Origin of the sequence: Empedobacter sp. GD03865 (assembly GCF_029840775.1) — a bacterium.
In the GTDB taxonomy this organism is placed as follows: domain Bacteria; phylum Bacteroidota; class Bacteroidia; order Flavobacteriales; family Weeksellaceae; genus Empedobacter; species Empedobacter falsenii_B.
Genome location: NZ_JAOCDF010000010.1, coordinates 1 through 85,052 on the forward strand (window position 1 = coordinate 1; position 85,052 = coordinate 85,052).

At 32.1% G+C, this 85,052-nt stretch carries 78 protein-coding genes, 1 tRNA gene and 2 pseudogenes; 49 read left to right on the top strand and 32 right to left on the bottom strand.

The genetic code is table 11. From position 1 onward, the window contains the following. Positions 1–677: 677 nt before the first annotated feature. Positions 678–1,343 (top strand): annotated as a pseudogene (locus tag N5D46_RS05495) (NAD(P)/FAD-dependent oxidoreductase); the annotation flags it as partial. Between the two features lie 61 nt (positions 1,344–1,404). On the opposite strand, the gene N5D46_RS05500 reads toward N5D46_RS05495, so the two are convergent. Further along, the gene (locus tag N5D46_RS05500) at positions 1,405–2,022 is read right to left on the bottom strand and encodes a recombinase family protein (RefSeq protein WP_092910698.1); all 618 of its coding nucleotides are present in this window, start codon (positions 2,020–2,022) and stop codon (positions 1,405–1,407) included. A gap of 140 nt (positions 2,023–2,162) precedes the next feature. Here N5D46_RS05500 and N5D46_RS05505 point away from each other — a divergent pair, with 140 nt between their 5' ends. From N5D46_RS05505 to N5D46_RS05535, 7 genes are all read left to right on the top strand, one after another. Continuing rightward, complete coding sequence (locus N5D46_RS05505; RefSeq protein ID WP_092910703.1) at positions 2,163–5,123, top strand: Tn3 family transposase; 2,961 nt, start codon at positions 2,163–2,165, stop codon at positions 5,121–5,123. 175 nt (positions 5,124–5,298) lie between these two features. Next, the gene (locus N5D46_RS05510; protein ID WP_280049407.1) at positions 5,299–5,943 is read left to right on the top strand and encodes a hypothetical protein; all 645 of its coding nucleotides are present in this window, start codon (positions 5,299–5,301) and stop codon (positions 5,941–5,943) included. Positions 5,944–6,070: 127 nt separating this feature from the next. Continuing rightward, positions 6,071–6,679, top strand: a complete 609-nt coding sequence (locus N5D46_RS05515; protein WP_280036959.1) for a trimeric intracellular cation channel family protein — start codon at positions 6,071–6,073, stop codon at positions 6,677–6,679. Between the two features lie 38 nt (positions 6,680–6,717). Continuing rightward, on the top strand, positions 6,718–7,323 hold the full coding sequence (locus tag N5D46_RS05520) for a trimeric intracellular cation channel family protein (protein WP_038332494.1): 606 nt from the start codon (positions 6,718–6,720) through the stop codon (positions 7,321–7,323). 2 nt (positions 7,324–7,325) lie between these two features. Beyond that, entirely contained in the window at positions 7,326–8,267 is a 942-nt protein-coding gene (gene hutG / locus N5D46_RS05525) for a formimidoylglutamase (protein WP_280049409.1), read from the top strand. A gap of 124 nt (positions 8,268–8,391) precedes the next feature. After that, positions 8,392–9,258, top strand: a complete 867-nt coding sequence (locus tag N5D46_RS05530) for a sigma-70 family RNA polymerase sigma factor (RefSeq protein ID WP_019975176.1) — start codon at positions 8,392–8,394, stop codon at positions 9,256–9,258. Positions 9,259–9,313: 55 nt separating this feature from the next. Beyond that, a complete protein-coding gene (locus tag N5D46_RS05535) occupies positions 9,314–10,159 on the top strand; it encodes a lipocalin family protein (protein ID WP_219035271.1) in 846 nt (281 codons plus the stop codon). A gap of 37 nt (positions 10,160–10,196) precedes the next feature. Here N5D46_RS05535 and mgtE read toward each other — a convergent pair whose 3' ends face one another. After that, entirely contained in the window at positions 10,197–11,516 is a 1,320-nt protein-coding gene (gene mgtE / locus N5D46_RS05540; RefSeq protein ID WP_125350025.1) for a magnesium transporter, read from the bottom strand. A gap of 96 nt (positions 11,517–11,612) precedes the next feature. Here mgtE and N5D46_RS05545 point away from each other — a divergent pair, with 96 nt between their 5' ends. The 6 genes from N5D46_RS05545 to N5D46_RS05570 all read left to right on the top strand — a co-directional run bounded on the left by N5D46_RS05545 (position 11,613) and on the right by N5D46_RS05570 (position 15,395). Then, positions 11,613–12,002, top strand: coding sequence for a hypothetical protein (locus N5D46_RS05545; protein ID WP_219035270.1), 390 nt, complete (start codon positions 11,613–11,615; stop codon positions 12,000–12,002). Positions 12,003–12,062: 60 nt separating this feature from the next. After that, positions 12,063–12,650: a hypothetical protein gene (locus tag N5D46_RS05550; RefSeq protein WP_114997834.1), complete on the top strand. Its 588-nt coding sequence runs from the start codon at positions 12,063–12,065 to the stop codon at positions 12,648–12,650. An 85-nt stretch (positions 12,651–12,735) separates the two neighbouring features. Next, positions 12,736–13,383, top strand: coding sequence for a ribulose-phosphate 3-epimerase (rpe, locus tag N5D46_RS05555; protein WP_125350028.1), 648 nt, complete (start codon positions 12,736–12,738; stop codon positions 13,381–13,383). Between the two features lie 188 nt (positions 13,384–13,571). After that, positions 13,572–14,072 (top strand): regulatory protein RecX, encoded by a 501-nt coding sequence (locus N5D46_RS05560; protein ID WP_114997826.1) that lies wholly within the window; start codon positions 13,572–13,574, stop codon positions 14,070–14,072. 94 nt (positions 14,073–14,166) lie between these two features. Next, positions 14,167–14,814, top strand: a complete 648-nt coding sequence (locus N5D46_RS05565) for a hypothetical protein (protein ID WP_280049412.1) — start codon at positions 14,167–14,169, stop codon at positions 14,812–14,814. A gap of 23 nt (positions 14,815–14,837) precedes the next feature. Beyond that, positions 14,838–15,395, top strand: a complete 558-nt coding sequence (locus tag N5D46_RS05570; protein WP_280036968.1) for a hypothetical protein — start codon at positions 14,838–14,840, stop codon at positions 15,393–15,395. A 48-nt stretch (positions 15,396–15,443) separates the two neighbouring features. Here the strand turns inward: N5D46_RS05570 and N5D46_RS05575 are convergent, their stop codons facing one another. From N5D46_RS05575 to N5D46_RS05590, 4 genes are all read right to left on the bottom strand, one after another. Continuing rightward, complete coding sequence (locus N5D46_RS05575) at positions 15,444–16,076, bottom strand: CatA-like O-acetyltransferase (RefSeq protein WP_125350032.1); 633 nt, start codon at positions 16,074–16,076, stop codon at positions 15,444–15,446. A 29-nt stretch (positions 16,077–16,105) separates the two neighbouring features. After that, positions 16,106–16,405, bottom strand: a complete 300-nt coding sequence (locus N5D46_RS05580) for a DMT family transporter (RefSeq protein ID WP_260392005.1) — start codon at positions 16,403–16,405, stop codon at positions 16,106–16,108. Next, complete coding sequence (locus tag N5D46_RS05585; RefSeq protein ID WP_260392006.1) at positions 16,402–16,989, bottom strand: DMT family transporter; 588 nt, start codon at positions 16,987–16,989, stop codon at positions 16,402–16,404. The genes N5D46_RS05580 and N5D46_RS05585 overlap by 4 nt, the downstream gene beginning before the upstream one ends. 62 nt (positions 16,990–17,051) lie before the next feature. Further along, complete coding sequence (locus tag N5D46_RS05590; RefSeq protein ID WP_221856521.1) at positions 17,052–18,590, bottom strand: serine hydrolase; 1,539 nt, start codon at positions 18,588–18,590, stop codon at positions 17,052–17,054. Positions 18,591–18,763: 173 nt separating this feature from the next. Here N5D46_RS05590 and N5D46_RS05595 point away from each other — a divergent pair, with 173 nt between their 5' ends. Further along, positions 18,764–19,756, top strand: a complete 993-nt coding sequence (locus N5D46_RS05595) for a 2-hydroxyacid dehydrogenase (RefSeq protein WP_114997809.1) — start codon at positions 18,764–18,766, stop codon at positions 19,754–19,756. On the opposite strand, the gene N5D46_RS05600 is transcribed toward N5D46_RS05595, so the two are convergent. The 3 genes from N5D46_RS05600 to N5D46_RS05610 all read right to left on the bottom strand — a co-directional run bounded on the left by N5D46_RS05600 (position 19,751) and on the right by N5D46_RS05610 (position 22,982). Beyond that, positions 19,751–20,095 (bottom strand): DUF4260 domain-containing protein, encoded by a 345-nt coding sequence (locus tag N5D46_RS05600; protein ID WP_114997808.1) that lies wholly within the window; start codon positions 20,093–20,095, stop codon positions 19,751–19,753. The genes N5D46_RS05595 and N5D46_RS05600 overlap by 6 nt on opposite strands. A 673-nt stretch (positions 20,096–20,768) precedes the next feature. Then, a complete protein-coding gene (lepA, locus tag N5D46_RS05605; RefSeq protein WP_038332533.1) occupies positions 20,769–22,565 on the bottom strand; it encodes a translation elongation factor 4 in 1,797 nt (598 codons plus the stop codon). Between the two features lie 126 nt (positions 22,566–22,691). Next, the gene (locus N5D46_RS05610; protein ID WP_125350036.1) at positions 22,692–22,982 is read right to left on the bottom strand and encodes a LuxR C-terminal-related transcriptional regulator; all 291 of its coding nucleotides are present in this window, start codon (positions 22,980–22,982) and stop codon (positions 22,692–22,694) included. Positions 22,983–23,245: 263 nt separating this feature from the next. Between N5D46_RS05610 and N5D46_RS05615 the strand changes: the two genes are divergently transcribed. The 5 genes from N5D46_RS05615 to prfH all read left to right on the top strand — a co-directional run bounded on the left by N5D46_RS05615 (position 23,246) and on the right by prfH (position 28,864). Continuing rightward, entirely contained in the window at positions 23,246–23,809 is a 564-nt protein-coding gene (locus N5D46_RS05615; protein WP_280049416.1) for a hypothetical protein, read from the top strand. Further along, positions 23,803–25,725: a glycoside hydrolase family 2 protein gene (locus N5D46_RS05620; RefSeq protein ID WP_280049418.1), complete on the top strand. Its 1,923-nt coding sequence runs from the start codon at positions 23,803–23,805 to the stop codon at positions 25,723–25,725. Before N5D46_RS05615 ends, N5D46_RS05620 begins: the two co-directional genes overlap by 7 nt. Positions 25,726–26,082: 357 nt before the next feature. Continuing rightward, complete coding sequence (locus N5D46_RS05625; protein ID WP_125350038.1) at positions 26,083–26,844, top strand: hypothetical protein; 762 nt, start codon at positions 26,083–26,085, stop codon at positions 26,842–26,844. Positions 26,845–26,846: 2 nt separating this feature from the next. Beyond that, positions 26,847–28,238 (top strand): RtcB family protein, encoded by a 1,392-nt coding sequence (locus tag N5D46_RS05630; protein WP_125350039.1) that lies wholly within the window; start codon positions 26,847–26,849, stop codon positions 28,236–28,238. After that, a complete protein-coding gene (prfH, locus tag N5D46_RS05635) occupies positions 28,238–28,864 on the top strand; it encodes a peptide chain release factor H (protein ID WP_260392007.1) in 627 nt (208 codons plus the stop codon). Before N5D46_RS05630 ends, prfH begins: the two co-directional genes overlap by 1 nt. A gap of 30 nt (positions 28,865–28,894) precedes the next feature. Here prfH and N5D46_RS05640 read toward each other — a convergent pair whose 3' ends face one another. From N5D46_RS05640 to N5D46_RS05665, 6 genes are all read right to left on the bottom strand, one after another. Continuing rightward, the gene (locus tag N5D46_RS05640; protein ID WP_280049420.1) at positions 28,895–33,730 is read right to left on the bottom strand and encodes a DNA repair ATPase; all 4,836 of its coding nucleotides are present in this window, start codon (positions 33,728–33,730) and stop codon (positions 28,895–28,897) included. A gap of 85 nt (positions 33,731–33,815) precedes the next feature. Further along, positions 33,816–35,900, bottom strand: coding sequence for a flotillin family protein (locus tag N5D46_RS05645; protein WP_221856601.1), 2,085 nt, complete (start codon positions 35,898–35,900; stop codon positions 33,816–33,818). A 99-nt stretch (positions 35,901–35,999) separates the two neighbouring features. Then, positions 36,000–36,692 carry an OB-fold-containig protein gene (locus tag N5D46_RS05650; RefSeq protein ID WP_125350042.1) on the bottom strand — a complete coding sequence of 231 codons (693 nt, stop codon included), beginning with the start codon at positions 36,690–36,692 and terminating at the stop codon, positions 36,000–36,002. A 19-nt stretch (positions 36,693–36,711) separates the two neighbouring features. Further along, a complete protein-coding gene (locus tag N5D46_RS05655) occupies positions 36,712–36,909 on the bottom strand; it encodes a DUF4177 domain-containing protein (protein ID WP_125350043.1) in 198 nt (65 codons plus the stop codon). 69 nt (positions 36,910–36,978) lie between these two features. Next, on the bottom strand, positions 36,979–37,683 hold the full coding sequence (locus N5D46_RS05660) for a PspA/IM30 family protein (protein WP_280049423.1): 705 nt from the start codon (positions 37,681–37,683) through the stop codon (positions 36,979–36,981). Positions 37,684–37,695: 12 nt separating this feature from the next. Next, positions 37,696–38,088, bottom strand: a complete 393-nt coding sequence (locus N5D46_RS05665; RefSeq protein ID WP_115001905.1) for a molecular chaperone Tir — start codon at positions 38,086–38,088, stop codon at positions 37,696–37,698. A gap of 93 nt (positions 38,089–38,181) precedes the next feature. Here N5D46_RS05665 and N5D46_RS05670 point away from each other — a divergent pair, with 93 nt between their 5' ends. After that, positions 38,182–38,841 carry a helix-turn-helix transcriptional regulator gene (locus N5D46_RS05670; protein ID WP_280049425.1) on the top strand — a complete coding sequence of 220 codons (660 nt, stop codon included), beginning with the start codon at positions 38,182–38,184 and terminating at the stop codon, positions 38,839–38,841. A gap of 163 nt (positions 38,842–39,004) precedes the next feature. Here N5D46_RS05670 and N5D46_RS05675 read toward each other — a convergent pair whose 3' ends face one another. Then, positions 39,005–40,213 (bottom strand): DUF5009 domain-containing protein, encoded by a 1,209-nt coding sequence (locus N5D46_RS05675; RefSeq protein WP_280049427.1) that lies wholly within the window; start codon positions 40,211–40,213, stop codon positions 39,005–39,007. 108 nt (positions 40,214–40,321) lie between these two features. On the opposite strand from N5D46_RS05675, the gene aspA reads away from it, so the two are divergent. Continuing rightward, positions 40,322–41,719 (top strand): aspartate ammonia-lyase, encoded by a 1,398-nt coding sequence (gene aspA, locus N5D46_RS05680; protein WP_114997768.1) that lies wholly within the window; start codon positions 40,322–40,324, stop codon positions 41,717–41,719. Between the two features lie 70 nt (positions 41,720–41,789). Here aspA and N5D46_RS05685 read toward each other — a convergent pair whose 3' ends face one another. After that, positions 41,790–42,932, bottom strand: coding sequence for a DEAD/DEAH box helicase (locus N5D46_RS05685; protein WP_280049429.1), 1,143 nt, complete (start codon positions 42,930–42,932; stop codon positions 41,790–41,792). A gap of 243 nt (positions 42,933–43,175) precedes the next feature. On the opposite strand from N5D46_RS05685, the gene N5D46_RS05690 reads away from it, so the two are divergent. Beyond that, positions 43,176–44,351 carry an aminotransferase class I/II-fold pyridoxal phosphate-dependent enzyme gene (locus N5D46_RS05690; protein WP_280049430.1) on the top strand — a complete coding sequence of 392 codons (1,176 nt, stop codon included), beginning with the start codon at positions 43,176–43,178 and terminating at the stop codon, positions 44,349–44,351. A gap of 93 nt (positions 44,352–44,444) precedes the next feature. Then, positions 44,445–44,954, top strand: coding sequence for a hypothetical protein (locus N5D46_RS05695; protein WP_221854496.1), 510 nt, complete (start codon positions 44,445–44,447; stop codon positions 44,952–44,954). Between the two features lie 38 nt (positions 44,955–44,992). Here N5D46_RS05695 and N5D46_RS05700 read toward each other — a convergent pair whose 3' ends face one another. Beyond that, positions 44,993–46,009: an aminotransferase class I/II-fold pyridoxal phosphate-dependent enzyme gene (locus N5D46_RS05700; RefSeq protein ID WP_280036984.1), complete on the bottom strand. Its 1,017-nt coding sequence runs from the start codon at positions 46,007–46,009 to the stop codon at positions 44,993–44,995. Positions 46,010–46,103: 94 nt separating this feature from the next. Between N5D46_RS05700 and N5D46_RS05705 the strand changes: the two are divergent. The 3 genes and pseudogenes from N5D46_RS05705 to N5D46_RS05715 all read left to right on the top strand — a co-directional run bounded on the left by N5D46_RS05705 (position 46,104) and on the right by N5D46_RS05715 (position 48,532). Next, a pseudogene (locus N5D46_RS05705) lies at positions 46,104–46,762 on the top strand (response regulator transcription factor). Between the two features lies 1 nt (position 46,763). Then, positions 46,764–48,038 (top strand): HAMP domain-containing sensor histidine kinase, encoded by a 1,275-nt coding sequence (locus N5D46_RS05710; protein WP_219034884.1) that lies wholly within the window; start codon positions 46,764–46,766, stop codon positions 48,036–48,038. A 65-nt stretch (positions 48,039–48,103) separates the two neighbouring features. Then, positions 48,104–48,532: a PepSY-like domain-containing protein gene (locus tag N5D46_RS05715; protein WP_219034883.1), complete on the top strand. Its 429-nt coding sequence runs from the start codon at positions 48,104–48,106 to the stop codon at positions 48,530–48,532. A gap of 48 nt (positions 48,533–48,580) precedes the next feature. Here the strand turns inward: N5D46_RS05715 and N5D46_RS05720 are convergent, their stop codons facing one another. Continuing rightward, positions 48,581–49,228, bottom strand: a complete 648-nt coding sequence (locus tag N5D46_RS05720) for a protein-L-isoaspartate(D-aspartate) O-methyltransferase (protein ID WP_038332579.1) — start codon at positions 49,226–49,228, stop codon at positions 48,581–48,583. A 71-nt stretch (positions 49,229–49,299) separates the two neighbouring features. Between N5D46_RS05720 and N5D46_RS05725 the strand changes: the two genes are divergently transcribed. Both N5D46_RS05725 and N5D46_RS05730 read left to right on the top strand, forming a co-directional pair. Further along, the gene (locus N5D46_RS05725) at positions 49,300–50,304 is read left to right on the top strand and encodes a Gfo/Idh/MocA family oxidoreductase (RefSeq protein ID WP_114997742.1); all 1,005 of its coding nucleotides are present in this window, start codon (positions 49,300–49,302) and stop codon (positions 50,302–50,304) included. 198 nt (positions 50,305–50,502) lie between these two features. Next, a complete protein-coding gene (locus N5D46_RS05730) occupies positions 50,503–51,393 on the top strand; it encodes a 3-hydroxybutyryl-CoA dehydrogenase (RefSeq protein ID WP_114997739.1) in 891 nt (296 codons plus the stop codon). 67 nt (positions 51,394–51,460) lie between these two features. On the opposite strand, the gene tpx is transcribed toward N5D46_RS05730, so the two are convergent. Next, positions 51,461–51,961 (bottom strand): thiol peroxidase, encoded by a 501-nt coding sequence (tpx, locus tag N5D46_RS05735; protein ID WP_114997736.1) that lies wholly within the window; start codon positions 51,959–51,961, stop codon positions 51,461–51,463. 112 nt (positions 51,962–52,073) lie between these two features. Between tpx and N5D46_RS05740 the strand changes: the two genes are divergently transcribed. The 3 genes from N5D46_RS05740 to N5D46_RS05750 all read left to right on the top strand — a co-directional run bounded on the left by N5D46_RS05740 (position 52,074) and on the right by N5D46_RS05750 (position 54,733). Beyond that, entirely contained in the window at positions 52,074–53,255 is a 1,182-nt protein-coding gene (locus tag N5D46_RS05740) for a pyridoxal phosphate-dependent aminotransferase (RefSeq protein WP_219034881.1), read from the top strand. A gap of 203 nt (positions 53,256–53,458) precedes the next feature. Further along, positions 53,459–53,532: transfer RNA gene (locus tag N5D46_RS05745), tRNA-Met, on the top strand. Positions 53,533–53,680: 148 nt separating this feature from the next. After that, positions 53,681–54,733, top strand: a complete 1,053-nt coding sequence (locus N5D46_RS05750) for an NAD(P)/FAD-dependent oxidoreductase (protein WP_115001902.1) — start codon at positions 53,681–53,683, stop codon at positions 54,731–54,733. Positions 54,734–54,794: 61 nt separating this feature from the next. Here the strand turns inward: N5D46_RS05750 and N5D46_RS05755 are convergent, their stop codons facing one another. After that, positions 54,795–56,240: a DUF5723 family protein gene (locus N5D46_RS05755; protein ID WP_280049431.1), complete on the bottom strand. Its 1,446-nt coding sequence runs from the start codon at positions 56,238–56,240 to the stop codon at positions 54,795–54,797. Between the two features lie 59 nt (positions 56,241–56,299). On the opposite strand from N5D46_RS05755, the gene N5D46_RS05760 reads away from it, so the two are divergent. The 5 genes from N5D46_RS05760 to N5D46_RS05780 all read left to right on the top strand — a co-directional run bounded on the left by N5D46_RS05760 (position 56,300) and on the right by N5D46_RS05780 (position 62,930). Next, positions 56,300–57,214, top strand: coding sequence for an IS481 family transposase (locus N5D46_RS05760; RefSeq protein WP_280046477.1), 915 nt, complete (start codon positions 56,300–56,302; stop codon positions 57,212–57,214). 215 nt (positions 57,215–57,429) lie between these two features. Continuing rightward, positions 57,430–57,762 carry a 2Fe-2S iron-sulfur cluster-binding protein gene (locus N5D46_RS05765; protein WP_180905218.1) on the top strand — a complete coding sequence of 111 codons (333 nt, stop codon included), beginning with the start codon at positions 57,430–57,432 and terminating at the stop codon, positions 57,760–57,762. Positions 57,763–57,872: 110 nt separating this feature from the next. Then, positions 57,873–60,710 carry a DNA polymerase I gene (gene polA / locus N5D46_RS05770; protein WP_125349801.1) on the top strand — a complete coding sequence of 946 codons (2,838 nt, stop codon included), beginning with the start codon at positions 57,873–57,875 and terminating at the stop codon, positions 60,708–60,710. A 140-nt stretch (positions 60,711–60,850) separates the two neighbouring features. After that, a complete protein-coding gene (locus N5D46_RS05775; protein ID WP_115001891.1) occupies positions 60,851–61,885 on the top strand; it encodes a hypothetical protein in 1,035 nt (344 codons plus the stop codon). A gap of 7 nt (positions 61,886–61,892) precedes the next feature. Further along, positions 61,893–62,930, top strand: coding sequence for a hypothetical protein (locus tag N5D46_RS05780; protein WP_125349799.1), 1,038 nt, complete (start codon positions 61,893–61,895; stop codon positions 62,928–62,930). A gap of 37 nt (positions 62,931–62,967) precedes the next feature. Here the strand turns inward: N5D46_RS05780 and N5D46_RS05785 are convergent, their stop codons facing one another. The 5 genes from N5D46_RS05785 to recQ form a co-directional block, all read right to left on the bottom strand. Then, on the bottom strand, positions 62,968–63,720 hold the full coding sequence (locus N5D46_RS05785) for a class I SAM-dependent methyltransferase (protein WP_115001888.1): 753 nt from the start codon (positions 63,718–63,720) through the stop codon (positions 62,968–62,970). Positions 63,721–63,754: 34 nt separating this feature from the next. Beyond that, the gene (gene map / locus N5D46_RS05790; protein WP_125349798.1) at positions 63,755–64,564 is read right to left on the bottom strand and encodes a type I methionyl aminopeptidase; all 810 of its coding nucleotides are present in this window, start codon (positions 64,562–64,564) and stop codon (positions 63,755–63,757) included. Next, positions 64,561–64,983 (bottom strand): hydrolase, encoded by a 423-nt coding sequence (locus N5D46_RS05795; protein WP_115001885.1) that lies wholly within the window; start codon positions 64,981–64,983, stop codon positions 64,561–64,563. The genes map and N5D46_RS05795 overlap by 4 nt, the downstream gene beginning before the upstream one ends. 27 nt (positions 64,984–65,010) lie before the next feature. Then, positions 65,011–66,546, bottom strand: coding sequence for a 2,3-bisphosphoglycerate-independent phosphoglycerate mutase (gpmI, locus tag N5D46_RS05800; protein WP_280049432.1), 1,536 nt, complete (start codon positions 66,544–66,546; stop codon positions 65,011–65,013). Between the two features lie 66 nt (positions 66,547–66,612). Next, positions 66,613–68,814 (bottom strand): DNA helicase RecQ, encoded by a 2,202-nt coding sequence (recQ, locus tag N5D46_RS05805; protein WP_125349796.1) that lies wholly within the window; start codon positions 68,812–68,814, stop codon positions 66,613–66,615. 164 nt (positions 68,815–68,978) lie between these two features. On the opposite strand from recQ, the gene N5D46_RS05810 reads away from it, so the two are divergent. From N5D46_RS05810 to N5D46_RS05835, 6 genes are all read left to right on the top strand, one after another. After that, the gene (locus N5D46_RS05810) at positions 68,979–69,944 is read left to right on the top strand and encodes a KpsF/GutQ family sugar-phosphate isomerase (protein ID WP_221854509.1); all 966 of its coding nucleotides are present in this window, start codon (positions 68,979–68,981) and stop codon (positions 69,942–69,944) included. Positions 69,945–69,948: 4 nt separating this feature from the next. Next, positions 69,949–70,782 (top strand): twin-arginine translocase subunit TatC, encoded by an 834-nt coding sequence (tatC, locus tag N5D46_RS05815; RefSeq protein ID WP_115001876.1) that lies wholly within the window; start codon positions 69,949–69,951, stop codon positions 70,780–70,782. Between the two features lie 68 nt (positions 70,783–70,850). Continuing rightward, positions 70,851–71,597: an electron transfer flavoprotein subunit beta/FixA family protein gene (locus N5D46_RS05820; RefSeq protein ID WP_115001874.1), complete on the top strand. Its 747-nt coding sequence runs from the start codon at positions 70,851–70,853 to the stop codon at positions 71,595–71,597. A gap of 26 nt (positions 71,598–71,623) precedes the next feature. Further along, positions 71,624–72,580, top strand: a complete 957-nt coding sequence (locus N5D46_RS05825) for an electron transfer flavoprotein subunit alpha/FixB family protein (RefSeq protein WP_115001872.1) — start codon at positions 71,624–71,626, stop codon at positions 72,578–72,580. A 108-nt stretch (positions 72,581–72,688) separates the two neighbouring features. After that, positions 72,689–73,321, top strand: coding sequence for a bifunctional nuclease family protein (locus tag N5D46_RS05830; protein WP_280049433.1), 633 nt, complete (start codon positions 72,689–72,691; stop codon positions 73,319–73,321). A gap of 18 nt (positions 73,322–73,339) precedes the next feature. Then, positions 73,340–74,674 (top strand): MFS transporter, encoded by a 1,335-nt coding sequence (locus N5D46_RS05835; RefSeq protein WP_280049434.1) that lies wholly within the window; start codon positions 73,340–73,342, stop codon positions 74,672–74,674. Positions 74,675–74,734: 60 nt separating this feature from the next. On the opposite strand, the gene N5D46_RS05840 is transcribed toward N5D46_RS05835, so the two are convergent. The 3 genes from N5D46_RS05840 to N5D46_RS05850 form a co-directional block, all read right to left on the bottom strand. Beyond that, on the bottom strand, positions 74,735–75,232 hold the full coding sequence (locus tag N5D46_RS05840; protein ID WP_280049435.1) for a dihydrofolate reductase: 498 nt from the start codon (positions 75,230–75,232) through the stop codon (positions 74,735–74,737). Between the two features lie 66 nt (positions 75,233–75,298). Continuing rightward, the gene (locus N5D46_RS05845; protein WP_280049436.1) at positions 75,299–77,833 is read right to left on the bottom strand and encodes a M1 family metallopeptidase; all 2,535 of its coding nucleotides are present in this window, start codon (positions 77,831–77,833) and stop codon (positions 75,299–75,301) included. Between the two features lie 89 nt (positions 77,834–77,922). Further along, positions 77,923–78,717: a thymidylate synthase gene (locus N5D46_RS05850; RefSeq protein WP_180905207.1), complete on the bottom strand. Its 795-nt coding sequence runs from the start codon at positions 78,715–78,717 to the stop codon at positions 77,923–77,925. 43 nt (positions 78,718–78,760) lie between these two features. Between N5D46_RS05850 and N5D46_RS05855 the strand changes: the two genes are divergently transcribed. The 3 genes from N5D46_RS05855 to N5D46_RS05865 are packed head-to-tail and all read left to right on the top strand — an operon-like array spanning position 78,761 to position 80,132. Then, positions 78,761–79,024, top strand: coding sequence for a hypothetical protein (locus N5D46_RS05855; protein WP_221854513.1), 264 nt, complete (start codon positions 78,761–78,763; stop codon positions 79,022–79,024). 28 nt (positions 79,025–79,052) lie between these two features. Further along, on the top strand, positions 79,053–79,802 hold the full coding sequence (rlmB, locus tag N5D46_RS05860) for a 23S rRNA (guanosine(2251)-2'-O)-methyltransferase RlmB (protein WP_219034413.1): 750 nt from the start codon (positions 79,053–79,055) through the stop codon (positions 79,800–79,802). Positions 79,803–79,814: 12 nt separating this feature from the next. Then, the gene (locus tag N5D46_RS05865) at positions 79,815–80,132 is read left to right on the top strand and encodes a hypothetical protein (protein ID WP_125349789.1); all 318 of its coding nucleotides are present in this window, start codon (positions 79,815–79,817) and stop codon (positions 80,130–80,132) included. Positions 80,133–80,166: 34 nt separating this feature from the next. Here the strand turns inward: N5D46_RS05865 and N5D46_RS05870 are convergent, their stop codons facing one another. Then, a complete protein-coding gene (locus N5D46_RS05870) occupies positions 80,167–80,613 on the bottom strand; it encodes an exosortase F system-associated protein (protein WP_125349788.1) in 447 nt (148 codons plus the stop codon). Next, complete coding sequence (gene xrtF / locus N5D46_RS05875; RefSeq protein WP_180905205.1) at positions 80,603–81,145, bottom strand: exosortase family protein XrtF; 543 nt, start codon at positions 81,143–81,145, stop codon at positions 80,603–80,605. The genes N5D46_RS05870 and xrtF overlap by 11 nt, the downstream gene beginning before the upstream one ends. Before the next feature lie 95 nt (positions 81,146–81,240). Here xrtF and N5D46_RS05880 point away from each other — a divergent pair, with 95 nt between their 5' ends. From N5D46_RS05880 to gyrB, 3 genes are all read left to right on the top strand, one after another. After that, positions 81,241–81,687 (top strand): GAF domain-containing protein, encoded by a 447-nt coding sequence (locus N5D46_RS05880; RefSeq protein WP_038332644.1) that lies wholly within the window; start codon positions 81,241–81,243, stop codon positions 81,685–81,687. A 3-nt stretch (positions 81,688–81,690) separates the two neighbouring features. Then, the gene (rsmG, locus tag N5D46_RS05885) at positions 81,691–82,320 is read left to right on the top strand and encodes a 16S rRNA (guanine(527)-N(7))-methyltransferase RsmG (protein ID WP_181816332.1); all 630 of its coding nucleotides are present in this window, start codon (positions 81,691–81,693) and stop codon (positions 82,318–82,320) included. Positions 82,321–82,508: 188 nt separating this feature from the next. After that, positions 82,509–84,452, top strand: a complete 1,944-nt coding sequence (gene gyrB, locus N5D46_RS05890) for a DNA topoisomerase (ATP-hydrolyzing) subunit B (RefSeq protein WP_038332647.1) — start codon at positions 82,509–82,511, stop codon at positions 84,450–84,452. A 79-nt stretch (positions 84,453–84,531) separates the two neighbouring features. Here the strand turns inward: gyrB and N5D46_RS05895 are convergent. After that, positions 84,532–85,052: DUF922 domain-containing protein (locus tag N5D46_RS05895; protein ID WP_280049437.1), on the bottom strand; the 521-nt coding region annotated here is incomplete at its 5' end.

An 85,052-nucleotide genomic window follows, 5' to 3' on the forward strand; every position in this document is an offset into this window, starting at 1 on the left:
AAAAGCCTCAAGATTATTTTCTTGAGGCTTTTTTTGTGGTTATACTTTTTTGTACAAAGTATTAAGTATTAAGTAAAATGTAAGTTTTACTTCAACGCATCTCCAAACTATGTTTTATAAAACAAGAAGCTTCCTTTTTACAACTAACTCAGAACTTACTATTCATAACTCGAAGACACCCCTATAATCCCCTCAAGGGGATATTTCAACTTTTACTTCTATTCTTGTAAGCCTTAAATCTTACATCTTATAACTTATTACTCAAAACTTATAACTCAGAACTTAAAACCCGCGTTAGGGATAGTAGTGGAAATCCTTTTGGAGGAATTGGTTTTTCTGTAATCACTTCTAATCTTCTTATACAAAAGATTGCAACGGATAGCCCGACCGAAGGGAACGCCATAATAATTACGCTTATCATTATGTTTTATTAATATTTGTCCATCTGCTATAATTTTAGTACATTGAAGAATAATTTAATTTTGAATAAAATTTTATTTATTCAGCAAGAGGTTTTCTATCTCTTTATATGTTGTAATCATTAGATTACTCATTCTATTCTGTTTTACACAGTTTTTATAGAAGTTAGTTTCTATATCAGGTCGTTTCAGACATAAAAATCAATTACTATCGAGAGATAGTTGAGTAGTTCATATAAGTTTAATTAAAAACAATTCATGAGTTTAAAAGTAGGCATTATCGGGGCTGGACCAAGTAGTTTGGCAATGTTAAGAGCATTTGAGTCAGAAGAGAAAAAAGGTAACAAAATTCCAGAAATTAAATGTTTTGAGAAGCAAGACAACTGGGGAGGAATGTGGAACTACACTTGGCGTACAGGAGTAGGTAAATACGGAGAGCCATTGCATGGCAGTATGTATAAATATTTATGGTCGAATGGACCAAAAGAATGCTTAGAATTTGCAGATTATACATTTTCTGAACACTTTGGTCAAACAATATCTTCTTATCCACCTAGAGAAGTATTATTCGATTATATAGAAGGGAGAATTAAACAAAGTAATGCGCGAAAGTACATTCAGTTTAATACCGTTGCAAGGTGGGTAGATTATGTAGAGGATAAAAAACAGTTTCGCGTTGTTTTTGATGATTTAAAGAAAAATGAAACTTTCGAAGAATATTTCGATTATTTAATTGTCGGAACTGGACATTTTTCTACACCAAATATGCCTTATTTTAAAGGTATCGAGAATTATACAGGAAATGTAATGCATGCGCATGATTTTCGCGGAGCTGATCCATTTAGAGGCAAAGAAATTTTATTGATTGGTAGTAGTTATTCGGCAGAAGATATTGCGGTACAATGCTATAAAGGGGTCAGTCGACGAAACGGAGAAAATAGCACGTTAACAATTTAATCTATGATTAATATGTTTTAAATAAATATTATTTATTATTCAAGATTTTTAAAGCAACTTCTTTTGCTGATCCATCCCCATTAATATACATATACAATGTCGTCGTTGTAATTCCAAGCTTCTTTGCGACTTCTTTAGCTACTGCATTTTTATCAGACATAGCTAACATTGCCATTTTAATTGTCGTTATATCCATTTTTCTAGGTCTTCCTCCTTTTTTACCTCTTGCTCTAGCTGCTTCTAACCCCGCTTTTGTTCTTTCAATAATAAGTGATCTTTCAAATTCTGCTAAAGCTGCAAATATTCCAAAAATCAGTTTACCATTAGCTGTAGATGTATCTATTTGAGCCCCATTTCCAGCTAATACTTTTAGTCCAATATTTTGATTATTCAATTCATCTACCATATTGACTAAATGCTTTAAATCTCTTCCTAAACGATCAAGTTTCCATATTACTAAGTTATTTCCTGGTTGTAATGCTTTAAGACAATTTTCAAGTCCTGGTCTATGATCTTTTCTTCCAGAAGCTAAATCTTTATAAATTCTTTTTGAATCAACTCCTGCATTTATTAAAGCGTCTAATTGTAAATCCAAAGATTGGCTTCCATCGCTTTTTGATACTCTTATATATCCTATATCTACCATATGTACTAAAAGATTAAAACAAATATAAAGCTTTGTTTTGTTTTTCTTAATGAGTTATCTTGTATATATGTAATGGATTATTATTACTTTTAATTGAACAAGAAAAACGGTCGTTTTTCTTGTTATTATATTGTAATGAAATGCCTAGAAAAAAAATATTATCAGAATTTGATAAAAACACATTGATTCAACTTCCAGAATTAGAAGATGAATTTATTAGAATTTATAGTCTATCAGAACAAGATATTTCTATCATAGAGAGTAATTGTAGGGGTAAATCTAATAAATTAGGTTTTGCTGTTCTTTTGAGTTACATGAGGTGTCCAGGTATTATACTTCCAGTAGATGAATATCCTACAGATAAAATTATACAATTTTTAAGCTTACAACTTAATATTCCTAGTGAAGAATGGTTAAAATATGGGAAAAGAGCGCAAACTAGAAGGGAACATCTATCATTAATACAATCTATTTATGGGTATAGAATGTTTAATAATCAAGATTACAATTATTATTTTAATTACTTAATGAACATTTCTTTACAAACAGATAAAGGAATTCTAATTGTACAAGAATTTATAAAAGATATTAAGAAATATAAAATTTTACAACCATCTATTAATACAATCGAAAATTTATGTTCAGAAGCCTTAATGAATGCAGAAAAACAAATCTTTGACAAACTAACTTTTTCATTATCAATAACACAAAAAGATATCCTAGATAATCTTCTTAATTCAAAAGAAAAAAGCAATGTTAGTTATCTTAACTGGTTAAAACAATCACCAAAATCTGTTAATTCTAAAAGCCTATTGATTCATATAGAACGTTTAAAATTTATAAAAGAAATAAACCTTCATAAAGATATTGGAAAAGATATTCATCAGAATAGACTACTTAAAATTGCGAGAGAAGGTAGACAGATGACACCCCAGCATTTAAGAGATTTTGAAGAGTCTCGCAGATATGCAACATTAATAGCCGTTTTGATTGAAACCAAAGCTTCTATTATTGATGAAATTATAGAAATGAATGATAAAATAATTGGTTCTCTTTTCAAGTATGCTAAAAATACTCAATCTCAAAAAATGCAAGAATCGGGGAAATCTATGGGAAAACAGCTTGATATATTTTTAAAAATTGGTCATGCACTTCTTGATGCTAAAGAAACAGGAGAAGATCCATTTAGTGCTGTAGAATCAGTTGTTTCATGGGAAGATTTAGCTAAAAGTATATCGGATACTAAAGATTTAACGGTTAAACAGAATTTTGATTCACTTTATTTTATATCAGATAAATATTTCACGATAAAAAAGTATGGTGCCGAATTTTTGAAAGTATTAGAAATTCATTCTGCTCCTGTAGCAGAAGATATTTTAAAGACAGTAAGTATTTTGATAGATTTATATGATGGAAAACTTAAAAAACTACCCGAAAATATTCCTTCAAGTTTCATCAGAAAAAGATGGGAAGATTTAGTTTTTACTGAGAATGGAATCAATCGAAAATTTTATGAATTATGTCTATTCTCAGAACTTAAAAATCATTTACGTTCTGGAGATCTTTGGGTTAAGGGGTCTAGACAATACAAAGATTTCGAAGATTATCTTATTCCTGTAAAGAAATTTACTGAAATGAGAGATAAAAATACAGTTCCTCTTGATGTAGTGTTGAATGGAGAAGAGTTTCTTTCACAGCGAATGAGAATTCTTTCCAAGAAAATACAAACTGTTTGTAAACTTATTGAAAACAATGAACTCCCAGACTCTTCAATTATTAATGACAGAATAAAGATTAAACCTCTTGAAAATACAGTTCCTGAAGAAGCTGAAATTTTAGGAAAAAAAATATACGGGTTGCTTCCTCTTATTAAAATTACTGATCTCTTGAAAGAAGTCGATCAGTGGACAAATTTTACAGATGAGTTCATCCATTTAAAATCCGGAAATAAAGTAGAAGATAAAAACCTATTACTAACTGTCATATTATCAGATGCTATTAATCTTGGATTAAGGAAAATGTCGGAAGCTTCTCCAGGAACTTCTTACGCAAAACTTTCCTGGCTTCAGGCTTGGCATATTAGAGATGATACTTACTCTTTAGCTTTAGCTAAAATTATAAATAAACAAACTCAGCACCATTTTTCTTCTTACTGGGGAGAAGGAAAAACATCTTCTTCAGATGGTCAACGTTTTGCTACAGGTAGCTATGCGCAAAGGACAGGTACTATTAACCCTAAATATGGAAGTTCTCCAGGAGTTCAGTTTTATACACACATTTCTGATCAATATGCTCCATTTCATACTAAAGTTATTAATGTAGGTGTAAGAGACGCGACTTATGTATTAGATGGATTACTATATCATGAATCTGATCTACAGATAGAAGAACATTACACTGATACCGCTGGATTTACCGATCATGTGTTTGCCTTGATGCAGTTATTAGGATTTAAATTTGCACCAAGAATCAGAGATTTGAATGATAAGAAACTCTTCATACCTGAAGCATCTACTGAATATTCTGCTTTATCAGAACATATAGGAGGTACAATTAACAGTAAAAAAATCATTCAAAACTGGAATGAAATAGTAAGATTGGCTACTTCCATAAAAAATGGAACTGTTACCGCTTCATTGATTGTAAAGAAGATTGGAAGCTACCCAAGACAAAACGGACTGGCGGTAGCATTGCGAGAATTGGGTAAAATTGAGAGAACCTTATTTATGCTCGACTGGTATATGAGTCCAGAACTTAGGCGAAGAGTTACTGCGGGACTTAATAAAGGTGAAGCTAGAAATGCTCTAGCTAGAGCAGTATATTTTAATAGACTAGGAGAGGTACGTGAAAGAACTTTTGAAAATCAACGATATAAAGCAAGCGGTCTTAATTTGGTAACGGCTGCTATTGTTTTATGGAATACAGTTTATATTGAAAAAGTAGTAGAGTATTTGAAAGAGCAAGGAGAAGAAATTAATGAAGAATTACTTCAATATCTGTCTCCCTTAGGATGGGAACATATTCACTTAACGGGAGATTATGTGTGGAACAATCAAATAAAATTGAAGAATGGAGAATTTAGGCCACTAAGAAATTCATAAAGTATTTGTTTTACCTATTATAAATCCATTAAATTATAGATTAAATTGTTAACGTGCTATTTTTTCCGTTTCGTCGACTGACCCCTATAAACACGGAACTAAATCGGTCATAATTTCTTATCGTACAAACCCGATTGATTGTAAATGGCCCGAAGGGATAAAAGAATTGCCTTTAGTGACACATTTTGAAGATAAGAAAGCATTTTTCAAAGACGGAACATCAAAAGAGTTTGATGCAGTAATTATGTGTACAGGTTATCAACACAAATTTCCGTTTTTACCAGATAATTTGCGTTTAAAAACCAAAAATTGTTTGTATCCAGAAGGAATGTATAAAGGTGTAATATCAGATGTAAATGCTCAATTGTTATTTTTGGGAATGCAGGATCAATATTACACATTTAATATGTTTGATGCGCAAGCATGGTTTGCACGTGATTATATTTTGGGACGAATTAATTTACCTTCAAAAGAAGAAATTCAAAAAGATATTCAGAAATGGGTTGATTATGAAAAACAATCGATTTCTGCTGATGATCATGTTGATTTTCAAACTGATTATTTGAAGGATTTAATTCATTTAACTGATTATCCTATGTTCGATTTGGATAAAGTTGCTAATATGTTCAAATCTTGGTTAAAAGATAAAGAAGAAAATATTTTAACTTATCGAGATAAAACCTATACCTCAGTTATGGACGAAACGAAAGCAGAAAAACATCACACACCTTGGATGAAAGAGTTGGATGATAGTTTAGAACGCTATTTGGATGAAGATCCGATTGATGAAAAGCAATTAGAAAAAACAAATTATTATTAATATTAACAAAAAGACTAACAAATGTGTTGGTCTTTTTTTATTTTCGATTGTATATTTAAACATCGTTAAAAAAGAAAAGTGTTTATTTTTGACAGAGCACAACACAATATGATTTAATACAATAGAAATGGAGATTCAATATTTTTTCGAATTATTTGGTACACTTTTTTTTGGAATTTCGGGCGCTTTAGCAGCAGATGAAAAATCTGGTAACGATTGGTTTGGTGTAACCTTTATTGCTTTCCTAACTTCAATTGGAGGTGGTACAATTCGTGATATTTTACTTTCCGTTGAAATTATGTGGATAAAGGATGTTAATCTTATTTATGCAGTAGGGATTGGTGTTATTTTAGCGGCAATTTTCTATGAGCCTCTGTTGAAACTTCGTAAAACATTTATGCTTTTTGATACGTTAGGAATTGCTTTATTTACGATTGTTGGTTTAGAAAAAGCTCTAAATCTTGGAATTCATCCTGTAATTGCACCTGTAATGGGAATGTTTACGGCGGTTTTTGGATCCATTATTCGCGATATGATGTTGAACGAAGTTCCTATTATTTTCAAGAAAGAAATTTATGCGTTTGCATGTCTTTGTGGTGCAGTTATTTATATGATTTTATGGAAATTGGGACTTGATCGTAACATCAATTTCTTTATTTCGGGGGCTGTAATTGTCGCAATTCGTTTGACTGCAATTAAGTATAACTTATCATTACCGAAATTCAAAAGCCATTAATTTATAGATTCGTATCTTAGCGAACTAATTTTTTATAGATGGAAATTCAATACATTTTTGAATTATTTGGGACGGTTGTGTTTGCTATTTCTGGTGCTTTAGCTGGAGATGAAAGACAAAAACATGATTGGTTCGGAATTGCTTGTTTTGCTTTTATAACGGCTGTTGGTGGTGGAACTTTACGCGATCTATTTCTTAACAGTTATCCGTTAGTTTGGATAAATGATATGAATGTCATTTACGCAGTTTTTGCTGGAATTTTATTGGCAGGATTATTTTTTAAATATTTTTCACGATTAAGAGTAACATTAATGCTTTTCGATACATTGGGAATTGCGTTATTTACAATAGTAGGTTTAGAGAAAGCACATTCTTTGGGAGCAAACAATTTTATTTCTGTGATGATGGGGATGATGACCGCTGTAATGGGTGGTATGTTACGTGATGTTTTGATGAATAGAACGCCTACGGTTTTTGTGAAAGAAATTTATGCAATGGCATGTATCGCAGGAGGTGTGATGTATTTAATTTTTGATAATTTTGGATTAGATCGTAATATCAATTTCATCGTTTCGGGCGCTATTATCGCGGCGATCCGTATTGTAACTGTAAAATATAATTTGTCGTTACCTAAATTTTATTAATCATGCAAAAAACACCATTTAATCGAGAAATTTGGACAGGAAGAATTGATTCTGAAGATGGAGAATTAGGTTTAAGAATTCATCAAGTAATTTCTGACTACGATAAATTTAAATCATCATCCGTTCAACCAAAAATATTTTTAGGTTTCTGTTCAGAAGAAGGTGTTGAACGAAATAAAGGAAGAATTGGTGCTAAAAATTCGCCAGATTTGATTCGAAAAAGTTTAGCGAATTTACCTTTACATTTTTCTGAAACTGATTTTATTTTCGATGCTGGAAATATTCACTGTGATGATAAAAATTTAGAATCTGCGCGAGAAGAACAAATCAATCAAGTTAATAAAATCATTCGACAAAATCATTTTCCGATTGTAATTGGTGGTGGACATGAAACGGCTTTGGGCGATTTTTTGGCTTTAGCAAAATCATACAAAAATATTGGAATTATCAATCTTGATGCGCATTTTGATTTGAGAACGCCAAATCCACAATCAACTTCAGGAACGCCTTTTTACGAAATGGCTAAGTATTGCGAAGAAAATGAAATGAAGTTCAATTATATTCCAATCGGTATTCAAGAGTTAGGAAATACGAAAGCATTATTTCAACGAGCAGAAAATTTAGACGTTAATTTTATTTTGGCAGATGAAGTGCATTTCAATTTGAATAAAGTGTTAGACGATTTGAAAACGATTGTTCAACAATTTGATGCGCTTTATGTTTCGTTGGATATGGATGTTTTTGATGCAGCTTATGCGCCAGGTGTAAGTGCAACGACAATTAATGGTTTGGCACCTTTTCAGGTTAAATATATTTTGAAGGTTTTGATGAACTCAAACAAAGTGAAAATATTTGATTTGGTTGAATATAATTCGCTTTTTGATGTTGATAACTCCACAGCGAAACTCTCTGCACAAATGATTTACGAAGTTTTAAGACATTAATTCTGAAATATTTTACAATATTTTGTAACCTTTTTCAGTTATCTGCGTATACATATATAGTGGTGTTGATAAAATGCCAAAAGAAATTGATAATAATCATTAATAATAGGAGGGTTTTAGTTAAATGAGACAGCTTAAAATTACAAAGCAGGTAACAAATCGTGAAACTGCGTCGTTGGATAAATACTTACAAGAGATTGGTAAAGTAGATTTGATTACAGCGGAGGAGGAAGTAGAGTTAGCACAACGTATCAAAGCAGGAGATCGTGTTGCCTTAGAAAAATTAACAAAAGCAAACTTACGTTTCGTGGTATCTGTTGCGAAACAATATCAAAATCAAGGTTTAAGTTTACCAGATTTAATTAATGAAGGAAATTTAGGTTTGATTAAAGCTGCACAACGTTTTGACGAAACACGTGGTTTCAAATTTATCTCGTATGCAGTTTGGTGGATTCGTCAATCTATCTTACAAGCATTAGCAGAGCAATCTCGTATTGTACGTTTACCATTAAATAAAATTGGATCGATCAATAAAATTAATAAAGCCTATGCTTTATTAGAGCAAGAACATGAACGTGCTCCATCTGCAGAAGAAATTTCTGAAGTTTTGGATATGTCTGAAGGTGATGTAAAAGAGTCGATGAAAAACTCTGGTCGTCACGTCTCAATGGACGCACCATTAGTAGAAGGAGAAGATTCTAACTTATACGATGTATTAAACATTGGTGAATCTCCATCTCCAGATGTACAGTTGATGATTGAATCTTTACGTGTAGAGATTGAGCGTGCATTACAAACATTAACGCCTCGCGAAGCTGATTTAATTCGTTTATACTTCGGATTAAACGGTCAACATCCAATGACGTTAGAAGAAATTGGAGAAACGTTTGATTTAACAAGAGAACGTGTTCGTCAAATTAAAGAAAAAGCAATTCGTCGTTTAAAACATACTTCAAGATCTAAGATTTTGAAAACGTATATTGGACGATAGAAACATAAGAAAGCAGCTAAATAAGCTGCTTTTTTTATAAATACTAAAACACTTTATGAGAAACTTTATTTTACTATTTACTCTTATACTTTTTTCAACTTATACTTTCGGTCAAAAGAAAGTTGATCAAAATTTAGTTGGATTTTGGTCTTCTTCAATTCCTAAAACAAAAGCTGATCCTATTGATGGAAAATGGTTAATCAACCGTAAAAATGATGGAACATTTATTTTATATTTTGAGTTGTTGAGTGGTCGAGATTCTATTTATGCAAAAGAAACAGGAACTTGGTGGACAGATAATAATCAGTATTTTGAGGAAGGAAATGAATTAAACTTCAATGATATTTATTTGTATAAAATCAATGAAAATAAAATTGAGTATAGATTAGAAAAAGGAAAATTACCAAGAGGTTTTAAAACGACTAAATATTCAGAAGAAAAAAGTAATAATTTGACAGATTATTATGAAGAAAAGTATTCTGTATATAAAGCTAAAACCATGAAAAAAATCTTTGATATGGAAAGCTCTGTAGATGGGTTTGCATATGATCAGACAGATGGTGAAGCAGACGAACGTTTTGTAGGTATTTGGATAGGTTCGGAAAAAGATAATCAAGTGAAAGGATTATCTAAAGAATGGGCAATGACAAGAAATGCAGACGGAACTTTTGTTTTGGATTTTAAAACTAAAATGAAAGGAAGAAAAACAGAAAATTCTATAGAAAAAGGAAAATGGTGGGTAAAAGATAATAAGTTTTACGAATACCACGAAGATTCTGAATCAACAGATGTTTATGAGTTTCAGATTTTAAATGAAAATCAGATAAAGTTTAAAGCATTTAATATGGCTTTTGAACAAGAAAATGAAACGTACGAATTTATTGATACAAGAAAAAAATAAATGAAAAACTCCAACTAAATTTAGTTGGAGTTTTTCGTTATAATAATTTCCCGCTTAGTAAAATTGCAGCAATTGTAAAATAAATAATCAATCCTGAAACATCAACCAAGGTTGCGACGAAAGGCGAGGATGCTGTTGCGGGATCAAATCCAATTTTTCTCAAAATAAATGGAACTAAAGATCCAGAAAGTGTTCCCCATAAAACAATGACGATTAAAGATAAAGCGACTGTTAAAGCTACATATAGCCAATATTCTCCATAACTATAAATTCCAGTTTTTTGCCAAATTAAGATTCTGATAAAACCAACAAATCCTAGAATTGCACCTAAGATTAATCCCGAAGCAAATTCTTTTTTCATTACATACCACCAATCTTTTAGCTTTAATTCGCCCAAAGCCATCGCTCGAATAATCAGGGAAGCCGCTTGAGAACCAGAATTTCCACCACTCGAAATAATCAATGGAACAAATAAAGCCAACACAACTGCTTTTTCGATTTCCTGGTCATAATAACTCATTGCAGAAGCCGTAAACATTTCGCCAATAAATAAGATAACCAGCCAACCTGCGCGCTTTTTGATTAATTCCGCAATAGGTGTTTTAGTATACGAAACATCCAATTCTTCCATCCCTCCGAATTTCTGAATATCTTCTGTATCACGCATTTTCATACGATCCAAGATATCGTCAAATGTTACAATTCCGACCAAAACATCATTTTCTGTCACAATTGGCATCGCAGAACGATCGTATTTATCAAAAACTTCTAACGCATCTTCTAAAGGAGTTGTCGTCTTGATTGAAACAAAATTATGATCGATTAAATCTTCTACTTTAGTATCTTCATCAGCCAAAAGAATTTCGCCAATTTTTAAATCATCAATCAATCTATTTTTTCCATCAACAATAAAAATATACGTTAATGTTTCGGCTTTTTTTCCATACTTTTTGATGTGAGCCAAAACTTGTTTTACTGTATAATGTTCTTTTACCTGAATATAATTTGGTGTCATTAAACGTGCAATCGAATCTTCTTTGTATCCAATCAAATTTAGTGCTGTAGCGCGTTCTTCAGGATTTAAAAGATTAATGGAATGTTTGATTAATTGATCTGGGAAATTTTCAAAAAGTTCTGTTCGGTCATCAGGATCAAGATTGTTCAAAACCTCGGCTAAATCTTCGTCCGTCAAACTTTTTACAATTTCGTACTGAATATCGGGTTCAAAATAGGAGAATACTTCAACTTTATCATCATTCAAAAGCGAGTAAAAAGCGATGTTTCTTTCTTTTACGTTCAGTGCAGTTAATTGTTCGGCAATATCTGCTGGATGTTGATTAAGCATATTATTTTCCATAAATTTGTTTTTTTATCCCGAGCTGCAAATTAAGTCTTTTTGAGATGAGAAGAAGTATAGATTGGCTACTTTTAAGCTAATTTTAATATAGAAATTATGATGAATAAAACAGATCAAAAACAAATTAAAGAATTTATAAAATCTATGGATGTAGATGAACGATTTGTTGGAATTTGGTCTGGAACCGATCATGGGAAATTTTTTAAAGGTGAAACAAATAGTTGGATGGTCAATAGAAAAGTTGACGGTACAATGACAGTTAACTTTAAGACCATTCACAGTGATGATTGCGTTACATTTTCTGAAGATGAAGGCGTTTGGTGTACTATTGGTGATGAATATTATGAGTTTAGAGATTCTGATGAAATGGCAGATATTTACACTTATATTTTTATGTCAAAAGATTCGATTCATTTTATTATCAACGAAGAATTGAAAGACGAAGAACCTTATAACTTTATTGATAATAGAGTTTTCTTGGATTAAAAATAATTTTACTGAATCATTTTTTCTGTTATATTCGTATTGTATTAATTAACACTGAAAATGAAAAAACTATTATTTACTCTCTTATTATCAACTTCACTATTTGCTCAAGAAAAAGCAACAGATTTGTTTAATGCAAACGTTAGTTTTATTGGAATCGGAATTCAATATGAAAAAGCTTTATCCGAAAATTTTACGGCTGTTGGATCTTTAGATTATTTGGGAGGTTTTAAATACAGTTATAGCGATTTTTATGGGAGTGATTTTGAGTATATTTTGACAACAAATATAGCTTTAGAAGGACGTTATTATTATAATTTTGACCGAAGAATTGACAAAGGAAAAAATACCAAAAATAATTCTGGGAATTATATTGCTGTAAAAGGAACTTATACGCCAGATTGGTTAACAATTTCTAATAGTGATAATTTAGGTGTTAATCCACAAGGTTCTATTACGTTCAATTATGGATTTAAACGTTCTTTTGCTCAAAACTTTTTTTATGAGTTTTATACGGGATTAGGACTTTCTCTTTATCAAGAAACATATACAAACTATGATTTTGATAATTATACAACATCAGAAGTAAAAAGTACAAATACAGGAGTTGCTTTAGATTTAGGCTTTCGAGTTGGTTACAATTTCTAAAAAAATATAAATCGTTGAGTTTTCAACGATTTTTTTATTTCATTACCTTTGCACCACAAAATACAAACAAACAACAAATAAGATTATGCCAATAGTAGCACCATCAATTTTAGCAGCCGATTTCGGAAATTTAGCAAAAGACATCGAAATGGTTAATAATTCTCAAGCCGAATGGTTTCATTTAGATGTAATGGACGGCGTTTTTGTTCCGAATATCTCTTACGGAATGCCAATTATTGAGAAAATAAATTCGTTAACAGATAAAGTTTTGGATGTACATTTAATGATTGTTGATCCAGATCGTTACATCTCAACTTTCAAACAAGTTGGCGCAGATATTTTAACGGTACATTACGAAGCGTGTACACATTTACATCGTACAATTCAGGCTATAAAAGCAGAAGGAATGAAAGCAGGAGTGGCGCTTAATCCGCATACACCAGTATCTGTTTTAGAAGATGTGATTAACGATTTAGATTTAGTTCTAATCATGAGTGTTAATCCTGGTTTTGGAGGTCAAAAATTCATTGAAAATACTTACAACAAAGTTTCTAAATTGAAAAAAATGATTACAGAAGCAAATGCAAATGTTATCATCGAAATTGATGGAGGAGTTGGAGTACAAAATGCATCAAAATTGGTAGAAGCTGGTGCAGATGCTTTAGTTGCTGGTTCGGCAGTTTTCAATGCTGAGAATCCAACGGAATATATTGCAGAATTACAAAAAGCTTAATAAAATAGTATTGAGATGTGAGAAATTAGAATTGAGAAGTTCATATTTTTTCCTTCAACTATTTAAAATAAATAATAAAAAACTGAATCAGAAATGATTCAGTTTTTTTGTTGATTCATCTTAAACTTGTTTTGGTATCTTATAAAGTTAATCAAATAATTCTCTCATTAAAATCTTAACTTTGTTGCATGAATTTCTCTAAAGACAACCCAAAAAAGATTTATACGATTGATGAAATCAAAGATAAAATGGCAAAATATTGTCTTTATCAAGATCGTTGTCATTGGGAAGTAGAGAAAAAACTTCGTGATTTTGATTTGATTCCGGAAGCGAAAGATGAGATTATTTTTAAGCTAATTCATTACGGATTCCTGAATGAAGAACGATTTGTTCATAATTTTGTTCGAGGAAAAGTCAATCAAAAAATGTGGGGAAGAAATCGTCTTCGTCAAGAATTAAAAATGCGTCAAATTGACCAAAAATTAATCGAAAAAGCATTTAAAGAAGAAATTGATTTGGATAAATATTGGAATAATTTATTGTATTTAACGCAGAAAAAGTTCAATTTATTAGCTTCTGAGCGCGAATCTTTCAAGAAAATAAACAAAGTAAAAGCATATTTAGCGTACAAAGGCTACGAGTTTGATTTGATGAATGATGCTATAGAAACAGTGAAAACAAAAGAGTAATACAATTCATCCGTAAAATTCGACAATTCGGTTAATAATTTTTAAAATTAAAAAAGACTTCACTTAATTTTATTCCATAATAAATAAACACATTATGGAAAATTTAGTCAAAATCATTATTTACATTCACGCTTTTTTTGGAGGAATTGGTTTAGTTGCTGGTACAGCTGTTATGATTATAAAAAAAGGAAATTCGACACACAAAAAAGTGGGAAAAATATTTTCGATTGGTATGTTAGTCAGTTCTGTTCTTTCGTTAATTATTTGTGCTTTTCCAAATCACCACAATTCTTTTCTTTTAATGATTGGTATTTTCACGATTTATATGATTTTGATTGGAAATAGAATTCTAAATTATAAGCGTAAAAATTATTCTAATAATTTGGATAAAATCATTTCTGGAGCAATGTTTATCACATCTATTGTGATGATTGTTTTTGGATTACTTCCACTTTTCAAAAGCAATGCAATTGGATTATTGTATTTAATTTTTGGGTTTTTAGGAGGATTTATGTCTTATCGAGATTTTGTTTTTTACAAGAATCCAGAGAATTATAAAAAATGGACAATGAATCATGTTGGAAAAATGGTTGGCGCTTATATCGCTTCAGTAACAGCGTTTTTGGTTGCAGGTGCTGGATTTGGAAATAATATTTATTTTTGGATTGTACCTTCAATTATCGGAACGATTTATATTTTTTCTTGGTCAAAAAAACTAAATAAAAAAGTTGCAGTGAATTGATTATCTTTAATTAAAACACTTGTATGAAATATATTTATTCAGTTTTAATTCTTTTGTTTTTCTTTGGTTGTCAAACAAACAAGATTAATTCGATTCCAAAAGAAATCAAAAATAAAAATTTTTATCAAGCATTAGAACAAGCAACTATAATAGCTAAATCAAATCATCTGAATGTCGAAAATATAGGAATTATTTTTACAGAGGATAACTTGTACATTTATATTTCTGAAACAAAAGAAATTAATTTGAATAGTGATTACAAATATTTACAAACTAAAATAAATGGTATAATTTATAAATTAATAGTCAATCAAGATGATAAAATTGTTGAAGGATTTGTAGATATAAATAAAGCAATTAAAGTACCTTTTGAAGAAACTGATATTTTTGAAGATGAAATAAAAGGTTATAAAATTAGATTTCAAAGAGATTTAGAATCTAATCAATTTATTTTGCAAAGATTATCACATTATTACGAGTATGATAAAGATTTTATTTTAGAAGAAGATAAAAAATATTTTCCAAATATTAAGATAATTTTACCTGAACCAATAAATGAACCACAAACAGAATCAGAATAAACCATAAAAAAAACGAATTTCGAAACTCGAAATTCGTTTTTACTATTTCTAATATTTACCTAATTCTTTTTCAAATTCTTGCAGATAATTTGCCAAATGAAAACCATCTACAAAACCATGATTCGCCTCAACCGAAACAGGCATATACATTTTATCGTTTTGCGTATACGCTTTTCCAAAAATAATTCGCGGAATAGATTCTCCTGTTCCAAAGTTACTTGGTTGCACTAATCCCGTAAATCTCGACCATGGAAACGTAGAATGACGAACCAAGCCAATGGTAATTTCTTCATTTTTGATGTGCAAACCAACCGAATTTTCTACACTTTGTATTTGCTCTTGAAGTTGTGCGTTAAATGCATTAAAATCTTCGGTAAAATTCATCAACGCAAAACCAAAAGTTCCGTCTTTTCTACCAATTGTTGTTCCGCAATCTAAATGATCGTACACAAAAATTTCATCATCTTCGATGCGATATTTAAACTCATTAATCTTATTTTCTGCCAACATCGAGCAATGTAAATAGACTGCGAAAAAAGACAATTTATTTGCTTTGGCAAATTTGTACGCTTTAGAACATTCAACCTCCGCAACAACTCCGACATACGGATTATCCATTTTCGAGAACATATTAAAATGCTCTATACGATTCCAACCTTCAGGATTAAATTTCTGTTTCATTGATGCAAAGTTAAAAATAGGATTTACAATTACTTCAATCTTTTTTGTTGATATGCATCACCAATTACATTCAGAGTCACGCCTAGAATAATCATAAAAATTCCTAAAGCCAAACTCAACGAAAAATCTTCACCAAAGATCATAACACTTACAGCAACGGCAACCACAGGTTCTGATGCGCCAAGAATAGAAGTGGCTGTAGAACCAATGTTTTTAATTGCATAAATCAAAGCGATGCTCGAAACAACTGTCGTAACAAACGCAAATATAAAAAAGTTGAAGGTTAATTCTAATGATGGTAAAATGAAGGATTCTTTGTGAATAATCATTTTGTTGCGTAATAAATCGTTGTAAATAGAAACGAATAAAAGCTTAATGTAAAGCCTTTTATATCTCGTACTTTCGATTTGTTGACTGTCACAATATATAATCCGTAACCCAAAGCACTGATAAAAACAATTCCTAATCCGATTGGATTTAGCTCGAATTTTCCTTCTTTGAAACTTAGTAAAATTACACCAGCCAGTACAAAAACAATGGCTACAATAGTTGAAATTGTAATTCTTTCTTTGAAGAAAACAGCCATTATGATGGCAACAATCAACGGATAAACGAATAATAATGTGGAGGCAATTCCAGGAGTTAAATAATCATAACCTAAAAATAAGGCATCCGCTGAGATTCCGTACAATAATCCTAAAATGATTAAAAATGGAATCTGTTTCACATCTATTTTGAATGATTGTTTTTTGATGAATAAATATGTTCCGACAATCAATGCAGAAAAAAAGAATCGATAGAATAATGTGGTATCCATCGAAAAATTTGCTTGTTTTATAGGAAGGATAAATAATGGAATTAATCCATAAGATATGGACGATATTAGCCCATATGCGTAACCTTTGAATTTCATTTTTAATAGAAAAAACGAAGTTCGAATTTCGAACTTCGTAATTGATTAGTATTTATTAAAATTTATTTTCTCGTAAAATCTAAATCTTGGAAATCGTAACTGAAATCTGTTAACGGAGAAATGGCTCTCATTTTGAAACCTGTCATTTTTCCATCTTTCATTTCTGCATAAACAAAAGCGTCTGCATGGAAATAACGATTGTACCATTTTACTGCAAAAGTATTGTCTTTGTAAAATGACATTTCACCAGTTAATTGAGGCGAACGTTTCGATTCAAAAATGATTTTTCCTTTCTTTTCATAAATTACAACATCACCAAACCAATTGTCTTTATACGTTCCGATTACGCTTTTTGAATCAAATTTGATGGCTTTATTTTTTTGATTTGCTTCAACTGTTTTCCAAACTTCATCAGTAATAACATCGGCTTCTTCCACATTTTTCTTCATCATATCATCATACGTTTTTACCCAATCTGTAGATGGATTTTTTAAGTAAAAATCTTTGATCGTATTCGAAATTGCTCGGAAAGCTGCACCTGATTGTTGGTTAGTCAAAATCACAATTCCTAATTTTTCTTGAGGATAAAACATCGTTTGTGTTACAATTCCTTCCAATCCACCAGTATGCGAAACTTCCAATTTTCCATTCATATCCTGTAATTGCCATCCCAAACCATAGGCTTTGAATAATGAATTATAAGGTGGAGTTGTACGATTTGGTTGTAAAGTTTGTGGCGTTATCATTTCGTTCATTTGTTTTTCCGAAATAATTTGTTTTCCATTCACTTTTCCTTTATCCAAATTGAATTGCAACCATTTTGCAATATCATCAACATTCGAATAAATTCCTGCAGCTGCATCAAAAATGGTGTTCGTATAACGATCAATCACTTGCAATTTTCCGTCAATTGGAACGTGTGGATCAATTGCATTTTTCTTGTCTTTTAGCAAATGCCAATTCGCTGCAGTATTCGTCATTCCAATTGGTTCCAACAATCTTTTTGTTACAAAATCTGTCCAAGACAGCCCCGAAACTCTTTCAATCACAACTCCTGCAATAATGTATAATAAATTATCATAATCATATTTTACACGAAAATCTGAAACAGGTTTTAAATATTGAATATTAGAAATAATATCTTTTGGAGTGAAATTGTGTCCATCAGGCCAAACCATCAAATCTCCAGCACCCAAACCTAATCCACTTCGATGCGTTAATAAATCACGAATTGTAAACTCTTTGGTTACATAACCGTTGTACATCTTAAATTCTGGAATGTGCGTAATCACTTTATCATCCCACTTTATTTTTCCTTCATCAACCAAAATCGCCAAAGCAGCTGCTGTAAAAGCTTTAGAGTTAGAAGCAATTCCAAAATTTGTATTCGACTGAACTTTTTCTCCCGTTTTAAGAGATTTTACGCCATAACCTTTCGAATGTACAATTGTCCCGTCTTTGATAACCGCAATAGACATTCCAGGAACATCAAATGCTTTCATTGCATTTTCTGTGACTTTATCAATAGCTTGATTCGAAATATTTTGTCCAAAAGCTGTAAAAGAAGCTAATGTAATCGTTGATAAAAGTATATTTTTCATGTGTGAATTTGAATTTTCACGAAGTTAGATATTTTTATTCATCAGCTTATAGCTTTTAGTAAAATATCAAAAATAGAGGATCAATTAATTTTGAATGATTTAAAACTAAATTATAATCAAGTATAAAGTAATTTACAATTAATTAAAAACGTAAATTAGTTAAAAATAATTTAATGAAAATAGCTTTCTTTTCGTCTAAGCCTTATGACAAAACTTTTTTTGAGGCTGAAAATAAAAATTACGGTTTTGAACTTAATTTTTATGAAACACATTTAGGTCCACATATCGTCAACGCAATTGAAGATGAGCAAGCAGTTTGTGTGTTTGTGAATGATAAAGTGAATCGACAAGTCATTGAAATTTTAGCAAAAAAAGGCGTTAAAATTATAGCTTTGAGATGTGCTGGTTTTAACAATGTCGATTTGGAAGCTGCGAAAGAATTTGGAATTAAAGTTTGTCGCGTCCCTGCATATTCTCCTGAGGCAGTGGCAGAGCATACAATGGCGATGTTGTTAACATTGAACCGAAAAACGCATAAAGCTTATAATCGCGTTCGTGAACAAAATTTTGCATTGAACGGTTTGCTTGGTTTCAATCTTTTTCAAAAGACAATTGGAATTGTTGGAACAGGAAAAATTGGAAAGGCTTTTGTCAATATTGCGAAAGGTTTTGGTTGCAAAATAATTGCGTATGATTTGTATCCAGATCAAGAATTGATGAATAATGGCGTGGAATATGTTGAGCTGGATAAGTTGTTTAAAAGCTCAGATATTATTTCGTTGCATTGTCCGTTGACGCCAGAAAATCATTACATGATTAATCAAGAAACGATTGCGATGATGAAAGATGGCGTAACGATTATTAATACGAGTAGAGGCGGATTAATCAATACACATGAAGCGATTGAAGCTTTGAAAAATCATAAAATTGGTTATTTGGGAATTGATGTTTACGAGCAAGAAGAAAAATTATTTTTCAAAGATTTATCGGCAGAAATTATTCAAGATGATATGATTCAACGATTGATGAGTTTTCCAAATGTTTTGGTCACTGCACATCAAGCTTTTTTTACACAAGAAGCATTGGAACAAATTTCAGAAATTACGATGCGAAGTATTTCAGAGATTAAGGAGAAAGGTTCGACTGATGAGGTTGTGATGTTATAAATCTCCTAAATGAGTGGACTTGAAACCATCATATTTTTTGAGACCAAATCCTAGAAAACGATCGAACGAAATATGAGCGGAAAATATAAATCCAATCATCAAACACCATTCAATATGTAAAAAATAACCAATAAGAATCAATGAAATTGTCGTAAAATAATTATGAATAAAATTATAGGATATTGCACCAATCTTATTTCCAAAAAGATAACCTAACATAAAAATATCGGGAGCAAGAAAAAGAATTGCAAACCACATCCATGATAATTTTAGGAGACTATATAGAACGATCATAAGAATTAATAGAGCAAGTTGTTCTAATTTTAGTATGTTTTTCATGCGATTGGTATTTAATTTATTAGTACAAATATTTTACCAATTGTTACAAAAAAAAGCCACTCTATTGTGAGTGGCTATATATTATTAATAAAATAAAGCTAAAATTGTTTTTGTAATATAATATACAAATCCAGCGAAATTTTTTAGTATACTCGAAATATAATCAATATTATCTTTTTTAAAAATTTTCTTCATTGTAATGAAAAATTAAATTAAACGAATTATTATTTTGCAATTGAATTGTTTTAAATAATTTATTTAAAATAAAATTTTCATTTATCAATATTGGAATTTTGTACCAAATTAAAATTTTCGAAATTGTCTTAATTTGTAAACTTAATAAATTGTACAATTTATAAAATGTAGTGAATAAAATAAAATGAATAATTTTTAAACAATCTGAAGAAATTTCTGAATTAAATTTTTCAAATTTATATTTTAATTCTTCATTACTTATTATAAAATCATAATTAGGTAAGTTTACGAATCTTAGTAAAGAGTCTACCGAAACAGATGATTTAATATCACTAATATAGTCAATTTGAGGATACTCAAATTCTTTCCATAATAGCTTGTATACATCTTTACCGAAATTTAACTTTTCCATAATTATTCAAATATACAAAAAAGCCACTCATTTGAATGGCTTTAAATATTTTATATAAAATAAAACTTAATCGTTTAATTTTAGTACCGCTAAGAAGGCAGATTGTGGAACCTCTACACGTCCAATTTGACGCATTTTCTTCTTACCAGCTTTTTGCTTTTCTAATAATTTACGTTTACGAGAAATATCACCACCGTAACATTTTGCAGTAACGTCTTTACGCAACGCTTTAATTGTTTCACGCGCAATAATTTTTGCACCAATCGCTGCCTGAATTGGAATATCAAACTGTTGACGAGGAATTAATTCGCGTAATTTCTCACACATTTTTTTCCCAATATTGTAAGCATTATCAACGTGAATTAAGGCAGATAAAGCATCTACAACTTCACCGTTAATCATGATGTCAACTTTTACCAATTTTGAAGCTTTCATTCCAGAAGGTGCATAATCAAACGATGCATATCCTTTTGAAATAGATTTTAATCGATCATAAAAATCGAAAACAACTTCAGCCAAAGGCATATTGAAAATCATTTCTACTCTATGTTGAGTTAAATAGTTTTGAGATTGTAATTCACCACGTTTCTCAATACATAAACTCATTACAGGACCTACGAATTCAGATTTTGTAATGATTGCTGCTCGAATATATGGTTCTTCAACACGATTTAATCCTGATGGATCTGGTAATTCAGATGGATTATGAACCGGAATCATTTTTTCTGGATCTTTTTCCAAGTACGCTTCATACGAAACGTTAGGAACAGTTGTAATTACCGTCATGTTGAACTCACGTTCTAAACGCTCCTGAATAATTTCTAAGTGTAACATTCCTAAGAATCCACAACGGAAACCGAAACCTAAAGCAGCAGAAGATTCAGCTTCAAAAGTTAATGAAGCATCATTCAAACGTAACTTTTCGATAGAAGCACGCAAATCTTCGTAATCTTCTGTGTCAACCGGATAAATACCAGCGAAAACCATTGGTTTTACTTCCTCGAAACCATCAATAGCTTCGCTTGCAGGATTCTCAACTAATGTAATTGTATCTCCAACTTTTACCTCAGAAGCTTCTTTAATTCCAGAAATAATATAACCTACATCTCCAGTTTTAATGACTTTCTTCTCAACTTGATTCAGTTTTAATGTTCCAATTTCATCGGCACCATATTTTTTGTTGGTAGCCATGAATTTTACTTGATCTCCTTTTTTGATTTCTCCATTTACCACTTTGTAAAAAGCTTCAATTCCTCGGAAAGGATTATAAACAGAGTCAAAAATCAAGGCTTGTAACGGTGCATCTGGATCACCAACTGGTGCAGGAACTTTCTCGATAATTGTGTGTAACAATTCTAACACACCTTCACCTGTTTTTCCACTTACACGCAAAACATCTTCGGGATCACAACCAATCAAATCAACAATATCGTCTGTTACTTCTTCTGGATTTGCAGAAGGTAAATCGATTTTGTTCAAAACTGGAATGATTTCCAAATCATTTTCTAAAGCCAAATAAAGGTTAGAAATGGTTTGTGCTTGTATACTTTGTGCAGCATCTACAATTAACAAAGCTCCTTCACAAGCGGCAATCGAACGAGAAACCTCGTAAGAAAAATCCACGTGACCAGGAGTGTCAATTAAATTTAAAATATATTTTTCACCATCTTTTTCATATTCCATTTGGATGGCGTGCGATTTAATTGTGATTCCGCGTTCGCGTTCCAAATCCATATCGTCTAAAGTTTGATTTTGTAACTCACGATCAGAAATCGTGTTTGTTACTTGCAATAAACGATCGGCCAAGGTACTTTTACCATGGTCAATATGGGCGATAATACAGAAATTACGGATATTTTTCATATTCTATTTGTCGAATAGGCAAAAATAATCTTTTCCGTGCAGACTGCAAGTATTTTGAAAAATATTATGAATTATATTTTAATAAATTAACGAGAGTTGAAGTGTGTTTTTTACTAAAAAATAAATCTAGGCAATTATCCGATGAAAAAAAGTATATAATTCATCTTCTTTTACTAGACCAAATTTTTGTTTCAAACGATACTTTGTTATTCGTACACTTTTTGGTTCAATATTAAGAAGAGTTGCAATTTGTTTGGTGTCTAAACCAAGATAGATATACGAACAATATTTCAAATTAAGAGGTGTTAGTTTTTGCTTAGAATGCTCGTTTAGCGTTTTGAAAAAGTTTGAATGTAATTCTTGAATTCTAAATTTAGCACTTTCAAAATCATTATCCATTAAATTTTCTTCTCGCATAACTTGTTTTAAATTGATAGAAGAATCATTTCCATTTTTTTGTAGTTTCCGCTTGATCTTGATTGTACAAATCGGTTGAATAATCAGTTGCTTTTTTCTGAAATTCAAATATAGCCGAGTCAACCTAAGTTTAGCATATTCATTATTCCCATAATTAACGAAGCCTATATTATGTATTCAACAAAAGAAATTGTTTTTAATAATCTCTTTTGTGTTTATATGAATTTTAAACCTAATTTTATCCTTATGAAAATCAGCACAAAATGAGGAGATTACTATTTTTTGTTATTACTTTTTTTACATTTATTCAACTTTCTGCTCAATCGACTCGAAATTTGAATTTAGAGAATTGGACCTTTCAACAAAAAGGAGATTCAAAATGGCTGAAAGCTGAGATTCCTGGTTCTGTTCATACCGATTTGATGTTAAATAATATTATTCCAAATCCTTACAAAGACGTTAATGATGCAAAAGTGCAATGGGTAGAAAACGAAGATTGGAACTACAAAACTTCTTTTGATTTGACTGAAGCCGAACGAAAAGCGCAAAATATTCAGTTAAAATTTAATGGATTGGATACATATGCAAAAGTTTTTCTGAACGGAAAATTAATTCTGGATGCGAATAATATGTTTCGAATTTGGGAAGTTTCGGTCAAAGATTTACTGAAAGATAAAAATAATTTGCTCGAAATACAATTCAAATCGTCGCCTAATGAAGGAAAACGATTAGCAAATCTTCTTCCATATAAATACCAGAAGGTGAGCGTGTTTTTACTCGAAAAGCGCAATATCAGTATGGTTGGGATTGGGGACCAAGATTGGTAACGGTTGCGATTTATAAACCAATTGAACTTATTTCTTGGAATAATTTAAAACTGAATGACTTGTCTTATGAAATTGTCAAATTGGATAAAAATCAAGCGAAAGTAAAGTTTAAATTTATTATCCAATCGGAACAAAATACAGCTGTAGAAATTAATTTTAATCAGAAAATAATCACTCAAAAATTAACCAAAGGAATTAATCATTTTTCGATTGATGAAACGATTCACAATCCAAAATTATGGTGGCCAAATGGAATGGGCGAACAGTATTTATACGATTATCAATTCAAAATTAAACAAGGGAATGAACAGATATTTAAGTATTTAAAATTTGGTTTACGTACGATAGAATTGGTACAAGAAAAAGACGAAGTTGGCTCTAGGTTTTATTTTAAAGTGAATAGGGTTCCAACTTATATAAAAGGTGCAAATTATATTCCGCAAGATAATTTTGTTTCACGAGTTTCAAAAAATGATTATGAAAAGTTGATAAATAGTTCGGTTGAAGCCAATATGAATATGATTCGTATTTGGGGTGGTGGAATTTATGAGGACGATTATTTTTATGAATTATGCGACGAAAAAGGTTTGTTGGTTTGGCAAGATTTTATGTACGCTTGTGCTTTTTATCCTGGTGATCAAGATTTTCTTCACAATGTAAAACAAGAAACAATCGATCAAGTGAATCGACTAAAAAATCATACTTCTATCGCGCTTTGGTGTGGAAATAATGAAATTGATGAAGCGTGGAAAAATTGGGGATATCAGAAACAAATGGGCTGGTCGAAACAAGATTCGTTGAGTATTTGGAAAGATTATCAAACGACTTTTCATCATATTATTCCGAATGTTTTAGATTCGATTTTACCAAAATCAGAGAATCGCTATTGGCCGTCTTCACCTTCGATTGGTTGGGGAAGAAAAGAAAGTTTGACGCAAGGAGATTCGCATTATTGGGGCGTTTGGTGGGGAATGGAACCGTTTGAAACGTATGAAAAAAAAGTTCCACGTTTTGCTTCTGAATATGGTTTTCAAGGAATGCCAACGTTGGAAACGGTGAAATCAATGTTTTCTGAAAAAGATACATTGAGTAAAAATTCTGCAATAATTTTAGCGCATCAAAAACATCCAAAAGGTTGGGAAACAATCAACGAATATATGCAGCGAGATTATGTTGTTCCGACCGATTTTGTGCAGTACAACTACGTTTCTCAATTGTTACAAGCACGCGGAATTCAGTTGGCAATTGAAGCACATCGACGTGCAAAACCTTATAATATGGGAAGTTTGTATTGGCAATTGAATGACGTTTGGCCAGTAACTTCGTGGTCGTCTTTGGATAAATTAGGAAATTGGAAAGCGTTACATTATCAAGTGAAAAGAAGTTTCGAAAATGTGCTAATTTCAGTAGAAAAAGAAGAAAATGTGTACAAAATTTATATCGTAAATGACTTATTGAAAGATTTGAAAGGAAAAGTAAAATTTTCTGTGGTAGATTTTAATGGAAATAAACATTGGACTAATGATAAAGATGTAATTATTTTATCAAATTCTTCAACCAAGATAATGGAATTAACTGATGAAATTTTGAAAGGAACTTCTTCAACTAAAGCTTTTCTTCGAATTGAATTTGAATCAAATGGAGAAAAGTATTCGAGAAATTATTTCTTCGAAAAACCGAAAGATTTAGCTTTAACAAAATCAACAATTAAAATCAAAAAGATCAGTCATAACCAATTCGAAATTTCGACAAATGTTTTGGCAAAAGATGTTTATTTACTTGATGAAAATAATCAATTTGATGATAATTTTTTTGATTTAATTCCGAATGAATCTCGTATTATTAGTGGAAAAAACACAATTCAGAATCTAAAAATTTATTCGTTGTATGATACAATGAATGTTAAAAATCAATAATATTTTTCTCCCTATTTTTAGTGAAATTTCACAAAGGATTTGGAAATGTGAATTTTATTGACTTAAATTTGCACTGATAAAAATCATAACGTATAACAATTTAATAACGAAGAAATAAAATGTTCAAAGAAACGACATATCAGTTTTTAGCTATTGCAACAGATTTTGCAATGAGCATTCTTCGTGCTTATAAATCGTAAATAATTTACTTATTATATCAAAAGCCCGGAGGATTCTTCGGGCTTTTTCTTTTATTATTCCATTCTAGATTCAGAATAACTTCTAAAAACTTCCGAAGAAGAAATAGTTAGCGCTAATTATTTCAAAATAATTATTTGCAATTAAATAATCCATTTTATGGAAGATTCAATTTTCTTTTCTACTCAATTACGAACAAAAAGAGCGAGGAAAAGAAGTGTAAAAACAACGAAAGAAAAAAATGTAAGAGAGAAATATAAACGTCAAAAAGAAATTTTTAAAGAACAAAAAGAAATTCCGCTTGTTCTTTTAAAAGAGCCGTGTCAAAAAGGTTTTGAGCGATATTTTGTATTGAGAGAAGATATTAAAAAAGAAAATGAGATTGAGTTTTTTACTCAAATTCTAAAGAAAATAAATACTTCTCAATATGCAGAAACGCGAAAGTTTGTAAAAAAACGAAAACGAAACGGAAAGCGAATTTATGTTCAGAGAATTCAAGAGTTGAAACAATTGCAACCTTACGAATATTCAGGTCCGTATTCAATTTTGAATGATGAAGAACGTCTATATTTTGTGTGTATTCAGGTGTATGATCCCAAGACAAAACGTTTCAAAGGAATTTATGAATTTCTACAACCGTGGCGTTTTCGATTGATTATAAAACCAAATATGATTACGTATTACAAACCGCTTGATATTGATTTGAAGCGCGAAGAAGCGCAAATCGATCATTTTTTTGACAAGTATAAAAATCAAGGAATCCTTTTAAAGAAAATAGTTGGAGGAGGGTATTCGTATGAACGAAAACCAAAATTTAAAAATCCTTTTACAAAAAGGAAATTTTTTAATAATAAAAATTTAGCGATTGAAATCGCTGAAATGCTGATGGAAAAAGAACATCAGTTATCTAAAAGATATTAATCATGGGAAATAAAATCTCTGGAAAGGACTTTATAAAAATAGGCTTTCCAAAAAATAATTCGATCAATATTGCAATTGGGCAAATTCATCGATACAGAAAAAAAGAAAAGAAACAAACGATTATTAACGAAGCAAAAGAAGTTTTACTTGAGCCAGAAAAATACATCGGTCACGGAATTTGGGGAAAAGTTGCGGAAGGATTAATAAAACCAGTTGAGGTTAGATTACAAGAATTAAAAACAACGCGTTCACCTTTTTCGATTTTTGGAGAAAATGAAATTGACGAGCAAGCAAAATTTCAATTATATGATGCATTGAAATTGCCAATTTCGGTAAAAGGAGCTTTGATGCCAGATGCGCATTCGGGGTATGGATTGCCAATCGGAGGTGTCTTAGCGACGGATAATGCGGTGATTCCTTATGGAGTTGGTGTGGATATTGGTTGTAGAATGAGTCTTTCGGTTTACGATTTGCCAGCTAGTTTTTTGAAAGGAAAATCGCATAAATTGATTCAGATTTTGCAAGATCATACCAAATTCGGAATGTATGAAACGCATAAACTAAAAGCGGATCATGAAATTTTTGAACGTTCTATTTTTGATGAAATTCCAATCTTGAAAAGTTTAAAAACAAAAGCTTATCAACAATTAGGAACTTCTGGTGGAGGGAATCATTTTGTTGAATTTGGGATTGTGAAATTAGATGAGGTAAAACCTGAATGGAACTTGATTCCAGGAGAATATTTGGCTGTTTTATCGCATAGTGGTTCGCGTGGTTTGGGTGCAAATATTGCAAAACATTATACGTATTTGGCGACGAAACAATGTCCACTTCCGAAGCAAGTTCAGCATTTGGCTTGGTTAGATTTGGACACGTACGATGGCCAAGAATATTGGGCAGCGATGAATTTGGCTGGCGAATATGCCAAGGCTTGTCACGATGATATTCACCGAAGAATTGCGAAAGCTTTGGGAAAACGTATCGTTTTTAACATCGAAAATCATCACAATTTTGCGTGGAAAGAAATGGTTGAAGGAACGGAACGAATTGTTCATCGTAAAGGAGCGACGCCAGCTGGAAAAGGAATTTTAGGAATTATTCCAGGTTCGATGACCGCGAACGGTTACATTGTTGAAGGTTTGGGAAATGAATTGAGTATTAATTCGGCTTCGCATGGTGCGGGACGAAAAATGTCGCGTGCGAAATGTAAATCAACAATTACTAAAAGTTTTATGAATTCACAATTGAAAGATGCAGGAATTGAGCTGATTGGCGGAAGTGTAGATGAAGCACCTTTGGCATATAAAAACATAAAAACGGTGATGAATTTACAGACTGAATTAGTGAAAGTGTTGGGAACTTTTACACCGAAAATTGTACGAATGGATAAATAATGATGAGGAAAAAAATTATTCAACTTACATCGGGTAGAGGACCAGCGGAATGCAATTTTGTGGTGACTAATGTTTTTAAAAAGTTTTCGGAAGCGTGCACAAAATCTGAAATTAAGTTTGACATAATTGAAAGAGAAATGGATAAAGATTTTCATCAACTTTCATCTGTGATTATAGAACTTGAAGGAAATGATTTAAACACGTTTTTAAAAACTTGGCTTGGAGCAATTTTATGGATTGGTAAAAGTCCATACCGAAAATTTCATCAACGAAAAAATTGGTTTATTGGTTGTTTTGAATTAGAAATTCCGAAAGAAAATTCAATCAATCCGAATGAAATTATATACCAAACAATGCGAAGCTCTGGAAATGGTGGACAAAATGTAAACAAAGTAAATTCGGCTGTTCGTGCGATACATCAACCAAGTGGAATTTCAGTTGTTTCGATGGATTCGCGTTCACAACATCAGAACAAAAAAATTGCAACAACTCGTTTGTTATTGAAATTACAAGGATTTGAAACCAATAAATTGAAGGACTTGGTTCAAAAAAAATGGAATAATCAAACGTCTATTGCAAGAGGAAATCCTGTGAAAATATTCAGAGGAGATAAATTTAGTGAATAAAAAAAAGCCGCTCAATGAGCGGCTTTTAGTTTATTTCTTCAAAATAGCTTGGATAATTCCTTCCAAATTTTCATTGAATTCGAGCAATTGAGCAAAAACTTTATCGTCTTTATTCAAGCCACCGTGTTTGTTATTTTTTACAAAGGTTGCTTTTATCGTTTCCCAACGTTCTTTTTCTTTAGCAGTTATCAAACCTGCAATTTCTTTTAATCGCAACAAATTCGATTCTGTATCTGTTGTCAATGTTTGCGATTCACTTTCGTAATGCGCTAAAATAGTTTCGTTAATTTCTTTTTCGTTCATCATTGGAACAATTTTCGAAACCAATTTTGACATATTTCTGTACGAACCTTGCATTTTGAAAGGCGGTTCCGTTCTGTAATCATCTTGCATTGCTGCGCTCGAAATATAATTTTGATTGACTTTTACGACAATATTTCTAATCTTAATCACATGTTTTAGAACTGCAATAAAATCATCAATTTCTTGTTTCAAATAATTGCCTTCCAAATCCGGAAGTTGTTCTTGATTTTCGGTTACAAAATTTGTTAACTTGTAAAAATCTGTCAAACTTTTTGAAGCAATTTTATCCAAATAAGGATTATCTCCTGTTGCATTTTCAATCAAACTTAAATTGAACAACGTTTCCGTATCACCAATTACATCACCCAAATTATAAACATCAGCACGATTAGCCAACATATCTGGAATCTGAAATTTAGAGCCGCTTTCCGTATATGGATTTCCTGCCATTACAATGCAAAAACGTTTTCCGCGTAAATCGTAGGTTTTACTTTCTCCTTCAAAAATTCCATCAATTTTTCGCTGTCCATCGGCTAATGAAATAAATTTCTGTAAAAATTCGGCACTCAAATGCTGAATATCGTCCAAGTACAACATCACATTATCAGCCATTTCAAACGAAAGATTTATCTTTTTCAATTCCTCTCTTTCTCCAGAAGTTTTGGCTTCGATTGGATCGATTGACGTAATGTTATGTCCAATTGTTGGTCCATTTACTTTCACAAAATGCAAGCCCATCGTTTTGGCTAAATATTCCATCAAGGTTGTTTTTCCATAACCTGGCGGAGAGATTAATAACAACATTCCCATTCGAGCGGTACGTTTGTTTTCGCCTGCTGTTCCCAATTGTTTGGCTAAATTATTTCCGATTAAAGGAAAATAAACTTCGTTGATTAATTTATTTCTTACAAATGATGTCAAAACTTTTGGTTCAAATTCTGCGATTTTTAAATCCTTTTCATACGATTTAGAAATTTCTTCTTTTAGCTTTTGGAATGATTTAAAATTTGGAACATCAACAGTTGAAAAATGTTCTAATTTCGAAATGATTTCATGATAATTTTGAGTATAAATTCCGTCAACAATTACCGCATGATTTCCTTTCAAATCTTCAATTTTGATAACAGAATTTCCATCATTTATATGATATTGATCTTTCGAAAATAAAAGCATTGTCGCCGCTTCATTCACTACATTTCTGTATGACGAATAATTTTCGTTTTCATCTATAAAAGAATGAATCCAGTTTTCGATCAAGTAAAATTTTTCGGTTGAAGAAAATTGTTCATCTGAAATCAATGCATTAAAATCGTCCGAATTTTTATTTTTTTCTAAATAATTTACAAACTCTTTTTGAAATTTTTCAGCTTCTCTACTCATCGAAAAAGCATGATATTTCGTGAAAGTTGTAAATAAATAGTGAGAAACTTTTTCTGATGATGTTTGTGATTTATCCCATTCTGTTTCCCAATTTTCAAAAAGCGATTTGATTTCATTTAGAATGTTTTCAAAACGATTTGAATTCGGGAAATTTTTCAAAATTAATTGAGCCGAATTAATCATTGCATTCAACTTATCTTGCAAATTCTTTTCTAAAGAATGGCAAAAAATTTGAGCAGTTGTACGAGTTGGCGCATCAAATTGCAACACATCTAATTTCGAATTTATGTTGACCAATTCAGTAAAAATTCGAAACGCATCAAAATTGTGAACGCCTTTTATATAACCTTCCGAATAATTTTGTTCAATGATTTGATTGATAAATTTTTCAGCATCAAAATCGTTTTCATTTCTTGCTAAAAAAGCTTGATAAGCTAAATATTCAGCACGATAAACCAATTGATTTTCCGAAACAAATTCTTGGTTCCAAATATCTTGGTAACGATAAATCTCATCGTTTTTAACTTTTTGATAGAAACTTGTACCTGTTAAATGATAAAATAATTCGTTGTTACGATTCAACAAAGTCAGCGCTAATTGCTGCGTATTGACTGTAAATTTATTTTGTCCAAGCGCAATAATATTTTGTCCATCAACAAAAAGTTCAGTTTTATCACGTAAAACGCGAAGCGTATCTTCTTGCGATTTTTTCAAGAGATTTTCAAGATTTTCGGCTTTCGAAACATCTTTCAAATCCTTTAATTCTTGAATGATTTGACGCATTTTGTCAATCATTAAATCCGAAGAATAAAACGCTAAAATTTCTTCTTTCTCAGAAAAAGTTTTGGCTTTATTTTCGATATTTTTCAAGACGCGCAAGCCAATTTGTTCTAATGAATTGGTGCGTTTGTTGGTTTGTTCAACTAATTGTTCACGTTTCGAATTGAATGCCTTGATAATTTCGTCGCGCTTATCTGCAATTTTCAAGGCGAAATCATCAAAATCAGAAAATTTACTTTCTAATTCTTCAAGTTGAACAATTATTTTTGTATTGTATTCTTCCGTTTTTTCGGCAGTTGTTGATAATTCTAAAAAGTTAACCACACTTTGTTCTAACAACGTGATTTGAGCAGAAAATTCTGCAACAGCTTCTTTGCTTTTTAACGCAGAAGTTTGACGTGTTAATTGGGCACGAACTTCGTTAAGCGAAGCAAAAATAACCGAGATTTTCTCAATGATTTTTGTTGTTTGCGTGGCGTCTTCAATTTTTAAACTGTTCAGAATGTCAATCAATAACTCTAATTCGGAAGCAATTTTAAGACAAGATTCTTCGATTACTTTAGCGTCAACAACTTTCTCAATCGAAGCCACTAAATTTTTCTGTTCCGCAACTTTTTCTTCATACGGAATCAGCGCTTCATCCAATAAAAGAAACTCAATTGTTTTGGTTGATAAATTTTCGTTGACTTCTTGCAATTGATTTTCTAATTCCTGAACACGTTCTAAATTGATATAACGAATCGAACGTAAATCAATAACTTTTCCTTGAATTTTACGCGCTTCAGCCAAATGTTCAACCAATAAATCCAATTGATTATACGTTGTACTATTTACTTTGAAAACGATTTCTTCAATCGATTTTTCCGTTTTTTCTAACGTTTCTTGCGCAAATTTTTTCTGAACTTGGACTTTTGCAAATTCATCAATCGCTGTATTGGCAACCGTTTTGATTTCTAGCAAAGGAATAGCTAGCTCAAAGGTATCTTTGTCATTGATCCAAAAATAGCCATCAACAATATTATTCGCTTTTTTTACAATGTCCTCATACAAACCTTCGTACGAATCTTCTTTGTTAATTAATTGGATAACTTCTTGAGATTCAGCCATTGCTTTTACAATGTCTTTGTTTCCAATTTTGTATAATGGATGATTTGTTTTTTCTTGATTTTCCACCAAACGCTCGACATAAGGCGTTTCCCAAATCTGAACTTGATGATGTCGCGTTGCTTCTTCTTCTGTGCGGAAATAGATTAAACTTCCGTCTTTAAAAATAGTAAAACCATTGCAAACAATAGGCGTTTCGACATTTTGTTGAATGATATTGTACGATAAAAGAATGTATGTATTGGTTTCATCTTGATTGAAAATATACATAAAATCTTCTCCGTTTGGAGAATTTACACGACGGAAAAATTGAAAATTATCTAACTTATTTTCGAATATATGATAGGTTCCGTTTTGTAAATAATAGCCATTCGAAAAAATCAAACCTTGATTGTCTGGCAACAAAACTGCTGCATCCAAAAGAGCAGGAATATTGATGACTTCCTTGGTGCGAACATTGTAAATATACGCTCTGAAATCTTCTTGAAAAGGTTTGATTTTAACCGCAATCAGATTTCCTAAATCGGCGTAATAATATTCGGCATCGTCTAATTGTTGATCTAAATGCGTAACTTTTTCAGTGAAAATTCCTTTTCCTGTATCCGTATTATCCTCAATTTTGAACGTAATATCGCCACCAATCGCTTCGATAAAAATTTTATCTAAAATAGAAATGTGTGGAAATTTACCTAATCGACGATCATCAATTGACGTTTTTTGCCATTCGAAATCAAATTGATCTGCTTTTTTTACTTCGTGAATGCTGCGATCATCTTGATAAATTAATTTTCCGTCTTTGATTAACCATTTAAACGCTTTCAAATCTTGTGCGCTTTTACTGGTTTGGAAAACCATGTACAAATAATTATCTCTTCTACGAAATTTAGAAAAGATAGAATCGCGGTAATATTTATATAAATTCTGAAAATCTGTAAAGAAATTCTGATCGTTAATTAAGTCGAGAGGTTGAGGTATAAATTGATTTTCTTGAAACAGATAAATACTAAAAACATCGCTCAACTGAATGTCTGTGCGTAAACCGAAATGCACGTTGTAACCAAAAATACACAATTTATCGAACGCGATAATTCCACGTGCGACGCATGTATTTTCTGTCGTAATTCTTTGGTTTGCGCTTAATGCAAAATTGGTAGAATTGAAGACTTCTTTTCGAGCATCATTCAATTTCGTTAATCTTTCCGAAAGAAAATCTTTTTGTGTAAGAAGTCTTTTTCGGATGATTTCGTACGCGCCTGCATCAAGCGTTTCGGTAACGTTAATATTTTTTTCTTCTTGCATTAAATTAAAATCTAGAAGGTGATTAAACTGTAATTAAGAGCGATTGAAACGAATAGATTCAATCACTCTATTATTGTTTAATGGATTAACCTATTTTTTTATTTGAAACACCTAACTGATTCGCAATTCCGAAAAGAGAATTTATAAATCCTGTGTCTTCGCTGTTTCCAGAAGCAGAAGCAGCTTGCTGTAATTTAATTAATGCCGCAGTAATTGTTAAGTTTTTGATGTCGTTTGATGAAATGCCATATTTATCGGCAAGACTTCTCACTTTTCCAGCTAAATCGCTTCCGCCATCTTCGTCAATCAATGCATTTTTGATATCTGTTGCATGTTTCGAATTGTCGATTAAATGATCGAAACCTTTTGCATTCGAAACTTGTTTCACAATATTTTCGAAGAACATTGTTTCTCCACCAACAATGTCAATTTTCGCAGATTTCAATGCATTTGATAACACCTCAGCTTGGGCTCCAGCAATATCTTTTTGAATGTTGATATGAGCCAATTCGATATCTTTTTCTTTTTGTAATTGAAGTTTGAACTCTTCGTGCTCTTTTCCAACACCGTCCAGTTTCTTCATAGCTTCTGCTTTTTCTTCAATTCCTTTTGCTTCTGCTAATGCTTTTTCACGAACAACTTCTGCTTGTGCTAAGCCTTCTTTACGTAACGCTTCTGCTTTTTTCTCGATAACAGATGCTTCTACAGTTCCTTGTTTTTCTTCTGCTTCTGCTTTTGCAACCATTACTTCTGCTTCAGATAGACCAATTGCAGCTTCTTCTTTTGCTTGTGCTTCAGCAATTATTTTACGAGCTTCAGCTTCTTTTGCAGAAGCTTCTTTTTTAGCTTCCGCATCAATTAATAACTCTTGCGCTTTGCGTTCTGCAACTTGTTTTTGTGCATCTGCTTCGATAACTTGACGAGCAGCTTCTTGCTCTGCCGCAATTTTTGCCGCTTCCGCAGCTTTTACAGTTTCGATTAAACGCTCTTCCGCTTCTTGCGATGCAGCAATAATTCCGGCTTGTTTCTGACGCTCAACTTCACGGTAAACTTCAACATCTTTCACACCTTGTTGCTCTTCAATCACGCCTTTTTCTAAAAGAACGCGTTCTTTGATAACGCCTTGAATATTTTTCTTCTCAACTTCGATAGACCTTTCTTTATCAATCTGAGCTAAAGTCACAATTCGCTCACGTTCTGTTTGCTCTAATGCACGATCTTTTTCAACGCGTTCCGTTTCGATTGCATCAGTACGAACTTTATTTTTTTCTGCGATAATAATTTGACGCAATTTATTTTCTTCTTGTACCGCCAATTGCTCTTCTGTTGTAATACGAACAGATTCAGCTTTTAGACGTTCTTCTTCGCGAACTTTTGCAATTTCTGCCTCTTCGCGCGCTTTTATATTTTCGATTTCTCTGCGTTGACGCTCTTCTTTTTCGGCTAATTGTCGCTCTAATTCTAAGATTGCTTCGCGCGCTTCAACGTTTTGTTTTTTGATTACTTTTTCTTCTTCACGACGAATTAAGTTGGCGTTCATATTTTGTTGAGCCGTTAATTCCGTGATTTTTTTAATACCTTCCGAATCTAAAATATTATCAGGGCTCAAGAATTGTAATTCAGTTTGTTCTAAATAATCAATCGCACAGTCATCTAAAATATATCCATTCAAGTCTGTTCCGATGATATTTAAAATTTCATCTCTAAATTCGCGACGAGCTTCGTATAATTCGATAAAATCGAATTTTTTTCCAACTGTTTTTAAAGCTTCTGAGAATTTTGCTTCGAAAATACTTTTTAATGTTTCTGGTTCTGATGCTCGCTCTGTTCCTAAGTTTTGTGCAACATTGATTACATCATTCACCGATTTATTAACGCGAACAAAAAATGCAACTTTGATATCTGCACGAATGTTGTCTTTACAAATTAAACCATCGTGTTGTTGACGAGTAATATCAATTTTCTTAATCGAAATGTCCATAATTTCCATTTTGTGGAAAACAGGAATTACATACATTCCTTTGTTGAAAGCTACTTGCGAACCTCCAACACCAGTACGAACGATAGCTTTTCCTTGAGGAACTTTTTTATAGAAAACGCTTAAAACGACGATGAAAGCAATAAAGATGAAAACGATAACACCAACTGCTAAAAGAATAAAATTTGTCATGAGATTTTTATTATATTTTGATTGATTTAGTGAATAATTAAGATTAAAATTTCTTCGATAAGAAACGAAGTAAGTTGAAATATTAGTGTCATAATAGTGTTAAATGTTGTTTAAGGTTATGTGTTTGATGACGAAATAATAATGATTTGAAGGCGATTCGTCGGTGATAATAATGGTGTCTCCAAAATTAATTTCTTCACCATTTTGACTTTTGATGTTAAGCGTAATGATATCTTTCTCGATTTGAAATTCCGCAGAGCCTATTTTATCTCCTGTGATTTTAGATTTTGATTTTCCGACTCTTCCGATAAAATCAGTTTCTTCTTCTCCATGATAACCTAATTCTGAATACATTTTAACTAATGGTTTAGTGATCCAATGCATCATAAAATAAGCGATGATGAAAACCGGAATTAAGATTAAAACTGAATACAATCCTAATTTGCTTAATCCAAAAACAATCGAAGAAATAATGGTAATCACCCAACTGATAAATTTGAACAAAGTAATAATCACCATTAACGGAACTTTACCAACATTGATGAATTCTAAACATTTTGCCCAAAAACCTGGTTCGTGATGCACGTCTGCATCAGCATCGTGATCAGCGTCAATTTCGTGGTGGGCATCAACATCATTGATGTCTCCGATATGAAAATCAGAATCTGTTCCAAGATCAATTCCGTCACCAGCTAACAGTTGAAATACCCAATAGACAAGAGAAAATCCCATCAAAATGGTCATAATTCCGTTGGCCAATGGATTAAAAAGAAGGTCTAAAATTTCGGTCATTTAGTGTTAATTTTTAATGTTAAATAGCTCTTCTGAATGTATAATAAATAATTTTCGTTGTGCTGTTGATGGAAAGCGGAGTGGAAGTGATTAATTCCCAGCCTTCATTTCCATATTTATTTAGTAAATCATCCAAAAATGTTTTATCTATTTTGATAGAAAATAAGCCAGCGTTAGGCATTATTTCTATTGTTTTGTATTCATATTTAGATGCCATAGTTTTGATTTTTTAAAAGAGATTAATTTACTAAAAATTTTATAGAAATAATTCACTATAAAAAGTGATTTATTCTTGATTTTTCGACTGAATTTTTAGCTTCAAAGCTTCTAATTCATTTTGAATCAAATCTCCTTTTAAGGTTTCATTAATTTCATCATCTGCGGTTTTCGAATTATCCGCTAAACTTCCGTAAGCTTGCGCAAGTGCTTCGTCTTCTTCCACTTTGGCTTTCATACGTTCTAACATGCTAATTGTGCTATTCGCATCAATTTTAGCCATTTGTTTGTTCACTTGTTTTGTGGCATCAGCAACTTTTACACGCGCTTTTAATGTTGTCAATTCATTTTCCCATTTATTAATGTTGAATTTTAGAACTTCGACATTTTTATGGACTTCATTTGCAGATTTTTCATGAATAATTACTTGATTTTCTAATTCAGTAATTTCTTCTAACAATTGATTCTTTAAGCCCAAAGCTTCTTTCGCTAAACTTTCGGCTTGTTCAACTGTAATTTCACTTCGCCCAGCTTTTTCTAACAAAAGAATTGCTTTTCGTTCATAATCTGCAGCTTCTTCTTTCTTTTTGTCGACGCTATTTTGCGAACGAATTGCCATTGCTTTTACCTTTGCGTAAGCCTCTAATGATTGATTAAGATCGTCGCGCATTTCGCGAATTCCTTGTTCTGTCATTTTGATTGGGTCTTCCATTTTTTCGACAACCGAATGTATTTCCGCTTGTCCAATTCTAAAAATACGTTTGAAAATATTCATAGTGATATTGTTTTATTGTTTAGAAAATTCGATTAATTGAGCAGAATATTCGCTCATCAATAAGCTCAAAGAGTTTAACGTTGCTTCAAATTCGTTTTGATCAAGATTCGCAACTTGAAGTGTGTAACGATAAATGACTTTGTTTCCGTCTTCTGTTATTGCAAAAGCACCATGAATGATATCGCGATTTTTCATCAACAACGCTTTTAGCATTTCCAGATTATCATTTGTAATTGTAAATAAATACAACTCGAAAATGATAACAGGTGGTGCAATCCCTACAATCAGATTTTGAACACCATCCAATAAATTTTCAATCATAAAAACACCTTCTTTTTCGTCTTTGTAAGTGATGGTGTAATTGATGTTTTGAATAAAATTTTCAATCTTCGAAAAATAATTCATTTTGTTGTTATTAGTGTTTTTTGTAATTTGTTTCCATAAAATTAAACAATTTGCTAAAATAATTAGCAAATAAAAATGTTAAAATTTTAAATAATGACAAAAATTGGTGAAAATATAAAGAAATTAAGACAAGTTAAGAACTTAACTCAGCAAGCTTTTGCTGATTTATTCGATGTTAGTAGAGGGAATATTTCATCTTACGAAGAAAAACGTGCAGAGCCACGAATTGAAACGATTTCTCTAATTGCTAAATATTTTAGCATTCCAATAAGTCATTTGATCGAAAAAAACTTAACAGTTAACGAAATATTACACTTTAATAACTATTTTGAGGAAGCTGATATGTTACGAAATGTTAAAAATTTGAGCGCGATTCCTTTTTTATCACGAGAAATAATTCAGTTAAAAAAAGAATTATTTTCTAATATAGAAAACTATCCGTCGATCTATTTTCCAATCTATAATTCGCATCAATTTATTGCGTTAGAATATTCTTCGAATATCGCTTCACCTATCGATTTTACAGAAGAAGAATCATCTATTTTATTTTTTGAACATTTGGAAGTGGAAAATTTACATTTGGTAAATGATAAGTTTGGTTTGTATTTGAATGATGATGAAATTTTTGTTGGGAAGTTTACTCAACACGAAAATCAATTGATTTTGGAATTAAATCAATGGAAACAAATTATTTTTGATGTTGAAAATATTCAGCACTTTTATCAGTTTTATGCTGTTTATAAGAAGGTTTAGAAATAATTTTTATAAGTAAGATTGTTTTCTAAATATTAGATGTTTCTACATCGTTTGACTCGCTCAACATGACAAGAAAATCCAATCTAGGCTGATAATTAATGTCATGTCGAGGAATCGAGACATCTCTTCTAAAAACTTATAATATTACTACTCAAGACTTTTAAACTTTAATATAAATCTTCTTTTTATCTAATAAATAAGCTAACCACCAAAAGAAAGCTAAGAAAATTAGCGAATAAACAAATGAACCAATTTCTGGAATTCCAGGAATTTTAGCGCAAACATTTTCGTAGAACCAATCCAATGGTGAAATGAATTTGATTTCTCTTTTGTCGTTTAAACCAGCTTCAATTTTGATTAAACCTAATAATCGAGGTAATAATCCGCTCAAAACAAAGATGAACAAAGGATTTTTTCCAAAAACATCAAAGAATTTCATGAAACCATTTTTGATGCCTAAAATTTCGATGAACCAAATCATAGCGCCAATTGTCAAAATTGCTAAACCAGTTGTGTTGAAAACATAAGAGCTGCTCCAAATCTTTTTATTGTACGGGAAATCCCATTGCCAAACATAACCAATTGTCAATGCAATTGTTCCTAAAACAAATAAACCAGCTAACATTTTATATTGCGGATTGTCAGTTTTTGGTAAAGGACGATTCAACCAATTGATATTTCCTTGTTTCTGAATATAATCACCAACCAAATACCCAAATAAAACCTGTGGAATAGTAGAAATTGTACTGAAAATTCCTTCGGGATCAAACGGAACACCTTCTCCTTTGTAAATATGCGCTAAACCAAGCAATTGATTATCGATTTTAGTTCCGATGAAACCTTCTAATGAATAAGGGTCAGAAGTTCCAAGTCCGAAAGTTAAAACCCAATAAAGTAGAAGAATCGCACAACTTATCAATAAAACTTGTTTTTGTTTAAAATAAAAAGCAATCACCGAAGCGAAAAAATAAGCAATTGCAATTCGTTGTAAAACGCCCATTATTCGGATTCCGCTTTCTTCTGAATCTTTCCATGCTTTGAAAATAAGGTCATTATTATCCCACTTGAAAAATGGCCACCAATTGATGAATAATCCAATTCCGAAAATTAGAATTGTTCGTTTTATTACTTTTTGCCAGAAAATTTGTTGAGGTTGTTGTTGCAATTTTGGAATCACAAAAGCCATTGCATTTCCTACAGCAAACAAAAAGAAAGGAAAAACCAAATCTGTTGGCGTACATCCGTGCCATTCTGCATGCTCCAAAGGATCGAACATAGCCGACCAAGTTCCTGGATTATTTACCAAAATCATCAACGCAACAGTTGCGCCACGAAAAACGTCTAATGAATAATAACGAGCTGCTTTCATCTCTTTTGTGTTAATGTTTTAAAGATATAGATTTTTTGAATTTTTAGACAAAATGCTTTTCAAAAAGATACTAGATTATTCCTTACCTTTAATTGTCAATAACAAACAATAAATAAAATGAGAACGGAGTCTGATTTATTAGGAGAATTACAAATTCCTGAAACGGCTTATTATGGTGTGCAAACGCAACGTGCCATTAATAATTTCAAAATTTCCAATAACTATTTGTCACATTATCCCGAATTTGTAAAAGCGCTTGGTGTTGTGAAATTAGGTGCTGCGCAAGCCAATCATGAATTAGGAATTTTATCGAAAGAATTATTTGATGCGATTTCTTTTGCTTCGAATGAGTTAATTGCTGGTAAATATACAGAGCAATTTCCAATCGATATGATACAAGGTGGTGCGGGAACTTCTACAAATATGAATGCAAATGAAGTAATTGCAAATATTGCTTTGGAGTATTTAGGAAAACAAAAAGGAGAGTATCAATTTTGTTCGCCAAATGATCATGTAAACCTTTCGCAATCTACGAATGATGCCTATCCATCTGCTTTGAAATTAGCATTATTTAATATGAATAAACCTTTGGTTGAGGCATTAACTTCGTTGTATGAGGCACTTGATAAAAAAGGTAAACAATTTGGTAATGTTATAAAAATGGGACGTACGCAATTGCAAGATGCAGTTCCAATGACGCTTGGGCAAGAGTTTGAAGGTTTTTCGAATACATTACATAAAGAAGTTGATAATTTAAACCGAATTGCTGCCGAATTATTAGTAATTAATATGGGTGCAACTGCAATTGGAACTGGATTGAATGCTGTTCCAGGTTATGCACAATTGTGTACAACTAAAATAGCTGAAATCATGAATGAAGATGTTTCGTTGGCTGATAATTTAGTTGAAGCAACTTCGGATACAAGCTCGTTTGTGGATTATTCATCAGCTTTGAAACGTCTTTGTGTGAAGTTGTCGAAAATTTGTAATGATTTACGTTTGTTAACATCTGGTCCGAGAACAGGTTTGTTCGAGATTAATTTACCTCCAAAACAACCAGGATCTTCGATTATGCCAGGGAAAGTAAATCCAGTAATTCCAGAAGTAGTGAATCAAGTTTGTTTTAAAGTGATTGGAAATGATTTATCAATAACAATGGCTGCCGAAGCTGGTCAATTACAATTAAATGTAATGGAGCCAATAATTGGTTTTTCGATTATGGAATCGATTCAATATTTAACAAATGCGATGAATACGCTACGTGTTGAATGTGTGGATGGAATTACAGCAAACGCAGAACATTTGAAAAATGAAGTACAAAATAGTATTGGAATTGTTACAGCTTTAAATCCTTACATTGGTTACAAAGCAAGTACAAAAATTGCGAAAGAAGCTTTAGAAACAGGAGGAGGTGTATATCAATTGGTCTTAGATCACGGTTTATTGTCGAAAGAACGTTTGGACGAAATCCTTGATCCTAAAAATATGCTTGGTCCACATATCTAGAAGTAAAAAATTAGAAATACGAAGTTAGAGTTGTTGAGTTTCTAACTTCGTAATTCGAGTTTCGTATTTCTTAGAATCCGTGTAAATTCACATTATCAGTTGGAAGTAAATCAACTTTTTTACCCATTTTTTTCTGAATGATTTTGAAATGATGCAAATCTTCTTCTGTAATCAAACTAATGGCTTTTCCGTTTGCATTTGCACGACCTGTACGCCCGATTCTGTGCACATAATCTAAAGGCGAACGAGGTAATTCGTAATTAATAACAGTTGGTAAACCTTCGATATGAATTCCGCGTCCAATCAAATCTGTTGCAACCAAAACTTTAATATCACCTAGTTTAAAATCTTCCAAATTATCCATTCTAGCGCCTTGGGATTTCTTACTGTGAATCGCCATTGCAGAGATTTTATTCTTTTTTAATTTTTCTACTAAATTATCTGCAGTTCGTGTCGAAGAAACAAAAACCAAAACTTGTTCTAAGTTTTCAGATTTGATTAAATAACGTAAAAAAGGACCTTTTGTTTCGGCATCAACTTTATAAGCAACTTGTTCGATTTGTTCCAAATCAATTTCTTGTTTTTTGATTTCAACAACAATTGGATCAATACTTAATGTAGATTTTATTTCATCAATTTTATCATTCAAAGTTGCAGAAAATAGAATTGATTGTTTCTTTTTCGGAACACTTTTCAAAATTCGGTTCATCTCATCTCCAAATCCTAATTGGAACATTTTGTCTGCTTCGTCAATCACCAAATATTGCAATTGATCCAATGATAACGCATTATGATCCATTAAATCCAATAAACGACCAGGAGTTGCAATCAAAATTTCTGTTCCATACAAATTTTTCATCTGTGGATTAATCGAAGTTCCTCCATACACCGCTTGCGTTTGTACCTCACGGCGTAAAGCAGTTCGCAATCCTGCAAAAGTTTGTTCAATCTGAACTGCTAGTTCACGTGTTGGAACTAAAATTAACGCTTTTATGTTACGAGATTTTTCGTACGATTGATGTTGAATTTTTTGTAGCAAAGGCGCAACAAAACACAAGGTTTTTCCAGAACCAGTTTTTGCAATTCCCATCACATCTTTTCCTTTTAAAATAGATGGAATTGTTTCGGTCTGAATTTCAAAAGGTTTTAAAAATCCAAGTTTTGTAATTGCTTTTGATAAATATGGTGATAATCCTAAATTTTCGAATGACATAAATTGATATAAGACTGCAAAGGTAGAGATTAAATTTGAATGATATTTTAGGAATAATTACTCGTTTAATCATTTTTAATCGTGATGAAAATGAAAGTTTTAAAATCGTTTCTGAAATATTTCTAAAAATCTTTTTAGAAACAGTCAAATTATCGAAACAACGATTGAAAACAGAAATAATTTCTGTTTAAAACTTTATTAAAAGCTTTTTGCTTAATAAAACTATCGTTAACTTTGATTCTTATGAAAAAAGATCAGTCTAAGATAATTCGTGAGCAAGCGCCAAGATCTGCTACTCGCGAGCATTCGGTTCCATTATATTTAACATCAAGTTTTATTTTTGATAGCGCAGAGCAAGGACGTGCAATTTTTGCAGAAGAAGAGCAAGGTATGGTTTATTCACGTTATGCAAATCCAAATACAACAGAGTTTATTAATCGCGTTTGTGCTTTGGAAAAAGCAGATGCAGGTTTAGCTTTTGCTTCGGGAATGGCTGCTGTTTTTGCATCTTTTGCTTCGTATATAAAAAGTGGAGATCATATTGTATCGAGTCGTGCAATTTTTGGTTCTACACATCAATTAATTACGCAATTATTTCCGCGTTGGGGCGTAACTTATACATATGTAGAAACGCCAAATATCGAGGATTGGGAAAAAGCAATTCAATCAAATACAAAAATTGTTTTCTTAGAATCGCCTTCAAATCCTGGATTAGAATTATTTGATTTAGAAGCTTTGGCAAAATTGAAAGAAAAACATCCGAATGTTATTTTTGCAATTGACAATTGTTTCGCAACGCCATATTTACAACAACCTTTGCAATTTGGATTTGATTTATCTATTCATTCTGCAACAAAATATATGGACGGACAAGGTCGAGTTTTGGGTGGAGTAGTTGTAGGAAAAGAAGAATTAATCAATGAAATGATGTTTTTTATTCGTCATACAGGTCCGGCGATGTCGGCTTTTAATGCGTGGACAATTTCTAAAAGTTTAGAAACGTTGCCACTTCGTATGGATCGTCATTGCGAAAATGCGTTGGCGTTGGCAGAAGCTTTGGAAAATCATGCTGAAATTGCAGATGTGAAATATCCATTTTTACCATCGCATCCGCAATATGAGTTGGCGAAAAAACAAATGAAAGGCGGGGGTGGAATCGTAACATTTGAAGTGAAAGGAGGAAAAGAACGTGCTTTCAGATTTATTGATGCATTAGAAATGATTTTATATACGTCTAATTTAGGAGATTCGAGATCGATTGCAACGCATCCAGCAACTACAACTCACGCAAAATTATCAGATGCAGAACGTGCAGATTTGGGAATTAGGCCAGGTTCTATTCGTTTATCGGTCGGTTTGGAGGATAAAGTGGATATTATCGAAGATATTTTGCAAGCGTTAGAAAAAACTAAGGTTTAATTAATTTATTGATTAGTTGTTGGTTAAATATAAATTTTAATAATTTATTCATTTCAGTACGGACTTTGCATATTCTAAACGAAAGTTTAGAATATGAAGAAGTTTTTAATTTTTGGTTTTGCATTGTTTACAATTTCAAGTTATGCGCAAAATAGACCAAATGATGGAAATAATAGAAATGTCGATATTTTAATTGAAAGATCTGATTATTACGGAATATCATCAAGTCAAAAAAATAAAATAATTGCTTTAAAAAAACAAGCAAGTAAAGATTTCGAAAGAGTTGGAAGAGATCGTAATTTATCTGGTTACGAAAAAGGTAGAAGAAAAAGAGAGATTTCTTACAATTTACAACGTGATATTGATAAAATCTTAAATGATAATCAACGTTATAAATGGTCAAATTCTCATCGTGACGATTATTATAAAGACCGAATTGATGATCGATTAGAGCGTTTAGAAGACGAATACGAAAGAGATATCAAGCGAATAGAACGTAATTATTCTTACGATAAAAATTTGATGAAACGTAAAAAAGAAATCAGAAAAGCAGAATATAAACGCGCGAAAGAGCGTTTGAAAAATATGAAAGATTATTATTAAAATAAAAGGATCCAATAATTTATGGATCCTTTTATTTTTTATATTGATTTGATAAAATTTTCTACTTGTTCCTCTGGTGTTGTCCAAGAAGTGACTAATCTAATTGCAGAATTTTGTTCATCAATTTTTTGCCAAATATAAAACTCAAAATCTTGTTGTAGTTTTTCGATAATTGAATTTGGTAAAATAGGGAAAATTTGATTGGAAGATGGTTCTGTCAAAAAGTTGTGACCTTTTGCTGAAATAGCATTTGCTAATTTTTCTCCCATTTGATTGGCGTGTTTTCCCATCTCGAAAAATAAATCATCTCGAAACATTTCCGAAAATTGAATTCCTATCAAACGTCCTTTCGCTAACATTCCGCCTTTTTGCTTAATATGATAACGAAAATCTTCGTCCAATTTTAAATTATTTATCACAATTGCTTCACCTAAAAGTGCACCATTTTTAGTTCCACCAATGTAAAAAACATCTGCAAAATTTGCCATATCTTCTAAGTTTAAATCACATTTAGAAGAAGTTAAAGCAGAAGCTAAACGTGCGCCATCAACAAAAAGGTATAAATTATTTTCTTGGCAAAAATGATAAAGCTTTTGCAATTCCTTTTTTGAATAAACACTTCCAACTTCCGTAGAATTAGAAATATAAACCAATTTTGGCTTTACCATATGCTCGTCCGTATGTGTGGCAAGAATAATCGAAATTTGCTCAGGAGTTATTTTTCCATTATCCGTCGCAATGGTATTTATTTTATGTCCTGTTGCTTCTATCGCGCCCGTTTCGTGAACGGCAATATGCCCGCTTTCGGCTGCAACTACAGATTCGTGTGGTTTTAGAATAGAAGAAATTACAATTAAATTGGCTTGTGTTCCACCAGAAACAAAATGAATTGCTGAATCTTTTTTCAGTCTTTTTTTGATGAACTCTCTTGCTTCATTGCAAAATTCGTCTTCGCCGTAACCAATTGTTTGTTCTAAATTTGTATCGATTAATCGTTGCAAAATTGCTGGGTGAGCACCTTCGCTATAATCATTTTTAAAGCTATATTTTTTCAAAATTGAAATCTTAAATTTTGAGAATAAAAGTAGGAGTTTTCCTAATTCTTTCCTATTTTACTATCTATTTTTACCAATTATTTAAACTGAAGTTATGAAGATTTTAGTCGTAGAAGATGAAATAAAATTGCAAGAAACAATTGTTGAGTTTTTAGAAAAGGAAAAGATGATTGTCGAAACAGCAGATAATTATCAGCAAGCTTTGGATAAAATAATTTCGTTCGATTATGATTGCATTTTATTGGATATGATGTTACCAGACGGTGATGGAATGTCTTTGTTGAAGGAATTGAAGAATCTTCGGTGATTATTTTGTCGGCGAAAGATTCGGTTGATGATAAAGTAGAAGGATTATTGGTTGGCGCGGATGATTATTTAGCGAAACCATTTCATTTTGCTGAATTATTGGCTCGAATTAAAGTTGCTTTGCGCAAAAATCTACAAAAAGGAGAGGATGTTTTGAGTTATAAAAATATTCAAATTTTTCCCGAAGATCGTTTGGTAAAAGTAAATAATATCGAACTGAAATTAAACAGAAAGGAATATGATTTGCTGTATTATTTTATGTTGAGACCCGAACGTGTTTTTCAGAAAACAACTTTAGCAGAAAGTGTTTGGGGAGATCATATTGAGCTATCTGATAATTTAGATTTTATTTATTCGCAAATAAAAAATCTAAGAAAAAAAATGAAAGAAGCAAATTCTGAAGCCGATTTACAAGCGGTTTATGGGATTGGTTATAAGTTGATTTAACATGAAAATATCACTAAAAAATTATACATTTCGTTACCTCACATTTTGGTTGCTTATCGTTATTGCGATTTGGGCATTTCTTTTTCATTCCTTGATTTTGGATGAAGTTTATGACAATGTAGATGACGGATTAAAGAATCAAAAAATTGAAATTATTCGAGAAGCTTATCGCGATCCGAATTTATTAAATACAACCGAATTTGGATTAAGTCAATTCAAAATTTCCAAAGTTGATCCAAGTAAATATGATGAAAGAAATCACTTTTCGAATGAGTTGGTTTACATGGGATACGATGATGATATGGAACCTTATCGTATATTGAGAACTGGTTTTTATGACAAAGAAAATCATCCGTATTCATTAGAAATAAGAACCTCAACAGTCGAAGAAGATGAATTGATTTATGATTTATCGATTTCTTTGATTGCGTTGTATGTTTTTATTTTGATTAGTATTTTATTGATTAATCATTTTGGATTGAAAAAAGCCTTCAAACCTTTTGGGCAAATTATTTCTCAATTAAGAAAATATGAAGTAGGAAATAACGAAAAACCAAAACTTGTCGAAACGAATGTGAAAGAATTTTCTTATTTGCAAAAAGAAATTGAGCGAATGATTAATCGAAATGATGAGGTTTTTAATTCACAAAAATTGTTCATCGAAAATGCTTCCCACGAATTGCAAACACCTTTGACAATTGCGCTAAACAAACTTGATTTGCTAATAGAAAATTCAGATTTAAAAGAAAAAGAGGTGATGAGTTTGGTAGAAACCAAGCAAACACTTTGGCGAATGGTGAATCTTAATAAATCGTTGTTAATGTTATCTCGAATCGAGAATAATCAATACAAAAATAATGTTGAAGTTAATTTTACAGCTTTGACAAAAGATTTGATCGAAGATTATGAAGAAATTTTAGAAGCAGAAGAAATTAAATTAGAAACGAATTTTAAGGCAGATTTTATTCTTGATTTTAATATCGATTTAGCGCGAATTTTAATTTCAAATTTGATTCGAAATGCGATCAAACATAATAATGATGAGAAAATTATTAAGATAGAAAGTGATTCAAATCAATTTATAATTTCGAATACAGGGAAAAACGCAACATTGGATTCGAATCTTATTTTTAGTCGTTTTTATAAACAAGGGACAAGTGATGGAAATAATGGATTAGGGCTTTCGATTGTGGACACGATTATCAAAAATCAACAAAATTTGACGTTACATTACAATTATGAGTTTCCTTTTCATCAATTTATTCTGAAAAAATAAATTATTCCCAAATCTTTCCTAATTCACTTTGCAACTTTGTCTTAATAATTATAAAATCAAACAAAATGAAAAAGTTTTTAAGTGTTATCATGTTAAGTGCAACGTTGATTTCTTTTGCTCAAGATAAAGCAATAAAATATAACCAAGTTCCAAAAATGGGACAGCAATTTATCAACAAATATTTTGGTGCAAAACAAGTTGGTTCTGTGATGTTGGACGACGATTATTTTTCGAAAGAATATAAAGTGTATTTGGCAAATGGAACAAAAGTAGAATTTGATGGAGACGGAGCTTGGAAAGAAGTCGATGGAAAACGAAATGCTATTCCAACAGGATTTATTCCAGCTAAAATTTCGAATTATGTGAAAAGAAGTTTTCCGAATACTACAATAACAAAAATAGAAAGAGATCGAAAAGAAATTGAAGTGAAATTGAACAATGGACTTGAATTAAAATTTGATAAAAACGGGAATTTTAAGAAAATTGATGATTAATAAATAAAATAAAAAACTCCAACTAAACTTTAGTTGGAGTTTTTTATTCTATTTATCTCGACTTTCTAACATTGGCACAAATTTGAAATCACCAAATTCGTAATGTTCAAATTGATCTTCTGATAATCTCATAATGACAATCATTCGTTGCGATTGTTCACCAACTGGAATCACCATTATTCCTCCAATATTCAATTGTTTTTTTAATTCTTCTGGAATTTCTGGCGCACCAGCCGTTACAATAATTTTATCAAAAGGAGCAAAAGAAGGTAAACCTTTGTAACCATCTCCATACGTTTGATAACGTGGCTCGAAATTGATTTTTTTCAACATGATTTTCGAGAAATCAAACAAATCTTTTTGTCTTTCAATCGTAAAAACTTCAACACCCAAAGCAACCAAAACAGCAGTTTGATAACCAGAACCAGTTCCGATTTCTAAGACTTTTTCATTAGGCTGAATGTCTAATAATTGTGTCTGAAAAGCAACTGTAAACGGATGCGAAATCGTTTGTCCAGCAGCAATCGGAAAAGCTTCGTCGCGATATGCGAATTCCGTAAATGCGCTGTCTAAAAATAAATGTCGTGGCACTAAATTAATAGCTTCCAATACGTTTTCATCTTCAATTCCTTTCGAGCGCAACAAATCAACCAACATTTTGCGTCGTCCTCTGTGTTTAAAATCGTCTACAGACATATTCCAAAATTTTTACAAAAATGCATTAAATACAACTTATTCTCATTAATTTTAACGGCAAAATCTACCAAATGTTAAAAGTAGGAGTGATCGGTGCTGGGCACCTTGGAAAAATCCATTTAAAGTTATTAAATCAATCGGAAAGATACGAATTAATTGGCTTCTTTGATTCTTTTGAAGAAAATGGAAAAAAAGTTGAAGCTGAATTTGGGTATAAATATTTTAGTTCGATGGACGAATTGATTGATGCTGTTGATGTTGTCGATATTGTGACACCAACGTTATCACATTATGAAGTGGCATTGAAAGTGATCGAAAAAAATAAACATTTTTTCATCGAAAAACCAGTTACGCATACCTTAGAAGAGGCAGATCATTTGTTGAAATTGACAAATGAAAAAGGTTTGAAAGCGCAAGTTGGACACGTAGAGCGTTTTAATCCTGCATTTACAGCGGCTGCACCTTTTATCGAAGAACCATTGTTTATTGAAACGCATCGTTTGGCAGAATTTAATCCGCGCGGTACAGATGTTCCTGTAGTTTTAGATTTGATGATTCATGATTTAGATGTGATTTTATCGATTGTAAAATCAGAAATTAAATCAATTCATTCGTCTGGAGTTTCGGTAATTAGTGATACACCTGATATTGCAAATGCTCGAATTGAGTTTGAAAATGGTTGTGTGGTGAATGTTTCGACAAGTAGAATGTCAATGAAAAATATGCGAAAAATGCGTGTTTTTCAACGAAATGCGTATATTTCAATTGATTTCTTGACGAAAAAGACTGAAATTATTAAAATGCACAAAGCGCCAGAAAATCCAAGTGAATTTGCGATGATTTTGGAAAACGATAAAGGAGATCGTAGAGAAATTTGTTTTGAACATCCAGAAATTTTACCAAATAATGCAATTTTGGATGAATTAGAAAGCTTTGCAGATTCTATTGTGAATAATTCACCAATTAAAGTTTCGTTACAAGATGGACGAAATGCATTGAAAGTTGCATTGGAGATTATTGCTTATTTTGAAAAAGAACAGCAAGTCATCAAAAATCAAACAATCGAGAAAGAATAAATCGATGTTAGATTTTAGAAGTTCGAATTTCGCTAAACGCATGAATATGATGTGATTTTGAAACAAGTTCAGAATGACGAAAATTTGTCAAGCTGAATTCATTTCAGCTTCTCATTCTGAAAAATCAAATTTCGCAAAACTCATTTCGAACTTCGAATCTCGAAAAAAAATAAATAATAAAAACAAACATACAAAAAGATGAAAAACATTACAGTTATTGGAGCTGGAACGATGGGGAATGGAATTGCTCACGTTTTCGCACAATCAGGATTTGCAGTGAATTTGGTTGACGTTTCTCAAGATAGTTTGGAGCGTGGATTGAAAACAATCGCTGGAAATTTGGAGCGTATGATCGCCAAAGAAAAAATTACGGAAGCTGACAAAACAGCAACTTTAAATAATATTACAACATTTACAGATACTGCGGAAGCGGTAAAAAATGCGGATTTAGTTGTAGAAGCTGCAACAGAAAATTTAGATTTGAAATTGAAAATCTTCAAACAAATTGATGAAGCTGCGCCAGCAAATGCAATTTTAGCGTCTAATACTTCTTCTATTTCGATTACAAAAATTGCGTCTGTTACAAGTCGTCCAAAACAAGTGATTGGAATGCATTTCATGAATCCAGTTCCGATGATGAAATTGGTTGAAATTATTCGTGGTTACGATACAACAGACGAAGTAACGAAAGCGATTATGGAAATGTCAGAAAAATTAGGAAAAGTTCCAGTTGAAGTGAATGATTATCCAGGTTTTATCGCCAATCGTATTTTAATGCCAATGATTAACGAAGCAATTTATTCTTTATATGAAGGAGTTGCGGGCGTGAAAGAAATTGACGAAGTAATGAAATTAGGAATGGCTCATCCAATGGGACCATTACAGTTAGCTGATTTTATTGGTTTAGACGTTTGTTTATCAATCTTAGAAGTATTGTACGACGGATTCAAAAATCCTAAATATGCACCTTGTCCATTGTTAGTAAATATGGTTACTGCTGGTAAAAAAGGAGTGAAATCTGGTGAAGGTTTCTATGATTATTCAGAATCAAAAAAAGCTGAGAAATTAGCTGCTCAATTTGCGAAGTAGTTTATCTTACACAAAATAGTCAAAACAAAAAGCGTTACTTTTCGGGTAACGCTTTTTTTTATTTTGATTACTTAATTGCAGCTAAAGCATGTGTGTAATCTGGTTCTTGTCCAATTTCAGGAACTTGTTCTGCATAAGCAACTTCTCCATTTGGATTAATTACTACAACTGCGCGAGATAATAATCCATTTAATGGTCCATCAACCATTTTAACACCATAAGCATTTGCGAATTCTTCATTTTTGAAATCAGATAAAGTGACTACATTATCCAAACCTTCGGCAGCACAAAAACGAGATAAAGCGAAAGGTAAATCTTTCGAAATACATAACACAACTGTATTTGCAGCAGAAGAAACTTCTTTGTTAAAAGTTCGTACAGATTGCGCACAAACACCAGTGTCAACACTTGGAAAAATATTTAAAACAACATTTTTTCCAGCATAATCAGCCAATGTTTTGTCGCTTAAATCTCCTGCTGTTAAAGCAAAAATCGGCGCTTTTTCACCAATTATAGGTAAATCTCCGCCTGTATGAATAGGATTTCCTTTGAATGTAATTTCAGCCATAATTTTTTATTTTATTCTTAGATTTTTAATGATTAAAAGTAACAAAATTCTACGGAGAAAAAAGTATCTTCGCAATAATAAATTGTTACATTACAAATAACACACAAATATTATGCAACTTTCAAAGCGTTTACAGAATTTGAAACCATCTGCAACTATTGCAATGTCTGCGAAAGCAAGAGAATTAAAATCACAAGGAATCGATGTGATTAGTTTAAGTATTGGAGAACCAGATTTCAATACACCAGATTTTATCAAGGAGGCAGCTAAAAAAGCTATCGACGAAAATTATTCAGGATATCCTCCAATTGCAGGGTATGCAGATTTGAAGGAAACAATTTGTAAGAAGTTTAAACGTGATAACAATATTGAATATACAGCAAATCAAGTTGTTGTTTCTACTGGAGCAAAACAATCTATTTATAATGTTTTACAAGCAATTGTAGACGAAGGAACTGAAGTAATTATTCCAACACCTTATTGGGTTTCTTATTCAGATATCGTAGAATTATCAGGAGGAACGCCAGTTTTTGTGGAAGGAACTTTAGAAGCTGATTTCAAAATTACACCAGCACAGTTAGAAGCTGCAATTACAGATAAAACTCGTGCTATTATTTATTCATCTCCTTGTAATCCGTCAGGATCAGTTTACACAAGAGAAGAATTGAAAGGTTTGGCTGAGGTTTTAGCAAAATATCCAGATGTGATTATTATTTCGGACGAAATTTATGAGCACATTGTTTACGGAGAAAAAAATGTTTCGATTGCATCTTTCCCAGAAGTTTATAATCAAACAGTAACTGTAAATGGTTTAGCAAAAGCTTTCGCAATGACAGGTTGGAGAATTGGTTTCATTGGAGCGCCAGCTTGGTTAGCAAAAGCATGCGAAACGTTACAAGGACAAGTGACTTCGGGAGCAACGTCTATCGCTCAACGTGCTGCAATTACGGCTTTAGAAGCAGATCCAAGTTCTGTTCAATACATGGTTGATGCGTTTGCAGAACGTCGTGAATTGATGTTAGGTTGGGCAAGAGAAATTCCAACGTTCAAAGTAAACGAACCAAAAGGAGCTTTCTATTTATTTCCAGATGTTACGGCAACTTTCGGAAATACATACAATGGCGTTACAATTAACAATGCAGATGATTTAGCTTTATATTTATTAGAGCATGCACAAGTTGCAGTTGTTTCTGGTTCGGCTTTCGGGTCTAAAAATTGTATTCGTATCTCGTATGCGGCGTCTGTAGAAGAGTTGAAAGAAGCAATGACACGTATCAAAAATGCTTTAGCGTAAGTAGAAAAATAGATAAAATATCAAAATCCTCAAGTTTTACTTGAGGATTTTTTTGTGGATGATATTTTCTTAAAAAAAATGTGATTTTAATTTTAATGAAATTCAATTGATTAGCCTATTTAAGCGACTTTTTATTGAAAATATTTCAAAAAAGATTTGTTTTAATCGAAAATAACCTCTTATATTTGCACCACTAAAAACAAGGCGAGGTAGCTCAGATGGTTAGAGCGCAGGATTCATAACCCTGAGGTCGGCAGTTCGATTCTGCTCTTCGCTACAACTTCAAAAGACAAATTCATTATTGAATTTGTCTTTTTTATTATCAATAAATATTATTAGACTTCTGATGATAATCATCGATTAATCCTTTCAAATTCATTAAATTTGCATTCAATTTAGTAACGTTCTAAATAAAATTCAAAAAAATGATTCAAACAGATATAGTTATAATCGGAGCTGGACCAACTGGTCTTTTTGCCGTTTTCGAAGCAGGTTTATTAAAAATGAGATGTCATATTATTGATGCACTTCCTCAACCTGGAGGACAATTGACAGAATTGTATCCAAAAAAACCAATTTTTGATATTCCTGGTTATCCTTCTGTTGGTGCAGGTGAATTGATTGATAATTTGATGGAGCAAATCAAACAATTTGAGCCAGGTTTTACATTGAACGAACAAGCTGCAACAATCGATAAGCAAGAAGACGGAACTTTTATTGTAACAACTAATAAAGGAACGCAAGTGCAAGGAAAAGCAGTTGCGATTGCAGGTGGTCTTGGATCTTTTGAACCTCGTAAACCAATTATCGAAAACATCGAAGCATACGAAGAAAATGGAGTGGAGTATTTTGTAAAAAATCCTGAATTGTTCCGTGATAAAAAAATCGTAATTGCTGGTGGTGGTGATTCTGCTTTGGATTGGTCTATTTTCTTGGCTGATGTTGCTGCCGAAGTTACGTTGGTACACAGAAGAAATGAATTCCGTGGAGCCTTAGATTCTGTTGATAAAGTAATTGAATTGAAAAAAGCAGGAAAAATTAATTTGGTTACTCCAGCTGAAATTACTGGAATCAAAGGTGAAGGAAAAGTGGAAAGTTTGGTAATTGAAAAAGAAGGTGAAACTTTTGAACTTGAAACAGATTATTTTATTCCATTGTTTGGTCTTTCTCCAAAACTAGGTCCTATTGCAAATTGGGGATTGGAGATTGAGAAAAATGCAATCAAGGTAAATAATGCGTTAGATTATCAAACAAATATCGAAGGAATTTACGCGATTGGTGATGTAAATACTTATCCAGGAAAATTGAAGTTGATTTTATGTGGTTTCCATGAAGCAACGCTAATGTGTCAGTCTGTTTACAATAGAATGAATCCTGGGAAAAAATTTGTCTTGAAATACACAACAGTTTCTGGTGTTGATGGTTTCGACGGGACAAGAAAAGAAGCCGAAAAAGCGGTTGTCAAAGCTATTGACTAATTTTAACAAAATAAATAGAAATATTTTTTAAATCTTTTACGTTTTGCGTAAAAGGTTTTTTTTATTCACATTCACAAGGTTCTCTACTTCGTCTTTTGGCTTCATTGTCCCAAAAAGGATAAAATTTTAATCCAAAATAAAAGTTCGCAGAAGTTAATTTTTTCTGTTTAAAAACGATTGGAATTGCATTATCACTGCCCAAAATTAGAGGGCCAATTCTTACATACCCACCAAATGTTATATTTTCAAAATCATAGATAGAAAGGGAAGGTCCAATTCCAAATCCATTTTTTTGGATAGTATAAGAAGTTTGTAGCACATTGATACGTTTCAAACTATTTTCAAAAACTGGAATTCGTTGCATCAAATTGAAATTTAAGTAATGATTTTCAATAATTTTTTTACTCAGATTAAGATGTAAACTCGTTGGTAAACCGATCGAAAAATTATTTCCCGTTTTAGATTTTGTTTCATCACCATAAACTTCTTTGCTCAAAAGTCCTAAATATTGATCAACACTTTCAAATTCAACTCCATCTAATTTTGGATTATTACGAATTTGAACTCTTTGCGAGGGATTGTAGAAATGATGGTTATCGCCTCTGAATTTTACTAATCCAACATCTAATAAATTTGCCGAAAATTTGAAATCATATAATTCATCATTCGCTCTTCTGTTCACAAAAGAAATTCCTAAATCTATTCCAACTCCATTTCCTCTATTTCGTAAAACATATTTATCTCGATCAAAATCATAATTGGTAGAATATCCTGCTTTTATATCATAATTTGACGCATAAATATTTGCATCAGGATTGTCGATTGTACTTGTTATAGTTGGTTCAGCTTCTAATTTTATCGCGTTTTTACTTTTGATATACGCGCCATCTAAACCCAAAAGATATTTAATATTTGCCCCAATAATAACTTCAGAAGTATTAGTTGTATACAAATTTGTCGAAACATTTAAGCCTAATTCAGCCCAATTCATTGCATTTGTCTTTGTAGGTTCAAACTCATAATTTTTTGGTTCTATTTCATTCTGATTACTAAAACGAAAATAATTATCTAAATCTTTAATAGAACCTTGTGTACGAAGTCGGGTGAAAATTCCAAGACGATAAGTTTGATTATTAATTTTCTTTTTAAAAGAAACGGAAGGTCCCAGAAAATCATTTTCCAAATGATAAGAAATCGTATTTCTAGTTGCGAAATCTAAAATATTAGAATGCGTTTCTCCTCTTATTCCAGCTTTTATATTTGCTGATTTTGTTTCACCTTTTATTAAACCTAATACGTTTTGATCGGATACGTAAGCGTAATCATTTCTGAATAAAATATCCTCAGAAATAATATTAATATCCCATTTATTCGGGTTAAAATATGAAGTTGTCGGAGAAAAAACACTACCGTTAATCCCGCTATATTGATCATTACTAAAAGATAAAATATTTTGTCCAAACGTAAATCCTGAACAAAAAATAACGGTTAATAGAAGTTTTTTCAAATTGTGGGTACGTCATATCCTCGTAGACTAAATTAGTAAAAAACTAATATAGCTTTATGATGATTAAAAAGACAAAAGAAATAGCAGCTTATTTAACTTATAGTAAAAAACTACAAGTTCTAAAATATGCCAAAGAATATGGAAATAACTCTATAGCATATAAATTTTTTGGCGTGAAAAAGAGTACATTTTATAAATGGAAAAAGGCATATGATGAACATGGAGAAGAAGGTTTACTTAGAAAAAAACCAACTCCTCGTACATTTCCCAATCAAATCAAGCAAGAAATTGTAAATAAAGTATTAGAACTTCGAAAAGAACATAAATTAGGGACTTGGCGAATTAAATGGTATTTAGAACGTTATCATGATATTTTAATATCAGAATCAAGTGTTTATCGTATTCTAAAACGCAATAATGTAGGTCGATTAGACAGAAAGGCAACTAGAAGAGCTATGCATAGTATTCGATATGAAAAAGAAACACCAGGTCATCATGTACAGGTTGATGTTAAATTTCTAATTTTTCAAGATGCAAATGGCCATAAAATCAAGAGATTTCAATATACAGCAATTGATGATGCTACACGAATTAGAGCGCTTAAAATCTATGAAAAGCACAATCAATTAAGTTCAATTGATTTCATAAATTATGTTGTAGATAAATTTCCTTTCAGAATTAATACAATTCAAACAGATAACGGACATGAATTTCAATCAAAATTTCATTGGCATGTTCAAGATTTAGGAATGAGACACCGATTTATAAAAGTAGGAACGCCTCAGTTAAATGGGAAAGTTGAACGATCTCATTTAACTGATAAAAAAGAGTTCTATCAACTTTTAAGCTATACTGATGATGTTGATCTAAATCAAAAATTAGAACAATGGGAAAATTTTTATAATTTCAATAGACCACATGGATCTTTTAAAGGAAAAACTCCTTATGAAATACTAAAATTAAAACTAAAATAATTATATTTAAAGTCTACGAAGTCATGAAGTACGACAGCCATATATTTTATAATCTATTTCGTGTGAATTCATTTTTTTAATTTTACTAATTAGTCGACAAAATTCGTAATTCGTAACAGTTCTTATTTAAAATTAGTATTAAATATGAACCAATGAGGTATATTCTTTTTTTGAAAGTAAACAATCCGTATTTTTGTTTAACTTGAAAAAGTATTATGGCAGATATTAAAATTACAATTATAGATAGAGAAGGTGTTTCGCATGAAGTTGACGCGCCTACTGATATGAATATGAATATCATGGAGCTTGTGCGCGCCTACGAATTAGCACCAGAAGGAACCATTGGTATTTGTGGTGGAATGGCGATGTGTGCCTCTTGTCAATGTTATGTGTTGACTCCAGAAATTCAATTACCAGAAATGACGCCTGATGAAGATGCAATGTTAGCAGAGGCATTTAATGTGAAAGATAATTCACGTTTAGGTTGTCAGTTACATCTTTCGGATGAAATGGATGGATTGGTTGTTGAATTAGCACCAGAATATTAAATTTTAGTTTTACGTGGTACGTTATAAGTTCTACGTCACAATTTTGTTATTATCGTTTAGCGTAAAACGTTTAGCGTAAAACGTTTAGCGTAATACTTAAAACTTATTAAATGAATCAATTAGATAAAAGACTTTTTTTGTTAGATGCTTATGCCTTAATTTTTAGAGGATATTATGCATTTATCAAAAATCCACGAATCAACTCAAAAGGTTTCAATACATCGGCAATTATGGGATTTACGAATTCCTTGTTCGATGTCATTCGACGTGAACAACCAACGCATTTGGCGGTTGTTTTTGATGTTGGTCAAGCAACAGTTCGTACGGTAGATTATCCTGAATATAAAGCAAATCGTGATGAAACGCCAGAAGCCATTCGTCAAGGCGTTCCGTATATTCAAGATATTTTACGAGCGTTAAAAATTCCAGTACTTTTCGCCGAAGGTTACGAAGCAGATGATGTGATCGGAACATTAGCACAGAAAGCAGAGAAAGCTGGTTATACAACTTATATGGTGACACCCGATAAGGATTTTGCGCAATTGGTAACGGAAAAAATTAAAATGTATCGTCCTGCTGCAAATGGAAAAGGTGTTGAGATTTGGGGAATTGAAGAAGTAAAAGAAAAATTTGAAATCGACGATCCAATTCAAGTTATCGATTACCTTGGAATGATGGGTGATGCTGTGGATAATATTCCAGGTTTACCAGGTGTTGGAGCAAAAACGGCAAGTAAATATTTGAAAGAATTTGGATCATTGGAAAACCTTTTAGCGAATACAGATAAGCTGAAAGGGAAAGCTAAAGAAAAGATTGAAGAGAATAAAGAGCTTGGAATTCTTTCGAAGAAATTAGCAACGATTATTACAGATGTTCCTGTAGAATTTGATGAAGAAGATTTAACGGTTTGCCCGCCAGATATAGAAAAAGTTACTGAACTTTTCACGGAGTTAGAATTCCGTCGTATGTTAGAAACGGTTTACAGAATTTATGGTTTGGATGTTTCGGGAATTATCAAAGAAGCGCAAGAAGAAATTTCTGCGGCAAGTCAGATTTCTTCGAATCAAGTGCAAATGGCTCAACAATCATTGTTCGATTTTACGTCTGATGAAGAAATCGTTCCACAAAATTCAGCTTTTACAGATATTTCAACAACGAATCATTTATATCAATTAATCGATACGAAAAAAGGTAGAGAAATTTTATTACGAAATATTCTAAAACAAAAAGAAGTGACGTTCGATACGGAAACAACTTCTTTGGATGCTTTAGAAGCTGAATTGGTTGGAATTTCATTTTCTTGGGAAAAAGGAAAAGGTTATTATGTTCCTTTTTCAACTGATTTCGAGGAAACAAAAGCAATTATCAACGAATTTAAACCATTTTTTGAAGATGAATCAATTTCGAAAATTGGTCAAAATCTAAAATATGATATTAAAGTTTTAAACAAATATGACATTGTTGTTTTAGGTCAGAATTTTGATACGATGATTGCGCATTATTTGATTAATCCAGATATGCGTCACAATATGGATGTGTTGTCAGAAACATATTTGAGCTATCAACCAGTTTCAATCGAAAGTTTGATTGGAAAAAAAGGAAAGAATCAAAAGAATTTCCGTGATGTTCCGTTGATGGAGCAAACTGAATATGGAGTAGAAGATTCTGATATTACAAATCAATTGAAAAATCTTTTCGAACCAGAATTAATCAAAGCAAATACACACAAATTATTCACTGATCTTGAAATGCCATTGATGCAAGTTTTGGCTGATATGGAATTGGAAGGTGTTAATTTGGATGTTCCGTTCTTGAAAGAACTTTCAGTTAAACACGAAGCGAAATTAAGAGAATTGGAAGCAAAAATTCAGGAAGATGCTGGAGAAGAATTCAATCTTAACTCGCCAAAACAATTGGGAGAAATCTTATTTGATAAATTACAATTAGATCCAAAAGCGAAGAAAACCAAAACAGGTCAGTACGCAACAGGAGAAGAAATTTTATCGAAATTGAAAGATAAACATCCAATTATCAATGATATTTTAGAGTACCGTCAATTACAAAAATTAAAATCGACTTATATTGATGCGTTGCCAGAATTGGTGAATCCAAAAACTGGTCGCGTGCATACAACATACGCGCAAACGGTTGCTGCAACGGGACGTTTGTCTTCTGTAAATCCGAATTTACAAAACATTCCGATTCGTTCAGAAGAAGGTCAGCAGATTCGTAAAGCCTTTGTTGCACGAGATGAAAATCATGTGATTATTTCTGCCGATTATTCGCAAATTGAATTGCGTTTGATTGCGCAAATGTCACAAGATCCTGCAATGGTAGAGGCTTTCAAACATGGAGAAGATATTCATGCTTCTACTGCCGCAAAAGTTTTTAATGTGGCGTTGGATGAGGTGACGCGTGAACAACGTAGTCAGGCAAAAACGGTGAATTTCGGAATTATTTATGGTGTTTCGGCTTTCGGTTTGGCAGATCAAGCGAATATTTCTCGTAAAGAAGCCAAAGCATTGATTGATGCGTATTATGAAACTTACCCAACGTTGAAAGCGTATATCGAAAAACAAGTTGAGGTGGCTCGTGACCAAGGTTTTGTAGAAACGTTAATGGGACGTCGCCGTTATTTGAAAGATATCAATTCGAGAAATGCTGTCGTGCGTTCGCATGCAGAGCGAAATGCTGTAAATGCACCAATACAAGGAACTGCGGCTGATATCGTGAAAATGGCAATGATTCAAATTCAGAAAGAATTGAAGAAAAATTATAAAACCAAAATGATTTTACAAGTGCATGATGAGTTAATTTTTGATGCACCAAAAGATGAGGTAGAAAAAGTTTCTGAATTAATCAAATCGACTATGGAAGCTGCAATGCAAATGGATGTTCCGTTGATTGCAGAAGTCGGAGTAGGAGCGAATTGGTTAGAAGCTCATTAGAAAAATATTATTTACAATAATTACAAAGCGTTACTTTTTAGTAGCGTTTTTTTTTGTTAAAATATCTATAAAATATTCTGATTAACAAATTCTTAACGAGATTAAAATATATCTTTAATTCATTATTGATTTTAAATTATATGAATAAAATATTTTACTTATTTACATTGTTTACGATTTGCTTAAATGCGCAAATTGTAAATTTAAAAATATTAGATCTTTCTGATAATTTTCCATTGGACGATGCCGATGTATATTTCAAAAATTCAACAAAGAATTTTATTTCGGATATGGAAGGAAAAGCTATTGTTGATTTGAGTAATGTTTCGCAAACAGATGAATTAATCGTGTCGAAAAAAGATTACCAAGATGCAGTAATCAAAGTTTCAGATTTGAAATCAGATATGGTCGTTAAACTTGAGAAAGTATCCGAAGTTGAGTTAAAAGAAGCTTTTGTAACGAACCTGAAAACTGAAGATATTTTGAAAAAAGTTTACGATAATTATGACAAAAATTTTAAGGTTGATGAATATTATTTCTTAGTCAATTTTCAACAAAATTTATTATTTAACAATATCTATCAAGATTTTATTGATACAAATTTACAATTCAAATTCAAACGTGGTGATTTGAAAATCAAGTCGAACGGAATTGTGAATAATGAAATAAAAAGTGGTTGGCAACCAAATGCAAATATAAAATTATCAGAATATTTGAAGAGCTATTATTTGAAAGATGTTTATATTCAGTTATTTGTGAATAAACTAAATGATAAGTCTTTATTAGAAAATAATTTAACTATAACAAAATATGCTGATTCTTTTGTTTATGAAATTCACTTGAAAACGAGTTCAACTGATTATTATTTAATTATTGATAAGAAAACATTTGCAGTGATAGAATTTTCTTTAATATCTTATAATCGTGATAAAGAAGTTTCTCCCAATAATTTTTTGCGTGAAGGAAAAGTTTTTTATAAATATCGTCCTCATAAAGGGAATTGGGTTTTGAAGGAAACTTCTGCAATTTGGAATGTGACTTATGAAAAAGAAAATGAAAAAACCGATTTAGACATGAATTTTAGTATAATTGTGAATGATTATAGTTTAAAACCTTTTCCTGAATTCAACAAATCGGTGAATGAGAAAATGGACATTCGTAGAAGTTTTAAATAATCGATTTATGAAGAAGATATTTTACTTATTTACATTGTTTACGATTTGTTTAAATGCGCAAATTGTAAATCTAAAAATATTAGACCTTTCTGATAATTTACCACTTGATGATGCCGATGTATATTTCAAAAATTCAACAAAGAATTTTATTTCGGATATGGAAGGAAAAGCTATTGTTGATTTGAGTAATGTTTCGCAAACAGATGAATTAATCGTGTCGAAAAAAGATTACCAAGATGCGATCATCAACGTTTCTGATTTGAAATCTGAATTAACAATTAAACTTGAAAAAGTATCCGAAGTTGAATTAAAAGAAGCTTTTGTAACGAATTTAAAATCTGAGGATATTTTGAAAAAAGTAATTGAGAATTATGATAAAAACTTTAATACAGAACAGCATTTTTATAAAGTAAACTTTGTACTTGATGCAATAATGGATTCTGTTAATAGAGATATGATTGATGTTGATTTACAGTTCCGTTTCAAAAAAAATAATTTAAAAATACATTCAAATAATGTTGTGAATAGAAGAATTGTTGGAGAAGGAAGGCAATTAACATCATTGTATCATATGAATGAATATTTTAACCATATTTCTTTGTTGGAATTTGTCAAGAAAATGCAAGAAAGAACATCTGAAAATAAATATGACGAAAAAGTTATCATTTCTAAATATGCAGATAAGTACATGTATGAGATAGAATTGAAAAATCCAAAAGTTAATTTTGTTTGTAATTTTCTGATTGATAAAGAATCGTTTGCAATTGTAGAAAGTTTTACGAAAAGAGAAAATGAACATTCTGAGAAATTTGGATATACAATCCATAATAATGAGGTGATGTATAAATACAGACCCTATCAAAATAAATGGATTTTAAAGGAGAGTTTTAGAAATTGGAATTCAACTTTCTTGGAGAAAGATAAAAGTCAACATACAAATGACATGAAAATAAAGCTCGAAGTCAAAGATTTTAGCATACAACCATTTCCTGAATTCAACAAATCGGTGAACGAAAAAATGGATATTCGTAGAAGCTTTAAATAAAAAAAATCCAAGAAAATTATTTCTTGGATTTTATATTTTATTCAGTCTTTGGTTTGCGAACCACAGGTAAAATTTCACCTTTTTCTAAGCAATATTTTTGAACATCTTCCGACGGAATTTGTTTTGTGTAATCTACTTTTTCGACGATAAAACCTACATCTTCCAAACGTCTGTAATAATCTAAACCATAGACACGAACGTGATCGTATTGTCCAAATTTTTCTTTACGTTCTTCTTTTGTTGTAACCGTTGGATCTTCGTACGTTACATCACGTTGATACGAAATCGGAACTTGCAGAATTCCCCAACCTCCTGGTTTCATGACACGAAATAATTCGCTCATCGCTTTGTGATCGTCAGGAATATGTTCCAAAACGTGATTACAAAAAATGATATCAAATGTATCATCACCAAAAGGTAAATCGCAGATATCTGCTTTTACATCTGCCAAAGGCGATTCTATATCACTTGTGATGTATTCTAAATTCTTCATCGCACGAAAACGTTTGATAAAAGATTGCTCTGGAGCAATGTGCAAAACTTTTGCTTTTTCAGTAAAGAAAGACGTTTCATTTTTTAGGTACAACCACATCAAGCGATGTCTTTCTAATGAAAAAGTTCCGGGTGAAAGTACATTATCACGCTGTTTTTCGTAACCATAAGGCAACAAACTATAATAACCTTGTCCATCAATTGGGTCTACGAAGCGATTTCCTTTCATAAACCAAACTAAAACAGGACGAATAATATAACTACCTTGTATTAATAAAGGACGAGGTAGAATATTCATAATTTTTTTTAAAAGCTTTTTCACAAAAGTTTTCTTAAGGTTTGAATAAAAATGGTTTTTCTTCGTCAGATACGATTCCTAAAGCATCGTAAATAAACTGATAAGTTGACAATAATTTTGGTTCGCCATCTACCACACAAACATCGTGTTCGAAGTGAGCCGAATATTTATCATCGCGCGTTGTAACCGTCCAGCCATCTGGATGAAAGAAGACTTTTTCAGTTCCCATATTTACCATTGGTTCAATAGCTAACACCATTCCTTCTTCAATTTTTTTACCAGATCCACGACGTCCATAATTAGGAACTTGCGGTTCTTCGTGCATTTTACGACCTAATCCGTGTCCAACTAATTCACGAACGATTCCGTAACCTTCTTTTTCACAATATTGTTGAATTGCAAAACCGATATCACCTACGCGATTACCTTTTTTCATTTGTTCTATTCCTTTGAACATAGATTCTTTTGTAATGCGTAATAATTTTTCAGTTTCAGCATCTACTTCACCAACTGCAAATGTATAAGCGTGATCTCCGTAAAAATCATTCATATAAACACCACAATCTACCGAAACAATATCTCCTTCGTTAAGTGGTTCATCGTTTGGAATTCCATGAACAACTTGTTGATTTGGAGAAATACAAAGGTTTTTAGGGAAATCGTACATTCCTAAAAATGCGGGATACCCACCATTGTCGCGAATAAATTCGCCTCCTAATTTATCTAAATGATTGGTTGTAACACCAGGCATTACTTCTTTGGCTAACATACCCAAGGTTTTTGAAACCAATTGAGCGCTTAGGTACATTAGTTCTAATTCTTCTTTACTTTTTAAATGTATCATAATCCGAAAAATCCTCTTTTCTTTTTCTTCTCAGGAGCTTTTTGTCCGTTTGCGTGAACACTTAATTCAATCTTTTTTGTAATGATTTGATAAACGTCACTCCAACCTGGGAAACCTCCTAAATTTCTATCGTCGATAAAGATATCGGCATTTATTTTTCGACTTTGCGTATTTTTATCAAAATCCTCTCCGTCAAAACTATTGTTGATGGCATAAAACTCAATTCCATTTTTTTTACAGAATTCTACAGCCTCATCTAAGTATTTACCACTACGATAAGTCCATAAAGTAAGGCGATATCCGTCGTTTTGTAATTGTTTCAATGTTTCGAAAGCGAAGATTTTAGCTTTTCCAATTTCTGGATATTTATCATCTACCACAGTTCCATCAAAGTCAACAGCAATAATTTTATTAATCATGTTTGTAAGTATTTAAAGTTATTTAGGTTATTTTTTTTGAACAATAATGTTTCCGGTCATTTCAGTTGGAATTTCAATTCCCATCAAAGTTAAGATAGTTGGTGCAATATCTCCAAGTTTACCATGTTCAACATTCCATTCGATATTTTTCTGAGCCAAAATAAATGGAACAGGATTCGTTGTATGTTGCGTATTCGGTGATCCATCTTCGTTCATCATAAAATCTGAATTTCCGTGATCAGCCAAAATCACCACATTGTAACCATGTTCTAAAGCTGCATTTATAATTTTTTCCGCACAAGAATCTACTACTTCAGCAGCTTTTATTGCCGCAGACATAACACCTGTATGTCCAACCATATCTGTATTAGCGAAGTTAAGACAAATGAAATCCGCTGATTCTTTTTCGATTTCTGGTACAATTGCATTTGTAATATCATATGCTGCCATTTCTGGTTTCAAATCGTAAGTCGCAACATCTCTTGGCGAAGCACATAAAATACGAGATTCACCAACGAAAGGTTCTTCGCGACCACCATTGAAAAAGAAAGTTACGTGTGGATATTTTTCAGTTTCAGCAATACGAATTTGCTTACGACCAGCATTCGCAATCACTTCTCCTAATGTATTAACAATGTTTTTCTCATCAAAAATTACCGCAACTCCAGTATATGTAGCATCATATTCTGTCAATGTGATATATTTTAGATTTAATTTATGCATTCCAAATTCTGGGAAATCATGTTGTGTTAAAACTTCTGTGATTTCACGTCCACGATCAGTTCTAAAATTGAAACAAATCACAACATCATCATTCTCGATTTTAGCTTTTGGTACACCATTTTCATCCGTTACAATAATAGGTTTGATGAATTCATCTGTCACACCTTCATTATAAGATGCACGAATTACTTCTAATGGATTTGTTGTTGTTTCACCAACTGCATTTACCATTGCATCGTATGCTAATTTCACACGTTCCCAACGTTTATCACGATCCATTGCATAATAACGACCAGTAATCGAAGCGATTTCTCCTGTTGATTTTGTCATGTGGTTCATCAATTCTGTGATAAATCCTTCGCCAGATTTTGGATCGGTATCACGACCATCTGTGAAAGCATGTACAAAAACATTTTGTTGTAAACCTGATTGATTTGCTGCATCTAACAAACCTTTCAAATGATTGATATGTGAGTGTACACCACCATCAGAAACTAAACCGATGAAATGTACTTTTTTGTTATTCTCTAAAGCATATTGAAAAGCATCTTTTAAGATAGGTTCGTTTTGTAACGTTCCGTTTTCAGCCGCCATATTGATTCGAACTAAGTTTTGGAAAACTACGCGTCCAGCACCCAAGTTCATATGTCCAACTTCCGAATTACCCATTTGTCCTTCTGGTAAACCAACGGCTAAACCAAACGTATCCAACGTAGAATGTGGAAATTTCTCGAAACAGCTATCTATAAAAGGTGTATTTGCTTGCGCGATTGCAGAAACAGCAGGGTTTGGTCCAATTCCCCATCCGTCCAAAATCATTAATATTGCTTTATTGTTCATTTTTCTTGTAATAATTAAGCCCAAAGATAAGCATTCCTTGGGCTGAAAGTTTATTTTTTGTATGGTTTAATTTGCGACTTCACTGATGAATTTGATACGCATTAAACGTAATTCTTCTTCATCATAATCGTCACCAAATTCATCTAACAATGATGACATTGAGTCAGAATCTGCGTCCATCAAGAATTCATAAATTTCCTCTTGTTGATCTTCGTCCAAAACTTCGTCAATGTAATAATTGATATTTAATTTTGTTCCTTGATAAACGATACTTTCCATTTCTGAAAGCAAATCGCTCATCGTCATATTTTTTGCTTCCGCAACATCTTCAAGATTTAACTTTCTGTCTGTCGATTGAATGATATAAACTTTGTGACTCGATTTGTCAGCAACTTGTTTAATCACCATATCTTCAGGTCGAATAATGTCGTTGTCTTTAACATATTGCGCAATAAAATCTACAAATTCTTTCCCGAATTTCTGAGCTTTTCCTTCTCCAACACCAAATACATTTGTTAACTCCTTAACTGTTGTTGGATATTGCATTGTCATATCATCTAAACTCGAATCTTGGAAAACTGCAAAAGGTGGAATTTGATGTTTTTTAGAGATTTTTTTACGTAAATCTTTCAATTGTTTCAATAAAACATCATCAAAAGCAATAGGTGCAGAAGATGTTTCTTCTTTTTCAAAGCTACCTTCTGATAATAATTTTTTGAAATCAATATCTTCGGCAATTTCAAAAGAAGTTGGCTTACTAATGAAATCTTTTCCAGATTTGGTAATTTTTAAAATACCATATGATTCGATTTCTTTCTCTAATAAATTACGTACAATTAATTGGCGTAAAATAGATTTCCAATAATAATCTTCTTTTGCTTTTCCAATTCCGAAGAAATCTTCAGAGCTCAAATTATATGATTTTGTAATAGAAGTTTCTTTACCAACTATAACATTTACAACATCATTTAATTTTAATTTTTGATTTGTTTTCTGAACAACATCTAATGCAATTACTGCATCATCTTTTGCTTCAATCATTTTTTTAGGATTGCGCATATTGTCGTCCATATTTGCCCCTTCGCCGTTTTTGTCGTCGAATTCTTCTCCAAAATAATGTAACAAAAATTTACGACGCGACATCGAAGTTTCGGCATATGCTACAACCTCAGAAAGTAATTGCATTCCAACTTCGCGTTCTGCAACAGGTTTACTTGCTAAGAATTTTTCTAACTTTTCGATATCTTTATAATCATAGAAAGCAATACAAACACCTTCACCACCATCGCGACCTGCACGACCAGTTTCTTGGTAATAACTTTCTAACGATTTTGGCATATCGTAATGCATTACAAAACGTACATCTGGCTTGTCAATTCCCATTCCGAAAGCAATTGTAGCGACAACGACACTTGCATCTTCCATCAAAAACATATCTTGATGTTTGCTACGTGTTTTGGCATCTAAACCTGCGTGATAAGGAATAGCATTGATTCCGTTTACTTGTAAAAGTTGCGTAATTTCTTCAACTTTTTTACGACTCAAGCAATAAATGACACCAGATTTACCATCGTTTTGTTTGATAAATTTGATGATTTGTTTGTCTTGATCAACCTTTGGGCGGATTTCGTAAAATAAATTCGTACGATTAAAAGAATCTTTAAAAACTTTAGCGCTTTGCATTCCCAAAGTTTTCTGAATATCTTCTTGTACTTTTGGTGTTGCTGTTGCAGTTAAAGCAATAATTGGCGCATCACCAATTTTGTTGATAATCGCTTTTAGATTACGATATTCTGGTCGAAAATCGTGTCCCCATTCAGAAATACAGTGCGCTTCATCAATAGCAAAAAAAGAAATTTTTACCGATTTAAAGAAATCGATGTATTCTTCTTTTGTCAAAGATTCGGGTGCAACGTACAACATTTTAGTTACCCCATCTTTAATATCTGTCATAACTGTTTTCGTTTCTGACTTGTTTAAAGATGAGTTTAATACGTGGGCAATTCCATCATTTTCAGAAATTCCACGTATAGCGTCTACTTGATTCTTCATCAGCGCGATTAAAGGGGACACAATAATCGCGACTCCATCTGACATTAATGCCGGTAATTGATAACATAAAGACTTACCTCCTCCAGTTGGCATCAAAACAAATACATCTTCTTTATTTAGTAAGCTTGTAATGATTTCGTGCTGCTGTCCTTTAAATTGGTCGAAACCAAAATATTTTTTTAGGTAAGATGTTAAGTTTTTCGAAGTGGCTTCCATCTACACAAAAGACTAAAATTAATATTATAAATTAAATAGTTCCTATATTTGATAACTCTTAAATATACACATAAATTTTATATGATTTATATATAATTGAGTGTAAATAAAAAAGGAGAGTAAAAGTACGAAAAATTTTAAAAATAGACAATAGAAATTTTATTGTGGAAAATTCAGAATTAATACAAATAGCGCAAGGGGTATTTCGAGAAGAAATTCAAGCGCTGGAAGCAATAGCTTCTCGTATTAGCGAGTCTTTTGTTGATGCGGTAAATGCGATATATAACACGAAAGGGAAGTTGGTAGTTGTTGGAGTAGGAAAGAGTGCACATATTGCAAATAAAATTGTAGCAACCTTAAATTCTACCGGAACTCCAAGTCAATTTTTACATGCGACGGAAGCTATTCATGGCGATTTGGGTCTTGTACGACCAGAAGATGTGGTGATTTGTATTTCGAAAAGTGGAAATACGCCAGAGATTACATATTTGGCTCCGATTCTTAAACAATATGCTTCGGTTTTGATTGGATTGACATCAAATTTGAAATCAGAATTAGCAAAAAATTCAGACATTGTTTTGGATGTTAATATTGATAAAGAAGCTTGTCCCGTAAATTTGGCACCAACAACTTCTACAACGGCTCAATTGGTAATGGGTGATGCATTGGCGGTAGCTTTGATGAAATTGAGAGCGTTTACACAAAACGATTTTGCAAAATATCATCCAGGTGGAGCTTTAGGAAAACGATTATTGTGGACAGTAGAAAATATTGTTGATCCAGAAAGAAAACCTTTTGTGTATCCAGATTCTTCGATTACAGAAGTCATTAATTCATTAACATCAGGTCGTCATGGAATTACAGTTGTGATTGATAATGATAAAATTGTTGGTGTGATAACAGATGGAGATTTGCGCCGAATGTTATTAAATAATGAAACTTTTGCACATTTAACTGCGAAAGATATTGCTTCAATGAATCCGAAAACAATCAAAAAAGCTGAAAAAGCAAGAGAAGCTTTAGCGATTCTTCGTCACAACAGTATTGGACAATTGGTGGTGGTTGATGAAGAAAATCATTATTATGGAATTTTGGATATTCACTCAATTTTAAACGAAGGAATCGAATAAGCGTATGGCAGATAATACAAAATCGAGTATGTCATTTTTGGCTCATATTGGTGAGTTGAGAGGACATTTGGTTCGTTCTATTTTATCAATTGTGATTACATCTATTGCAGTCGCTATTTATTGGGACGAATTGGTGGAACATGTAATTATGGCTCCATTAAAATCAACTTTTCCAACGTTTGATATTTTTAATCAATTTGGTGAATTAACAGGTTTCGGAAAAATTTATACCGAATCATTTGATATTTCGAAAGAATTGACCAATCTTAATCCATCAGGACAGATCACTTCACAGTTTTTTGCAGTAATTGTGTGTGGTGTAATTATCGCAATTCCTTATATTATTTTTGAAATTTGGCGATTTGTAAAACCAGCATTAAAAGAAGCTGAACGAAAATATGCAGGATTTACCATTTTCGCTGTTTCGTTTTTCTTTGTAACAGGAGTCTTATTTAGTTACTATATGTTGCTACCATTGTGTACACAATTTTTATTCACTTATGATCCTTTTGGTGTAGGAAATACATGGACATTGCCAAGTTATATCGATTTATTTGTTCAATTATTATTATCGATGGGAGTTATGTTTTTGATGCCAGTTTTCGTTTACTTCTTAACGAGTATTGGAATCTTAACTCCAAAATTCTTGAAAGAATACCGTAAACACGCATTTATTGTTGTATTAGTGATTGCAGCTGCGATTACACCAAACGATGTGTACAGTATGATTTTAGTTACAATTCCTCTTTGGTTATTGTACGAACTAAGTGTATTGGTTTCAAATTCAGTTTATAAAAAACAATTGAAAGCGAAAAGTAACGACTTAGTAAAGAATTAACAATGTTATGCTTGCATAATAAAATAAATTAGTTATTTTTACATAAAAGAAAAAGTAAACACAAAATTATGAAGATATTAGTTTGTATTAGTAGTGTACCAGATACTACAGCAAAAATCAACTTCACAGCTGACGGAAAATCATTTGACAAAAATGGCGTTCAGTTCGTTATTAACCCGCACGACGAATTTAGTTTAAACAAAGCAGTAGAGTTACAAGAAAAACAAGGAGCTACTGTTACAATTTTAACTGTTGGAGATGCAACTGTAGATCCAGTTATGCGTAAAGCTTTAGCGATTGGTGCGAATGATGGAATTCGTATTGATGCTGATGCTCGCGATGATTTCTTTGTTGCTACACAAATCGCAAAAGCTGCTAAAGATGGAGGTTTCGATTTAGTATTGACAGGAAAAGAATCAATTGATTATAATGGTGGTTCTGTACCAGGATTAGTTGCTGCAATGTTAGATTATGGTTTTGTAAACGGATGTATCGGTCTTGATGTAGAAGGTTCTTCTGCAAAAGCTGTTCGCGAAATTGACGGAGGAAAAGAAACTGTAGAAGTTACTTTACCAGCTGTTATCGCAGGACAAAAAGGATTGGTTGACGAGGCTGCATTAAGAATTCCTAATATGCGTGGAATTATGCAAGCGCGTACAAAACAAATCGCAGTTGTTGCACCAGAAGCGACAGAAACTAAAGTTGAAGTTGTTGGTTATGTAAAACCTGCTGAAAGAGGTAATGTAACATTAATCGACAAAGACAATGTAGCAGAATTGGTAAGATTATTACACGAAGAAGCTAAAGTAATCTAATTATTCACCTAAAAAGAAATTAAAAAATGGCAATTTTTGTATACGCAGAGTCACACGACGGAAAATATAAAAAAGCAGGATTAGAAGCAGTTTCTTACGCAAAAGCTACAGCTGATGTTGCTGGAGATACTGTTACAGCAATCGTTTTTGGAAATGCTACTGCTGACGAATTATATAAATATGGAGCATCTAAAGTAGTTAAAGTTGATAATGCAGCTTTAGCAAAATTTGATGCAAATTCTTACGCAAAAGCTTTGGCTGAAGTTGCTCAAGGAGATGTTGTGGTTTTACCATCAACAAACGAAGGAGCGACTATAGCACCAGTTTTAGCATACAAAACAGGAGCATCTTTAGTAACAAATGTAGAAAAATCTCCAACAGCAGTTTCTCCATTCACAGTTGCACGTAAAGCATTCTCTGGAAAAGGAGTAGAAACTGTTGCAGTTTCAGGAAAAGTTGTAGTTACAGTTCTACAAAACGCATTCGGAGCAAAAGAAAATGCAGTTTCAGGTTCAGAAGAATCAGCTTCAGTATCAGTTTCTGATGCAGATGCAAAAGTAAAAGTTGTTTCAACAGAAATGGCTTCTTCTGATAAAATCGATTTGAAAGAAGCGGATATTGTTGTTTCTGCAGGTCGTGGAATGAAAGGTCCTGAAAACTGGGGAATGATCGAAGATTTAGCAAAAGTTTTAGGAGCTGCTACAGCATCATCTAAACCAGTTGCTGATATTGGTTGGAGACCGCATGCTGAGCACGTAGGACAAACAGGAAAAGCAATTGCGCCAAATTTATATATCGCAGTTGGTATTTCAGGAGCTATTCAGCACTTAGCTGGAGTTAATGGATCTAAAACAATTGTTGTCATCAACAATGATCCAGAAGCGCCTTTCTTTAAAGCGGCTGATTACGGAATCGTAGGAGATGCTTTTGAGATTGTTCCTAAATTAACTGAAGAGTTAAAAAAATATAAAGGTCAAGCTTAATCATTTTAAGCTTATAAATTCAATCCGAATCATTTAGGTGGTTCGGATTTTTTTTATTCATTAAAAAAAGATTAAATATTCATCAGTTTTTCATAGATTTACGCCCAAATGGACAATTTAATTAGATTAAATATTAAAGGAATATCTTACAGTCAAACTCAGACTGGCGCATATGCGTTGATTCTAGAGGAAAATGTAGGAGGAAGAAAGTTGCCAATTATTATTGGGAGCTTTGAGGCACAATCAATCGCATTAGCTTTAGAGAAAGATATTAATCCACCTCGTCCATTAACACACGATTTGTTTATTTCATTAGGAAAAGAATTTCAATTGAATGTTGATTCTATTTATATTTATAAATTAGAAGATGGCGTTTTCTATTCGAATATTATTTTTGTAAATAATGATGGACAACGTGCCGAAATTGATTCGAGAACTTCTGATGCAATTGCGTTGGCTGTTCGTTTCAATGCACCTATCTATGCCTATGATAATGTTGTAGAGAAAGCCGGAATTCATTTGGACGTTATTGAAGAAGAAGAAAATATACGTCGCGCAGCAAATAACTTCGAAGATGATTTGGATATCTTGGCTGGTTTAGAAAATGATTTGTCTGATATCAACGAATATGAAGGTTGGACAAAATCTGAACTTGAAACTGAGATGGAAAAAGCTGTGAAGAATGAAGATTACGAATTGGCAGCTCGCCTTCGTGATCAAATCGATAACATGGAAAACTAATAACTATTTCAAATAATTATGTCTGTAAAGCTTAGACTTACAATCATGAGTTTCCTTGAGTTTGCGGTATGGGGAGCATACCTAACCTCTATGGGAAATTACTTAGGATCAGTTGGCTTAGGTCCAAAAATTGGTCTTTTTTACGCGATGCAAGGTATTGTGTCGATTTTTATGCCCGCGATAATGGGTATTGTAGCGGATAGATGGATTCCTGTACAACGTTTGTTGGGATTGAATCATTTATTAGCTGCACTTTTTATGTTTGCAGCAGGTTATTATGGAATGACAGCTGGAAACAATGTAGATTTTACAATAATCTTCGCACTTTATTCGGTTAGTGTGGCGTTCTTTATGCCAACAATAGCCCTTTCTAACTCAACAGCCTACACAATTTTAAAACAAAATAATTTAGACACAATCAAATCCTTTCCTCCAATCAGAACGTTTGGAACAGTTGGTTTTATTGTAGCGATGTTATTTGTTAATTTCTCTGGATTTAAAGATGGTGTTTTTGGATTTAACTTTTCAAGTGATCCAACATTCGTAAGTTTTCAATCCAATTATTATCAGTTCTTTGTATCTGGATTTTTAGGAGTTATATTGTTTTTATACAGTTTCTTATTACCTAATTGCCCAGTTAACAAAAGTTCTGAAAAACAATCTATTTCTGATGCATTTGGTTTAAAAGCTTTTGCATTATTTAAAGATAGAAAAATGGCAATTTTCTTTATCTTTTCAATGCTTTTAGGCGTTTCTTTGCAAATTACAAATGGATATGCAAATCCATTTATCACAACGTTTAAGGATATTCCAGATTATGCCAATACGTGGGGAGCAAGTAATGCAAATGCTTTAATTTCGTTGTCTCAAGTTTCTGAAACATTGTGTATTTTATTAATTCCTTTCGTGCTAAAACGATTCGGAATCAAAATCGTGATGTTGATGGCAATGGTAGGTTGGGTCTTACGTTTCGGATTATTTGGATTAGGAGATCCAGGATCTGGCGTTTGGATGTTTATCTTATCAATGATTGTTTACGGAATCGCTTTCGATTTTTTCAATGTATCAGGTTCGTTGTATGTAGACAAAGAAACAAACGAAGAAATTCGTTCTTCTGCACAAGGAGTTTTTATGATGATGACCAATGGTTTTGGAGCAACAATCGGAATGTTAATTGCACAATACATCGTGAATCATTTAGTGTATAGTCAAACTGATTTGACATTGCAGCTAGAAGGATGGAGACATTCTTGGTTTATTTTCGCAGGCTACGCATTAGTTGTTACGGTATTGTTCGCAATTGTGTTCAAATACAAACACAATCCAGACGAAGTACAAGATGTAAAACATTAAGGTGTAAAAAATATAAAAGCAAGAATCAAAATTCTTGCTTTTTTTATGCTCGTAATTTTTCTAATTTTCTTTATCTGATCTTTTATACGTCACAAACGAGTAAGCATACGGATGCTTTTCATCCTTTTTGAAATCTTGTCGTTCTACTTCTTCCCATTCGTCCGAGTCAATTTCTGGAAAATAAGTGTCTCCATCAAATTCGTGATGAACTTCTGTGATGTACAAAACATCTGTAAATTCCATCGCTTGTTTATAAATATTTCCACCACCAATAATGTAAATATCATCGTCAATTTTTTTTGCAGCTTCTATTGCTTTTGCTAAAGATGAAGCAATTTCGATACCTTCTGCATTCCAATTCTGATCTCTTGTCACAACAATATTGGTACGATTTGGTAAAGGTCTACCTAATGATTCGAATGTCTTTCGTCCCATAATAATAGGATGTCCAGAAGTTATACTTTTGAAATGTTTCAAATCATTTGGTAAATGCCAAATCAAATCGTTTTTTGCACCAATTACGTTGTTGCTTGCTTTTGCTACTACAATGTTTATCATAAGTTATAAGGTAAAAAAAGCTATCCTTTTTGGGGATAGCCTAACAAATATAATAATTTTAGCGAATTATTTCATTTTATTTATTGCATCTTGTAATTGCTCCACTTGTTTTGCAATAGTTGCAGATTTAATTGTTTTTGCAGCATTCGTTTTCACTTGCAACGCTTTTTCAGCCATCATTTTCACCGCTTGTCCAGCTTGTGGATTTTGCTCTTTCAAGTATGGATAATAGCGCGAATATGTTTTCGCAATTTCAGCTGTTGCATCTGGTGTATCATTGTTCATAATCCAATTGAAAGCTTGTTCAGCAATTTTTCCTTTTTCTGGATCTTGGAATTTTACGAATTCATACATCGCAGCAGATTCAGAAATTAAAGCAGCTTTATCCAATTGATTATTTTTAATCCAAGTCGGAACTAATGCCATTGCTAAATCTGGTGAACCTTTAATCACTTCATTGTCAAGATTAGTTGTTAAATCATTAATTTTTGAAGGATTATTTTTTAAGATTCCTGTTAATGAAGCTCCTTGAACACTAAACGATGGACTTTTTGAAGCTTTCTCGAAAATTGTTGCATCATAAATATTGGCATCATTCAAAGCACTTAAAGCTGCCGCTTGAACCAATGTTTTAGGATCGTTAGAAGCTAATTGTTTTAATTTTGATGAAGCTTTATCTACAATCGTTTTTGATTTTGTGTCCAATTTATGAATCGCATAAATTCTTAATCCATCAAATGAATCATCTAAAGCATTAACCAAGGCATCAGCCGCTTTTGGATTAGTTGCTTGCGCATTTGCCATTGCTTCAATCGCTAATAAACGTGTCGTGTAATTTCCTTTTCCAGCTTTGTATTGCGCAATAAAATCTTCAACAGGTTTTTTATCGTCGATATCTGCTAATAAAACTTGATCCGCATTTGGAATAACGACATCAGGTTTTTGGTTTGCTGCAAATTCGAAAACAGTTTCGGCTTGTTTTGGAACCCAAACTTGTTGACGCGTTGTTTTTCCATTTTCGACAATATCAATCGCAAAAGGAAATTCAAATAATTTTGAAGCATCTTGACGAACAACAACTTTTATTTTTTTATTTGCTGAAGAATAATCTGAAACAACTGTTAATTTTGGATGACCATTTTCGTAATACCATTGGTTAAAAAACCAGTTCAAATCACGACCAGAAACTTCTTCCAAAGCTAAGCGTAATTGTGCAGATTCAGCTTTTCCGTATTCGTTATCTTTCAGATATTTGTTCAAACCTTTGAAGAAAGCATCATCTCCCAAGAAATTTCTCAACATATGTAAGATGATTCCACCCTTGTTATATGAAACACCATCAAACATATCTTCGCGAGAATTGTAATGAACTCGAACCAAATTTTTCGTTGGTCCATCACCTTGTTTGTAGCCAAACATTTCGTTGTAACGATGCTCGTCCGCTTTCTCTTTTCCGTATTTATGCTCAAACCATAAATATTCGGAATAGTTTGCAAAAGATTCATTCACTGTTAAATTTCCCCAACTTTCTGCCGTAACTAAATCTCCAAACCAATGGTGGAATAATTCGTGCGCAATCACATATTCAGCCGTATTTTCATCGACTAATTGACCAGCTTTCTGCTGAACACCATCATGAAATAAAGAAGCTGTTGTATTTTCCATTGCTCCAGAAACATATTCACGAGCTGTCATTTGCGCGTATTTGTCCCAAGGATAAGGATAGTTTAATTTATCAGAAAAGAACTGAATCATTTCTGGCGTATTACCAAAAATTTGCTTCGCAACATCTTTATATTCTGGCTCTACATAATAATCAACATTGATATTTTTCCATTTATCATTGATGACTGCGTAATCTCCAATCCCGAAAAAGAATAAATATGGTGCATGTTTTTTATCGAATTTCCAATAATCAGTTTTTGTTCCATCTGAATTTTTCTTCGAAGATTTCATCGTTCCATTTGATAATGAAACATATTTATCAGGATATGTTAACGTGATTTCTTGCGAAGTTTTTTGATTTGTTTTATCAATTGTCGGGAACCAACAAGAAGAAGATTCTGTTTCGCCTTGTGTCCAAATTTGAGTAGGATAATTTGGTCGATCACCTTTTGCATTGATAAAATAAACACCTTTTGCATCGTTTATCGCCGCACTTCCTTCTTGTTTTACTTCGTTTGGACGCGCTGTATACTTGATGTAAAGTGTATATTCTTGATCTTTTTTGTATTCTTTATCCAAATCGATGACTAATTGTAAATCATCGTATTTATAATTTAATTTTTTTTTTGTAGCACCATTTACCAAAGCGACTTCGCTAATCAACATTGCTTTTGCGTCTAATGTAACTTTGTTTGTAGCATAGAAATGTGGTTTCAATGTTACCCAAGCTTCACCTAAAACGTGCTCTTTTGCATAATCAAATTTAAGATCCAATTTGGTATGAACAAGATTATTAATTCGTTCTGCTTCTGCACGATAAATATCTAATTTGTTCGTTTGGTTTTCGTTATAACTCGGCGGTGGCGTCATTACTTGCGCATAAGTAAGACTTGATATAATAAAGGCTGATGAAAGCCAAAGGATTCGTTTTTTCATCGTAAAAATTTATTTCTATTGGTTGATAATTTTCTCGAAAAGTTACAAAAAAAGCCTCCAATTTGGAGACTTTAAGTGTTTTTTTATGATTAAACTGCTACAATTCCTTTGATGTGAGGATGAGCTTGATAATTTTCTAATTCGAAATCTTCGTATGTAAAATCAAAAATATCCTTTACATTCGGATTGATTTTCATTGTTGGAAGAGGAAAAGGTTCGCGTGTTAATTGTAGTTCAACTTGTTCAAAATGATTTTTGTAAATATGTGCATCTCCAAAAGTATGCACAAAATCGCCGACTTCTAAATCACAAACTTGTGCAACCATCATTTGTAATAACGCATATGACGCAATATTGAATGGAACACCTAAGAAAATATCTGCACTACGTTGATACAATTGCAACGATAATTTTCCATCATTCACATAAAACTGAAAAAATGCATGACATGGAGCTAAAGCCATTTGATCTAATTCTCCAACATTCCAAGCAGAAACTATAATTCTACGTGAATCAGGATTGTTTTTTATTTGATCAATCGCAACTTTAATTTGGTCAACAACTTCTCCATTTGGTTTCCCCCATGAACGCCATTGATGACCATAAATAGGACCTAAATCACCATTTTCGTCAGCCCATTCGTTCCATATTCTTACACCATTATCTGTTAAATATTTGATATTCGTATCACCTTTCAAAAACCACAACAATTCGTAGATAATCGATTTTAAATGTAATTTTTTAGTCGTCACCAAAGGGAAACCTTTCGACAAATCGAAACGCATTTGGTAACCAAAAATACTTTTAGTTCCTGTTCCCGTTCTGTCTTCTTTAAAAGCGCCTTCTGCTAAAACCTTTTTACATAAATCGTGATATTGTTGCATTTTGAGTATATTTAACCTTTCAAATTTAGTGATTTTTTTTAGAATGAAAATTAGTTTAATTTTTACAATTTTAGTGCTTTTTATGTTTTTTGCTTCGTATAGCAAATCAGATTTTGGACGAAAAATTGCGCAACATTTTTATTTCCAAACTTTATTTAATGTTGTTTTGGTGGTTGTTTTTGTGTCAAAAATTGTTCATATCAAACTAAATTTAATCTCAATGATTTCGCTAATTGTTATTGGTTGCATGTTGTATATGAGCTTTCCAAATTATTTACAACAATTGAAGAGAAGGATAGGTAAATAGTTACGTATAATTTTTTATCTTTGCACTTATGAAAAACGAAGCGGGAATTTTTGGTTTAAGACCAGTAATAGAAGCGATTGAAGCAGGGAAAACAATCGACAAAATTTTTATTCAAAAAGGTTTACAAGGTGAAATTTTTTCTGAATTGAGAAAATTAATCACTGAATATGAAATTCCTGTAAGTTATGTACCTGTAGAAAAACTAAATCGTTTTACAGGAAAAAATCACCAAGGAGTCTATGCATTTATTTCGCCAATCGAATTTGATTCAATCGAAAATGTATTACCTCAAATTTGGGAACAAGGAAAAACACCTTTTATCTTGATTTTAGATCGTGTTTCTGATGTTCGTAATTTTGGTGCAATCGCTCGTACAGCAGAATGTGTTGGTGTTGATGCAATTATTATTCCAGCAAAAGGTTCGGCTTCTGTAAATGCAGATGCGATCAAAACTTCGACAGGAGCGTTGTACAATATTCCGGTTTGTAAAGAAGGAAATTTAGTGAATGTTATTAAATATTTACAATCGGCTGGAATCTCAATTTTTAGTGCTTCTGAAAAATCAGCAGAATTTATTTATGATGCAGATTTCTCTGTTCCTGCAGCTATTGTGATGGGAAGTGAGGAAGATGGAGTTTCGGATTCTATTATTAAAATTTCGGATAAAATTATTAAATTGCCTATGGCTGGACAAACTGCTTCACTGAATGTTTCGGTTGCGGCTGGAGCGATTTTGTACGAAGCTGTTCGCCAAAGAATGTTACAAGATTTATTTTAAAAACATATAACGATGACCTATTCTACTTTTATTGGATTTTTGTTGATTGCGATTAGCGTTGCAATGTACTATTTTACAAATTTAGATATCTCAAGATTATTTGCGGACAAAGAATTTTTAGTCGGAATAACAGGAGGTGCTGGAGTTGGATTTATACTTGGTGGATTCTTAGGTTGGTTGTACAAATACAAAGCAGTGAACAAAGCGAATGCAGAAATTGCAAACGAAGAAAAACGTAAAGTTGCAGAACAAAAAGCACAAGAAGCAGCTGCAAAAGAGCAAGCAAAGTTAGATGCGCAACAAGAAAAAGAAGAATCAGGTTTATTGTAAAATATAAATTAGATAAAATAAAAACGGTCGAAAATTAATTTTCGACCGTTTTTTTATGTTGTATTTCTTGGTAATAAAAACAAGGAACTAAAATTAATAAAAACATGGGCTGAATGAGAAATCTTCTCACATAAAATAAAACCATTTCGCCTGATGAAAAATGTGTTGAAATCAAATAATTATAGATTGGTAAAAGAACGATTAATCCGATAATCATAATAATGATAGAGAATTTAACGTAACTTTTTTTCCAGAAAATAAACCAAACAATTAATACCGTTAATAATGTATTAATTAGATAGCGAACCATCAGACTTGCGTTTAATTTTGGTAAATCAATTTCAGGAAATTTTGAATGTCCAACAAAATGAAAGTATTCTAAGAAAGGATCATAAAATAAAATATCTTCAAATTTTCGGACTAATATTAATCCAAAAACAAGTAAAACTGCAATTGCATAACGTAAATATTTATTTAGCATTTTGCTTATTGTATTTTGTTACAAAAAATTTGATCCAAACAATCCAAAGAATCACGATTGAACCATAAATAATTGCAGGGAATAGATAATCGTGCGCCATTTTACCATATTCTGCGTGGTATCTAAAAATATAATTTAACAACATAATTCTCGAAATATTCATCACAAAAAGAATTGCTAAACCAGACAAAATAAACAAAAAAGTTTGTTTGAAATTCGTGTAAAAAGCAACGATAAACGCTATGAAAATTATCAAAATAGAAATCGCATTACAACCTTCATTTACAATAGACGCGACTTGTCCGTCCATTACCAAACGCATCCAAGGTTGATTTTCTGCAATATTAGAAAAAGTAAAAAAACCACATTTGTTCAAACCAAAAGCTGTTACATCAGATGTTAATTTTGTAAATGGATCAGGGGTATTGTGCGGTAAATATTGATCCAAATACAATTTATAAGCTAAACTTAAAATAATGTAAGTTCCTAAAAAACGTGCAAGGAATAACAATAAAGGTTTAAATTCTTTCATTTGGTTAAAAAATCTTGAACAAATATAAATGAAAAACGTCAACTTTTGATTAAGTTATGATTAATCAATAAATTTGCTTTTTTAGAAGTAACAAAATGCAAGATTTACATAAACGCGTGGATGTCATAATTGATAGCGCAATTTCTACGGAAGATAGATTACAAAAGATTTGTCAATTGTTGAGTGACGAAGTTGAATACTATAATTGGGTGGGATTTTATTTCAAGAATGGAGATAAAAATGAACTAAAACTTGGACCTTATGTTGGTGCAGCTACCGATCATACAATAATTCCTTATGGTAAAGGAATTTGTGGGCAAGTGGCAGAATCTAACGAAACTTTTGTTGTGCCAGACGTTTATGCACAAGATAATTATTTGGCTTGTTCAATAGAAACGAAAGCTGAAATTGTTGTTCCAATTTTCAAAAATGGAGAAAATATTGGTCAAATTGATATCGATTCGCACAAAATTAATCCGTTTACAGAAGACGATACAAAGTTGTTAGATTACGTTTGTCAGCGAGTTTCAGAAATTATTTAAGCAATGATTGATTTAATTTTAAAATATTTTCCTGATTTAACGGAAAAACAAATCGAACAATTTTCGAAAGTTGGTGATTTGTACAAAGAATGGAACGATCAAATCAATGTTGTTTCTCGAAAAGATATTGATGAAATTTATACGAACCATATTTTACATTCTTTAGCGATTGCAAAAGTGATGGAATTTGCAGATGGTTCTTCTGTTCTGGATGTAGGAACTGGAGGTGGTTTACCAGGAATTCCGTTGGCAATTTTGTTTCCGAATGTTCAGTTTCATTTGGTGGATTCTATCGGAAAAAAAATCAAGGTTGTAAAAGGTGTGGCTGACGGTTTAGGTTTGACGAACGTAAAAGCAGAACAAAAACGTGCCGAAGAATTAACAGATAAATACGATTTTGTGGTTTCTCGTGCGGTGACAGCAATGCCAAGATTCGCAGAATGGATTCGAGGAAAATTTAAAAAAGAAGTGATTAATCCTTTTCCTAATGGCTTATTATATCTAAAAGGAGGTGATTTGACAGAAGAATTAGCAGGTTTTCCAAATGCTGTTTTGTTTGATATTCAAAACTTTTTTGACGAAGATTTCTTCGAAACGAAAAAAGTCGTTTATTTAGAAAAGAAAGATATTTAATTTATAGAAATTATATACTTGAAAACCGAAGTCAATTCGATTTCGGTTTTTTATTTTAACAATTATTGAATTAATCCAAAAAATGAATCTTTAAAACGTTATTTTATCCAATACTTTAAGTTCTTTTTAAGAGGTTTTCTCGTCAAAATTGACTATATTTGTTTGTTTTAAAAAGTTAGAGACATATTATGAGTAATAACACATATACGGCGGATAATATCCAAGCGTTAGAAGGAATGGAGCACGTACGTCTTCGTCCATCGATGTACATTGGAGACGTCGGAGTTAGAGGATTACACCATTTAGTTTACGAGGTTGTTGATAACTCTATTGATGAAGCTTTAGCAGGATACTGTGATACAATCAAGGTAACAATTTTAGAAGGAAACTCGATTCGTGTCGAAGATAACGGACGTGGTATTCCTGTCGACTTACATAAAAAAGAAGGAAAATCTGCATTAGAAGTTGTAATGACGAAAATTGGTGCAGGTGGTAAGTTTGATAAAGATACGTACAAAGTTTCTGGAGGTTTGCACGGTGTTGGAGTTTCGTGTGTTAATGCACTTTCTAACCATTTATCGGCAGAAGTTTTCAAGAACGGAAAACAATATATTCAGGAATATTCGAAAGGGAAACCTTTGTACGATGTAAAAGAAGTTGGAACGACTGATAAAAGTGGTACAACAGTAACTTTTACGCCAGATGATACAATTTTCCAAGAAGTACAAACATATAACTATTCTACTTTAGCAAATCGTTTGCGTGAGTTAGCTTTCTTGAACAAAGGAATCAATATTGTATTGGTTGATGAACGCGAAAAAGATGCTGAAGGAAATCCTGTTACAGAAACTTTTCATTCTGAAGAAGGATTAAAAGAATTTGTTGAGTTTATTGATGGTAGCCGCGAATCTATCATGGACAAAGTAATCTTTATGGAAGGAGAACGTGATGGAATTCCAGTTGAGGTTGCAATGCGATACAATACATCGTATAACGAAAATGTACATTCGTATGTAAATAACATCAATACACACGAAGGTGGAACACATTTATCTGGTTTCCGTCGTGCATTGACACGTACATTGAAAAAATATGCCGAAGAAAACTTTAATCTTGCAAAAGAAAAAGTTGAAATCGTTGGAGATGATTTCCGTGAAGGATTAACAGCAGTTATTTCGGTAAAAGTAATGGAGCCTCAATTTGAAGGACAAACGAAAACGAAATTAGGAAACTCTGAAGTTTCTCCTGCGGTTGATAAAATCGTAGCAGAAATGTTAACGAATTTCTTAGAAGAAAATCCAACAGAAGCAAAACAAATTGTTGATAAAGTAATTTTAGCAGCAAAAGCTCGTCAGGCAGCGAAGAAAGCTCGTGAAATGGTACAACGCAAAAACCCAATGGGAGGAAGTGGATTGCCAGGAAAATTAGCGGATTGTTCTTCTCGTAAACCAGAAGAGTCTGAGTTATTCTTAGTCGAGGGAGATTCTGCCGGAGGAACGGCAAAACAAGGTCGTGATCGTCATTTTCAAGCAATTTTACCATTACGTGGTAAAATCTTAAATGTTGAAAAAGCGATGGCGCACAAAGTTTTGGATAACGAAGAGATTAAAAATATATATACAGCTTTAGGTGTAACAATTGGAACTGAAGAAGATTCGAAAGCGCTTAATATTTCGAAATTGCGTTATCATAAAGTTGTGATTATGACCGATGCCGATGTCGACGGTTCTCACATCGCGACATTAATTTTGACATTCTTCTTCCGTTACATGAAAGAATTGATTGAGCAAGGACATATTTATATTGCAACGCCACCTTTATATTTAATTAAAAAAGGAGCGAAAGCAGAATATGCTTGGGACGAAAAAGATCGTGAGCGTTTAACTGCCGAATTCTCTACAGATGGTTCTGGTAAAGGAGTTACAATTCAACGATACAAAGGTCTTGGGGAAATGAACGCAGAGCAATTATGGGATACAACTCTTAATCCAGAGCACAGAACGTTGCGTAAAGTAACAATTGATAATGCGACAGAAGCAGATCGCGTGTTCTCTATGTTGATGGGTGATGATGTACCGCCTCGTCGTGAGTTTATCGAGAAAAATGCACACTATGCAAAAATTGATGTTTAAGAGTTTATTCTAATTAAGATAAAAAAAATCCGTTCAAAACTATTGAACGGATTTTTTTTGTTTAAACTCTTATTAAAGATTAATCGTATATAGATAACTGTTTAGAAAAGAAAATGTTCCATTTTTGTTGCTGAACTACATTTGCAGAATGGTTTGTTTCTTTATCATATTTAATTGCCATATCATTATATTTTTTTGAAACTTCTTTAATTAAATTTTGAAGAGTTATATTGAAATTACTCGTAGTAAATTTTGTTGTTTTATACTTTTTTAATATTTCTTTAATAGTTAAAATTCCTATGTCAAAATGTCCTTGCTCATGAATCAATAGATTGTCTGTGACTTTATTCATTTTTGCCCACGATTTAGTTTGATCTAATTCTAAGATAATTTCAAAACCATTGATGGTAATTGAATCCCCTTCAGTTTTTACACTTTCTATTTTTGTACGAAACTTATAAGAAGTGTAAGCTGTAAAAGAAGAGTTATTGTCAATTTTCCCTTTGAAATCATCCCAAGTCAATCTTCCTGTATACTCTTGGTTATTAACAATTATTTTTTGACCAAAACAGATTGTTGAAATAATTAAAGTAAGTTTAA

What these genes read in the sequence shown, in the direction of transcription:
- N5D46_RS05725 (WP_114997742.1), top strand. Translation starts at nt 49,300, where the DNA reads ATGTTAAAAGTAGGAGTGATCGGTGCTGGGCACCTTGGAAAAATCCAT.
- lepA (WP_038332533.1), bottom strand. Translation starts at nt 22,565, where the DNA reads ATGAAAAATATCCGTAATTTCTGTATTATCGCCCATATTGACCATGGT.
- N5D46_RS05535 (WP_219035271.1), top strand. Translation starts at nt 9,314, where the DNA reads ATGAGAAACTTTATTTTACTATTTACTCTTATACTTTTTTCAACTTAT.
- N5D46_RS05610 (WP_125350036.1), bottom strand. Translation starts at nt 22,982, where the DNA reads ATGCGAGAAGAAAATTTAATGGATAATGATTTTGAAAGTGCTAAATTT.
- N5D46_RS05565 (WP_280049412.1), top strand. Translation starts at nt 14,167, where the DNA reads ATGGAAAATTTAGTCAAAATCATTATTTACATTCACGCTTTTTTTGGA.
- N5D46_RS05580 (WP_260392005.1), bottom strand. Translation starts at nt 16,405, where the DNA reads ATGATTATTCACAAAGAATCCTTCATTTTACCATCATTAGAATTAACC.
- N5D46_RS05500 (WP_092910698.1), bottom strand. Translation starts at nt 2,022, where the DNA reads ATGGTAGATATAGGATATATAAGAGTATCAAAAAGCGATGGAAGCCAA.
- N5D46_RS05560 (WP_114997826.1), top strand. Translation starts at nt 13,572, where the DNA reads ATGAATTTCTCTAAAGACAACCCAAAAAAGATTTATACGATTGATGAA.
- N5D46_RS05570 (WP_280036968.1), top strand. Translation starts at nt 14,838, where the DNA reads ATGAAATATATTTATTCAGTTTTAATTCTTTTGTTTTTCTTTGGTTGT.
- N5D46_RS05505 (WP_092910703.1), top strand. Translation starts at nt 2,163, where the DNA reads ATGCCTAGAAAAAAAATATTATCAGAATTTGATAAAAACACATTGATT.
- N5D46_RS05665 (WP_115001905.1), bottom strand. Translation starts at nt 38,088, where the DNA reads ATGAATTATTTTTCGAAGATTGAAAATTTTATTCAAAACATCAATTAC.
- N5D46_RS05625 (WP_125350038.1), top strand. Translation starts at nt 26,083, where the DNA reads ATGGAAGATTCAATTTTCTTTTCTACTCAATTACGAACAAAAAGAGCG.
- N5D46_RS05840 (WP_280049435.1), bottom strand. Translation starts at nt 75,232, where the DNA reads ATGATAAACATTGTAGTAGCAAAAGCAAGCAACAACGTAATTGGTGCA.
- N5D46_RS05850 (WP_180905207.1), bottom strand. Translation starts at nt 78,717, where the DNA reads ATGCAACAATATCACGATTTATGTAAAAAGGTTTTAGCAGAAGGCGCT.
- N5D46_RS05820 (WP_115001874.1), top strand. Translation starts at nt 70,851, where the DNA reads ATGAAGATATTAGTTTGTATTAGTAGTGTACCAGATACTACAGCAAAA.
- N5D46_RS05660 (WP_280049423.1), bottom strand. Translation starts at nt 37,683, where the DNA reads ATGAATATTTTCAAACGTATTTTTAGAATTGGACAAGCGGAAATACAT.
- N5D46_RS05830 (WP_280049433.1), top strand. Translation starts at nt 72,689, where the DNA reads ATGGACAATTTAATTAGATTAAATATTAAAGGAATATCTTACAGTCAA.
- N5D46_RS05710 (WP_219034884.1), top strand. Translation starts at nt 46,764, where the DNA reads ATGAAAATATCACTAAAAAATTATACATTTCGTTACCTCACATTTTGG.
- gpmI (WP_280049432.1), bottom strand. Translation starts at nt 66,546, where the DNA reads ATGAACAATAAAGCAATATTAATGATTTTGGACGGATGGGGAATTGGA.
- polA (WP_125349801.1), top strand. Translation starts at nt 57,873, where the DNA reads ATGAATCAATTAGATAAAAGACTTTTTTTGTTAGATGCTTATGCCTTA.
- N5D46_RS05720 (WP_038332579.1), bottom strand. Translation starts at nt 49,228, where the DNA reads ATGTCTGTAGACGATTTTAAACACAGAGGACGACGCAAAATGTTGGTT.
- N5D46_RS05825 (WP_115001872.1), top strand. Translation starts at nt 71,624, where the DNA reads ATGGCAATTTTTGTATACGCAGAGTCACACGACGGAAAATATAAAAAA.
- map (WP_125349798.1), bottom strand. Translation starts at nt 64,564, where the DNA reads ATGATACATTTAAAAAGTAAAGAAGAATTAGAACTAATGTACCTAAGC.
- N5D46_RS05545 (WP_219035270.1), top strand. Translation starts at nt 11,613, where the DNA reads ATGATGAATAAAACAGATCAAAAACAAATTAAAGAATTTATAAAATCT.
- hutG (WP_280049409.1), top strand. Translation starts at nt 7,326, where the DNA reads ATGCAAAAAACACCATTTAATCGAGAAATTTGGACAGGAAGAATTGAT.
- N5D46_RS05835 (WP_280049434.1), top strand. Translation starts at nt 73,340, where the DNA reads ATGTCTGTAAAGCTTAGACTTACAATCATGAGTTTCCTTGAGTTTGCG.
- N5D46_RS05765 (WP_180905218.1), top strand. Translation starts at nt 57,430, where the DNA reads ATGGCAGATATTAAAATTACAATTATAGATAGAGAAGGTGTTTCGCAT.
- N5D46_RS05645 (WP_221856601.1), bottom strand. Translation starts at nt 35,900, where the DNA reads ATGACAAATTTTATTCTTTTAGCAGTTGGTGTTATCGTTTTCATCTTT.
- tatC (WP_115001876.1), top strand. Translation starts at nt 69,949, where the DNA reads ATGGCAGATAATACAAAATCGAGTATGTCATTTTTGGCTCATATTGGT.
- rpe (WP_125350028.1), top strand. Translation starts at nt 12,736, where the DNA reads ATGCCAATAGTAGCACCATCAATTTTAGCAGCCGATTTCGGAAATTTA.
- N5D46_RS05575 (WP_125350032.1), bottom strand. Translation starts at nt 16,076, where the DNA reads ATGAAACAGAAATTTAATCCTGAAGGTTGGAATCGTATAGAGCATTTT.
- N5D46_RS05530 (WP_019975176.1), top strand. Translation starts at nt 8,392, where the DNA reads ATGAGACAGCTTAAAATTACAAAGCAGGTAACAAATCGTGAAACTGCG.
- recQ (WP_125349796.1), bottom strand. Translation starts at nt 68,814, where the DNA reads ATGGAAGCCACTTCGAAAAACTTAACATCTTACCTAAAAAAATATTTT.
- tpx (WP_114997736.1), bottom strand. Translation starts at nt 51,961, where the DNA reads ATGGCTGAAATTACATTCAAAGGAAATCCTATTCATACAGGCGGAGAT.
- rsmG (WP_181816332.1), top strand. Translation starts at nt 81,691, where the DNA reads ATGATTGATTTAATTTTAAAATATTTTCCTGATTTAACGGAAAAACAA.
- N5D46_RS05730 (WP_114997739.1), top strand. Translation starts at nt 50,503, where the DNA reads ATGAAAAACATTACAGTTATTGGAGCTGGAACGATGGGGAATGGAATT.
- N5D46_RS05780 (WP_125349799.1), top strand. Translation starts at nt 61,893, where the DNA reads ATGAAGAAGATATTTTACTTATTTACATTGTTTACGATTTGTTTAAAT.
- N5D46_RS05670 (WP_280049425.1), top strand. Translation starts at nt 38,182, where the DNA reads ATGACAAAAATTGGTGAAAATATAAAGAAATTAAGACAAGTTAAGAAC.
- N5D46_RS05795 (WP_115001885.1), bottom strand. Translation starts at nt 64,983, where the DNA reads ATGATTAATAAAATTATTGCTGTTGACTTTGATGGAACTGTGGTAGAT.
- N5D46_RS05615 (WP_280049416.1), top strand. Translation starts at nt 23,246, where the DNA reads ATGAGGAGATTACTATTTTTTGTTATTACTTTTTTTACATTTATTCAA.
- N5D46_RS05760 (WP_280046477.1), top strand. Translation starts at nt 56,300, where the DNA reads ATGATTAAAAAGACAAAAGAAATAGCAGCTTATTTAACTTATAGTAAA.
- N5D46_RS05750 (WP_115001902.1), top strand. Translation starts at nt 53,681, where the DNA reads ATGATTCAAACAGATATAGTTATAATCGGAGCTGGACCAACTGGTCTT.
- rlmB (WP_219034413.1), top strand. Translation starts at nt 79,053, where the DNA reads ATGAAAAACGAAGCGGGAATTTTTGGTTTAAGACCAGTAATAGAAGCG.
- N5D46_RS05595 (WP_114997809.1), top strand. Translation starts at nt 18,764, where the DNA reads ATGAAAATAGCTTTCTTTTCGTCTAAGCCTTATGACAAAACTTTTTTT.
- mgtE (WP_125350025.1), bottom strand. Translation starts at nt 11,516, where the DNA reads ATGGAAAATAATATGCTTAATCAACATCCAGCAGATATTGCCGAACAA.
- N5D46_RS05630 (WP_125350039.1), top strand. Translation starts at nt 26,847, where the DNA reads ATGGGAAATAAAATCTCTGGAAAGGACTTTATAAAAATAGGCTTTCCA.
- N5D46_RS05675 (WP_280049427.1), bottom strand. Translation starts at nt 40,213, where the DNA reads ATGAAAGCAGCTCGTTATTATTCATTAGACGTTTTTCGTGGCGCAACT.
- N5D46_RS05590 (WP_221856521.1), bottom strand. Translation starts at nt 18,590, where the DNA reads ATGAAAAATATACTTTTATCAACGATTACATTAGCTTCTTTTACAGCT.
- N5D46_RS05650 (WP_125350042.1), bottom strand. Translation starts at nt 36,692, where the DNA reads ATGACCGAAATTTTAGACCTTCTTTTTAATCCATTGGCCAACGGAATT.
- N5D46_RS05855 (WP_221854513.1), top strand. Translation starts at nt 78,761, where the DNA reads ATGAAAATTAGTTTAATTTTTACAATTTTAGTGCTTTTTATGTTTTTT.
- N5D46_RS05640 (WP_280049420.1), bottom strand. Translation starts at nt 33,730, where the DNA reads ATGCAAGAAGAAAAAAATATTAACGTTACCGAAACGCTTGATGCAGGC.
- gyrB (WP_038332647.1), top strand. Translation starts at nt 82,509, where the DNA reads ATGAGTAATAACACATATACGGCGGATAATATCCAAGCGTTAGAAGGA.
- N5D46_RS05740 (WP_219034881.1), top strand. Translation starts at nt 52,074, where the DNA reads ATGCAACTTTCAAAGCGTTTACAGAATTTGAAACCATCTGCAACTATT.
- N5D46_RS05880 (WP_038332644.1), top strand. Translation starts at nt 81,241, where the DNA reads ATGCAAGATTTACATAAACGCGTGGATGTCATAATTGATAGCGCAATT.
- N5D46_RS05845 (WP_280049436.1), bottom strand. Translation starts at nt 77,833, where the DNA reads ATGAAAAAACGAATCCTTTGGCTTTCATCAGCCTTTATTATATCAAGT.
- prfH (WP_260392007.1), top strand. Translation starts at nt 28,238, where the DNA reads ATGATGAGGAAAAAAATTATTCAACTTACATCGGGTAGAGGACCAGCG.
- N5D46_RS05715 (WP_219034883.1), top strand. Translation starts at nt 48,104, where the DNA reads ATGAAAAAGTTTTTAAGTGTTATCATGTTAAGTGCAACGTTGATTTCT.
- N5D46_RS05550 (WP_114997834.1), top strand. Translation starts at nt 12,063, where the DNA reads ATGAAAAAACTATTATTTACTCTCTTATTATCAACTTCACTATTTGCT.
- N5D46_RS05655 (WP_125350043.1), bottom strand. Translation starts at nt 36,909, where the DNA reads ATGGCATCTAAATATGAATACAAAACAATAGAAATAATGCCTAACGCT.
- N5D46_RS05690 (WP_280049430.1), top strand. Translation starts at nt 43,176, where the DNA reads ATGAAAAAAGATCAGTCTAAGATAATTCGTGAGCAAGCGCCAAGATCT.
- N5D46_RS05775 (WP_115001891.1), top strand. Translation starts at nt 60,851, where the DNA reads ATGAATAAAATATTTTACTTATTTACATTGTTTACGATTTGCTTAAAT.
- N5D46_RS05865 (WP_125349789.1), top strand. Translation starts at nt 79,815, where the DNA reads ATGACCTATTCTACTTTTATTGGATTTTTGTTGATTGCGATTAGCGTT.
- xrtF (WP_180905205.1), bottom strand. Translation starts at nt 81,145, where the DNA reads ATGAAAGAATTTAAACCTTTATTGTTATTCCTTGCACGTTTTTTAGGA.
- N5D46_RS05870 (WP_125349788.1), bottom strand. Translation starts at nt 80,613, where the DNA reads ATGCTAAATAAATATTTACGTTATGCAATTGCAGTTTTACTTGTTTTT.
- N5D46_RS05685 (WP_280049429.1), bottom strand. Translation starts at nt 42,932, where the DNA reads ATGTCATTCGAAAATTTAGGATTATCACCATATTTATCAAAAGCAATT.
- N5D46_RS05520 (WP_038332494.1), top strand. Translation starts at nt 6,718, where the DNA reads ATGGAAATTCAATACATTTTTGAATTATTTGGGACGGTTGTGTTTGCT.
- N5D46_RS05695 (WP_221854496.1), top strand. Translation starts at nt 44,445, where the DNA reads ATGAAGAAGTTTTTAATTTTTGGTTTTGCATTGTTTACAATTTCAAGT.
- N5D46_RS05600 (WP_114997808.1), bottom strand. Translation starts at nt 20,095, where the DNA reads ATGAAAAACATACTAAAATTAGAACAACTTGCTCTATTAATTCTTATG.
- N5D46_RS05785 (WP_115001888.1), bottom strand. Translation starts at nt 63,720, where the DNA reads ATGAATATTCTACCTCGTCCTTTATTAATACAAGGTAGTTATATTATT.
- N5D46_RS05515 (WP_280036959.1), top strand. Translation starts at nt 6,071, where the DNA reads ATGGAGATTCAATATTTTTTCGAATTATTTGGTACACTTTTTTTTGGA.
- N5D46_RS05585 (WP_260392006.1), bottom strand. Translation starts at nt 16,989, where the DNA reads ATGAAATTCAAAGGTTACGCATATGGGCTAATATCGTCCATATCTTAT.